A 91,128-nucleotide genomic window follows, 5' to 3' on the forward strand; every position below is an offset into this window, starting at 1 on the left:
CTGCCGCCCAATGAACCTGCACGCCATTTGCCTGCGCGTTTTTTTCAAACGCTAGCAAATAATCCTGCAAACGGGATAGCACATGGTTTTTAATTTGAGAAGCGGTGTTCCGTAACTCCTCCCATTCCGGGATATCGTGCGTTAATCGATCACGTTTTGACCGAACGAACCAAAGCGTTTGATCGTGCCAATCGACTCGAGCTTCATCTTTATTAAAGATATCCGCTAATGCGGCGTGTTTCTTTTGTTGTGTTTCCATATGATTGCGCTACGCTATAAGCTTTATGTTATTTACAACGTATAACTTATTACTCCTGCCTACCGCAGGCAGGTAAAACTCCTTCGGTTTTAAACTCGCTATCATTACCTACTGACTATTCAATATCTCGGCAATATGTATCACTTTGGTAGCACTTTTATGTCTACGAAGAATACCTTCCATATGCATAAGGCAGGACATATCCGCTCCTGTTATAAACTCAGCTCCGTGCCGCAAATGATCGGCCACGCGATCTTTACCCATTTTTACCGATACGGCTTCTTCTGCTACACAGAAAGTTCCACCGAAACCGCAACACTCGTCCTTCCGATCCAGTTCAATTAGCTCGATATCTTTTACCATACTAAGCAGTTTACCGGGTTTTGAAAAGGGCTCGGCAGTTAGTTCGCTCATCTGCGAAAGCATCAAGCCCCGTTGCCCGTGACAACTTTGATGCACGCCTACACGGTGCGGAAAACGGGCGTCCAGCGCTGTTACTTTTAAAATATCAGTAAGGAACTCGGTTAATTCATAGACACGTTCGCGAACCTCGTTGCTTATTGTAGGAGACTGATCCGAGTGCAGGTGATCTTTTATGTGCAAGACACAGCTTCCTGAAGGTGAAACTATATAATCATATCCCTGAAAACGTTTGATAAAATTCTCATTACATCCTCCGGTAAGGTGCTCATAGCCTGAATTGGCCATTGGCTGTCCACAACAGGTTTGTCCCTCAGGATAAGAAACCTTCACCCCTAGCTTTTCTAAGAGTTCAAGTGTCGCTCGTGCTGCTCCCGGATAAAATTGGTCTACATAACATGGTACAAATAAGGCAACCTCCATGTGTTATTTTGTTTAGTTAAAAAGGATAGAAATACAAAGTAAAGAACTTTCAATATAGCTTCATTTTGCGATCTTTACTATTTATTAAGCTATCTTTACTAGGTTTTATCACCCCTCCATAAAATCAAAACAAAATAACGCATTCTTTTCCAAACAACTGTCATGGTCAGTCCGCTTTGCTTAGGTATTAAGACACCTGCCTGCCGGTAGGCAGGTAAGTATCAGGTAGCAAGACGCCCTATTCATCACTCATTTCAGCTATTAGCTATCAACATTAGGTGTTCGATATTTGACTTAAGTCTGGCAACGTAATTCATCACTCATAGTTCATAACTCAACACTCATCACTACTTAACTACTTTCCTACTCAACAACTTAACTACTCAACTATTCCACCATTCTTCCCATAAATGGATCGCTTTTTGAGTCGGCGCCCGTTTCCACCCTGCCCGCATAGCGTCGCTCAAATGTTGGCCGACCCTTAATAAACAAAGAAAAGTCGTACCAACCGTAGCTTTTTGATGTATCCATAACGATCTTGACAATTTCGTTATTTTTTATTTTTTTTCGAATTAGGCCTTTACCGTACGACCAATCCTTCAGTTCCACTTCCAACCCTCCTTGGGTCCCCATTAATTGCAGTTCGATATTGCCAGTCAGCTGTTTCGCATCTTTTTGTCTTTCATATAGGCATTGTACCGAAATCACATCATCCATTTCGGTGCCTTTCAGCTCGCGAAAAAAGCCGTTAGGCCCATAAATCTGTAAATGATACTGCTTATTTTCAAAACGGTCGAACGGCCATTGGTAGCTTAGTCTACCCCCCGCTTTCACAGCGAAGGCCCATGTTTTTACTGCTTCCCATATTGGTTGGCTCCTAGCGCTCTCTTTCAGGTATTTGTCGGGAGCATAAACATTAAAAGCTACACCAGCGGCCCCTTCACCGAAAATCTCATCCGCTGCAAGAAAAGTAAGTTCAACAGCCTTTGAATCTACCAGCCTCTCTTCAACATAAAGCTCATAGGGTAAAGCATTCGAGTTTTTTATACCTTTCTCTTGTTGGGGTAATAAAGGCGAATTAAAAGGATGTTTATTAATGAACGCAATCTCATCTTGCTTCAGTTCCTTAAAGCCCTTTGGCAAGTCCTTCACTTTTGCTTTATAGATCGATTGTACAAATTCATTGCGTTTCACAGCACCAGGTAAGGATAGCGTCTCCCCGTTGTAAGGGCGGAATGCGGAGGTCAGATCGCCTGTAATAGCGCGCCGCCAACTGCTAATATTCGTCTCCCTAATTGGCTTTCCTATTTTCTTCTCCAAGAACTTTTCCATGAAACGAATCGTAGAGGTAATATCACAAAGTTCGGAGTTAACCCAGCCCCCACGTGTCCACGGAGATGCAATGATCAATGGTACGCGATATCCCAAACCAACGGGACTTTCCCGAAGGTCATCTTTATCCATTCCATCTCGTTTGCGTTCCTCTTCCATACTCACATATTCATCACGCGTATCCAAGCCTTCTGAAACCGCACCACTGTCGATATCATTAGGGTTAGGAGCGACAAACGGCGGCACATGATCAAAATATCCATCGTTTTCGTCATAGGTAAGCATAAAGATCGTTTTCTTCCAGACTTCGGGATTTCTGGTGAGGATATCCAACACTTCGGACACATACCATGCACCAAACCAAGGTGAACTGGGGTGGTCCGAAAATGCCTGGGGTGCCACCAACCACGATACGGTTGGGAGCTTCCCGGAATTTACATCCGCTCTAAATTGATGTAGGATATCCCCTTTCTGCACTTGCATTTTCTTTTCCTCACCCCCATCAATATAGGAAACTTCCTCAATATTGTAATAGTTTGGATCGTTGATATTGGTGGTAAAGGCCCTTTGGTGTAACTGTTGTTCAAAGCTGCTGAGCTTTGCAAAATTCTCGGGATTATACTTGGCCAACTCCTCTTTATATTTGGACAGCTGTTCTCTTTTTTGGTTCAATTTCTTTTTGAGGCTTTGTACTTGATTCGGTTTCGTTTTCTTGATCTGTACCTCCAACTCCGTAATCTCTGCCGGCAATTGCTCCGACCGTTTTGTCAGGAATCGATGATGACCGGTGCTGAAACGTACGTGATATTGTTTAAACCACTCCAAATTGTTATCGGTAAAATTGGACAACCAATATTCCCTGTCGCCTTCCAACTCAGTCTGTATACTCAATTCATTCTGATATACCCGCCAGCTTACGCCATGTTCCTCCAATCGTTCAGGAAAAGTCTTCCAACTCACTTCCTTATTATAATAGACGTCTGAGTTTCTCACATTCGCCTGCTCGCCTGCCGCCCCTTTCAGCGTTCCACTCCAGAAGAAAAGGCGATTCGTTGTTGTACCCGTCAGGGACGAACAAAAATGTTGATCACAAACAGTGAAGGCATCTGCAAAGGCATAATAGAACGGGATATCTTCGCGGTTAAAATAACCCAGGGTAAGAGGCATATTCTTGTATGCTTTATTTCCCGATTGCTTTGCCTTCAACCATCCATCATACTTACCATTGTTCCGAGCATCCACTTGATTTTCCCATGAATGCGGAAGGCCTCCCATCCAGGTGGATTTTGTTTCCTTCATATTGAGCCGAAATGGCGCATAGGTATGCCCTGCCGGGTCCGACTGCAACCAAACTAGGTTTTTATTCGGCAATCTGATCGCTCGGGGATCGTTAAACCCACGTACGCCTTTTAATGTTCCGAAACAATGGTCAAATGATCGGTTTTCCTGCATGAGCAAGACGATGTGCTCAGCATCATAAAAAGTACTACCTGGTGCAGGATTAATATCCAAAGCTCTTTGTAATGACTTTGGCAATGCATTCCACAGACCTGTACTTCCCGCTAAAAATGCGGCTTTCTTTATAAAGTCTCTTCTATTTTCCATTTTATTAGCTATAAGTATCAAGTATTAAGACAGCCTTTTGAGTTATGAGTTGCCAGTTGTGAGTTGCGAGCACAGAATTTGGTATCAAGATGTAAGTAGCAAGACATAGGTATCAGGATAAGTAAAAAGTAAAAAATAAAAAGCGATTTATCACTCATTTTAGCTATTAGCTATCAACATTAGGTGTTCGATATTTGACTTAAGTCTGGCAACGTAATTCATCACTCATAGTTCATAACTCAACACTCATCACTACTTAACTATTTCCCAACTCCCTATTTACTACCTACCAAATGCCAGGCTTTGGGCTTGGTAAAGGCCCGTAGCCCCTGATGCGAAAGTGTCGAACCAATACCAGAATGCTTTCTACCACTCCAAGGAACTGCTGCACTTACGCGATCGCAACAATTCCAATAGGCAGAGCCGGCATCAATTTTTTTCAGTAAAGAAACGGCGCGCGCTTCTGAATCGGTATATATACCTGCTGTTAATCCATAATCAGTATCCTGCATCAGCGATAAGGCTTCCTCATCCGATCTTACGCTCATGATTCCTATGATAGGACCAAAACTCTCTTCTTTCATGATAAGCATGTCATGTGTCACATCAACCAATATTGTTGGCTCAAAGTAAAACCCTTTCCCATCAATGGCTTTACCCCCACAAAGCAATTTCGCGCCTTTTGCTAATGCATCGTTAACTTGCGCTTCCAATATGTTAATTTGTAGCTTTCTCGTTAACGGGCCGAAGTAAACATCATCATCTAATGGATTACCCACTGTCCATGCCTTTACCTGCTGTACGAAATAATCGAGGTATTCATCATAAATGTCTTGATGGACATAAATTCGTTCGACCGAACAACAACTCTGTCCATTATTATAAAAGGCACCATCCGCTGTTGCTTCTGCTACTGCTTTTATGTTGCTGATATCATTGGCGATGTAAAGCGGATCTTTTCCGCCCAATTCGAGCTGACAAGGCACCATCTTTTGAGATACCTGTTCGTAGATATACTTACCGGTATGATATGAGCCCGTAAAGAAATAACCGGCGAGCTCCATATCTAGCATCATTTTTCCCACTGGTCCATCACCAATCGCCAATTGAAAGACGTGATCCGGTACGCCTGCTTTTTTTAACAGCCTATCGATTTCTAGTCCCGTCAGCGTCGCATATTCAGACGGTTTGTATAATACCCCATTACCGGCTATCAGGGCGGGCACAAACACATTTACCCCTACCAAATACGGATAGTTCCAAGCGGAAATATTTCCGATAACACCTAGAGGCTCATAGGATATGCATTCGCGCACCGTCCCATTTTCCTGCATGAGCTCATCGCTCAGATAGCGTTCTGCATTTGTAGTTAACCAATTAATTCGGCTTATCGCACCTTTAATCTCATTTTTTGCTTGTTGCAACGGTTTACCGGTTTCAGCTGTTAATATTTCAGCAAGAGAGGCCGACTCAGCCTCCAAAAGTGCCGCGAACCGGATAAGCGTATTTATCCGCTCTCCTAATGGCAGCTGGGCCCAAATCTGTTGAGCTGCAAGTAGCCGCCTATATTTCTCTTCTAACGTAGTAGGAGAATCTACCTGTACAGTAGCAATTACCTCCTCAGTTGCTGGATTAATGATATTCATTTTGTTAAGTAAAAAATTCAAAAGTAAAAAGTAAAAAAGCGATTCATCACACACTTTAGCTATCTACAATCAGCGGTCAGTTTTCAGTCGCACAAGCCTTTCTCACAACTTATCCAGCTTTCAGATATCAGCAGTCGGCTTTCGTTAGTGTAACCGTAACTGCTACTACACTAACCCCTCACAAAAAAATTTCATACTGATGTCTCGACTCGCCTCCTATTATCCCAATCACACCACTCGACATGACGAAAAAAACTCGCAACGGGTAATTCACAACCAGCAACCAGCAACTCACAACTCTAAATTCATCACCTGCAACTCACTTCAGTGAGCATCTCTTACGTCCTATGAAACCCCTAGACACTACTCACTATTAACTACTAACTATTAACTACTTAACTTCTACCAAAAAAGATTCCCTGATATTTTCCACAAAGGGATTTGAAGCATCTTCCATTCGTTCGGGATGCCATTGTACCAGCAGTAAGAAGGGCTTCCCTTTAGCATCTGTTCGTTCCAGCGCCTCTACCACACCGTCTCGGGTAACAGCGGAAGCTACCAGGCCTTTACCTATCCGATCTGCACTTTGATGATGCAAGCTGTTAACTACACCCTCGCGAGCCCCTGTTATTTTAAATAGCAAGGTGTAGGGATCCACATTGATCGAATGGTTGGGAAGTGAGCCGTTGGGTAATTTAGCATGACCAAATTTTCCCCAAGAAGCTAGATCCGGAATCAGCGTCCCTCCATAATACACATTAATTAGTTGCAAGCCACGGCATATCCCTAAAATTGGAAGTTCACGTTTCTCAGCCAATCGCAGCAATTGCCATTCAAAAGCATCACGCTTTTCATCGAAATCAACGGGCACACAATAGGAAAGATATTCTAATTTGTTGTAGTATTTAGGATGTACATCCTCTCCTCCCGTGAAAACTATCGCCTGACAGACTTCAACCTCCTTTAGATTATCCAAACTATATCCCAGACGAATAATCTCTATACTAGCATCGGCCCCCTTTATCCAATTGGCATAGAGATCGTACATTCTGCCATCCGTCATTCCTATGATTTTTTTGTTTTGCATCGCTTTGCTGTTCGTTGTTAGCTTTGGGTTAAGTAGTGCTTTCCAATAGTAGTTAAATAGTTTAGTCGTTGAATGGTTAAGTAGTTATGACGAATTATCGACCAATTGACTAATTATTAAGCTATAAGCTTTAGGCTAGCACCCATTTTGGTATCAAGACACTAACTTACCGGCAGGCCAACAAATGCCGAGACAGCTTTATTGTCTTATGTCTTGATGCCTACCTGCCTGCCGGCAGGCAGGTGTCTTTTGTCTAGCGCTATTTCCCTACTCAACATCTTAACTACTTAACAATAACTACTCAACCAAATTAAAATGCTTGCTGATATAATCGTTTAAAATCTTCTCTACTTACGGGCTTTGGGTTATTCGGGTGTGCAAAATCCGCTATTGCCAAATCAGCCAGTATTTCTATATGTTCTTCTTTTACACCTATATCCCGTAATTTTTTCGGAATCCCGATGTGCTCATTTAATTCAAAGAGGTACTTTATTACCCCTTCTCCTGCTTCTTCGCGAAGCTGTAAAGCTTGGGCAATACGTTTAAACTTATCCTCATTGCCGGCTATGTTGAAAGCCATTCCGTAAGGAATATTGACAGCATTAGCCAATCCATGGTGCGTATCCAATAACGAAGATAAGGGATGTGCTAATGAATGCACCACGCCTAAACCCTTTTGAAAAGCAATTGCCCCCATCATGGACGCTACTAACATATTACTCCGCACCTGTTCATTTGGCCTCAACACAGCCTGTTCAAGTGATTTAGCAATTAAATGCATCCCTTCAAGTGCAATACCATCACAGATTGGATTCGGATTTTTGGCCAAGAAAGCTTCCATGTTATGAGTAAGGGCATCCATACCCGTTGCAGCCGTAATATGAGGTGGCAAACCCATGGTTAACAAGGGATCTGCAAAAACGATTTTGGCCATCAATTTAGGCGAGAACAGGATCTTTTTTTGATGCGTCTCGTCATCAGCAATAATGGCGCTCCTTCCCACCTCACTACCGGTACCTGCGGTGGTCGGAACCGTAATAAAGTGAGGAACGCTGTTGGTCACATACACGTCGCCTCCAACCAAGTCATCGTATTTAAACAAATCGTCTCGGTGATTGACACGCAGTACGATTGAGCGAGCGATGTCCAAAGCAGCGCCACCACCAATACCAACAATACTGTCACGATCGGTTTGATCCCAAATATCAGTCCCTTTATATACATCCGATTTCACCGGGTTTTTATGAATATCGGAGAATACTTCCAGGTGAATTCCTTTTAAGTTAAGGTCCCTCACGATCTCAGCAAAAAAATCCAGCTGGGCAATGGTCGGGTCGGTCACGAGTAAAGGCCTTTTCAAGCCCTGCTCGATTAAGTAAGCCGGTAATTCCTTTATAGCCCCACAGCCAAAACGGATCGTTGTGGGAATGTTGAATTGGTAAATCATTTTCGTTGTTTGTTGCTGGTTATTAGTTGTTAGTTATTCATATGAGTTGTGAGGATCTCTCTTCCTTTACCTTATACCTATTAGCTTTCATCGTTTAACTTTACCGCTTTTTAATTTTTAATTTTCTTAAATAATCTCAAAATATCTTTTTAATTCCCAATCGGTTACTGCTTTGGCAAACTGTTGCCATTCCCATTCACGTGTACAGCAAAAATGCTCCACGAAATCCGATCCAAAAAGCTCGTGTGCAATCGGCGATTGTTTCATCTGAGCGGTTGCTTCCCATAGATTCGTCGGCAAATTTCCATTTGAATGATCCTGATAACCGTTTCCAAGCGTAGCAGCCTGGTTAAGCTGCAGTTGATGTTTTATTCCATATAAGCCTGCCGCCAGGCAAGCTGCAATAGCCAAATAAGGATTGGTATCAGAACCGACAACCCGCGTTTCAATTCGCGTTGCTTTCTTCCCTGACGCTAGGATTCGGAGTGCTACTGTCCTATTATCCAACCCCCAAGTTAGCGTTGTAGGCGCCCAAGCACCTTCTACCAAGCGTTTATAACTATTAATGGTCGGCGCTAACAATGGCAGCATATGGGGCAGACAGAACAATTGTCCCGCAACATATTGCTTCATCAATTCGCTCATTTTGTTTACTTCTGATTTGTCGTAAAACAAATTTTCCTGTCCATCTTCATCCCACAGGCTTTGATGTACATGACCACTACAGCCAGGCAAATCCGCTTTCCATTTAGCCATAAAAGAAGCAATGATACCATGTCGATAAGCAATTTCTTTTACTGCCGTTTTGAACAATATAGCCCGATCAGCCGCTTCCAACGCATTTGCATAGGTGATTGCTGCCTCATAAACTCCTGGACCTGTCTCCGTATGCAAGCCTTCCAAGGGTACACCAAACTTAGTTAGCGATTCAAAAAGATCATGAAAAAAATCATTTTTTAACGAGCTTCTTAAAATAGAATAGCCGAACATTCCCGGTGTTAGCGGTATTGGGTTTTGAAAGGCTTTCTGCTCTAAACTTCGCGGTGTCTCTTCAAAATTAAACCATTCGAACTCCTGCGAAAAAAAAGGCTTGTATCCCAATTGCATGCATTCATTAATAATCCGCTTCAGCAATTGCCGCGGGCAAACGACCGCCCCCGTTCCCCGCTCGTCAAAAAAGTCGCCCAGGAAAAAGGGCACATTCGCTTCCCATGGCACCTTTCTAAAAGTATTCAAATCGATCTTTAACGGCATATCAGGATACCCCGAATGCCAACCGGTAAATTTACTGTTATCATAAGCGACATCATGCGCATCCCAACCAAATACTACATCACAAAAACCAAGCTCACCCTTTAAGACCGCAAGAAATTTATCTACTGAAATGTACTTCCCTCGGAGAATACCATCGATATCCGATGCGGCAATTTTGACCCGACCGCCGGGATGCTGTTTAACATATTCTTCTATTTCTTGTGTCGTCATTTTTTGAATACTTTAAATAGTGCATAAGATAATAACATAATGAGCAAGTACACCAATCCTATTTTCACATTGTACACAAACATGGCAAGCAAGGAAATACCACCAATGACTAAAACCATGAGGGGAAAAATCGGATACAAGGGGACTCTAAAGGGGCGGTACAATTCGGGTTGAACACGCCTTAACTTGATAAGCGCTATCATTGACACAACATATAGGGTTAATGCCCCAAAAACGGAGAGGGTAATGATTTCTGCTGTTTTTCCGGAAAGGAGCGCCAATATTCCCAGTATCATGTTTAAGATCAATGCATAGCTTGGTGTTCGGTATTTGCTTGAAATTTTACCAAGAAAAGGAGGAAAATTGTTTGCTTTTCCCATTTCATAGGTCGATCGCCCTGCGGCCAAGATTAATCCGTGAAAAGAGGCTACCAATCCGAATAGGCCTACCGTTATCAGTAAATGATATAAAATATGGTTATCTCCTGTAATGTGCGATAGCGCAAGAGGCAATGGCGAATCAGAAGTTTCCCCATTTACACCATTCCTAAAAACAATAGCTTCCCAACCTGCCACGCCTACAGAGGAAACGAATACGAGCACACAAAGCATCACAAGCGTCAAGATTGCCCAACCGAAACCCTTTTTAATATCCCGTTGCGGATTTTTAGTTTCTTCGGCTACATTTGCAATTCCCTCGATACCGAGAAAAAACCAGATAGCAAAAGGGATGGCAGCAAAGGCGCCCGACCAGTTATGCGGTAAGGGATTTTGTACAAAACCGGCTGCATTGAAATGAGGTGCAGCAATTCCAACGAAGATCAATAACTCACTGACAGCAAGAATAGTAATGACTAATTCAAAAGTGGCAGCGGCTTTAATCCCTATGATATTTAGTGTAGTAAAAAGTACGTAGGCAATAATAGCTGTTTGTAGAATAGGAGCTTCCGGAAAGAAGGCATTAAAATAGGCACCGATAGCAAAGGCAATGGCTGGCGGTGCAAACACAAATTCAACCGTTTGTGCGATACCGGCAAGAAAAGCAATATCCTTTCCCAACGCAGCTCCTGCATAATCAAAAACGCCACCGGCTTTTGGAATGGCACAGGCAAGTTCGCTATAACTAAAAGTAAAAGCGATATACATCAACATCACGATCAGCGTGGCCAGGGCCATTCCTAGGGTGCCGCCTTTTTCCAAACCTAAATTCCAGCCGAAATACATACCTGAAATAACATAGCCAACTCCCAAAGCCCATAGAGAGAAAGGTGTAAGTGTTTTTTTTAATGTATTAGTCATCCAATTTTGGCTTCAATGTAAAAAATGCGACCCCACGGCTTATTCCTTCAGTTATTATTGGTTTAGGACCGTCTAAAAAGTATTCCTTAATAATTGCATCACCATTTGCGCTAAAAAACTTTTTAGACGGCCTTCTTTATTACAATTTCATTCCATCCACGATCCTGATTTTGGTGGCCCTATACGAAACCCGTCTAAATACCGGATGGTTAAATATAGGATAAAAACATCAAAATCAGCACGTAACAATATAATAATGCGCTCTATAAGATATGTATTGGAGCTGGTCCTTTTTACACCGTTCCATATTTATTTCAGCACCCACATTTCTTGATTGACGTTATCATTGCCTCCAAATTGCCTTTGAATGGCGGCAGCAACATTTTCTCCGTTGTAATTTAGTTCGTCAGCAGGATATAGCCATCTTTTGGGAAAGGAAGTAGTCGGATCATTTAGATTAGTTGCGGGGTTCAAAATAAAAGTAGGGTACCCTGTTCTGCGATTTTCGAACCAGGCAAAATAATCACAATCTTGAAGAAAGCCTGCTACATATTTTTGGGTGATGATTTGTTCCAGCTGCTGCTCCATTGCTCCCTTTAACGGGTTAGCATTTAGGTAGGTCTGAATATAGCCGTCTGTAATCTGCATATTATGGTGGTACTTCTCATTGTCGGGCGTGTGACTAGCCAAGAATTGCATGGAGGCTGTAATACCCTCATTATAATAATTCACAGCCGAGTTACTGACCCAACCCCGTAAACTTGCTTCAGCGAGAATAAATTGTAAATCCCAATAAGTAAACTGTCCTACGGGTTCCGCATTAAATAGATCGGCGTATCGATCATTCAAATCGGTAAAATCCTTGGAAGCCCGTATTCCTTGTAAGCTATTGAAAGAAGCAGATGCTTCAACAGAGGGGTATGCATCCCAATCCGAGACCTCAAGTCCTGCAGCAAGCTTAACCGATGATGGCTTTGCATAGTAAAACAAGCGCCTATCCTGCATCGCTTTCAATGGTTCCAATAAATTAGCCGTAAGCATGGGGTATATTGTAAACGGATTGGAGCTATTGATATTCACCCAAGGATATTTTTGACCATCCTTATCCAAATAAGTTAAAGCGAAGTTATCATTATAATTGCGCATCAGTGGCCTGGAATTGACAATATCCTGAAAACGTGAAATTACCGACAAGTCGGGGTCATCCGTTTTCTTATATAAGTTTAGCAGTACGTATAATTCAAAGCTATTAACCAGACGCTGCCATTGATCCTTACTCCCTTGGTAGATCGGATCTCCTTCAAAGTCGACCCCCTGTCCAAAAAGCTTATGTGCTTCATCCAACTCATTAAGAATACCTAGAAACACTTCTTTTTGCGTATCATATTTCGGTTTTATAATTCCTTCCGTTTCGCCTTTAGTCGCCTCAGAAAAGGGTATATCGCCCATTTGCATGGTTAAAATAAAGGACTGCCAAGCTCGGATAAAATGTCCGAGGGCGGTATATGAATTTTTCAGTTCCGGAGTTTGAGCATAAGCGATCATGGGTTCAATATTGCGCAATAGGCTGAGTCGGCCAAAGCTTCCCCGGGTAATTCGGTTATATTGAAAAGACTCCTGCCCTTCTTGCCAAGTCACATACTTAGCCAATATAAACGGCTGCATAAAAGATTTTTGTGTACTGATATCCGATCGGGTAATATCGAGGATCATATTGCTGGCTAGCATACCGGCCGTTACTTGATCAGTAGCGTTTGGATTGGTATTAATTTCTTCAAACTTGGAGCAGGAAAATAAGAAGGTAGCCAATATTCCTACCAAACTCATATATTTTATCATAGTTGTTTTCATTGCAATCTACTTTTATGGTACAACGAGTATATATTAAAAACCAAGACGTATATTCAAGCCCAACATTCGTTGTGAGGGAGAATTTAGATTCTCTGTAAAGACGTCAGGGTCTGAAAATTTAAACTTAGTGAATAACAGCACATTTTGACCGGTCAATGAGACCGAAGCACTCTTAATACGAGTCTTAGCTAAAAGTTTAGCAGGGAAGTTGTATCCTAACGATATTTCGCGGAGTTTTACAAAAGACTGATTTTGTACACCGTGTTCTTTATCGCCTCCACTTAACGACTGTGCATAGTCCTGATAATTCACCTGTACATCATTTGCAGTATAGACGCGGGTATCGCTGGTAATTCGTCCATACTTATCGTAGGTAGCCTCGCCTGAAACTACTTTCACCCCCTGCCCCACGTAATTTGATAAACCATTCACGACCGCATCGTAGCGATACTGGTTATCTGTCTCAGGGTTCGCTCCTGTATCAAACATTTTATCCCAGATATAGTTATACATAAGGCCACCAATACGTCCATCGATGGTAATACCTAGATTAAAATTTCCCAAGCGGAAATTATTGATAAAGCCGAACATGAAATCCGGATCGCCATACCCCATTTTGCTCTGATAATCACTTTTTTTCGGAATACCATTTACGTGGATAATATTTCCTTCCGGGTCGCGTTCCCATTTGTTTTTAAGATAAACATCTTTTCTTGCGCCTTTTTTGGTCCACAAATCATCGGAGGAATAAACCGGATCTAGGTTCACATAGTATTGGTGGTTATTTGACCAGTTGATTGCGGTATTCCATTCAAAATTGCTATTTCTAATCGGTGTTCCGCTCAAAGTAATTTCGAGGCCCCTTCGCTCATACGTTTCATCGGTATTGATCAGTGTTTTGGTAAACCCCGAAGCAGAAGAAATGGTAACTTCCTCCTGTTGGTTATAGTAATATTTATTAAAATAAGTAATATCTAATCCGATTCTCTTCTGAAGCAACGCAATGTTTCCCCCAAATTCATACGTTCGATGCGCATTTGCCAGCAAGCTTTTTCCCAATAAATTACTTGGATAGCCGGCCGTGTTTTGGTTGTCCCAAGCGCCTGGTGTAACCGTATATGTACGGTTATTCGCATAAACATCTAATGGCGACTTATCCACTGCCCAAGATCCTCTTAATTTAATCATATCAAATGCCTGTGGCAATTTCAGGTATTCAGAGAGAATAAAGCTTGCTGCTATGGACGGATAGAAATAGGATCGCTGATTTTTTGATTGCGTGGAACTCCAGTCATTACGCCCGGTTACGTCAATAAAAACGGCATCATCCCAAGAGAAGCTGGCCTTACCAAAGACACTGTTGATTTGTCTTCGATATTCAGTCTCGGCCACCAGCGCTTTATCCACAGATGCGGCCAGCGAATACCATCCAGGGACGCTTAACCCGTTCTGTGTGGCTGCATCTAAACTACGGTCATTATAGTAATAGATTGTCCCACCCCCAAGCGCATTCAAGCCAAATTTACCCCAACTGTTATTATACGTTACGATAAAATCGTTATTGGTGCTAAAGCCCCAATCTTTGTTGATACCATAAGTCCCAAGTGAATTGAATGAGATGTAACTACTTCCGACATAAAAATTACTTCTTGTTGAATTGATACCAATCGGATTCCGGATTGTCTCTTGATTGCTATAGAAATCATAACCGGTACGAAATAAAATGTTCAGATTTTTGTTGACCTGATAATTGGCATTAAAACTGGCATACAGTTTATTCTGTGTGATACCGTTTAACTTTTCATAAGCAATGAGATAAGGATTATCATACCAGGCATCGTAAAGCCAGTTCTGTTGCTGATGAGGGGTAATCCAATAATCTCGATATTGACGGATATCATAGTCGGGGCCGGTCCACATCAGGATCTGATAGAGATAGCCCTGGTTGCCATAACCCGTACCCCATATTTGTGGGGCGTTTTGCCGCGTATAACCCGTTTGTGCACCGATGGTAACTTTATCTCCCAACTTCATTTCACCGCTGTTTGTAAAGTTGATAATATTCAACTTGGTGTTAGGGTATTGTCCTTTATTGAGAATATGATTCAAACTGGTTCTGAAAAAACCATGCTCTCCGGTTTGCGTAATACTTACGTTATTATTAGTGATAATACCTCTTTCCAGAAAGTTTTTTAGATTATCTTTTCCGCTGGATACTAAAGGCATATCCTCGTATTGTTTCGTCAATGGATTCCATTGTTCAGCAGTTTGCCCTATATCCAACTTCGGTCCCCACACATAGTCGTCCGCAATAGCACCGTTGATACCATGACCGTAAGAAGTTTGCACTTTCGGAATGGCCAGAAATCCCATTTGAGTCATCGTATTGCTGTTTACATCGATGGAGAATCCTTTAGCCTTACCTTTTTTGGTAGTAATAATAATCGCACCGCTTCCTCCCCTGGAACCATATAAAGCAGAGGCTGTTGCTCCTTTTAAGATATTCATATCGGCAATATCATCGGTGGGGATATCGCGTAAGGTCATATTCCCATAAGGCACCCCATCAATTACGATAATTGGCGTTTCGCCACGGAGCTCAATCGTTGGACGTGCATTGAATTCGGTTGAATTTTTTACTACTAGCCCTGAAACCTTGCCACTTAAAGAAGTTCCTACATCGACGCCCTTCACAGTTTGTAGCTCCTCACCTGATACTTTCTGTACCGCATAACCCAACGACTTCTCTTCTCTTTTTATTCCTAATGCTGTTACCACCACCTCTTCTAGTTGACTTTCACTTCGACGTAAACTAACATGGATGAGCTGTCGCTTTCCAATTGGTTCTTCTATGGTTTGATAGCCCATATAAGAAAAGACAATAATAGCATCATCCGGAACATCCCTCAATACAAACCTTCCGGAAGCATCCGTTATCGTCCCCCTGTCCATCCCTTTCACAAGCACACTAACCCCTGGAAGCAAGGAATCGTCCGTCGCATCCTTTACCGTGCCGGCAACCTCTTCTTGAACTGTTTTCATATGATGATTGCTGATCACTGTATGTTCAGTGTTCTCTTTATTTTCAATTTTTACCGGCTTTACCACATATAACATTTCGTCAATTTTTTCAATATTGACTTTACCTGCCGCCAGATTCTCTAGAAATGTAATTAGATTGGCTTTCTTTACTTTACTCATATCCGGGCGTTCAACCATCGTCGGACCTATTAAATCGGCGCTGTAATTGAACCGTACATTAAATTTTTGCTCTAAAGAGCTTAATAAATCCCGAAAGGGAATCCGTTGCTCTTCAGTATTTGCCATGGATAATTTTCCAAAAATCAGGGCAATAAGGAGCACTGTAGGCATTTTTATGCCTAGTAAAAATTGTTTCATACCTCTCCGTTTTAGTTAATTAATCTTTTGGTTGATATTATTATTTTGTCGTTTTCTTTATTGATTGTACAATCAAGTGCAGCTGCCAACGTCTTTATTGCCTTATTAATATCGTTGGTAGGTAAGGCCCCCGTAAAATGCATGTTTTTTAAGGTCTCTTCGGTAAAATCAATACGGTAACCATAAATATCCTGCATACTGGCAGCGACATTTCTCAACTGCTCATTCTTGAAAGATTGAAGATTATATTGCCAGGCAGAAAAATACATCGTATCCGTGACACTTTTGACCACTCTTGCTTCCTCTGCATGAAAATGCGCGATCTCACCTGGCACTAATAGTTGAGCTTTATCCTGCTGTGCCTCCGGAAATACCTTTACACTCCCCCTATTGAGTACGAGATGTGTTTCGGTTGATCTTGCCTTTAAATTGAAAGTTGTTCCCAATACATAAACATCCATCCCGGTATTTGTATGCACAACAAAGGGCTTATTTTTATTTTGAGCAACGTCAAAATAAGCTTCGCCCGAGATCCACACCTCACGTTCCTTATCGGTCAAAAAGGTCTCATTAATTTCAATAGTTGTATTAGCGTTGAGCAATAGTTTGGTACCATCCGGTAATTGGTACTTCTCTTTTTTTGCAAAATCTGTTTGGTATATGATTTTACTAGGTTTTGAAAGGTAGAATACAAAATTGGCTAAAATAAGGAGCGAAATGATAGCTGCAGCGATCAACCAATTCGTTTGACGCTTTTTTGTTCTTTCAACATCAGTAACTAGACTGTTCTGGAAGAGGACCGCATTAAAAATACGATCACTGGACGCATCTGCTAATGATTCCTGTTGTGGTAGCGTCTGTTCCACCTCTTCTAAGCTTGGCAAACCTTCCACATCATCAACCGATTGCAAAAGTTCTATCAACAACTCTATCTCAGCGGGTGTACACTCGCCTTTCATAAATTTTAAATAGAGACTCTTGACCTGCTGATTGCTCATATACTTCTTTTATCATCTCATACAAAGAAGTGAAGGAGAAGGACGATTCAAGGTGAAAATTTTTTAGTTTATTTTAGAAATCATGTATTCATCAGAAACAAGGCACCAATAAGCCCCATTGTGAACTCCGTATGGGCTAGCATATATTGTTTAATAAACTTAAGCGCTTTCACGATCTGATCTTTTACCGTATTTTTAGATATAGCCAGTTGATCCGCTATTTCTTCGTGAGAAAGAAATTCAATACGACTCATTCGAAAAATTAGTTGGCGCTGCGGCGGTAATTTACTAATCGCTTCCTCATATAGTTGTTGAAGCTCCTTATAGTCCAAAGAGTCTTCTACCGCCTCGTGACTTACTGCATGACTATAAAAAACATGGTTGATGTACTCTTCATGGCGTACGATTTCCTTCAATTTATTATAGATCAAGTTTCTCGCAATGCGATAGGTATACGCTTTTGCACTTTGTGTTGGATCGAGTGTGGCCCGGTGTTTCCATATTTGCATGAATACTTCTTGCACGATTTCTTCAGCAAGTATAGCAGATCGAAAGAAACGGAAAGCGTAATTATATATAGGATGCTTTAAGTCGTCATAAAACAACCGAAAAGCTTTTTGATTCCCTGCGCGTATCGCTATTATTCGAGTATCCATTGTATCAAATTAGTTGGCAAACCTAACACGGGTATGTTTAATCTGGTTTAAGTTCCTATCAACTTAATAAGAATTTTCTCACTTCCATATTAAAAACATTGCTTCAAAGGAACAGGTTATCTCCCTTTCAGTTTATATGATATTTATTGGTTAGTACGATAATATAGACAATATTAAAATTCGATTAGCGCTTTTCAAAATACCAAATAAACGCAATCGATTGCGTAGAATAAACATGTTAACTTATGTAACAAGTTGAACCAATCAATCACCTTTAAAACAGTCGCTCATCGCTTTTATTGAAGATGAGGTTGATAAGCAATAACACATTAGCTTCTCCTCCTAACGCATTTTTCACTAATTTTTCATCAATTGCTTCCAGCTTTTCACGCTTTCTTTTTGTGGTCCACAACTGCATCAACCGAGCCGCTTCTGTTTTTCTTCCCAATTTTACAAGGGCAGCAACCTGTAACAATGAGACGGGATATGACAGCACACCCTTGCTCGCCGCCATCATTTCCAAGATACGTCTACAGGAATCTGGTTTTTGCATTTTCCTGTAAACCTCTGCAGCGATCCAATCCGCGATACGTTCGTCTTTCTCCTCTAAGTAAGGTTCACCGGCACCTAAATTAACAGGCCATAACTTAGCCTCCTGTACCTTTTTCAGTGTTAGATCAAATTTCCTATTATTGAATGCTTCTAATGCCAGTAATAGTTTAGTTTGCTCATATAACTTCCGCCCATCGGTAGCTCCTTCAAAAGGCAAAATGCGAATTTCTTGCAAGACTTTTTCGGCCTCTTTCAGTCTTTTGTTCAATAAAAGCGCACGTACATAATCTAAACCTATGACATAGTTTTCGGGATTTTTTTCATAATAGTTTCGCAACACTTTTTCCGAGGCGATATACTGTCGATCCGCCAGTAAATACTTTGCCATTAATTGTCCATAACGCCATTCGTTTTTGTCAATTTCAATTGCTTTTCTTATGTTAACCAAGACATCACTAGACTGCGTGGAGTCGGAAAGCAGCGCCTTTAAAACATAAAAGGGCGCAAAATCAACCGGCTCATTTACCTCCTGGACTAAACGCCGCGCTACCGAAGGATTATTTCTAAATTGTTGGAGCAAAGCCATCAAATAGAACCCTTGCCAAGAAGGATGTTCTTTTATTACCCAATCAAATATAGCTGCACTTTCTTCCCTAAAGGGAAAGTTACGCATTAAATCAGCTTGACCTACTTGCTTCAACCAGGCCTCACTTTCTGTAGGATTGTTCCTATTCAACCAGGCCAGCCAGTATAATATTTCTGCATTTTTCGGAGCTAACTCCAGCACTTCGCATGCCTCTTCTTTTAATTGGAGATTAGCATACCATATAGCGAGCTCCAAATAAGTCTCTACGGGCAGTTCATTACGTATTAAAGACACAAAAGCCTCGCGAGTGGTATCTGACCTTTCGGCAAAATATTGTTCGAAACGCAAAAAGTGATTGAGGGGATCTAAGTCAGCTAACCGTCGTTTTACCGTATCGCACAATGCCTTTCGTTGGCATAATCTTGCGCCTATATATTGCAGTTGAAGCGCAAACACATTATCTTGATTGCACTTCAATGCTTTTCCCGCGTATTCCAAGGATTTTGAAAATTCTTTCCTTCTTATATATAGCGCACTGAGCTGCGTATAAGCTGCATTTTTCCATGCAGGATCAAGCGAGGCCACTTCGAAAGCATCTAGCGCATCGTACACTTTGTCCAAATGCGCTGCGGCTAAGCCATAATAATAATTGGCTTCTCCATGATAAGTATCCACACTTAATGCCTTCTGTGCGTATATATAGGCGGAGTCATACTCGAGATGGAAAATTTTTAACTTTGCCATTTCAACCAACGCGGGTAACAAGAAGGGTTCACGCATTAAAGATTCCCTAATCTTTGGGAAAGCCTCACGATAACTTCTAAAACGCATTAAGTCCCTTCCCTGCAAGTATAATCCATAAGCTGAACTGCTATCCAACGCAACCGGTTTTCTCGATGGTCTGTTGAGTACATTTTGCTTTTCCTGCTCCGCCAAATCAAATATTTCTCCTTGCAACTTTACTTTCGCGACAGAGGTTAAAGAGGGAGAGGGGATATCCCGCTCGAGCGTTTCTCCGGTGTTCAGCTCAACAAAGCAAGAAGTGATCGTTTCATCCGCTTCATTGTATACAATCAAACTATCACGAATTGGACTATTTGCCAGCAGTCGCAGTCGTATACTATTATTTTTACTACTTATATTCAGCGTAGCTAAAGGACGACTGGTGGACGGTTTTCCTATTCCTTGATAAGGGTACCAGTATTCTAGCCACTGGTCAGTCTGATAAGGAGCAAATCCTAATTGTTTAAAAGGTGTAAAGCTACTTTTAAACATATTTTGATTGAAGAGACGTCCACTTTGAATCTCAACATATTGCCCACTCTTGTCTGTTAATAGCTGCTCCCACATTTTACCCTCCCCCGATTGCGCCCACAGAAAAATTTTCTTTCCTAATTTTTCTTCTCTATTAGCATAATGAATCATGCCATAATCGCTATTTTTCCAGTAGGCACTAAAATAATTGCTATGGACGCCTAACACGTGATACGACTTAGAACCCCCGAAATCGTTTTCTTTGTAAAATGACAGGTCCCTACCGGCTGTATCAATAGGCCAAGGATGACTTTCCCCATCGTGCCCAATATAGTGTGATCCCGGGTAGAGAAACTGTAGGTCCGTACCCGCCGGTATCCCCAAGTTCATCCACGTGTAATAAGCTTGCTCCAGCGGTGTTGAATTTGTCCAAAAAGATCGCGTGGAGAAATAAGCCTTGTCCTTTTCCAATTTTATTTCAATAGTCCATCTCGTTCTCGTTAACAAATCCAAGGTGCTGATAAAGCAGCTGACACTACCATCTTTATTCTCCCGCGTAAGGTAGTCTACGGGGGTAGAGGTGTTGGGTGTATGTCCGATAATTCCGTAATTGGCTTCAATTCCCCCGCTTGTCCAAGGGCCACGCATGGCAATGTCCCGAAATTTTACAACGCCATTATTATACAGGAAATCCCGCTTGTTCTTTTTATCATAGGCAGTCCAAATTTTTCCTCCTATCTCTGGCATAATCTGTATTTTCAGAAACTCATTTTCCAGCTCTACCACCTTCCATTCTTTGGATACAGCTTGATCAGTAAAACCGTCAAATCGGAAATATGGATAGATCTTTTCAGAAGGAATAGGGTCAGGGTCCGAAAAAGGGTAGGTTATGTAAATCTTTTTGAGTTCTCTTATGCTTGCTTCTCCTTGTGCTCTTGTTAGCAATGGAAGCAAACCGAATAATACGATATAGATACGCTTCATGAGTTCGTCAATAATAGATTCATTATTCGATGATCAACAGCCAACCTTGATTCTGATTGACCGGGATTTTGTCGCCTATCTTGAAAATTCGCATCGCTTGAAAACCATCAATCTGAGGTGCCCGAATTAGTGCCTTGGCAGGATCAATTCCTAAACTTTCCCAATTAATCACCAAGTCAACCAGAACGTTTTTATTTTCCCAACTGGCTAAGGCAATCATTGCCTTTTTCTCCTTTTTGTAAACGGTAGCTAAAACTTGCGGACTACTCGTTTTTACCGGATTAGTTTCAACCCAGTAACCAATCATTCGAGACCCCTTAATTCCAAAATCATCCCAAGCTTTCCAAAGTGCCTGCGGGCCACTTTTTTGATAGGGTAACCGATTAGTCATGCCATAAATCATACCGCGCCAGGGATTGCCCCCATCTTGCAACATCTCCCCCATTAACCCGAAAGGAATGCCACTCACTTCTGTTAGAAAAAAATCCGGCTTGTTATTTTCATAATCAAAATACTCGCCGAACCAAAGCCTATTGATATAGGGAAAATGTTCAAGATAGAGATTCGCACTATTGTTAAAGCCATCACGCTCGTTATACTGATTCGCTGAATGCAGATCAATTAAACCGGGATGGCCATTTTTAGTCATAACCCGCTTAATGCGCTTCATGGTTACGCGATCGAAAGCCACATCATCCAAGTAAATACCATCTATACCGATCCGATCAACCAACCAATTCATCCCCTCCACATAATAGTTATGCCAACGATTCATACCACTATTAATAATAGCCGCATCTTTATACAAAGGTACAAACCAAGCCGCAATATAATCGTCATGTAAATGCTCTTGTAGCCAGGAGTAGCCTTTCCCCGGGCCAGGAGAAAACACTTCGTGTCCCAAACTACGGAAGGGGTAGAGCTCATACATCCGATTGGACACTTCTCGCACCGTATTGTAAATTTTCACTTTAAGTCCTACGCGATGAGCCGAATCAATATAAGCCTTCATTGCTTTCGTGGCAATAAAGGGATAGTTAATGTAGGGGTTCAAGGCATTGCCATGATGAATATTGATCACATTCGCCCCACTTTGCTTCACCGTATCAACCGGTTTATAAGCATGGAAATAACGTTCATTCCATTGCGCCTCCGTATTGAGTGGATGAAAAGGTGTAAGTAATAAGGTAAAATTATAGTAAAGCGTATCGCCGGCACGCATAGTTCGCTCTCCGCTATAGTTATTCACTAACACGGAAGCTCCCTTCATACTTATATCAATACCTCCCTTGTCGTTATTACCCCACGACTTTGGGAGTAATAGAGGCTTTTGCAAATAAAAATTTGTATTCAGCGGCCTTGTATAGTTCTCATCCCGTAGCGAAAACTGCATCCCCGCGTTTACATTACCAATCCAGGCGCCATCTTGGTTCTTTTTAGCGACATCCCACTTCCAAACAACCTGTTCCGGTCTATATCCGCCTTTCATCCCAAGTCCCATCATATAGGAAGCCATTTCCGGTTTATAAGGTATGTGCATTGCAATGTCCTGCAAGGTTATATTTTTCCTTGCAATAAGCCCGACTGTATAACTGACAAAACCATCAAACTCTAAGGAACCTTGTACCTCCATTCGCAGTTCGTTCGAAACGTGATGGCTTTCCCAGCTTACAATTCCAGCCTGCTTTTCTTTAAAAGAAAGTCCCTGAGTCTTGAATGCTATATCTTTGCCGTCTACCTTACGTTTCACATGAAAATGAATGGGCTCGGTTAACAAGCTTGTCGAGGTTTTACCGACACTCGTCATCTCCGGTGTAAAATAGCTTATCAATTGTTTCGGGAACCCGGTTCGATCGAGAATAAGCTTCCTTCCTAAAAGGGAGATAGCAGTGTCACCCGATACCACAAGGGGGATATAGGGCTTTATCACCGTGTTTTCCTGTGCTAAAGTGGAGTTCAGCCAAGGCAGTCGTGTCATTTTCCAGGGTTCATCTATCCCTTTGTTACGAGCCACGGTCGGCCCAACCTTAAGGCTGAGGGCTACCCTTTTCTCCGGTGCGTTGGCAGGACGAACGTATACAAAGCCTTGATAAGTCCCGGGTTTAATATCTTCAGGAATGTGAACCCCACACCAGAGCGCCTGAACTTTTGACAAGGGAACGTTAACTGTAGCAGAGAAGGGCTTCCCTTTATAACTCGTTCCTTCTGTATTGATGCAATCAAATGCTTCTGCCGGCAATGTTGTTCCCATTTCGCTTTCTAAGGATGAAAACCGGACCGTTACGTTTTTCAAATCGGTTTTTGCCGACCATATACCTAGCTGAAAAGCGTAATAGCATCCTCGCTCCGTTTCGCCCTTTAGAGCCGCCACCAGGTTCGTCTCCATCCACTTCTTCGGCACATGTGATCGCATCTTAATCGGATGCGTGTACAGTTCGGGAAAGATAAAATAGTTTTCATTTGTGTACTTTTTCAAGTAAGCTTGGATTTCCGCTTTCGTAGCGATGAGTTCCATGGGATCGTTCCGATTAAATTCATCTACTGATTCGAATCGAAGAAATTTCGCTTCATTATTGGTTTTGATCTTTGCCCATGCCTGATCGTCAGGAGGCTGGCTGAGATATATCGCGTCGGGATAATATCGGCTTCTACCACCTAGCTGATAAGGTAAATAATAGACATAGTAAATCCCCGAACCTGATGTCGCTTCAAAAGCAAAGTCGCCTCCCTCCTCAGACATCGGGCCATAAACTATAGGTTTCACCAGTTGGTTGTTTGTGCTATCAACGATTATCAGGCCTTGATTTGCCTTCACCTGTCGGTTTCTCCATGCTATGGAGGCTTTCACGAGTTTATCCCCTCCGTCAACCCGCAGTACCGCTCGTTGATTACCCAATGAATCAGCGTTCCATTTAGCTTTCTCCGGTGGATAGGGATGCTGGCCCCAAGCTATTAAACCGCGGATTAATAAGCAAACAGTAATTGTCAGTCGCATTGTTTTAGTATCCATTTTAGGCTTTTTTAATCCGGCTTCATTTTTACATAATCCTGCCAAAATTTGGCCGGCACATACTCCGCGCGATAAGGTATAAAATAGGTATTCAACTCCCATAGCACTTTCCCTTGTTTATCGGATATTAAAACGCTCCCTGTCTTTGAACTGGTTTGCAGCACGTTCCCGTTAGGCAGTAAATAAGCACTTCCCATTCTTGCTGTGTATTGTTTGCCAGGCAGCGGAACATCCAATTTTTTTGATGCTGTTTTCCTTTTCTCATCCAGGGAAAAAGATAAAGCTCTGGATTTCTTATTTGCGGTAGAAGAGTCCCGAGGAGAAAAATCGCCGTTATCGAAGAGCATTAAATCACCGTCTTTATTGATATGCGGCGCGTGTTGAAAATAGAAAAAGTCGGAAGCATCTAATTGAAAGTCCCCGCCCTGTCCCAATCGCCACATGGTTTTTCCTGTTTGAGCGTTGATTTTCCATACTTGATTCTCGATAGGAGACGACACCAGGTAATTGCTGTCTTTGTCGAAAGAGATGGTATTAATATGAAATCGATCATGTTTTAAGCTGTCTAACCGTCTATCTTTTGCCAAATCCCAATGATCCCATGTCGACCATTTTTTTAATACCTTCCCGGTCGTATCCATTACGACGATACCATCACCCCATAAGGTATCGATAGATTTTCCCGTCTGTTTTTCCGGCAAGATATAATCCCGAACAACCGCCACAATGTGATTGGCCTTATCCATACGTAAATCGTGGTGCACAATTAATCCAAGCTTATCTACATTCAATCGCCAACGCACCCGCCCGGTGAGATCAATTTCAGCGAGCTCCGTTCCGCCCATATAACCCATTTTACCAGTCCGTAAGCTGTATCCCATACCACTTTTTACAAAAGCTTTGTTAGGTTCCGGCTTATAGAATTCGTCCTTCCCTACCGGCGCTAAGAGCGCCAATATAGTACCACGGGGAGTAAGCGAAGCGATCCGTACCCCCATCTTTTCGTCTTGCCAGTACCACTTGATTGCTCCCTTTCCATCAACCATGGCAATGTATCCCGGAAACTCCCGATAGCAAAGCATCGTTAACCCATCGCCCATTGCCCGAGGATCATGGGGATGTTCCTCTTTAATCCAGTCATGCACCATCCAAGGCGATTGCTTTCGCGTTTTAAAACGCATGACTTTCGATTTTACCGGAATCAACCGATCGAGCACAATACGGTAGTGATAGTCGGTATCGGCATCCAACATCAAGAGATTGAAGATATGGTCTTTTTTCTCGCCTTTTACGGGGGTATAATAGTGCTCGCCATTCGCGCTCCAATATTCTACATAGGCCGCCGCTGGTCTATTCAATTTTACATGAATATCCTCCTTGATGGCAGAGTTATCCGGCGAAGACAACTGAATGTTAACTAGCTGAACATATTGACTATAAAAATAGTAGCAGGCATACAAGACGGCTATTACAAGGGCTCCGATAACAATTTTGAGTATACGCATACTAAAAAAGTGCTAGGGTAAACGTTGGGCGTTGGCTGCTGCCATTTCAGGATGCAGGTTCGCTTCATCTAAGGGATATGGAAAATAGCGAAGCTTTTCGGTAACCTTCGGCGTCATGCCACGGGCTTTTAGATAAGCATTGCATACTTCTTCATATTTACCTAATCGCACCAAATCTGCTTTACGCTTGTACTCAAAAACGAGCTCGAAACCACGCTCGTCAACCAGTGCGTTAACAAACTCCTCCTTCGTTGCAGGAGCTGGAAAATCGGCACTTTCGCCTAAAAGTGGAGCCCCTGCTCTTTTTCTGATTTCATTGATGTAGGGTAGACCCGCTGATGGGCCTGATAATGCATTCTCGATTTCAGCTTTGCACAAGATTACATCGGCTATACGAAATACCTGGATGGTTCGTCCGTCCAAGTACGAACTGTTCACCATTTCATAAGAGTACTTCTTAGTCGCTACGTTCTGCAATAATTTTGTGGTATCATTGGGCGCGGTGGTTTGTCCAGGGTTTGGAATCGTATAGTAAAACCCGTGTGTAGTAGACCCGTCTCTTGCCGCTTTTCCTTCATAATTATAGTAGAAGAACTGCTTTCGTGGGTCGCGGTCATCAAACTTACGCCAGAATTGTAAAGAAACCCCGTAATACTGCCAACGGTCAGTCACCTCTTGGTGATCAGTAGGACCGAAATGGTTGGCAATTTCACCACCATTGAGTGATGATTCATGTAAAATACCGAATATCATACCTTTATCCATTTTGTTTGATTCGGACCATTCGTTTTTAAAATCGGGATTTAAGGTATAAACGCCCTTATCACGTAGCGCAAGCACTTGATCGATGTATACTTTTGCCTGCTCATAGTTATGGGCGCGCATATAGTTTTTACCTAAAAGTGTTAGCGCTGCACCTTTAGTTGCGCGTGCTAAGCCTAGCTCACTCGTCCAGCTTTCCGGGAGCACCTCCGCTGCGAAAAGGCAGTCCGCATGAATTAAAGAATCTACCTGTTCAACGGCAGATAAAGGTGTATTATAACTTTCCGCTGGATTTTTTGTGGAAGTGATCAAAGGTACCGGCCCCCAAGCATCCGTTAGGTCATTATAGGCCAATGCCCTTAGAAAACGAGCTTGTCCTATCACAAGGTTTTTATTTTCATCGCTCATCCCTGATACAGCGGTAATATTATCAATCAACAGATTGGCATTCGCTATAACCTGATACATATTTTGCCAGTTATTCTTAAAATAGCGATTGTTTTCGTCGTAAGAAAAATTGCTCAAATGGGTCGGATTACCAGCCGCAGTAGAGAAACCCATATCGGTTGCGTAATCGGTAATCATCACCAAATAGCCCGCGTAGTAAAGATAGGCATCACCCGGGTAAGGCCCTAGACTCGCATAAGTACCAGTTAATGCCGCGTTTATATCACTCTCCGAGGAATACGCATTTTCGGTAGTCAAATCGCTGTATAGCTCAGGTTCCAATTTTGTACAAGCACTAATCGTAGCCCATATTGTTGCGAGGCATAAAAAACGGTGGCTTAATTTTATGAAGTTCATTTTTTTTTCTTTAAAAGTTAACATTAACACCAAAAGTAAAGGCACGCATGCTAGGATAAGAGTTAAAGTCCAAACCAGCACCCGCGTTAGCCGTTTGCGCATTGGAACTATATTTAATCAGCGCATCATTTTCATAGCCTTTCGTGTCGACCTCTGGATCCCAGCCTGAATAACCACTGATTGTAAACAGATTTTCAGCCATTACATATATGCGTAATGATTGCATCGCTTTGGTTTTTAGGGGTACTGTGTAGCCTAATGTTAAATTTTTTAACCGCAAAAAGGAGGCGTCTTCCACAAAATGATCATTCACATACCCCCCATATTCTGTATAATAGAATCCATTTCGAGGCAAGTCGGTGTTGGTATTTTCGGGTGTCCAGCGATTCAATGCATCTGTAGAACGATTCCATTCCAAATTCATGCGCGTCATATTTAGCAGGTCGTTACCCAAATTCCCATAAATGAAAACAGATAAGTCGAAATTTTTGTAAGCGAAGGTATTGGTGATTCCATAGGTAAGCTTTGGATAAGCAGATCCGATGATTGTTCTATCCGCAGCGGTAATAATACCATCTCCATTGACATCGGCAAATTTCGGATCGCCGGCTTTCGAATTAGGTTGTGCCGCGTAGGCTTCTCCCTGCTGAATAACGCCAATATATTTGTATCCAAAAAGCGAACCGAGCGGCTCTCCTTCGCGAATAATGGCATAAGCCTCTTCAGAAACGGTTCCCATTGGCTTGGAAGAAGTAATAAAGATATCGTTATCGCCACCAAGATCAAGCACTTTATTGCGGTTCATGGCAAAATTCAATTTCGTGTCCCAGGTGAAAGCTCCGGTTAAATTTTTTGTAGCGATAGCGAACTCAAATCCCTTATTGGAAACAGAACCAACATTACTTTGACCAGAGGAATATCCGGAGTACAGAGGTAAATTCAATTTAATCAAGAGGTCGCTTGTCTTTTTATAGTAAGCGTCCATGGTAACGGCAATACGATCATTCAACAAAGCGAAGTCTATTCCGGCATCGTACTGGCTGGTCGTCTCCCATTTAAGTCTTGTATTAGCAGGTGATGAGCTATTTAAATAGGTACCACTGGTATTATTGATTCCATCAAAGGTATAATTGGCATTGCTCATTAATCCGTAAGAAGCATAATTCCCAATCCGTTCATTCCCGGTTTTACCATAACCCAGACGCAACTTAAGATCGGAGAACAATTGTTGGTTTCGCATAAAAGATTCGTTGATCAACTTCCAGGCGAAAGATCCGGAAGGAAAGGTGCCCCATTTGTTGTCGGAGCCAAAGCGCGAAGAACCATCGTGCCTTACGGTGAAAGTAAACAGGTATTTATCATCAAAAGAATAATTTGCCCGACCGAAAAATGAAATCAGCATATTTTCCGATTTATAAGAATTGACACCCGAGATGGTAGATGCCGCACCCAGGTTGTTATAACCATACAAGTCTGTTGAGAATCCATACACATTGATTCCCTTATTACTATTTGTAAATTTTTCATAAGAGTAACCGCCCATTAGATTTAGGTGATGCTTGCCGAAACCTTTATCGTAGGTAATAAACATGTCCGCTAAATTGTGGGTCAGGTTATAATCCGACTGGGAGGCTACTCCCTTATCGATACTACCTTGATAAGAGTCTTGCGACAAGTAAGTACCCAATTGATCATGCAGAATTTCGGTGCCCGCGTCAAACCGTGCAGTTAGGCCTTCAAATGGTTTTATCTCCAAATAAACGTTCCCATTAAGCTTATCCTTTTGTACATCGTTCTGACGAGCCATTAAATTTGCAAGTGGGTTGTCTCCTCTTCCTCCGGGAGGACGGCCAAAGGCACCATTCGCATCATATACCGGAACGGTGGGATCATAAGTCAGCACACTGTAGAGCACATTGGAATTCAAGATATTTCCATCATATATTTGGTAGTTGGAATTTTCTCTTTGACCAAAGATGGAAGCACCTGCACGTACATAATCATTAATAGTTTGATCGATGTTGACTCTTCCGGATACACGTTTGAAGTCGGTAGTTTTTAGAATCCCCTTTTGATCGAAGTAACCCACACTGCTTAATACCTTCGTCTTCTCACTCCCACCTGTAAATTGTAGATTATGATTTTGTACGGTAGCGGTTCGAGTAGCTTCTTTCACCCAATCTGTGTTGATGGTTGAATTCAATTGCGATTGCGTATAAACACCATTCTCAATTCCTTCCTGTCCGTTGATTTCTTTATACAACTCATTAGCAAGCAACATATAGGATTTACCGTCCAGCAAATGATAAGGATTGATTGCCTTTTGCGTTCCGATATATCCGTTGTAAGCGACATTGCTTTGCCCAGCTTTACCCCGTTTTGTGGTAATCATCACCACACCGTTAGCACCCCGTGAGCCATAAATAGCCGTAGCGGATGCATCTTTTAAAATTTCCATAGACGCAATGTCGTCTGGATTAATGTTGACCCCATTATTGCTGGGGAAACCGTCAATGACATAAAGCGGTTCATTACTGCTACTTACTGAGTTGGAGCCACGTATGCGAATAGACATACTTCCACCTGGGGCTTTTGAGTTTTGTGTGACTACTACACCGGATGCACGTCCCTGAATAGCCTGCGCGACATTACTGATCGCGCCTCCTTTTGTTAAGTCATCGGCACTTAGCGAAGCGATTGAGCCCGTCAAATCTCCTTTCTTTTGTGTACCATAACCAACAACTACCACTTCATCTAGTCGCGATTCGATATTGCTCAAAACAACATCAATAGTTCCGGCGTTTGTTACGGGAACCTCCTTTTCGGCATAACCGATAAATCGGAAGACTAGGGTAGCCCCCTCAGGCACTTTTAACTGATACTGCCCATTCGCATTAGTCGTGGTACCGTTAGATGCCCTGCCCTTCACAAATACCGAAACACCCGTCAATGCCGCTACCGAATCTCGGACCGTACCGCGTATATCCAGGTCCTGTTGCTGCATCATTTCGCGGCTTGAGCTTAGAGCTGAAACAGGAGCAATCGTGATGGTGGTGTTATGTCTCTTATATTGCAATTTTTTGCTATTTAAAGCCTTTTGCAAAACTTCCTCCACCGGCACGTTATGTAGCTTTAAGGAAACAGTACCTGCCGCCTTCAGCTGTTCCTCGTTGTAAAGGAAACGATAGTGTGTCTGTCTTTTCAGTGCTTGCAATACCTCTTTCAGTGGCGCATTCTCTAGCGATATGCTGACCTGTTGCGCCTTCCCTGCTGCATAGACACCCCACGAAAAGACAAAGACCATCAGCCATGTTAATTTCATAATCCTTACAATTTGTAAGTAAAGCGTCTTCCTTCCCGACGCTTTCTCTCGAGATAAACGATTCATATCTGTTTTGCTGCTACGTCCATATGGAATATTCGGTCTAATTTATTCACATTTGTAGTGCTTATACTACCTGGATATTTCATACTTTCGTATAGTTAGGGTTTGGTTATTATATCCTTCAATCATAATACGAGTGCCTTAACTTTTACCGGGAGTGTTGGCCCACTCCCGGTATTCGTTTGACGTTTTTACTAACTATTAGGTTGGTTTTGATTTCAAGTTCATTTCAACTAGGATTTGCTATAATTTGGAGCTTTCGTCCGTTCACATTAAAATTCAATCCGCTTACTTCTTTCAGCATTTCGAGTACTTCGCTTAACCTCTCTTTTCGACTGATACTGCCACCAATATGGATATCGGGAAGTTTTCCTTTGTATGATAGTTCGAGATCATACCAGCGAGCAACTTCCTCTAAAATAGGTTTGATGGCATCTTCATTGAATAAAAAGTGTCCTTCTTTCCACGCAAGAGCTTTTTCAATATCAGCAGTTCCTATGTTAAGATCATTACCATCAGCGACGGCACATTGCCCCGGTTTTAGATCATATAGGCTGCTGCCGTAATGAACTTTTACCGCGCCACTAACGAGGGTTGTCATGCTTTCCTTTTCATAGGATCGTGCGTTAAAGCTTGTCCCTAAAACAGTAATTTTTGTATCATTCATTGTGACTTTAAAAGGGCGCTTTTTGTCCCTTGCCACTTCAAAATAGGCCTCACCTTCCAAGGTAACTAGCCTTTCATTATTAGCAAAACTGACCGGAAAAACAAGTTTTGATGCGGCATTAAGCCAAACCTTTGTTCCGTCAGGTAAGGTAAGACGGTAGTTACCCCCGGGAGGAACAAAAAGTGTATTATAGATTAACCGGGCCGCGCTTGCCTTTTCTCCTCGATAGATCAGTTCTTCTTTAGTTCCCTGCATATTCGTCCCATCATGTTCATTAAGCGCCACCGATTTGCTACCAAGGTGAATGGCACTACCGTCGGAAAGCACTAATTTCGCCTTACTTTCACCAGGTAACACATCATTCGCATAGCGATGGGAACTGTCAGGAATTACCTTATTGTCTCGGTGATTAAAGTGCTTGAGCGTAAAGGTTAAGAATAAAGCGATGCCCGCAGCGATACTTATCCAAAAGGAATTTATTCGGCGCCTGGATCCCTTATTTGCTTTTTCTTTAAAGCGATTCCAAGCCTTTTCGGTATCCCTTTCTTTTAAAGTCTTTATACGACTTGCTATCGTTGGTGTGTCCTTATACATTTCCAACAGATCTTGCAGGTTTTTGTCTCGCTCCAGTAAATCTAAAAATTGAGACTCCTCCTGCTCAGAAAGTGTACCTTGAATGTACCCGGCTATCAATCGAGCCTTTTCCAGTGGGTCGTCGTACATACCTCTTCGTTATATACTGCTAAAGCACCTTCGGATAAAAAAAGTATGGAAGAAAATGAAAAAAATTATGAAGAAAATACAGGTTGCTCAGGAAAAGCAACTGCCTAATGAAATCAAAGGTTTATTTTATACATCCCACTTGGACGCACCCAAGTGGGGCAAGGTGCTTCGGCTTGTCTATTCCGTTGCAACCCGTGGTCAAGATGCCCATCCGTGAATCGGAGCCACCCTCTTACACAATGGCATGTCCTTCGTTCGTCGATTCACTGATTACCGTCTGCTTCGCATAATAATGGTGAAGGGGCATCTTTGACTGCCGGTTGCTGCCTCCACAGACTAGGCCATTGACGTCCTTCGGAACGGCTATGCGTCTGGGTGATGGCGCAGGGTAAAACGGCCTTCCAGGGTGAGCGTAAAGAAAATTCGGTTAGCAGGGCGGGCTAAAGTGCTATGCGAAAAAGCGAAGGGAAGGAATTGTGAATAGGGGCGGCTCCGCAGAACAGAGGGATAGGAACCGAATTTTTAGCGAGAACTGGACAGCCTTGATGTTTGCCTCACTTTGCATCGAAGGTAAAGTGAGATGAAATTAAAGAGAATAAAAATATGACTAAAATAATCCTTCTTTTAATCTAAGCGCTATTACGAAGTATATGCGATTGAATACTCGTGGTACTGCAAGCTTATTTTAACAAGGTGACAAGAAGCACCGTAAAAAGCTCGGGCTTCAATTGCTCTTTGAGTAGATGAAGGGCTCGCTGTTTTTGACTTTTTACAGTATGGATACTTATACCTAAAAGCTCAGCAATTTGCGGGTTCTTTAGTCCTTCCAAGTATCCCATCCTGCATATCATGGCACAGCCTCCCGGAAGCTTATCTAAGGCGGCCATTAATTCCCCGAGAACTTCTGCATGAATTAAAAAGTTATCGATCTGAAAATCTTCTAATAATTGGTCCGGATGCTGTTTTTGATATTTTTCGACCACCTTATGGTGTCTAAATCGATTGAACGCATCATGTTTAATGGTTGTATACAAATATGATTTAATGGCATGTTCGCTCCAAAGCGTACCATTTGTCTGTTCACAGAAGACAACGAAAGCGTCCTGCACCAAATCTTCCGCTTCCTCCTCATTGCCCGAAAGCTTATACGCGAATTCAAACAAACGCAGATAATACTTTTTGAATAAGTCTTCAACTGACAAACGATTCGGTTGGTCCATGTAATTGGGTTCATTCATCATAAAGCACCTATGTATTAGATAATCAATATCTAGTAAATACCCTGCTTAGTATTGGTTAATATAATTGAACTAGCGATTCTTATCAGAAAGATTGATTGTATCGATCAAGTGTAGAAACTTTTTAGATGAAATGCAAATCCTTTGCAAACGCAACCGATTGCGTGTTTTGATATCAGCTGTCGGTCGGTACCGACCAAGCTGTAGGTATAAGGTTTAGGTATTAGCTTTCAGCTATCGGATCGGATGTCGGCTTTCGACTGTAACTATGGACAATAAGCGTTGAACTCATGACAAGGCACTCATTACTCCTCACTCAATGCGCATATACTCTATTACTTCTCATCGTCCCAATAACTTAATTTCAAATAGTTTATCCCAGTTTTTGCCTGTTACGTAGAGATGTTTACCCTGCTGATCATAAGCGATCCCATTGAGTACATTGGTATCTTCGGTCACATCTTTCTGAGGCAACAAGCCAATAAGATTAATCTCAGCCTCCACTTGTCCTGAATGTGGATCGATTACCACGACGACATCAGAGTAATAAACGTTGGCATAGATTTTTCCATCAATGTACTCCAATTCGTTCAACTTATCAACAGGACCTTTGTGGTTATATACTTCGATAAAGCCTTCCTCTTTAAAATTATCTTTATTTAGGAAATAAAGACGGTTGCTACCATCTGATTTGATCAGACGCTGTCCGTCAAAGCATAATCCCCAACCCTCTTTGCTTGCTTGGTAAGGAAATTCTCCCACCTTTTCGAAAGAGTTTCTATCATACACAAATCCAACGCCTTCTTCCCAGGTTAACTGAACAATTTTATCACCGACAAAGGTCATTCCTTCTCCAAAATATTTGGAGGGGAGATCGATTTTCTTTACAACCTTACCGGTTTTTAACTCCACTTTCCGCAGGGTTGATTGTCCGCGCTGTCCAGTGCTTTCATACAGAAAGCCATCATGATATTCTAGACCCTGCGTATAAGCGTGAGCATCGTGCGGATACGTATTAACCACCGTAAAACTGTATTGTTCAGGAAGTTTGGATGCTACAACAACAATATTCGTACTAGCGCTTTCTGACTGCCCTGCCTTAAAGACATTAGCAGTGATAAGCTGACTTCCCATACCCAAACTATCTGTCTTTAACCAAACGGCGCCACTGTCTTTTACCGTTACATAAGGCTTATCATTTAATGAATAAGCAATTGAATCAAAAGAAAGGTCTGCCGGTAAACTGAGTTGCAGAGAAACACTGTCGCCTTTGTTGATCAAAGATCCTGGTTCAACAGCGCTAAAGCTCAACGATTTATTGGATGAATTATTCGATTTTTCTCGATCACAAGCCGCCACACTACATAAGGCAGTCAATGCCAGAAGCAAAAATTTGTTCATACACAAATATAGAAGATGTAGTGTATATGACATAATTTATTCCTATGATACAAACTTAGAGAATAGTAATATTTTAGGTATAGTTAATTGTTGAGTAGTTGAGACGTTAAGTAGTGATGAGTGTTGCCTGCCTGCCGGTAGGCAGGAATCATGAGTGATGAATCTCTTTTCTACTTATCCTGATACCTACGTCTTGATACCTGATACTTACCTGCCTGCCGGCAGGCAGGTGTCCTGATACTAAACCTGTCCTCACAAAAGTACGTCATAACCAGACACCAATAACTAATAACTAATAACAACTAACCAATAACTAATAACAAATAACGAATAACAAATAACCAATAACCAATAACTAAGAATACCTAGGCCAAAAGGCGTCTTTGATATGTCGGATATTATATTTTTTATCTTTATTTGCAAAAATAGAAACGATATCGAAACGGATCTCACCCGCATAGTGATGTTGACGAATATAAATGGTTGCCGCTTGTGATAGCTTACGTTGTTTTTGCCAATTAACGGCTTCGTAAGGAAGTCCAAAACCGCTACTAGACCGGGTTTTTACTTCAACAAAGACCAATTGAGTCCCATCTTTCATGATCAAGTCGACCTCTAGATGCTTATAGCGCCAATTCTGCTTCACCAAATAATAGCCCTGATGCAATAAATACTGCAGTGCGGCCCGTTCTCCATCCGAACCGGTTATCTGATGCGTAGCCATTCATTGAATTATTTAACAATCACAGTTCCCAAGTAACCTGTCAACTCCTTTTCCATCATCTTTAGCTTTTGATATTTGTCGATAAGGATTTCCAAATTCGCTTCATTATGCTCTATTTTCAAGGCCTCTCTAACTTCCTGCATATTTTGTTCTACCTTCCGTTTCTTTATACGATAAAGCGCTCCCAATACTGCATTTTTTAAATTATCTGTTTCTTGAGATACATAAATCTTTCGTTTCTCATCGTTCCAATTAGGGCTTAGGCTATACGGCGATGAAAGCAGGGAAATAGCCAAATCTGCAATTTCGCGATCTGCATGACTAATAAAATAGCGTTCGTCCGGTAATTCCTCGCGTTCAATAAATTCCAAGTAAATGGTTATGATCTTTTGACACAAAGGATCTGCAAACTCAATGTCTTGCAAACCTGCAAATAACACGAAGGCAATGGGGTAGTCCTGTTCCCATTTCGCGGGTATTTGTCCATAATTAATGAGCAAGCGGATAATCTCACGCTCCTGTAAAGCGATAGATTGCGATAGTGCGGGCTGCAGTTCCTCCTGCGAGCGTGTTTCCGCCATATCCCGCGGGTCCATAAACAGGTCAGGAGGTGGCTCATCTCCACCAAAGGGAGCGTTTGCAGCAGCAGATGAATCCGAAGACTTTTGATTTTTCTTGATTGCTTGCAGCTTTTGTTTGTTTAATTCTGCGATCAACAAACGTTCTTCAATATCCAACAATCGGCTACATTCTCGTATAAATACAGAAGCCTTAATATCATCGGGAATAAGCGCGATACTGTCTACCACATCATGAATAACACCCGCACGTTTTACGGGGTCATTCCCGGCATCTTTGAGTAGAATGTCGGTCTTGTAAAAAATAAAATCCTTACTGTTTTCCGCTATATATTGTTTGAATTGCATTGCGCCATGTTTCATGGCAAAAGAATCCGGATCGTCTCCGTCGGGAAAAAGGAGCACTTTAACGTTCATCCCTTCTTCTAACAACATATCCATTCCCCTTAACGATGCTTTGATACCCGCAGCATCGCCATCGTATAAAATGGTTACATTTCGCGTAAATCTTGAAATCAGTCGGATTTGACCAGTGGTCAATGAAGTTCCTGAGGAGGCAACCACGTTTTCGACGCCCGCCTGGTGCATGGAAATCACATCCGCATAACCTTCCACGAGAAAACAATTATCCTGGTCCGTTATTGCCTTCTTGGCAAAGTATAAACCGTAAAGAACATCGGATTTATGATAAATTAAGCTCTCAGGTGAGTTAACATATTTCGGCGTCTTCTTATCTGTTTTGAGCGTTCTTCCTCCAAAACCCAAGACACGTCCTGTCAGGTTATGTATAGGAAACATCACCCGCCCTCGGAACCGATCATAACGTTTCCCGTCATCTCTACGAATTATCAAGCCTGTTTCGTCCAAGAATTCTTCGCTGAAGCCACCCTTTACGGCTTCTTCATATAAAGCTGCCCATGCTTCGGGGGAATAACCCAGTTCGAACTTTTTAATGATATCATCCCGATAACCCCGTTCGCGAAAATAACTCAGACCGATAGCCTGACCGTCCTCTGTATCCCAGAGGCTTTCACGGAAAAATTTAGCCGCCCAATTGGTAATGATCAATAGGCTTTCGCGCTTGTCGCTTGCCGCCGCCTGCTCCGGAGATAGTTCAACCTCCTCAACTTCTATATTATATTTCTGCGCCAAGTAGCGTAACGCTTCCGGGTAGGAATATTTCTCAAGCTCCATAACAAAGCGTACTGAATCCCCTCCAGCGCCACAACCAAAACACTTATAAATACCCTTGCTTACAGAAACATGAAAAGAAGGTGTCTTTTCATTATGGAATGGGCAAACACCAATTAAGCTCGTTCCCCGTTTCTTTAAGTCCACAAAGTCACCCACCACTTCTTCGATACGAGCGGCATCCAAAATTTTCCCGATTGTTTCCTGCTTAATCATTCTTGGTAAAGATAGTAATTTTCGTTATTGGTTAGTGGTTGTTGGTTGCTAGTTATTAGTTGTTGGTTGCTAGTTATTAGTTGCGAGTGCAGAATTTGGTAGCAAGACACCTGCCTGCCGGCAGGCAGGTAGGTATCAGGATAAGTAACAAGCCCGAAGGGCTCATTGATACCTTAAAAAACTAACAAAGCATCAATAACCCCGAAGGGCTCATTGACACCTTAAAAAAACTAACAAAGCATCAATAACCCCGAAGGGCTCATTGATACCTTAAAAAAACTAACAAAGCATCAATAACCCCGAAGGGCTCATTGATACCTTAAAAAAACTAACAAAGCATCAATAACCCCGAAGGGCTCATTGATACCTTAAAGAACTAACAAAGCATCAATAATTCAAAAGCCTACCGGAGGGATGGCCTGCCTCATGGAGGGACAGTAAAAAAGCCTATTCGCATATCACTTGTTTCCGCTTTCGCTACTGCTACTCCTCATTCATCACTCCTCACTCATCACTCCTCACTCATCACTACTTAATACCTAGCTTTTCATTCTTTACTTCTGGTCCATTGGCAAATTTGATTCCGAAGGCATCGTTCCCGGAAGTTCGCTCGAAAATTTGCAATCCGAAATATGGTACTGCTGCTATTAAATGATCAAAAATATCAGCCATTATATATTCATATTCGGCCCACTTGGTTGTATTGGTAAAAGCATATAACTCCAAAGGCAAGCCATTTTCAGTTGGCGCCAATTGCCTAACCATCAACGTCATGCCCTTATGAAGCCCTGGATGATTATTCAGATACCAATCAATATATTTTCTGTAAAGTCCGAAGTTCGTAAAGTTTCGCCCATTCAATGCAACGGTCCTGTCTGCTCCTATTTTTTCGTTGTGCTTTTTAATCACTTCTCCGCGCTCGTCAATATAATCACGAATTCCTTGTATTTTTTGGAAACGAGGAAGCTCTTCGTCACCCACAAAGCGAATGCTGCCCTGTTTAATAATGATTGCCCTTTTAATGCGACGCCCACCGGATTCTTGCATTCCGCGCCAATTCTGAAATGAATCGGATATAAGGGTATAGGTAGGAATAGTGGTAATCGTTTTATCGAAATTACGCACTTTTACGGTTGTTAGGTTAATTTCTTCCACGTCGCCATCTGCGCCGTATTTAGGCATGGTGATCCAGTCGCCGATACGAACCATATCATTGGTTGTTACCTGAATGCTGGCCACAAACCCCATGATGGTATCTTTAAACATGAGTAATAGAATCGCCGAAGCAGCGCCCATAGCGGCAAAGAAAGCCGTCGGGGATTGACCGGTTATACTGGAAAAAATAGCTACGGCACCAAATAGAAAGAAAACCATCCGAATAACCTGTAGATAACTCTCCATTGGTTTAGCTGAAAATTCGGGTTTTTCTCGTAATACGTCGGCACCCGACCTTATAATGGCCATCACAATGGATATGATCATAAAAACCATGTAAACTTCCATGGCGATGTCCAAGGGATTTATTAAATGCGGGAAGTCATTAAATACAACCGGTATCGAATTTTTCACCAGGCTGAATGGTGCTATCAGTGCAAGAAAATGAGGAAAGCGGTTTTTTAACAGATAATCGAAAAACCGAAGTTGCGTACTATTGTAAATTTTAGTAAAAGCGATTTTCAGTGCTTTTCTCACAACATGTTGTACGGCATAAACTAGAAATACCAAAATTGCGAGCAGAACAAAGACATTCACATAAGTAGCCACTTCTTTGTTTATGCCGAGATCAATGAGTTTGTGATAGGTGAATTCACTAATAAAATTGGAGGATTTCTCTAAGCTGCTTTCTAAATTGTCCATTGTGGAATAGGTTTTAAATATCATCCAAACCCGTAGGCCGGATAAGTTAAAATAAAAACACGATGTTAAAGCTCGGAAAAACAGAAGATATCTGTTAGAGCCAATAGATTCATAAGCCAAAGGCCTTATTAGCAAAGATACGATTTTTCAGCTAGTTTCCTAGACGTTTGAGAGCAATATAGGCCATTAAGCCCGTACTTATGGATAATGCTTTTTCATCGACATCAAAATCAGGGGTGTGTACCGATGCCGTGATTCCTTTTTCTTCATTACGCGTACCTAAGCGATAAAAACAAGCATCCGTTACCTGCGAATAGAAAGCGAAATCTTCTCCCGCCATCCAAAGATCTAGATCCAGTACATTTTCCTGTCCAAGGTATTCAACGGCATAGCCACGAGCTTCCTTGGTTAGCGCTTCATTATTCACAAGATAGGGGTAACCGTGGCGTACTTCAAAATCACAGGATCCGCCCATGCTTTCTGCGATGCCTTCGGCCATTTTTTTCATTTTTTTATGCGCCTCTTTGCGCCATTCTTCATCAAATGTGCGAAATGTTCCCTCCAGCTTAACCTCATTCGGAATTACATTCGTAGCGCCTTCCGCATTAATTTTACCGAACGACAAGACGGTAGGCATCTTGGGGTCGGCTACACGACTTACGATCTGCTGCAAAGCCGTAATAATATGTGCGGTAATAACAATAGGGTCTATATTTTGTTGTGGTTGTGCCCCGTGGCCCCCCTTTCCTTTCACCGTTACATAGAGTTCATCAGTAGATGCCATGTACTTCCCCGCCCTAAATCCAACTTTACCTGCATCGATCAGCGGCATGACATGTTGACCGATAATAGCTTGTGGTTTGGGGTTTTCAAGCGCTCCCTCTTTTATCATAATACTTGCCCCTCCAGGAAGCTTTTCTTCTCCAGGTTGAAAGATTAACTTAACAGTTCCTGCAAATTGATTTTTCAAGGAAGCTAGTATTTTAGCTGTTCCCAATAAGGAAGAAGTATGCACATCATGACCACAAGCATGCATAACACCTATATTTTTAGATCCATAAGTTCTTCCTTCTACTTCTTTAATTGGTAAAGCATCCATATCCGCCCTTAAAGCTATCACCCCATCCCCGACTTGTTCTCCCTTAATGAGGGCAACGATTCCAGTATTCGCCATTTCTTCCCAAGCGATACCCAAAGCATCCAATTTCTCTTTGACAAATACCGAGGTATTGTATTCTTGAAAAGACAATTCCGGGTTGGCGTGAAGATGACGGCGCGTATCTACTATCTCAGAGAAAATGGTTTGAGCTAATGCTTGGATAGATTCTTTTAACATGTTAGTTTTCTATGTTAATCGTTTCGGTAAATATAAAGACAGAACTGAAATCCCGCTTAAGCTGATTCATAAGTGCTTGTGCCTGGCTCCGACTCGTAAAATCACCTACCTTCACCCGATAGTTAGGCTGCTGATAGCCGACATAGGTATTAAGATCTTTATAAATTTGCTTAAACCTTGCCTGCGCGCTGTAAGCTTCGTTACGATTGCTTCCAGAGTAAATCTGTACCCGATAACCGCGTGCCGTAACTTTTCTACCGGTCTTCAGCGGCACACCGGGTTTGCTGGATTCATCTGCTGGAGACAAAACCGTGTTACTACCCAGTAACATACGCTCTTTCTGTAGACGTTCAATTAAGATACTTTTATGTTCTTCTACTATCCCCTTCTCATCCTGAGCAATTGCCTTTCCTATAAAACAGAAAAGCAATAGACCTAGAGCGATAAAAATTTGTTTAAGGCAAGATGTTATTAACATATTCAAACGGTTATTCGTTGTTTGTTATTGTTCTTAGTAAATGAGTAAATGACAACAACTAAGAACGAACAGCTAAGAACTAAACTTGTCCTATACCGTGACAATTTTTATATTTTTTCCCACTACCACAAGGGCAAGGATCATTTCTTCCTATTTTATTATCATTTCTGACAGGTTGCGTCTTTTGCACTTCCCTGGTATCCTCCACGGGCAGACCACCTCCTGACGTTGCTGCGGCCAATTCCGGCTTAGATACTTGCATTTTGGGTTCCTGAACAGGCCGGCGTGCTTCCCGCACTTCTTGTGGCTGCTGATGCGGAATTTCTCCTTTAAACAAGAAAGCCACAATATCTTTATTCATGGTTACCAACATCTCCTTGAAAAGGTTAAAGGCTTCCATTTTATAAATAATGATAGGATCCTTTTGTTCGTAAACTGCATTTTGCACCGATTGTTTCAAATCGTCCATCTCACGCAAATGCTCTTTCCAAGCCTCATCTATTAAGGATAAAACAACCCCTTTTTCGAAGGCCTTAAATACTTCCTTTCCATTTGTTTCAACCGCTTTCTTTAGGTTAGCTGCGACCTGCAATCCACGAAGACCATCAGTAAATGGCACGACAATATTTTCAATCTGTTCACCACGTGTTGCATACACGTCTTTCAAAACCGGTAAGGTCTGATTTGCAATATGCTCCGCTTTGCGGTGGTAGAAATCGATTACCCGGCTAAATAAGGTATCTGTTAAGCCGGCAATGTTGCCACTTAAAAAAGCATCTTGATTCAACTCAGGATCAACGGAAAAAACACGGATAAATTCCAATTGAAAATCCTCATAGGTTCCCGTTTCCTTATATTCAGTAACCAAGTCTTCAACCACATCATAAATGGTATTATTCAGATCAACATCCAAACGTTCCCCAAATAGTGCATTTCTACGTTTCGCATAGATCACGGTACGCTGTGAGTTCATCACATCATCGTATTCCAGCAAACGCTTACGGATACCGAAGTTGTTCTCTTCCACTTTCTTCTGTGCTCGTTCGATCGATTTGGTGATCATCGAATGCTGAATAACCTCTCCTTCTTCAATGCCCATACGTACCATGATGTTGGAAATACGTTCGGAACCGAATAAGCGCATTAAATTGTCTTCCAAGGAAACGAAAAACTGCGAAGAACCGGGGTCACCTTGGCGACCGGCACGACCGCGCAACTGACGGTCAACGCGGCGAGATTCATGTCGTTCTGTACCAACAATAGCTAAACCACCAGCCTCTTTAACACCAGGTCCTAACTTGATGTCGGTACCACGACCCGCCATGTTCGTCGCGATGGTCACGGTACCCGCCTGCCCTGCTTCCGCCACTATGTCGGCTTCCCTTTGGTGAAGTTTAGCATTCAATACATTGTGTTTGATACCGCGTAACTTCAACATACGGCTCAACAATTCTGATATTTCCACCGAGGTCGTACCTACCAATACCGGGCGACCAGCCTCGGTTAACTTTTGGATTTCCTCAGCAACTGCATTATATTTTTCACGAGCCGTACGATAAACCAAGTCCTCCCGATCATCACGTTGTATTGGGATATTGGTTGGTATTTCTACCACATCCAACTTATAGATTTGCCACAGCTCACCCGCCTCCGTCACCGCCGTACCCGTCATACCTGCTAGCTTGTGGTACATTCTAAAATAATTCTGTAAAGTTATCGTCGCGTAGGTTTGTGTAGCATCTTCTACCTTTACATTTTCTTTCGCCTCAATTGCTTGATGTAACCCATCCGAGTAACGGCGACCTTCCATGATACGCCCCGTCTGCTCATCGACAATCTTAACCTTACCCTCATCTATGATATATTCTACATCCTTTTCAAACAAGGTATAAGCTTTTAATAGCTGGTTAACGGAGTGAATACGTTCAGATTTAATAGAAAAATCACGCATCAGTTCATCTTTCTTCTGCGCCTTTTCTTCGGCAGAGATCGCTAACTTTTCAATCTCAGCAATTTCAGTCCCTACATCAGGCATGACAAAAAAGTGAGGATCTTCGCCTGAGCTTGTGATTAGCTCAATTCCTTTTTCTGTCAACTCTACTTGATTATTTTTCTCATCTATTACAAAGAACAATTCGGCATCCACTTTTGGCATATTTTTGCTTTGTTCCTGCAGGTAATAGTTCTCTGTTTTCGTAAGCACCTGGCGATTACTCCCTTCGCTCAGAAATTTAATGAGCGCCTTATTCTTAGGTAAGCCTCTATGTGCACGTAATAAGGCCATACCAGCACCTTCTACATCGGTATTACCACTTGAAATTCCTTTCTTCGCTTCGTTCAACACCGTATTGATATACGCTTTTTGTGCATTTACCAGACGCTCGATTCGCGGTTTCAAATCATAGAATTCATGTTCATCGCCACGGGGAATTGGGCCGGATATAATTAAAGGTGTACGTGCATCATCAATGAGTACAGAGTCAACCTCATCCACCATAGCAAAATGTAATTTACGTTGCACCAAGCCTTCCGGTGCTTGCGCCATATTATCTCGTAGATAATCGAAACCAAATTCATTGTTTGTACCGAAAACAATATCAGCGGCATAAGCGTTGCGGCGAGCCGCAGAGTTTGGCTGATGTTTGTCGATACAATCTACGCGAAGACCATGGAATTCAAATAAAGGCCCATTCCATTCGGAGTCACGTCGTGCCAAATAATCGTTCACCGTCACGATATGAACACCTTGTCCGGATAAAGCGTTTAAATAAGCGGGTAAAGTACCTACCAATGTTTTACCTTCACCCGTTGCCATTTCAGCAATTTTACCTTCGTGCAGAACAATACCACCGATTAACTGTACATCATAATGCACCATATTCCAGGTAACCTGATTCCCGGCAGCAATCCATGTGTTATGCCAAATAGCTTTATCGCCCTTGATTTCGACATTTGGCTTTTTCGCTGCCAGATCACGATCGAACTCACTAGCTGTCACTTCTAACGTCGTGTTTTCAGTAAATCGGCGTGCCGTTTCTTTCACAACAGCGAATGCCTCCGGAAGTATTTCCATTAATACTTCCTCTAATTTTTTATCGCGATCTTTAATCAGTTTATCTACTTTGTCATAAATGGCATTTTTTTCTGCCATTTCTACCTGTGGTTCCTCAGCATCTGTTTTCAACTGGTTGATTTCACCATCAATATCCGCTAAATAGTCGGAAATCCGTCGCTTAAAATCAAGCGTCTTTGCACGAAGTTCATCATGACTTAATCCCTCCAGTTTGGCAAATTCTTCCTTGATTTTATCTACTAACGGACGAATATGTTTTATATCACGATCAGATTTACTGCCAAAAATTTTACTTAAGAATCCTAACATGTTCAATAATAATCTAAAATATATGCTATTGGTGTCAACAAATGCGCCAAATCCCATGTTGCGTCATATTGACATCAATACAATTGTCAAAGTTAGTGATTTTTTGTTAATAGTAATCAGCTTTCGGAGATTGGCATTCAGCCGTTTGTTAATTGTTCGCTGTTGGTTATTAGTTATTAGTTATTAGTTATTGGTTATTGGTTATTAGTTATTGGTTATTAGTTATTGGTTATTAGTTATTGGGTGTTGGTTATTGGTTATTGGTTATTGGTTATTGGTTGGCGAGCGCACATTCATTGGCTAGGAAAGGCTTAGGCTGTAGTTAAGCAATAAGCAGATGGCATTAGGCAGTAAGCTTTAAAGTACCTCCCTATCGGAAGGCAGGCAGGTCCCAAACCATTATCACATCGGCTAATTATCACATCGGCTAATTGGCTCATCGGCTAATTATTTCAGCTATCAGCAGTCGGCCTTCAGTCGCACGAATCCTTCTCACTATTCCCTACTCAATAACTTAACTACTCAACTACTTAACTATTTCCCTACTCAACTACTTAACCATTTCCCTACTTAACTATTGTGGAAGCACGGCCCAAATGGTATTTCCTGCGTCATCGGCGACCAGCATATATCCTTGTTTGGCAAATGCGATGCCTACCGGTCGGCCGTATACTTCAGCCTCCGCGTCATTTGCTATAAAGCCCGTCAAAAAATCTTTATATTCACCTATAGGCGTTCCATTTTCAAAAGGAATAAAGAGCACTTTGTATCCGACCAATTGCGAGCGATTCCAAGATCCGTGTTGCCCTACATAAGCGCCACCTGCGAACTTACCTGAAGCTCCGAAAGCTAAGCCTAGTGAAGCCGTATGTGACCCCACTGCAAAATCGGGAACGATGGATTCAGCCACCAAATCCTCTCTTTTTCCCTTCAACCGAGGGTCTGGGTTTTTGCCCCAATAAGCATATGGCCAGCCATAGAAGCCATTTTCTTCCACAGATGTTATATAATCGGGAACGATTTGGTCTCCCAACTCATCACGCTCATTCACTGCGGTCCATAATTTACCGGTATGAGGCTCCCATGCCATGCCGACCGGATTTCGAAGTCCTGCTGCAAAAATGCGTTCTCCACTTCCATCGGGGTTAATCTCCAAAATGTTTGCTCTCCGTCTTTCATTCTCCATCCCATGTTCACCAACGTTACTTCCCGACCCGACGCTAATATATATTTTTGAGCTATCCGGTTTCATCAATAAATTTCGAGTCCAATGATTGTTGTATCCGCCTGCGGGCAACGACAAAATTTTCTCGCCCTTTCCACTAACTTTAGCTTCTCCTATCTTATACGGATACTTTAAAATACCATCGGTATTAGCGACATAGAAACTGTTATCCATGATCAACATGCCAAAGGGTTTATTAAGCCCTTCCAAGAAAGGGGATTTGCTATCGGCTACGCCATCTCCGTTGGTATCCTTGAACATAGTAATTCTATTCGCACCTGCTCCTTGTGTCTGCGATTCGGCCACGAAAATGTCTCCATTCGGGGCGACATAGATCCAACGGGGATTTTGCAAACCATCGGCAAATTTGACAACCTTGTAGCCCGCGGCCACAATCGGTGTTTTCCCTGTTGGCCATCCGATTACCTTTGAGTTTTTAGTACTGGATGGCGTTGCCAATGGCTCAGCTAAGGTAATGTTTAGTCCGTACTCACCTACCGAATCCGTTGGGGCTTCCGGCGTCTCTTCTTGGTTTTGCCCATTTCCTTTGCAGGCATTGATCAAAACCAAAAAAGAAAAAAAAAGACAATAAGTATATCGATTCATTTTGGATGACGTTTTATTCATGTTAAAGGAACACCAAGCCATCCAAAATGTTTGTTTTAGCGCCAAGCTTTATATTGGTTGATTAAGCCGTTGGTGGAGCTATCATGTGAGGTAATGTCTCCCTCGTTTCTGAGCTCAGGCAATATCTTTCCAGCGAGCTGCTTACCCAGTTCAACTCCCCATTGATCGAAACTAAAAATATTCCAGATAATACCTTGTGTAAATATTTTATGCTCATAAAACGCAATCAAGCTTCCCAAACTCCGGGGCGTTATTTTTTTCAAAAGAAAAGAATTGCTTGGCCGGTTTCCCTCAAAAACTTTGAATGGCGTAATAGCCGCTACTTCCTCGTCAGATTTCCCTGCTTTTTTCAACTCAGCTTCCACTTCCTCTTCCATTTTACCATTCATTAACGCTTCTGTTTGGGCAAAGAAATTAGATAACAGGAGCGTATGGTGTTCCCCAATTGGATTGTGTGTTTGAGCAGGTGCAATAAAATCGCAAGGGATCATCTTCGTGCCTTGGTGAATCAATTGATAAAAGGCGTGTTGGCCATTTGTTCCGGGTTCGCCCCAGATAACGGGCCCTGTCTGATATTCAACCGGCACTCCATTTCTATCCACATACTTACCATTACTTTCCATATCGCCTTGCTGAAAGTATGCCGCAAAACGATGTAGGTATTGATCATAAGGTAGAATCGCATGCGTTTCCGAATCAAAGAAATTATTATACCAAATACCCAACACCCCCATAATAACTGGAATATTTTCCTCTAAGGGAGTATTTTTGAAGTGATTATCAGCCGCGTGGGCTCCCGCTAAAAGTTCTTTGAAATTATCAAAACCAATGCTCAACACGATCGACAAGCCAATGGCGCTCCATAAAGAATAGCGACCACCAACCCAGTCCCAGAATTCAAACATATTCTTCGTATCTATACCGAAGTCTTGCACCGCTTTAGCATTGGTGCTCAACGCGACGAAATGCTTAGCGATATCCTTTTCGGCGCCTCCTTGGGTTAAAAACCAGTCACGCGCACTGTGAGCGTTGGCCATCGTTTCTTGCGTGGTAAAGGTTTTGGAAGCAATCAAAAAGAGCGTGGTTTCTGCATTCACCTTTCGTAACGTCTCAGCGATATGCGTTCCATCAACATTTGATACAAAATGTAAGGTTAAATGATTTTTATATGGTTTCAATGCTTCCGTTACCATAACCGGACCTAAGTCTGAACCGCCGATTCCTATATTAACAATATCCGTTATTGCTTTACCACTGTATCCTTTCCAAGAACCGTCAATCACTGCTTCACTAAATTCTTTCATATGTGCCAGTACTTCATTGACTGAAGGCATCACATCTTGGCCATCAACAAGTACGGGTGTGTTGCTTATATTTCGCAATGCCGTATGCAATACCGCTCTGTTTTCTGTTTTATTAATCGGCAGTCCTTTGAACATGGCGTCAATGGCCTCTTCCAGGTGGCATTCGCGAGCAAGCTGCACTAAAAGAGCAACGGTCTGTTCATCTATCCTATTTTTTGAATAATCAAATAAAATGTCTTCAAATAGTAATGAGAACTTTTCGAATCTATCCGGATCGTAGGCGAACAGATCACGTAAATGTTTCGGCGCGATGTTGATATAATGGTTGCTCAAGTAGTTGTAAGCATCGGTTTCGGTAAAATTTACAGTTGGTAACATAAGCAAATCAAAATTTTCACGAAACTACAATTTTAGTCGCAGAAAAGCGAAAAGCATTTGATGGCGCAGCCTAGATTTACTTTCCTAAGACAGAATAGCTACTTAAAATCTCCGATTTTAACATCAAGATTTCACTTTTACATACGGAATATTAGAAGACCATCTTCTTTAGTCACTTTCTTCCGCAAACCACGAAGTAGCTTGAATGCTATTGAAAACGAACAAGTGATGAAAAAAGTTGATTAAGGAAACCTCTTTTTTTAAAGCTAAATTCCTAAACAGCGTAGCCGCTATTTTCAAAAAAGTTTCCTGACTTTTAACACATTTTGTTATACAATATGTAAAAATTTTCGATATCTTTATCCAAACAAATCCTATATTAGTCAGTTAATTTATAAAGGATTAACATAGGCAGCTTTTAGCCAAAAAATATTAATTCATTAAAGCGGATTAAGGTATCAACCATCTTAAAAACGTATCGAGATGACTGATGTAAATTATGACAATATTGAGCGTTATCTATCTGGAAGTATGACAGATAAGGAGCGTCATCATTTCGAGGCCGAGCTTGACGAAAACGAAGACTTGGCTCAGGAACTTCATTTTTACATGTACGTAAATCAAAGCATCTCGGAATGTCTTTATCATACCCCTATTGAAGAACTATCCTTCGGCAAGGCCAAAAACAAACGATACCAAGATATGAACAGACTTAAATGGATGGCATTAACAGCTATTGGCGTCATTTTCGTAACAATCCTTTTATGGTCACCGTGGAAAATATATCGAGAGATTGATGCATCATCTGTTCAAATGGGCACCGTTAACGCAGAGGGCTTACCTGTTGGTAATAAATATGCCGATATTATCGAGCTTTTTAATGCAGGCAAATACGAAGAAGCCTTGCCTCTTTTAAACGGGGCATTAACGGAACAACCCAATGATTTGTATATTCGGTATTATAGAGGCCTTACTTTCTTAAATTTAAAATACCTCGGATCTGCCCGTCGAGATTTACTGAAGATTTACACCGAAAACGCACCGCAAATGTATGACGCGGCTTACTATATCGCCTTATCCTATCTAGAAGAAGAGGACGATTATAAAGAAAGTGCTCGTAATTGGCTGGATAAAATCCCTCAAGAAGCCCCCATTCATTCGAAAGCCGAAGCACTTAGGAAATTACTGTAAAATAACCGTTTAGTTGAGCAGTTGTATTGTTAAATTGTTGAGTAGGGAAATGGTTAAGTAGTTGAGTAGTTAAGTAGTTGAGTAGTTAAGTAGGGAATAGTGAGAAGGATTCGTGCGACTGAAGGCCGACTGCTGATAGCTGAAATAATTAGCTGATGAGCCAATGTGATGATTAGCCAATGTGATAATGTTTTGGGACTTGCCTGCCTTCCGATAGGGAAGTACTTTAAAGCTTATTGCCCAATGCCTACAGCCTAAAGCTTATTACTTAAAACTTATAACTTAAAATCCTACCTTTGTTCTATGACGAAAGAAAACATTCAAGAATTAAGGGATAGAGCAGCTTCCCTGAGGAGGCATCTTTGACATTGATGCAAAACAAAAAGAAATAAACCAAGAGCAAGAAATAACCCTAAAACCAGACTTTTGGGATCATCCAAAAGAAGCGGAAAAAGTATTGCAGTCGATCAAGAGCAAAAAAGTTTGGACAGATAGCTTTGACGAGCTACTGCAAGCCATTGACGATGCTTCTGTCATGTTCGACTTTTATCAGAGTGGCGACGCCAGTGAGCAGGAAGCCGATGAACTTTTTCAAGAAGCGCTGAAACGGGTTGAAGAGCTCGAATTTAAAAATATGCTTAGTGCCGAAGAAGATCAGTTAACGGCTATTTTACAAATTACTGCCGGCGCTGGAGGCACTGAGAGTTGTGATTGGGCGGCTATGTTGATGCGTATGTATATTATGTGGGGAGAAAAGAATGGCTATAAGGTAACGGAGCAAGACTTCCTCGAAGGCGATGTTGCAGGTGTAAAATCAGTGACACTTCAATTTGACGGCAATTTCGCTTATGGATATTTAAAGGGAGAAAACGGCGTGCATCGCTTAGTGCGAATTTCTCCGTTCGACTCCAATGCGAAACGGCATACTTCGTTCGCCTCCGTATACGTCTATCCACTGGTGGACGATACAATTGAGATTGAGGTAAAAGATTCGGATATTGAATGGGACACGTTCCGTTCAGGAGGCGCTGGTGGACAGAACGTCAATAAGGTAGAAACAGCCGTTAGGCTGCACCACAAGCCCTCAGGAATTGTTATCAAGAACCAGGAGTCGCGTTCACAACTCCAAAATAAGGATAACGCTATGCGTCTCTTAAAATCGCAGCTTTATGAAATTGAGATGCGTAAGCGTATGGAAACGACAGCGGCTATTGAAGGCAGCAAGAAAAAAATAGAATGGGGTTCGCAAATACGTAATTATGTTTTACATCCTTATAAGCTGGTAAAAGATTTAAGGACAGGTCACGAAACATCCAATACCCAAGCGGTATTAGACGGTGAATTGGATGAATTTCTAAAATCTTATCTGATGGAATTTGGTGGAAACTAAAATTCATTTTTCCACATCATGGATTCAACGGGTCGCGTTGTCTTTCTATTGTATTTCGCATTCCCTTTTGTGTTGTACATGGTGTGGATATCTCCCTCTACCGTAAAATAAATCAACTGCCCAATGGGCATGCCAGCATATACACGTACCGGTTGAGCCACGGATATTTCAAGTGTCCAGGTATTACAAAATCCGACATCTCCCTTTCCGGCAGTGGCATGAATATCAATACCTAAACGTCCTGTGCTGCTTTTACCTTCCAGGAAAGGTACATGGTTATGGGTTTCTGTATATTCTAATGTCACTCCCAAATACAAGGTGTTTGGTTCAAGCACATAACCAGCTTTCGGAATTTCAAAGTGAACAATTTCATTATGAACCTTAGCATCTAATACCCGATCTTTATAAGTAGCCAAGTATTTCCCTAAATGAACGTCATATGAGTTCGTCCCCAAACATTCACGCTTAAATGGTTCAATAATAATAGAGCCTTTATCGATTTCCTCTAAAATCCTTTTGTCTGAAAGTATCATAGTGTTTTTAGTGCAGGATACAAACATAAGGAATAATTAATCAATTTGTGAATGAGTTGAGTTGTTGAGTAGGGAAATAGTTAAGTAGTTGAATCGTTAAGTAGTTAAGTAGTTGATGAACCAATGTGATGATAGCCGACATGATTAGAACGGCCAGCGCGTCCGAAGCTGATAGCTGAAATAATTAGCCGATGAGCCAATTAGCCAATGTGATGATGAGCCGATGCGATAATTAGCCGATGTGATAATGGTTTGGGCTGTCTTCCGATAGGGAGGTACTTTAAAGCTTACGGCCTAATGCCATCTGCTTATTGCTTAACGCCTACAGCTTTTCATAGCCAATGAATGTGCGCTCGCTAACCAATAACTAATAACCAATAACTAATAACAAACAACTAACCAAACAGCCGAAAGCCGATCGCTGAAAGCTGATGGCTATTGATAAAAATTTACTACTTTTATTCATGGGTTTAGTATATCTTAAGGAAGTTAATCCGCACACACGTTTTGCCATTTGGAAAATTGAAGAAACAGCTGAAGAGCTATTGGCTAAATTACAGCTAAACAGAAGTGAAAAGGCTTTTTTGGAGCGACTTAACAAGGGTAAAAGGACATTAAATTGGTTGGGAACACGTGTTTTGCTCCGCACCATGTTAGATACCCCGGGTTATATTGATTGCCCTTCTGACGAGAATGGCAAACCTTATTTAGTTAATTTTCCGCATAAAATATCACTCAGTCATTCCTTTGATTATGCTGCTTGCATGCTTAGTACACGATACGAGGTAGGAATCGACATGGAGTTGGTCAAACCTAAAATAGAAGTCATTGCCAGTAAATTCATGAAACCCGAAGAGCTGGCACAGCTTCAGCCTGAACACCGCTATGTAGAACAGCTTTTAACTTGCTGGACAGCTAAAGAAGCGGTCTATAAGTTACAAGGAAAAAAAGGAGTTTCTTTTAAAGACAATATTTATATCGAACCCTTTACGTATCAAGAACAGGGGAGCAGTATTGTTGCCCATCTTCAAGGCCCGCATCAACATGCGATCTATACCGTTTACTACGAGCGTTTTCGGGAGTTTATGTTAGGATATGTGATGGGATAGGTGCTTTTCTTCCTATTTCCGTAACTTTGCATTCCTTATTAGGATTACACATGAATAAAAACGTTTATTTCCAAGACTGGGGCAGGGTTGACTATCAAGAAGCGTGGGATCGGCAAGAACTTATTTTCGCGCAGGTAGTTCAACAGAAAACGGGCAACCGGGTTAATGGCACCAATCATCCTACAGACAACTATTTAATTTTCGTAGAACATCCGCATGTTTATACACTGGGTAAGAGCGGTAAGCCCGAAAACTTATTATTAGATGAACAGGGGCTACACGATAAGCAAGCAACCTATTACAAGATAAACCGTGGAGGAGATATTACTTATCATGGCCCTGGCCAACTAGTTGGTTATCCTATATTGGATCTTGATAATTTTTTTACTGACATCCATCTATACATGCGTACGATTGAAGAGGCCGTGATTCGTACATTAGCCGATTATGAGATTGAGGCTGGCAGGTACCCGGGTTATACCGGCGTATGGTTGGATCCGGACAATGAAAAAGCCCGGAAAATTTGCGCTATCGGTGTTCGAGCCAGTAGGTGGGTTACCATGCATGGTTTTGCATTTAACGTCAACACGGACCTAAATTATTTCAACCATATTGTGCCCTGTGGTATAGACGATAAAGCCGTAGCTTCTTTACAAGGTGAACTAGGACGGGAAGTAGACATGGAAGAAGTAAAAGAACACTTAAAAAAACATTTTGCTGATTTGTTCAAAATGAATTTAATAAGCGCTGCATTGACTGCGTTCTAAATCACTCCACAGTACACACTATCGGAAAGCGTATCATGATAGGTATCCCGGAAGGAGGCATATACATGTATTGGCTTCTCAGCAAAGGCTAAGGTGCTATTCTCCCAGCTGTCCGTCTGTGCGACCCTTTCTGCGCCGATTTCTCTAAAATGACGAAATAAGTCGCCATCATATAGCAAAACCACTAAACGATCCCCTTTCCATCCACCTAATGATTCCCATGACAACGTAATACGAGTCCCATTTCGTTCAACGGAGCAGTTATGCGGCGGAATTATTGGGCCTTTACTTATCAAAACCTTTTCCGGGTTGATATAGGGTTCACCATTTTCGTCGATCTCTACGGCGTATTTACGGGTGTATGACTGTACCATCTGAAAAGGTCCCACCCTACTCCCAGGCGGAACTGCATTCCTAAAACCGAATAGGACAAAAGGCTTTATCGGTGTCAAAAATTTAGATACAGCTTTCATTTTAGCCTGATTCAATAATTCCTTGGGAGAGAAAGGTTTGGTACGGCGCCCAATCGTACGAACAATCAGTTGACCATTTAATTCATACGTCGTTAAATCCCCCGTCCTTCCATTAATAGGGCCATGAAGACCATTCTTTGCAATTGCCATGTTAAAAGCCTTTGGTTTATATATCTGCTAGTCGAAGCTGGTTTACTGCTGCTTCCACTCAAATATATCATAAAAAAAGAATTTATAAAGTTTTAAAGAAGAATTTATAAAGGGTTAATAAGGGTGATACCCTTATTAACCCTTTATAAACCCCTTACTAACACTTTGTTAACACCCTATTAATGGTAAAGGAAACGCGAATGAAATTCAACTTAATCCCGAACGATTAGCGACGGACAACCCGTTAACATTCGGGCAAACTCAACGGAATGTTGGTTGCTAAACCACCATCAGAAGTTTCTTTATACTTAACATTCATATCCAAGGCTGTTTCCCACATGGTGTGCACTACGGCATCTAAACTTACTTTTGCCTTTTCGGGATTGGATTGTAAAGCGAGTTGCGATGCTGTAATGGCCTTAATAGCTCCCATGGTATTTCTTTCGATACAGGGTACCTGTACTAATCCGCCGATGGGATCGCATGTTAGTCCAAGGTGATGTTCCATGGCAATTTCAGCTGCCATCAGTACTTGGCGCTGGGATCCGCCCAAACACTCGGTTAATGCCGCCGCTGCCATCGCCGAAGACACACCAATCTCAGCCTGGCATCCACCCATTGCAGCCGATATCGTCGATCCTTTCTTGAAGATACTTCCTATCTCCGATGCCGTCGCTATAAATTGAATGATTTTTTCTTCATTGTAGCCATTGCAGAATATTAAAAAGTATTGAAGGACGGCTGGGATTACACCGGCAGCACCGTTTGTCGGAGCGGTAACGACCCGTCCGAATGAAGCATTCTCCTCGTTCACGGCCAAGGCAAAACAACTTACCCAATCTAACGTATACTGGAAACCACTCCCTCCTTCACGGATAGCGTACATCCAGGTTTCAAAATCGGCATAATGACGGCCGTTCAATAATTTTTTATTTAATTTAGCGGCTCTTCTTTCCACATTTAAGCCTCCCGGCAAGGTACCCGTAGTGTGACAGCCTCGATAAATACAATCACGAATCGTATGAAAAATCTTTAAGATCCCCTTATTAGTTTCTTCTTCACTTCGCCATGCATGCTCATTTTCGAGCACCACCTCTGAAACTTTAAGGCCGGTACGCATACACCACATCAATAAATCCTTCGCATTTTGAACGGGGAAGGGTAGATCCACCTCTTCTGTATCACCTGCCCGTTGATTTTCCTGGACTACAAAACCTCCACCAATAGAGAAGTAAGTTTCAGATAACGCCGTTCCATCTCTGAAAAAAGCTTGAAAGGTAACCGCATTTGGGTGATAGGGCAAACTTTCCGTCATCAGGAAAAGCAAGTCCTCTCCATAATTAAAAGGAATTACATACTGCCCGGCAAGACACAATTGGCAATCACCCTTAATCTGGTCAACTGTTGGTTGAATCCGACTAACCTCGAAAGTCACGGGGTCACCACCACTCAACCCTAAAAGGATTGCTATATCGGTTCCATGCCCCTTACCCGTCTTGGCCAAGGATCCGTAGAGTAAGATTTTAACTGCTTCTGTATCAGCAAGCCTCTTTTCTTGATCAAGCTTTTGGATAAATCGTTGTGCTGCACGCCATGGCCCAAGGGTATGCGAGCTAGAAGGCCCGACACCGATTTTGAAAATATCAAAAATGGAAATCTGTTCTTTATTCATAAAATAACGCATACGAAGTTAAGCCTAATAATTGTGATTTCCTTATCGGCTCATTTACCCGATATTGACATCATTTTAAAAATTTTAACCATCGGAAAACATTTTTGTACGTTTTATCAGTTCCATATTTTATATTTGTTTATTATAAGCCGAAAAAATTGATAATAAACTAATTTTCAATGCAGTTATTTACCTAAAAAAGTTAAAAGTCTTATAAAAACAACACCCCTGTTTTTCACTTAAATAAGAATCATATGAACAACTACGATTACAACGATTCAATGAGCTCCGGTTTATTTGCCGCCATGGGCATTGGCACAACACTTGTTTCGCTTGCTCTTAGTATTTTAGCGATCGCCGGTTTGTGGAAAATGTTCGAAAAGGCTGGCAAACCAGGCTGGGCAGCAATAATTCCTGTTTACAATCTCATTGTTATTCTTGAGATTGTTGGAAAACCTATTTGGTGGATATTTTTCTTTCTGATTCCCTGTGTAAACTTTGTAGTAATCATTTGGGTGCTGAATCTGTTGATGAAGAGCTTCGGAAAAGATTCAATATACACGGTACTGGCGTTTTTCTTCTCTTTTATCATTTTTCCCATGATTGGCTTCGGGAGCGATCGCTATTTGGGACCATCAGCTGCTGAAGCGAGAGGTGGCAACTCGTTTGATCAGTTTAAGAATTATAAGAATCCATTTGATGATCCGAATGCACCTAGAGACCCAACAGCTTAATATGGTATGAACTATTTGCTGTTTTTGATTTTCAGTAGCTGGTCCGGAATAGACTGGCTACAACATCATCTTCTACCTTGCCCTTTTAAATGGTTAACCGGCATAGATTGCCCCGGCTGCGGTTTTCAAAGAGCATTATTGTTATTACTTCAGGGGCGATGGCAAGCCAGTATAGTACAATATCCACCAACCATTCCACTTTTATTATTAGGTTTATTTTTCCTGCTAAAAAACCGTTATTTTAAGAAAAATGAAAAACTTGCTACCGTATTATCTTGCTTAGTGGGCTTTCTAATCATCACGTCCTATCTTAACAAGATGTTTTAAGCGCAGCTAATGGAGCCTTTTATTTCGTATTTGATGTCAGATACGAATAGTCGCGAACAATTTGTTTCAAAAACTCCCATTCATTCATCTCGTTAGGAATGTTCACTTGTAACACATCTTTTGCTTTCATAGCCATTTTATATACGAGCATATTATTGCCTGACTTACTGAAATTGGCCAACACATCATGAATGAGTGTTATGTCCTGATCGTTAAGACTTGTCACCTCCGGAAACAAGGGCTTATATAGTTCTTCGGTTGGAGGATGAAAGGCAATTGCTTCTAACTGCGTTCGGGGAACGGTTTTAATTAAAGTTGTGCCCGCCACAATATCGCCTATTCGTTGCTTGTTTTCGGATAGTGCCACGCAGATCAATGCCCCTACTTGCATTGTTAGTGTAAAATCTACAAACCGGAATAACCACCTCAAAAAGTATTGACCTACACTAGGTTGATAACCGTCTAGGCTGACAACTTTAATTTTCAGTATGCGCTTGCCAACACTCTGCCCATTAAAAAAAATTTCACACAGCAAATCATAAAACACAAACAGCGAACCATATAAAGCCAAAAGTATCAGATTACCGGTATTATCAAAAGCCAGTCCTAAGCCTGAAACGATCAATATAAATAAGAGATAAATAAGAAAAAAGAGGAGCAGATCGATTATACGTGCAGCGATCCGCTCGCCCACGCCGGCGACATCATAATCGATCGATATATTTTGCGAAGTAATTACCTTTACATGATTCATCAAAACGAATTTAGTGAAATCCATGGATATGGAAGCGTTTGATTTTTATTATCTTTATTTCGATTCAGGACTTATACTCAAATTATTAATACCATATGCGGGAAGCACTGTTCGTCAAACAAAATAATGCAAAATGGGAAAGTTATGAAAAAATAAAGACAACCCATCCGGATGAGTTAGCAGCGCGTTTTATCGAAATCACGGACGATCTCGCCTATGCCAAAACCTTTTACCCAAAATCGAAAACCACCGCCTATCTTAATGGCTTGGCAGCTCGTCTACACCAGTCGCTCTATATTAATAAAAAAGAAAAGGCAAGTCGTTTTCTGAGCTTTTGGAAAACGGAGCTTCCGATTATCTTTTTTCAGTATCGAAATCAGTTGGCCTATTCTGCTGTATTTTTCTTATTATTCACCTTTATCGGTGCATTCTCTGCCGCGAATGATGAAACATTTGTTCGGCTTGTTTTAGGTGACGACTATGTAAATATGACAAATACTAATATAGAAAAAGGAGATCCTTTTGGCGTATATAAACAATCGAATCCGTTGCTTATGTTTTTGATGATTGCGCTGAACAATATTCGAGTGTCGTGTATGGCATTCCTCTTGGGTATTTTATGCGCTGTTGGCACGGTCGTACTGCTTATGTATAATGGCATTATGTTGGGATCTTTTCAATATTATTTTTTTACAAAAGGTTTAGGTTTTGAATCGGTATTAGTTATCTGGATACACGGCACATTGGAAATATCGGCGATTGTGTTGGCAGGAGCCGCGGGCTTGATATTGGGAAACAGTCTGCTGTTTCCCAAAACTTACAGTAGACTCACTTCGCTTAAACGGGGAGCGAAGGATGGTCTAAAAATCATTGTCGGATTGATCCCCATATTCATTATCGCTGCTTTATTGGAGTCTTTTGTAACAAGACATACAGCTATGCCCTTCTGGTTAAGCAGCGCTATATTGATAGCATCTTTTCTTTTTATCGTATGGTACGTGGTGATTTATCCCCGTAAGCTTTCCAAACTTATTTAGTTATGAATTATTCCTCTGAAGAACCGATTGAATTAAGAAAGGTAAGAGATTTCAGTGAGACGATGAATGATAGCTTCAGCTTTATCAAACAACATTTCAAAAATCTTTTTAAACCCCTTTTATATATAAGTGGCTTTTTTATTATCGCCACAATAGCCAGTAGCGTTGCACAACAAATGAAAACTATCCGATTGGTTGGCTTGGCAAAAGCATCAACCTCAACCGTATTAGCCGAAAATATGACGGGATACACATTTGGTTTAGCCTACTTTCTGTTACTTTTATTCAGTATCTTATCTGTTAGCGTAATTTATCTAGTTACCTATTGCTATATGAAACTCTATAAAGAACACCACCATACAATTCCATCCATGCAAGCCGTTTGGGACTTATTTAAAAGCCATATTATATCCTTTTTCATAGCGACCATTCTTTTAAGTATATTCATCTTTATTGGTTTCCTCTTTTGTTTAGTTCCCGGTTTTTACCTGATTCCCATTATTAGCTTAACCTTGCCCATTATGATTATGGAAGACAAAGGCTTATTTGAAGCATTATCGCGCAGCATACAATTGATAAAAGACCACTGGTGGAAAACCTTCGCATTGATATTTCTAGCATCTATCATTGCCTATTTTAGCATGGGAATACTGAGTCTTCCATCAGCATTTCTAAGTATCGGCGCCGTATTTGTTGAAGATTCTCCCACCTTGGTTCTCGCTGGTAGTATCTTTGGGTCTATTTTAACGGGTTTAGCACAGCTATTTTATATCTTACCTGCAATTGTGAGTGCGCTGTGGTATTTTAGTCTTACAGAAGAGAAAGACGGATTAGGCCTTATGGAACGAATAGAAGGCTTTGGGTCCGGCGGAGTGAAGGCGTCCAACGATTGGCCAAAAGAAGAATATTAATTATTAATCGATGCACCGTATCTGTCTCTTCCTATTGTGTTTGTTATCTTTTATACGCCCCCTCCAGGCCGTAAGCATAGACGCTGCTTTATCAAAAGGACAAGACAAACAGAAACAGATAAATATTGATACCGGGAAAATAATTTTACGCTCATTTGATGCTGCCAAGTTAGCAAGTTATAAAGAGGACGCAGCCTTCAAGTATGAGGAAGAACAGGTTCCTGTTGGATGGTGGCAACATTTTAAACAGTGGCTTTACAATCAGCTAGCCCGCATTTTTTCGAACGGACAATCCGGGTCAACTTTTAAATGGCTATTTATTATACTAGGGAGTGCCGCGCTCTTATTCCTTGTCTATAAAATTGCCGGTATGGATATACTGTACATATTCGGAAGAAGAAATCGGGTTAGTGGTGCAAGTTCCATTGCGGAAGAAGAGGACATACATCAAATCGATTTTGAAATGGAGCTCCAGACCGCTATTACAAACAAAAATTTCCGACAGGCGGTCCGTTTATCATATCTTCAATTGCTAAAAGAACTGACAGATCGGGCATTAATCGATTGGCAACCGGGAAAAACGAATCAAATCTATGTGCAGGAGTTAGGAAACAGACCATTCAGCAACGATTTTAGAAATTTGACAGGTCTGTTTGAAAAAGTATGGTATGGCGCCTTTCCGGTAAGAGAAAACGATTTTTTCGACTTTAGAAGAAGTTTCGCGAAATTAAAGGATCGGATTTAGATACAGTAACATATGAAAGATCTTAAGTTGTATCTTCTGCTAGGTTTTTTATTGTTGGGTATATATTTATTTATTGAATATAACCGTCCAGTGGCTGTTAATTGGTCGCCCACTTATCAGCGAAGCGACAAAATACCTTTCGGAACTTACATATGCTATCGCGAACTTCCGAAGCTTTTTAAAAGGGGTGTATATAATAGTCGACAACCGCTCGAAGAAACACTTCCAAAGGCTAAAGGTGCCAATTTACTTATTATTTCCTCCAAGATTTCCTTGGGCAACGATGATTATCAAAAGCTTTATACACATATCGAGAAAGGCAACGATGTTTTTCTCGCGGCGAGTGATTTCAATCAAATTCTTTTAGATTCACTTCATTTACAAATTCGTACACGAGATGTTCTTTTTGCAAAAGACAGCTTACAATTTCATTTTCTGAATAAACACTTGGCTCCAGGTCGTTATTATCGGTTCAACAGAGGCATAGCTTCCCAATACTTTAGTAAAATAGACACACTGAAAGCTACTATATTAGGTACGAATAATAAAGGTGAAGCAAATTTTTTGCGTTATCATATCGGCAATGGTGACTTATACTTGTTGGCTTCTCCCGATTTTTTCACCAACTACGCATTGTTAACTGAAGAAGGGGCTGCCTATGCCTCCAAAACACTTTCGTACTTAAATCCAAATCGGCCCCTCATTTATGATGAATATCAATTACTTGGTATGGCAGGTGAGCGATCGCTCTTGCGATTTATTTTTAGCAATGCCTCACTTAAGTGGTCTTATTACATTATGCTTGCATGCCTAATACTATTTGTTCTGTTCGAAATTAAACGGCGACAACGGATCATTCCAATAGAAGATCCAATGGCAAACACCAGCGTAGAATTTATAAAAGTGGTAAGTAGCGTTTATTTTCGACAGCGTGACAATAGCGATATCGCACAGAAAAAGGCTCAGTATCTTCTTCATTTTATTCGCGCTCACTATCGAATTAAAACAAGCGATTTAAACGATGAGTTTTTAGCGTTACTTGCCGAACGCTCGGGTGTCACAGCGGATGTCGTTCAAAAGATATTTGAATATATGGAAGCTGTTCACTTGGGGAAACAATTAAGTGATCAAGAATTGACAGATTTTAATAATTACGTGGAACGGTTTTACAATCAATCGAAGATACTATGGAACAAGAATTTTTCGAACAACGTGCCGATTTAGGTGAATTACAGCAAGCGGTTCAACAAATTAAAGACTCGATCGGTAGGGTTGTTGTTGGGCAGCAAAACCTGGTTGAACTCTTAATTGCCGGAATTTTAGCTGATGGCCATGTACTGATAGAGGGGGTGCCGGGCATTGCTAAGACGTTGACCGCTAAATTAATTGCAAAATGTATTGACGCACAGTTTAGTCGCATTCAATTTACGCCAGACCTCATGCCTTCAGATGTTCTGGGTACATCCATTTTCAATCCAAAAAGTGTTGATTTTGAATTTAAAAAAGGGCCTATATTCGGAAACATCATTCTAGCTGATGAGATCAATCGAGCTCCCGCAAAGACGCAATCTGCCTTATTCGAAGTAATGGAAGAACGTCAAATGACCCTAGATGGTATCACACACCCAATGGAAGAGCCATTTATAGTGCTGGCGACCCAAAATCCAATAGAACAGGAAGGAACTTACCGTTTACCGGAAGCGCAACTCGACCGATTTTTGTTTAAGATCGAGGTGGGCTATCCCTCCCTGGTGGAAGAAACAGAGCTTTTGATCCGACACCATCAAGCGGATCCTCTTGAAACAATCAAGCATATACAACCGGTCCTCTCGAGTGGACAAATTAAATCCCTACGGAATACGGTAAGGAAATTACATGTGGAAGATAAATTAATCGAGTTTGTAGCGAAGATCGTCTATCAAACAAGAAACCACAAGTCTTTATTCCTGGGAGCGTCGCCCCGAGCATCATTAGCCATCATGAATGGGGCAAAGGCTATTGCTGCCATGAATAGTCGTGACTTTGTCACGCCGGACGACATCATAGGCGTTACACCTGCCGTATTGCGCCATCGTATTGTTTTAACGCCTGATCGAGAAATGGAAGGCATTACGCCTGATGAAGTTATCCATCAGCTCATTAAGAATATCGAGATTCCGAGGTGAAGCTTATAGGGGATAGGGATTAGGGATAGGGTGGAGATAAGGGTAAAGAGCGGGACTTAACAAAAAGCGTTTATTAAAGATTCTACGATGCGTAATATCGTTCGATTATTTTATTTGGATCTATTTCTGAGTAAGCGATTTTTTATCGCTTGGGGAATAACGGCATTCTTATTTTTATTAGCTTATTTTTTCCCTTGGCTGGGATTTTTACCTTATATAGCTGCTCTTACAACGACGCTGATTTTATTAGCAGATATCGCATTACTATACGCTGTAAAAAATGGAGGGGTAGTCAGTACGCGTATTGCTCCTGCCCGCCTAAGCAACAGTGATGATAACGAAATTTTTATTACAAGCAACAATCGTTATCCTTTTACTGTAAAAATAGGCATTATCGATGAAATACCTTATCAATTCCAAAAGCGCGATATTTGGTTCGAGCGAGCTCTGGAAGTTAAGGAACGGAGTACTTTTTCATACCAACTACGCCCTGTAAAACGAGGCCTTTACTCTTTCGGAAAACTACGAACTTTTGTACAATCACCCATCGGTTTTATACAACGTAGATTTAATGAAGATGCAGAGGCTAATGTACCCGTATACCCTTCTTTTCTTCAAATGCGTAAATACGAGATGTTAGCCATTTCTAATCGGTTAACGGATTACGGCTTGAAGAAGATCCGTCGTTTAGGCCATAGCATGGAATTTGAACAAATAAAGGCTTATGTTCAGGGTGATGATTATCGGACGCTAAATTGGAAAGCTTCTGCTCGTCAAGGCAGTTTAATGGTCAATTCGTACATTGACGAGCGATCGCAACATATCTATTGTATAATCGACAAATCAAGGGCAATGAAGATGCCCTTTCATGGCTTAAGTTTATTAGATTACGCCATTAATGCAAGTTTGGTATTGGCTAACATTGCGCTCAAAAAGGAAGATAAAGCCGGACTTATCACATTTGCCGAGCAAATTGGGACTGTTCTTCCTGCTGATAGGCGTTCTACACAACTTAATTATATTATGGAGGCCTTGTACAAAGAGAAGACACGTTATTTAGAGAGTAATTTGGAGATTTTATACTCGACTGTAAGGTATACGCTACGGCAAAGAAGCTTGATTATCTTATTTACGAATTTTGAAAGTGTATCTGCCTTAAATCGACAATTACCTTATTTGAAGAAAATTGCAAAATACCACTTATTGGTAGTAATCTTTTTTGAGAACATCGAGGTGAAAAACTTAAGTCAAGAAAAAGCGGAAAGCATCGAAGGTATCTATTTGAAAACAATCGCAGAGAAATTTGTCTACGAAAAAAAACTACTTGTTCGAGAGCTTGCCAGGCATGGAATACAGTCTGTCTTGACGCCACCTGAACATTTGACTGTCAACACAATCAATAAGTATTTGGAAATTAAGGCTAAGCAGCGGATTTGATGATTGTTACATTGCGAGTTATTAGTTGTTGGTTGTTGGTTATTAGTTGTTAGTGTTGGTAGTTAGTTGCGGGCAGATATCCATTGGCTATGAAAGGCCTAGGTTCATCATCGCATCATCACATTGGCTTATCGGCTAATTAACTCATTAGCTAATTAACTTATCGGCTAACCGACCGTAGGGAGCTCATGAGTGCCGAAAAAAGCAAGCACTTACGAATAGTTAACTACCTAACTATTTAACAACGGCAAAATGCTGTCGAGATAATTTCGGTCATTTGCCAATCGTGGCACCTTATTTTGTCCTCCCAATTTATCTCGGTTTTTCATCCATCGGTAAAAGGTACCTGACGGAGCCATATGTATAATCGGCGCCTTCAGTGCCATGTTTTTAAACCGTTTCGCATCATAGTCTGAATTCACTTCTCGCAGTTTTTCATCCAACACGTTTTTGAATTCCGTAAAGTCGTCCGGCTCTTTTTCAAATTCTATAATCCATTCGTGTGCGCCAGCCTCGTTATTATGGAAATAAACAGGCCCTGCTGTGTAATCGCGTACAATCGCATTGGTGATTTTACAGGCTTCTCTCAAACCATTATCGGCATTATCAACGATCAACTCTTCACCAAAAGTATTAATATATTGCTTGGTTCGGCCGGTAATCTGTATACGGTAAGGGTGTAAAGTAGTAAACTTAATCGTGTCTCCGATCATATACCGCCATAGACCGGCATTCGTCGAAATGATCAAAGCATAATTTTTACCAAGCTCAACCTGATCGAGCGTAAGCGTTAACGGGTGTTCGTCATACAAATTTTCAACAGGCAAAAATTCATAGTAAACCCCATAATCGAGCATAAGCAGTAAATCATCCGAATCTGACTGATCTTGAATTCCGAAATAACCTTCTGAGGCATTATAGTTTTCCAAATAGTACATATTATCAGAAGGGATAAGTCTCTTAAACTGCTCTTTATAGGGCTTAAAGCTCACTCCACCGTGCAGATACAGTTCCAAATTAGGCCATATCTCCAATAGATTATCTTTCCCTGTTAATTCAAGCACCCTTTTTGCCAATACTACGTTCCACGTGGGTACCCCGGATAAATTGGTTACATTTTCATGAATTACCAGATTGGCGACCCGTTCGATTTTCTCCTCAAAATTGGGATTAAGAGTTGTCTCCAAATCCGGTGTTCTATACATTTCGGCCCAAAAAGGCAGGTTTCGGATCAGAATGGCCGATAAATCACCGGAACTGGAATCTCCATTGCCAAGTTGATTTATTTTATGACTTCCTCCCAGCACAACCCCCTTTCCTGTAAAAACTTTAGCATCGGGCCGATTATGGCAATAAATAGAAAGCAGATCTTTCCCCCCCTGAAAATGGCAATCCTCTAAAGCCTCCTCACTCACCGGTATAAACTTACTCCTATCAGAGGTTGTACCTGAAGATTTTGCAAACCATTTTATATCCGATGGCCACAACAAATTTTGCTCACCTGCAATCATTCTGTCAATATATGGTTTCAGGCTATTATAGTCTTGTATAGGCACACGTTCTTTAAAAGTTTCAAGATTACAAATCGATTTATAGTCGAACTTCTTCCCCCACTCGGTTGCCTGCGCAGTGGTAATAAGGCTTTGAAACCACTCTTCCTGAACTTCATGAGGATATTTCATGAAAAGTTCAATTTGGTGGATTCGCTTTTTCATTATCCAATTAATAATTGAATTGACAATTGCCATTTTGTTATACTAGGATACTTGGTTTTAGCTACTAAAGTAGCAAATTTATTGGTTATTTGTTGTTAGTTACTCGTTGTTGGTTATTAGTTGTTAGCACAGGATTTGGTACCAGGACACCTGCCGGCAGGCAGGTACGTATCAGGATTTCCTATCCTGCGTCCTATGTCTTATATCCTCTTTCAGCCATCAGCAGTCAGCTATCAGCTTTCGGGCGGCCTGGCCGTTCTAATCATGTCGGCTCATCATCACATTGGCTAATTATTTCAGCTTTTAGCCATCAGCAGTCAGCTATCAGCTTTCAGTCGTGCTGGCCTTTCTAATCATGTCGGCTATCATCACATTGGCTAATTATTTCAGCTCTTAGCCATCAGCAGTCAGCTATCAGCTTTCAGTCGTGCTGGCCTCTCTAATCATGTCGGCTATCATCACATTGGCTCATCAACTACTTAACTACTTAACGATTCAACTACTTAACTATTTACCGGCTCAACTAACTATCCCAGTTTCTTCCTTCTCAACTCAAAATGACGCCCCAGATAATAGGTTCTCGCCATTTCATTGACCGCTATCTCTTCAGGAGTGCCCGTCAACATGATTTTTCCCTCAGTAAGCAAATAAGCTCGGTCTGTAATGGACAAGGTTTCCTGTACATTATGATCGGTTATCAGAATCCCAATATTTCGATGTTTAAGCTTATGCACAATGGTCTGGATTTCCTCGACCGCAATAGGATCGACTCCCGCAAAGGGTTCATCTAACAGAATAAAATGAGGGCTTGCCGCTAGAGCACGAGCAATTTCCGTGCGCCGGCGCTCTCCTCCTGACAGCAAATCGCCTCTGTTTTTCCTGACTTTATGTAAACTGAACTCATTGATAAGCTCTTCCAGCTTTTCTTTTCTAACCGTCTTATCCTGGTGATGGATTTCCAACACCGCCATAATGTTATCCTCAACAGATAGTTTTCTAAAAACCGAAGCCTCTTGCGCCAAATATCCAATTCCTTTTTGAGCTCTGCGATACATGGGATCTTCTGTAATATTATCATCTTCCAGATAAACATTACCTTCATTCGGCTTGATCAATCCGACGATCATATAAAAAGACGTTGTTTTACCGGCACCGTTAGGTCCTAATAATCCAACAATCTCTCCTTGCTCGACATGAAAAGACACATCGTTTACAACCGTACGCTGTTTATATTTCTTTACCAGATGTTCTGCCTTTAATATCATACTAGCTTTAAGCTTTTAGTCATCAGCTGCAAGCTTAAAGCTTACATCAACCTAATTCCCTTTAAATTTAATTGAATATTTTTTTTATCTCGCCATACGTTCTCTTCAATAGAGAAACATGCGGTAAAAGGTATTCCTTTATTAATATGTGTTATATATTCCCCTAAGCCAAATCCAATACAATCAAAGGCCGGAGCTCCTTCCTGTGTAATATACATCTTTAGGTGGTTCGCTCCTACCAACTGCGCCTCGCCTACAGAATACACATTTTTGGCAATAAAAACAGGTGCGTTGTTCTCGGGTCCGAACGGTGCAAATTGTTTTAAAACACGAAAGAATTTTGGTGTAATATCCGCTAGATGGATTTTTGCATCAATTGAAATTTCAGGTTCCAACAATTCGGGAGCGATACTTTGTGCCACTACCGCTTCAAATTTCGATTGCAATGCAGGCACATTTTCTGCTTTCATTGTTAGCCCCGCAGCATATTTATGTCCCCCAAACTGCTCTAATAGGTCACTACATTCAGATAGCGCCTCATATAAATCGAAGCCCGCCACAGATCGAGCAGATCCAGCTACATGACCGTTTGATTTCGTAAGTACAATTGTCGGACGGTAATACTTTTCTGTTAAACGTGAAGCAACGATACCAATAACGCCTTTATGCCAATCTTCCTGGTAGACGACGGTTGTTTTACGTTTAATAAGCGTTTCACTTTTTTGAATAATTTCGAGCGCTTCTGCTGTAATCCGCGCATCAAAATCCTTCCGTTGCATATTCTGTACGTCAATTAGCCCGCAACAGTTTTTTGCTTCTTCTAAACTTTTTGAAATCAATAGTTTTACCGCATCTTTTGCATGGTCGATTCTACCTGCGGCGTTGATCCGTGGGCCAATTTGAAAAATAACATCTGTTAAATTCATTTCACCGGCCTTCGTGGAAAGGTCAACCAAAGCCCTTAGTCCAAAGCTTGGATTATTGTTCAATTTCTTTAATCCGTAATATGCCAACACCCGATTCTCTCCAGTTATCGGTACGATATCCGAAGCTATACTCACCGCAACAAGGTCGAGATATTGAAAAACTTCTGCTTCCTCTAACTGATTTGTCTTTGCAAAAGCATGAATAATTTTGAAAGCGATACCGCAACCTGATAGCTCCTTATATGGATAGTTACAATCTTTTCGCTTTGGATCCAAAACCGCTGTTGCCTTGGGCAATTCGTTCCCCGGCGTATGGTGATCACCAATGATAAAATCGATGCCCTTTTGTGCTGCATACTCAATTTTGTCGACTGATTTAATACCACAGTCCAATGCAATAATTAGCGAATAGTTGTTCTCTGCTGCATAATCGATACCTTGGAAGGAAATACCGTAACCTTCTTTATACCGATCAGGGATATAATATCCTATATGGTTATAAAACCGCTTCAAAAAGCTGTAAAGTACTGAAACTGCAGTTGTTCCGTCCACATCATAATCACCGTAGACCAAGATATTTTCCTTCATGCCGATAGCCTGTTCAATACGGCGAATAGCAAGGTCCATATCTTTCATCAAAAAGGGGCTATGGAGATCGTCGAGTGAAGGCCTAAAGAATTTCCGTGCCTGCTCAAAGTCGAATACGCCTCGCTGTACCAACAATCTTGCTAAGACCTTATGTATATTAAGAGCCTTTGATAAGGAAGTAACGACATCTGTATCAACTGTATTTCTTTCAACCCACCTTTTTTGCATATACTTTTACCTATTAAACTGTATCTCTCAAAGGCTAATAAGAGAGTGACGGATACTTTGTACACGATGTAGGCTGCATGCATCTGCATTCCTGTATGACAGAGGCCCGAACACGCAACGAACACTTGTGAAAAAAAAGCATTTTGTCTAAGTTTGCGCTAATCAATGGGTAAATATACGCTTTTTTAGTTGTAAGTTTTAGGTTATACATTATACGTGGTCCAATCATTCACGGCAGTTTACTTATCACTTATAACTCATTACTTATAACTTATTCGCATGCAAGCATTCTCACTTTATGAAGGTTCCTATTCTGTTGATAGCAGCAAAAAATTTATCCCTTTCGATCCCTTAAAAGATGATCCGAAAGATCGAAAAGGCTCTTTGTTTATTCATATTCACCCCTTCCTCATCCAAACCGCTAAGGATCTGATTTTACTGGACACTGGATTAGGATATAAGGATGATCTTGGCAATCTGGCACTACATAATAATATCAAGAAGGCAGGATTTGATCCTCGTGACGTAAGTTTTGTTTTGATGTCGCACCTACATCAAGACCATGCCGGTGGTATGGTTTTCGAGCACCAAGGCAAGTTACAACTGGCTTTTCCCGAAGCGGAGTATATTGTTTCACGTGGAGAGTGGGAAACTGGTTATAGCGGAAAGTCGGGTTCTTACAAAACCGCAATTTTTGATGTGCTGCAACGTAGCGGAAATCTAGAGTTAGTGGAAGGAAATGGGCGTATTAACGACACCATTACTTACGAGCACAGTGGTGGCCATACAGAGTTCCATCAAGTATTTCATATCAGCGAGAACAATTCACATTATTTTTTTGGAGGAGACGAGCTTCCCGAACCGGAGCAGCTTCTCCGAAAGTTTGTTGCTAAATATGATTTTGACGGTAAGAAAGCTATGCAACTTCGGGAAGAATACGGAAACAAAGCAGCAGAAGAAGGATGGATCTGTATGTTTTACCACTCGACGGGAGCCCCCTTTGGCAAGGTTTCCAAGGTAGCTGATAGCTTTCGAGTAGAGCCGTTGGATAGTTAAATAGGAAAATAGTTGAGTAGAAGAAGTCGTTAGGTTGCAGAATTTGGAACTACTTAACCACTTACTATTCTACTACTGAACTATATGAAGCTAGATCAGCTGATATTGCGTGGCTACGCGGATGAGGGCTGCCGCATTTGAAACTTCAAATTTCTGCATCAGATTTCTTCGATGGGTCTCTACCGTATGCGGGCTAATAAACAGTGTTTCGCCAATTTCCACCGTTGTTTTTCCCTCCGCAATACACCGAAGCACCTCCTGTTCGCGCCTGGTAAGTTTCGGTAAATTCATGGGATCATGCAAAGCTGCTTCGAACAAAGATTGCTGCACTTCCGGGCTGAAATAGAGCTTTTTGTTTACAACAGATTGGATCGCATTGATAATTTCTTCCGCGCTTGCATTTTTTAACACATAACCATTAGCTCCATTCTGCAGCATCTTGGTAATCATGCTTCGCTCATTATAATTGCTTATGCCGATAATATGAATATGCGGATGGAGCTGCTTAATCTGTTTACACAGATCAATACCACTGATATCCGGCAAATTAATATCGAGTAAAATTACATCGATATTGTTTTCTGCTAAAAACCGTAAAGCACTTTCGCCATCATGACAGCAAGCTTTGACCGTTACCGATTCGTTATCAGACAATAAGGCCTTCATACCTTCAAGCACCACAGGATGATCGTCAACGATAAGTAGGGATATATGCTTTATTGACATTGAATTCTATATTAATTGTTGTTCCCACATTTTTTTCAGACTGAATATCCAACTGGCCATTCAAATAAGCTACCCTGTTCTTCACGTTATGCAACCCCACTCCTTTTCCTTGTTGGTCGTCGGTATCAAAGCCACAGCCATCATCTTCTACGGTAATAAAAACCTTTCCGTCGTTTTGAATACACTGCACCAGAATGGTGTTTGCTCCAGCGTGTCGCACGGCATTATTGATCAATTCCTGCAAAATACGATAAACCATAATTTGCCGATCTTTATCATCCTCTAAACTAAAACCATAGGTCTGTAAAGATATGTTTATCCCGGATCGCTCAAGATCTTCACAAAAATCGCGAAGTGCGGTTACTAAGCCAAAACGCAATAAAGTTTCCGGCATCATATTCCTAGCGATTCTTCTCAACTCGTTTACAGCTACATCGAGTTTATTAAGAATAATCCGGTGTTGCTCTTGTGCTTGCGGCTCGGGACTTACACAGGGATTTTTAGATAAAAGCAATTTTACATTTGACAGCAATCCGCCTAAACCATCGTGTAAATCACTTGCCAGACGCTTTCTTTCTTGCTCCTGTCCTTGCAACATAGCATTAAAAAATCGTATTTGTTGCTCTTTCTGCATACGCTGAAGCTGTTCTTCATGCAAATCGCACTGCTGCTTTGCTAACCGTTGTTTGTTTCGATAGAGTAAGTATCCAAGCCCAAGCAATATCAATAGGCACCCCAACACAATACAGATAAAGACCAGCATCGTTTTATTGTATTTCAAGGCCGCTGAATTAAGCTCATTTTCGGCCTTTAGTGATACGATCTCCTTTTCTTTTTTTGCATCTTCATATTTCTTTTCTATTAGGTTTATCTTTACGTTAGTCTGCTTTTCGTTCACTGTGTCGGCCAGCGCAAGATACTCTTTCAAAAGCGCAAAAGCTTTAGCTTTATTGCCGACTGCCTCTTCTACATTTACAAGGTTCCTCAAGCTAATCAGTTTATTTCGGGATAAAGGGAAGGCTTTGTTTTCGTTGTAGACGCGATAAGCCATTTCCTTTGCCTTATCGTACTGCTGATTCTCGAAATATAAATAATACTTACGGTTAAGGAGCTCGATGCGATTGTATGCTTCCTGGCGCTGGTTAGCGAAAGTGATTCCTTCGTTAAAGTTTTTCAGCGCGCGATCGAAATTCTTTTCAACATATTGTTGGTACATTCCTGCGAGGACATAGTAGTTCGTCCAGGGATAGGCTTGCGGATAATCCTTTAATTGCTTATAAGCAAAATTGAGATGTGCTTGCATTCGCTCCCGATTGGCGGGTGAAAAGTCTTCTTGATAAAGCAAGGCCTTCACGATACCTAAATGACTGTTAACAGCATCCGCATATTCATGATGATCAGCGAAAATAAGCGCTGCACGTTGAAAATAGGAATATGCCTTGTCATATTGCTTAATGTCGGCAAAAACATTACCGATATCGTAATAATTGTTTGCCAAGAGCAATGAATCACCTATTCTTTCGAGAATCGGACAGGCTTTTTCGATCAGCAATCTCAAAAAAGTCTCTGTATCGTCTTCGCGTTGACTTATAGCACCTATATTATGCCATACCCGTGCAAGATAACGCTGTGCGTTGTGGGATGTATCTGTTTCCAGTAAAGCTTTGGCTTTTTCAAATGCTCGTCGCGCTTCAGACAGATTATAATGCTCCATGTAAACCCCTGCTACATAATAATGTGCAATGGCAAGCGTTAAAGGTTCTTTCAATCGAACACTTCTCTTGAAGGCATCTTGCGCAAAATCCATCGATTTTGCTGAATCGATGTAAAGCCAGTGATCGGATAAATCCTGAAGTGCACTTATCTTCTTTCGCTCGCTCGCATCACTTTTTAGTACATTCTTCAAACTATCTTCATTAAACGCTAACCTTTGTTGCGCAAATAGCGAATAGCAGGGGAAGAACGATAAATAAAAAACTAAAAAGTAATGCATAAGCAATGGGCGACTAACAAACAAATTTATCGATTCTCTCAAGCATAATTGTAAAGAAAACAAGAATATACCTGAAAACCATTAGAATAAAATCCCGAATGTATAGGATAGCATAAAAGAAAATAAAGCTTCAATTTTGAGCCAATGGTTTTTCAAAAAATAATTCTAACTTAATGATGAAACAATTTCTTTTCCTTTCAATCTTTTTAATGTTACTCGGGGCTCTGACCATAAAAACGGCTTCAGCCCAAAGCGGAGCTCCCTACAACACCGGTTTTGGTTTGTTTTTAGATCTAGGAAACGGTGGCACTTATGTCGGTCCTCATGTAAAACATTTCTTCACGGAAAACAATGCCGGACAAGCTATGGTATTATTTGGTAACGATATAACTATTCTAGGCGTAGAATACTCTTATAACAAACAAGTTCCTAATGCCGGGGGGCTTATGTGGAACGTAGGTATTGGTCCGCAGGTGTTATTTGGCGATGGCGATACCGGATTTGCCTTCCGCCCACAGGCAGGTCTTGAATTTAAGGTTCCACAGGCTCCTTTAAGTGTTGGTTTCGACTGGCGTCCCTATTGGATAGTTTCGCCCGATTCGGAATTTGAGGCCGGTAGATTTGGGCTTACTTTTAAATACACGCTTTAAAGGTGGAAGGTTTAGGGCTTAAGGGGTAAGGTGGAAAGTTTAGGGTGTAGGGTTAGGGTTGATACTGCCCTGCACCTCATGCCCTTACCTTATACCTCACACCTAATGCCTTACACCTCGCTAAAACTTCTCCTTCATTGTTTTTTCAAGGGCAAACATTTCATCGCGAAGTTTGGCTGCCTGTAAAAAGTCCATATCCTTCGCTGCCCGTTCCATGTCTCTTTTTGCAGTATCGATTGCCTTCTGCAGTTGTGCTTTACTCATATACTGCACCACCGGGTCAGCCGCTACACTGCTGGCAGGATCCGGATCGACATAGGCCTTCGCCGCTCCTCCTTTAAAATCGGCAACCGATGTCTGTTCCATAATGGCTTCTCTTGACTTGCCGACCGTACGAGGCACAATACCATGCTCCTCATTATATTTAATTTGCTTCTCTCTTCTTCTATTGGTTTCATCGATCGTTGCCCGCATACTATCAGTGATACTATCGGCATACATAATGACACGTCCCCGGTCGTTTCTCGCCGCTCGGCCAATCGTTTGTATTAGCGATGTTTGTGAACGTAAGAAACCTTCTTTATCGGCGTCTAAAATTGCCACTAAAGTTACTTCGGGCAAATCCAGTCCTTCACGCAGCAAGTTTATTCCCACTAACACGTCAAATTCACCCAAACGAAGTCCACGAAGGATCTCCACCCGTTCCAACGTTTTTATTTCGGAGTGAATATAACGTACTTTTATTCCTAATCGGCTCATATATTTTGTAAGCTCCTCCGACATTCTTTTTGTGAGTGTAGTTACCAAAACCCTTCCTCCTTCTTTGGTTACCTTATCTACCTCATCGAGTAAATCATCAACCTGATTAACTACCGGTCGAATTTCAATGGTTGGATCCAACAAACCTGTCGGCCTAATCACTTGCTCTACCACTACCCCTTCCGTTTTTTGCAGTTCATAATCACCGGGCGTAGCGCTCACATAAATGGTTTGCGGCGCCATTGATTCGAATTCCTGAAAATTCAGCGGTCGGTTATCGAGCGCCGCCGGTAAGCGAAAACCGTATTCTACAAGTGATATCTTTCGAGAGCGGTCGCCACCGTACATAGCCCGTATTTGGGGGACCGTCACATGACTTTCATCAATTACCATTAAATAATCGTCGGGAAAGTAATCTAACAGGCAGAAGGGGCGCATACCAGGTTGTCTGCCATCAAAAAAGCGTGAATAATTTTCGATACCGCTACAATAACCTAACTCGCGCATCATCTCCAAATCATAATTTACACGCTCTTCCAAACGTTTTGCTTCGAGCATCCGACCATCCTTCACGAGTTGTTCCTTTCGTTGTACTAGTTCATCTTGTATAGCCCATAGGGATTGTGTAAATTTTTCTTTAGGCGTCACAAAAAGGTTAGCAGGAAATAGCGCTAACGTCTCCATCTTATCTAACGTTTTTCCCGATACAGGATCAATGACGCTCAGTTCTTCAATTTCATCTCCGAAGAAAGTAATTCGATAGGCGTCATCCATATAAGCCGGAAAAACATCCACTGTATCACCCTTCACTCTAAAAGTTCCCCGTTTAAAATCAGCGGTTGTTCTTGCGTATAGAATCTCCACCAAACGATGTAAAAAGGCATTTCGGCTGATGGTGGTACCAACGCCGAAGCGAAATACGGAACGTGAAAAATCTTCAGGGTTTCCCATACCGTAGATACAAGAGATTGACGAAACGACAACGATGTCTCTTCGTCCTGACATCAAGGCTGATGTTGTGCGTAAACGTAATTTTTCAATCTCATCGTTAATCTGTAAATCTTTTTCTATATAGGTATTGGAGTGAGCAATATAGGCTTCTGGCTGATAATAATCGTAGTAAGAAACGAAATAGTTTACCGCATTTTCGGGAAAGAACTGCTTCATTTCGCCATAAAGCTGCGCTGCCAAAGTTTTATTATGGCTTAATATAAGGGTTGGCCGTTGTGTTTGCGCAATCACATTGGCAATGGTAAAAGTTTTACCCGAACCGGTGACGCCTAATAGTGTTTGATAATGTTCCCCGGCTTCTACTCCTTCAACCAATTGTCGAATGGCCTCGGGCTGATCACCTGTAGGAACGTATTCAGAGGATATTGTAAATTTCATCTATTATTTTCTTTAATTGCCAATGAGAGCTCGAGTCACTAATAATTACCTTGTGTGTCAATATTATTTATATCTCGGCTTCATTGAGTGATTTATTTAATGGCCGTGGAGATTACGCTTATACAAAACTTTTTGCGTCTGTAATGCTCCAATGCTTTTTATTAATGTTCCGTTGCTTATTCAATTTACGTTATTAAAGGCGTAAATGATACTTATTTGGACCGCTAACGAATTCTGTTATCGTTATGGTAAACAAAGATACGAAAAAGCTGTTTGATTGTTAATTACTAAGTGCGTACAAACCAACACCAAATTGTCTGAACACATGGCCTTTATTCTAAGTAAAGAAAACAGCATTGCGAATCATTTCATTGCTGAAATGCGTGATCTCACTATCCAACAGGACCGAATGCGCTTTCGTCGCAACATGGAGCGTTTGGGCGAAATCTTTGCTTATGAAATAAGCAAAAAATTAGCGTTCAGGGCAGCCGAGGTAGAAACGCCGCTAGGTACCGCTGAAACGTCCTTATTGGTAGCGCAACCTGTACTGATTACGATTGTCCGTGCCGGGCTTCCTTTGCATGAAGGCCTTTTAAATTTTTTCGATCGTGCAGATTGTGGATTTATTGGCGCATACAGAAAAACAAAAAAAAGCGGTGCCTTCGAAATCGAGCGTAAGTATTTAACCTCTCCTGATTTGAAAGGTCGGACAGTTATTGTGATCGATCCAATGATTGCTACGGGTAGCAGCATGGTATTAAGCTGTCAAGAGCTGCTAGCGACCTATGACATCAAAGAATTGCATATTGTTGCCGCAATTGCGAGTGAAGAGGGCGTTGAGCATATTAAAGCTTATTTGCCCAAAGCCCATCTTTGGATTGGCGTAGTAGATAGCGAAATGACCAGCAAGGCTTACATTGTCCCCGGGCTTGGGGATGCCGGTGATTTAGCTTATGGGGAGAAAAGGTAAATAGTTAAGTAGTTGAATCGTTAAGTAGTTAAGTAGTTGATTAGCCAATGTGATGATTAGCCGACATGATTATGAGAAGCAGCGTGACCGAAAGCTGATAGCTGACTGCTGATGGCTAAAAGCTGAAATAATTAGCCAATGTGATGATAGCCGACATGATTAGAGAGGCCAGCGTGGCCGAAAGCCGATAGCTGACTGCTGATGGCTAAAAGCTGAAATAATTAGCCAATGTGATGATTAGCCGACATGAGTAGAGAGGCCAGCGCGACCGAAAGCTGATAGCTGACTGCTGATGGCTAAAAGCTGAAATAATTAGCCAATGTCATGATAGCTGACATGATTAGAGAGGACAGCGTGACCGAAAGCTGATAGCTGACGGCTAAAAGCTGAAATAATTAGCCAATGTGATGATTAGCCGACATGAGTAGAGAGGCCACCGTGGCCGAAAGCCGATAGCTGACTGCTGATGGCTAAAAGCTGAAATAATTAGCCAATGTCATGATAGCCGACATGATTATGAGAGGACAGCGTGACCGAAAGCTGATAGCTGACTGCTGACGGCTAAAAGCTGAAATAATTAGCCAATGTGATGATTAGCCGACATGAGTTGAGAGACCAGCGCGACCGAAAGCTGATAGCTGACTGCTGATGGCTAAAAGCTGAAATAATTAGCCAATGTGATAATGGTTATAACAACTTATGACTAGTATAGCTATCTTTGTAGTATGTACACAGGTAAGAGGCATCTTTTTTTTGATTTGGACCATACTTTATGGGATTTCGACAAAAATGCAGAGGAAACACTAAACGAACTTTTTATTTCTTATAAGTTTGTTGACCTCGGGATTTCATCAGCAGATCTATTTATAGAAACTTATACCCGTAATAATCAAAGGGTGTGGGCTCTATACCATAATGGAAAGATTGATAAAACAGAATTACGAAGGGCGAGATTTGCGGACACTTTTCAAGAATTGGGTTTATCGCCTACACTTTTTCCGAGCTCCTTTGAGACTGACTATCTTCGTTTATGTCCGCATAAAACGAACTTATTTCCGGGAGTGCATGAAACACTGAGCTACTTAAAAGAGAAATACGTTTTACATTTAATTTCAAATGGCTTTAAAGATGCTGCAGAAATAAAGGTTATAAAAACAGACATCAAAAAGTACTTTTCGCAAATAATCATCTCTGAAGACGTGGGCGTACATAAACCACATCCCGACATATACCATTACTCCTTAACTGCCGCCAAGGCATCAAAGGAAGAGAGTGTTATGATAGGCGACAGCATTGAGGCCGATATCCGAGGGGCACAGGCCTTCGGGCTAGATGCCATTTACTTTAATCCGAACGGGCTTGAAGAACCCATTGATGTTAAACGTAGTATCAGCGCCTTAACCGAACTGAAGCTATTATTTTAGCATATCGGCTGCGCCGTAAATCGCCGCCATCTCTCCGAGGGCTGCTATTTCGATTGGAAAAGTAAAACCTCTATTACTCAATAATTTGTGGGTATGTTCCAAAAAAAGGCCATGTGCCTTGCTAATATTGCCGCCTAAGACTAAACCTTCCGGCGATTTAATGAGTAGATAGTCGGCAATGAACACGCCTAATGTTTCGCCGAACTCACGAAAAACGCCCCTAGCAACATCATCGGTGGGAACGAGCTCGCACAAAGCCTTCACACTTTCTATATGCTGCCCACTCCGCTGGCAATACGTATCCTTTAGCCATCGCCCGGCGAGGTAGTCCTCCGCAATCCCTTCTCGAAAAGGAGCACACCAAAGATCACCATCCTCTGCATGTCCATTCAAAAACAAAGCACTCCCCAGCCCCGTACCTAATGTTAAGCCTACAGCTTTTTTGAAGGCAGCTCCGGCACCGGCAAACATCTCACCCTGTAGAAAACTAGCAGCATCATTTATAAACTTTATTTGCAAAGGATCGATCCCTAATTGGTTGGCCAATAAATTTCGCACATTGACTTGGTATAGGGCTTCATACTTATTCTGTCCCCTCATTAAGCTAACGCCCTGATCATAATCAAAGGGACCGGGAATGGCAATCCCCACTGCAAGCTTCTCAAAACCACCTTTTTGCAATGAGGCTTTAATACAATCAGTCCAAGCACTAATAATTCCGGAAACTGTATCGTGTGAATTTACTGAGCGCCGTTCGAAGCTATCATTGACTAGTGATTTGCTTTCCAGGTTGACCAATGCTGTTGAGATATGTGATCCTCCGATGTCACAACCTACTACAATTTTATTACTCATTAACGTGTTTATAATTTTTAATGGAACGTGAGGCAAATATAATTAAAGCGTTTTAGCAAAAAAATAAAGCTGCAAAATATTATATATTTTTTTTAAGAAAATGTCATTTCGACAGCAATTATAGTTGATTTGACTAACAGACGAGTATCATCGCTTACGAATTAGGGATATCTAAAGCTTGCGTTGAGATTTGAACTATTCATTGTCAACATTTTATAACGCTTCAGTGCCTGTATATAATAATAATCAGCATAAGGCAATGGCACATCCACTTCAGCCATAACGGGAATATAGCCTGCGCCATGCATTAAGATAAAACCGCCATTAGCTCCCAAAAGCGCAGTATATTCGGGAGATGCCAAGGTTTCGAGCATTGCTTCACCGGCTTTGAAGTATGTTTTACCGTTGTTGGTACTATAGCCACTTAACTCCAAAAAAGCGGCCGACATAATTGCTGCGGCAGAGGCATCTCTATAAGTATTAGGAATATCCGGGGCATTAAAATCCCAATATGGCACTTTATCTTTTGGTAAGTTTGGCTCATTCAGGATGTACTCTGCAATATGTTCGGCATAGTTCAAATAGGTTGGATTGCTTGTTTCCCTATAGAGTACGGTAAAACCATATAATGCCCAAGCCTGCCCCCTTGCCCAGCAAGACTCGTCGTTGTAGCCCTGCGCATTGCGTTTATGTTTAACCTTCCCGGTTTTGGTATCAAAAGTCACAATCTGACAGGTGCTGTAATCGGGCCGTATATGATTTTTCCAAATCGTCTCGGCCTCGTTGCATGCAGCTTTATAATAAGCGGAATCACCGGTAGCATGCGTAGCCCAGAACAGCAGTTCCAGATTCATGAGATGATCGATGACAACAACAAATTCTTTATCATTTTGTCTAGTATCCCAAGAACGAATGGCTTTCACTTTAGCGTTATATCTTTTCATCAGCGTTTTGGCACTGGCTACAAGTGTTTTTTGATAAGATACCTGTGGATCTATTTTCATCGCTGTACCGAAACTATTGTACATGATGGCCCCGAGGTCAGCCAATTTATCATTTGTCTGCTGTTTAGCTAAGAGCTTTAACGTTCGCCGCGCTTCTTTGAGTAAGACACTATCATTAGTTTCTTCAAAAAGGGCCCACAATGTTCCGGGATAAAAACCACTTGTCCACCAATCTGAACCGCTCGTTTCGAGGAAATTATTTGCCTTAACGTAAGTTTTTGGCAATTTATCTTCCGGCAACTCTTCCATGAGTAGCTTGTACTGTGTACTTGCATGTTTGAAGCGTTGTTCAATTGTTTCCGTGAGTGATTTATTCCCCTTTGTCGCGACTTGCTTACCGGTAGAGCAGCCGCCGATCGCAAGAAGAAATAGCAGTAGTTGTAAAAGGTTTCTTTTGATTAATTTTCTTATCATGCTTGAACTCTGTACCGAAATCCCGGATATAAAAAAGTGCAACCCTATGATGGGTTACACTTTTCTTATAACGTCGTCTTATGCTTTTTGTTGTATGGTTGATTAATCTTCGTTGCAATCATAAAAAAAGATTTTATTAATCAATTTCTTATCAAATATTTGCTCTTTTATCTTTGAAAGAAAAGAGCAGATAGATTCACTGATGGACCTCTTACCAGGTGTTGCAAGGGAATAGATAAACCGAAGCACCTTGCCAATAATCAAGCGGAGATGTATAAAAAAATTCTTTTACCGCCCCATCCAACCACCATCTACGGTCAAAATCGTACCATGAACATAGTCGGCCGCTTTAGAGGCCAGAAATACAGTCGGTCCCTTAAAATCATCGGGGTCACCCCACCTTCCTGCGGGGATTCGCGCCAGAATAGATTGGCTTCTTTCTTCATCAGCCCGAAGTGCTGATGTATTATCCGTTGCGATATAACCGGGTGCTATCGCGTTGACATTGACGCCACTACCGGCCCATTCATTAGCAAAAGCTTTGGTCAATTGTCCGACAGCACCTTTTGACGCTGCGTAACCGGGCACGTTAATTCCTCCCTGAAAAGTCAGAAGCGAGGCTGTAAATATAATTTTTCCGCTTCCTCTTTGGACCATATCCTTTCCGAATTCACGTGTAATAATAAACTGGGCAGTTTGATTAATGGCTATAATTTCGTCCCAGTATTCATCGGGATGCTCTGCGGCCGGTTTTCTAAGGATATTACCTGCATTGTTCACAAGGATGTCAATACTTTCGTGATCAGCTTTAACCTTCGCTATGAATTGATAAATGGCATTCCGATTTGAAAAATCACACTGATAGGCATAAAATTTACGACCCAGGGCTGTCACCTCTTTTGCGACCGTACTGTCGGATAATTCAAGGGTCGCCGATACACCGATAATGTCTGCACCGGCTTCCGCCAATGCTATAGCCATTGCCTTACCGATCCCCCTTTTGCAGCCTGAAACCAAGGCAAGTTTCCCTTTAAGATCAAATTTATTGAGTATAGACATATTTTTATTTTATTGAAATGCTTAACGGATTATTTACTTTTTCTTTATAGGATGTTAAATATTGTTCCCATTCATTCGCATTGTGAATCTTTCCTGCCTTATCCCAAGCGCCGCCGTTGTAATAAACCAAAGGTTGGTCGGCAATCGCACTAAAATGTGCCAGCAATTGACCTTCATTTTCGGTGATTTCAGGTAGATCCGTTTGCCCGAGCACCGCTATGCCCAAGGTTCCATCTTCGCCATGAGGAGGTTCCCAATAGGCTGCGATACCTTTGCTCAGGTTTTTTATAATCTTCCCCCCTTCTTCCTGACGAAGCACTATACCTGCCACTAGCGGAAGCTTCCCACCGCCCTCGAAATGATAAAGTAGCTCCACTCTATTCAATTGTGAACCAGCATCTAAGGTAATTGTTTTAGTAAGAGACACGACACGATCGTTCACTTGCCAAGGTTCATAACTTAGCCGAAAGGTAGTGCGCAACGGGCCGTTGTCCAGCACTTCATGCTTACGGTAATGCTTTGAATAAATTATTTTATCGGCTGCATAGGGAGCTATATCACCGGCACCTAAGGTCATACCAACGGAATAATAATCCAATCCACCGCCATGATCTTTATGGTAGTCGCCGGTTTTATACCACTCATCGACAACTAATTTTTCCGTTCGCTTCGCCCAAATATCAAGCCCCTGTGCATCATCCGGCCTTCCTTCTAAGGCTTTACCATACATCCGGAAAGCGATTCTGTCATTTTCCCACGCGAAATCATCGTATCGTTCCGGTACGTAGCGGGCAAATGTCTTTGCCGTGACCGCGGCGGGCTCCCCCGACACGGCATGGAGTCTGACTTCACTGTTTGCAGGGATCGCTATCCAGATCAACACATTTACAATACTATCGCTGCCCTTTTTCTCCAACTGATAAGCATATTCCTTGCCTTTCTCATCAACCAGTTTGAAGCGTTTAGGTGCAGAATGGATATTGTATACCTTTAAAAATTCCCGGTAAGGGATGCTGGCCAATTCCTCACGATCAACTGCTAAAGTGTTAGCTATTACCAGCTGTTTTCCTACTTTATCTTTATTATTACAGGAAAGTAGGCCGACCATCATTATAACAAACGCCAGCCATTTATTTTTCTTGTCCATCTTTAATCGGATAACCTGCATGTACTACCTAAGTTCTGTAATGGCACATCCATCCATATCTCCATAATCCATATTTTCGCCCGCCATTCCCCATATAAAGGTGTAATTAGATGTAGCTGCTCCGGCATGTACCGACCAAGGTGGTGATATGACGGCCTGTTCATTCTGCATCCATATATGTCTGGTTTCTTGCGGTTGTCCCATAAAATGGCAAACCGCCTGACCTTGTGGGACCTCGAAATAACAATACACTTCCATACGTCTATCGTGCGTATGTGCAGGCATTGTATTCCAAACACTACCGGTTTTAAGCTCGGTCATTCCCATTTGAAGTTGACATGTCTCCACCACACTTGACACCAATAATTTATTTATAACTCGATGGTTCGCTGTTTCCAAACTTCCCAATTCGACTATTTCGGCATCCGCCTTCGTCACTTTCTTGGTAGGATAGGCATGATGTGCCGGAGCCGAGTTTATGTAGAATTTAGCCGGGTTATTTTGGTCTTTACTAGCAAAAATCACCTCCTTCTTTCCTTTTCCAATATACAATGCCTCCTTGAAGCCAATATCAAATGATTCACCATCTACTTTAACAATACCGGCACCACCTATATTAATTAATCCAAGTTCTCTCCGTTCCAAAAAGTAAGGTGCTTTCAATGGATCGATGGTTTCTAAAACTACCTCCTGTGCAATAGGCATGACACCGCCAGCAATATATCGGTCGTAATGGGTATATACCAACGTGATTTTGTTTTCTTCAAATAATCTTTCAATTAAGAAATTACTTCTCAAGGCCTCCGTGTCCATGCCTTTCGTTTCGGTTGGACTCGAAGCATAACGGGTTTCATACGTAGTGCTCATTATTTCAGTTTTTATTTTTTTACTAACTAATTGGCGTTTTATTGGGCTAATATAAAAGAAAGTCAGGAAAGGCGCAAACGTTTACATTGGTTAATATGGTCAAGTAGCTTAGCATATATGCAGTGGTCTAGTTGATTGGAGTAATCCGTTTGATGTTTTATTCTTTCACGTACAGTTTTAACACACGTATGGCATTATCATATGGATCTTTTTCAGGTAATGAAATCGTAACTCCCTTGTTTCCATCACTCTTTACATTTCTCATCTCTCCCGTTTCTACCAATTGACAGTTCTGAATCTTATCTTTAGCTATAGCAAGCTTTAAGGTGTTATCAGGAAGTTCATCCAGTATATGCGCATAGATAATTTGGCCACCTTCTATTCTCTTTTGAGTAAGAACGACTCCCTTGTTTGTTGGTACGTCACGAAGCGGTTGCGTGGCATATACTGCTTCACCGTGAGTAAGCATCCATGCCCCCATTTCCCGTAACCGTCTAATGGCCGGAGGCGGAAGCGTACCGTCCGGTTTAGGGCCAATATTAAGTAAATAATTTCCTCCCTTACTTGCATTACTTACCAAGTAACGTAACATTTGTCCGGATGATTTCCAGTTAAAATCCTTACTATGCCATGCCCAGGTATGATTCATGGTTGCAGGCGTTTGCCACGGTTTATCGAGCAATTGTTTGGGATAGGCATTATCCATCATCTCCAAAAAATCGATCTCGTTTCCGGGGTCATGCATGGCTATACGTCCATTGATCAAACATTTACTGCTTAATTTTCGAACTAAATGAATCAGCTCATCTCTTCGGGCAGGTGTAATCAATTCCTTCGCCTCCTCGTCCCAAGTATCAAACCACAATAAATCAGGGTCATAGCGTTCGATTAATTCCTGAACTTGCGGCAGGCTCTTCTCTTTCCAATATTTTTCGAAATCACGGCTTTTTCTTGCGGGTTTCCAGTAAGGAATAGCGCCATTGGGATGTTCCCAATCCTGCCAATGCGAATAGTAAAAGCCATATTTCAAACCGTATTTTTTACAGGCATCTACAAGCTCTCCTAAAATATCCCGGCCCCTGAGCGGTGTAGCCGCTATATCGTAATTTGAGACATTTGAGTCCCATAATGCAAACCCATCATGGTGCTTGGCAGTTATCACAAAATACTTCATCCCTGCGTTCTTCGCTTCCTTAATCCATTCATCTGCATTGAAACGACTTGGGTTAAATTTTTCGACTAAGGCTTGGTATTCGTTATTGGGAATCTCTAAACGTTGCTGTATCCATTCGGCATACCAGCTTTTTCCGTTTGCAAGTGCTGTATCCGGCATTGTTCTTCCATTGTAGGTACCACCCAATATGCTGTAAAGCCCCCAATGGACAAACATACCGAACCTTGCTTCTTTAAACCAGCTAATTTTCTCGACTTCTTTTCTCGATACCTCTTGCGCAATCACTGAGTAATAAAGGCCAAGTAAGACGAGTATCATACTGAAAAATCGTTTCATCCTTATTAATTTTAACTTACACCATCTCCTAATAACTCACCTGAATTTGGCATGCTCTATAAATACCAATCTTTATAACGTTTAAGCGCTTCCAAAAAATAATAATCTGCATAAATAATTGGTCTATCGATCTCAGAATTTAATGGAAAGGCGCCCGTGCTATGCTGCAGAAGAAAACCACCATTTTCGCCAAATTTAGATCGGTAAGTATCACTTGCTAAAGAACGCAACATCTGCTCTGCACTTTTCAAATACAAGCGTTTTTTATCCCCCTCTACATATTGCCCGAGTTCCAACAATGCGGAAGCTATAAGTGCACCGGCAGAGGCATCTCGTTCAGCATAAGGCATGAAAGGCGCATCGAAGTCCCAGTAGGGGATTTTGTCTTCCGGAAGATTGGGATGATTCAAGATAAAGGCGGCAATGCCTTCTGCTTGTTTCAAATAGGCTTCATTTTTCGTATCTCTGTACATGAGTGTATACCCATAAAGCGCCCAGCCTTGCCCCCTTGCCCAAGCAGAACTATTAGCAGCACCTTGCCAGGTAGCTTTTCTGCGTACCGTTCCATTGTTTGGGTTATAATCAATTACATGAAAGGAACTGAAATCGGGACGGAAATGATTCTTAAGCGTTGTGTTCGCATGTGTGATCGCGATTTCTTTATATCGCTTATCGCCTCCATGATCGCTTACCCAGTTCAGCATTTCGAGGTTCATCATGTTATCAATGATCACGGGACAGTCCCAGAACTTATTTTTATTCCATGATTGAATCGCTTGAATTTCGGGTCTATAACGCGTTGCTAAAGAGGCAGCCGATTGAAACAGAATATCCTTATAGGCATTGTCACGCGTGATACGATAGGCATTTCCGAAGCTACAAAACATCATGAACCCCAGATCATGGTTGCCGGTAAAAGTTTTATTCGGTTCAATCAATTTTAGCGTTCGCAAAGCCTCTTGATGGATAGTTTCATCTTTTGTTTGCTCATAAATCAACCATAATGATCCCGGATAAAAACCGCTGCACCACCATTGAATGTCGCGCGCGTCGATTTTGCCTGTTTTCGGATCCCAATTTTGAGGCAACTTTTCAGATGGTATATTATTGGCGAGCACTTTATATTGTGCTCTTGCAAAATCAAAGTTTGCTTGAATCAGTTCTTTCATGCTTTTAGTTTGCGCGAAAGACTGTATACCTGATAGCATGATGCTTATAAGTATAAAAACCGGCTTGATTATTTTGGCCATCGTTATATTGGTTAAGTGTTTGGATTATGACGGCCAAAATAGTAGAAATAAGTAGTAATTGCAATCGATTACATTACACAATCGTTTGCATAAATTTCACGTTGTCATTCGCCTCACCAATGTTACGGGAACGATTTCTCGCGTATCATTTATAGCCCTTAGGGATTTATCCTTTAACAAGTTCAGCAATTTTTGGGCAACCCGATTTGCCATTTCAACAGGATGCTGGTCGATTGTTGTTATCGGTGGCGAAATAATAGACGCTCTCGGATCGTTTGAATAACCGACAATCTTCAGTTCATCAGGAATTTTTATCCCTTGTTCCCGAGCAAACTCGACAGCCGCTAAAGCGGTTGTGTCGTTTGATGCAAAAATGCCGTCAGGTCGCTCCTTACCGACAAATATCTGCCTTAGGCTATTCCACGCATTTTCCGCCGTAAGTTCTTGATAGAAACACCATTTCCTTTCAAGTTTTATTTTCGCTTTGTCTAAAGCATGTTGAAAACCTTCCGTTCGTTCCTTATAGATACTACATGACAACGGTCCCGAGATATAAGCAATTTTTGAACAGCCGGTTTCTATCAGATGATTGCCGGCCAACAAACCACCACGATAATCGTCGCCTTTGATAATATGCGCTGCATAGGTTTTTGTTGGAACCCGATCGTAAAAAATTAAGGGGATGCCCTGTTTAGTGAAACCATCGAAGTGCTTATAATCCTCTGTGTACAACGCTAACGAAACGACCAAGGCGTCTACTCGTGAAGAGTATAAGGTTGCGGCCAGCTTCTGTTCGATCGATTCGGAATCATTCGACTGGCAAACCATTAAGCTATATCCCTCTTCCTGCAACCTATTCTGTAAAGCGGTAATAAAAATCGCATGGAAGTACATGGAGATTCTGGGCACAATCATTCCAATGATATTAGAGCGCTTATTTCTTAACGACGAGGCCATGCTATTGTGCCGGTAGCCTAATTCCTCTGCCTTATCCTTCACCCGTTTCCGTGTTGCTTCACTTATTCGAGGATTATCATTTAATGCTCTCGAAACGGTTGCAGCCGAAACGTTCAAGGCCTCTGCTATATCAACAATGCTAATTTCGGACTTATCCGGTTTATGTTCTCTCATAAAACCCAAACATGGAGTCTACATTTAGTTAATATTGGCCAGTACTTAATAAAACGAGCGTGCAGGCATAAACAGGTTCAATTCCATTGGTTTTCGCCAATGCAGCAAGCTCATCGTTTTCTGTACCTGGGTTAAATATAATACGTTTAGGCTTAGTTTTCATAAGATAATCATAATATTGTCCTTGCAGTTTCGGCCCAATATAAAGGGTGACGGTATGAATATCGTGTAAAGGCTCTCCGGGCGGGACAATATCTACTCCTGCTACTGCGCCCTTTTTGATTCCCACATTAACAATTTCATGGCCAGCTGCCACCAAGCGATTCGCGGCTAAATAAGCATATCGCGCCGGGTTAGTAGTAGCTCCTAATATAAGGGTTTTCATATTCTTTGTCTATTTATTTGTTATTCGTCGTTGGTTATTAGTTATTGGTTATTGGTTGTTCGTTATTGGTTGTTCGTTATTGGTATTGCTTTAGGCTTTACCACCTTGCTATAAGCAAGCATTAGGCCGCACGCCATGGGCCTCACTCCTTTAACGCTACACCCCACACCTTTTACTTCACACCTTATTCCCTATCTCCTATTCTACTAACACAATTCATGCCATCGATAGCCGCCGAAACAATTCCGCCCGCATAACCTGCTCCTTCGCCACAGGGGTATAAACCTTCGATCTCGGGGTGTTGTAAAGTATCTTTATCTCTAGGAATGCGTATCGGAGAAGAAGTTCTGGATTCGACACCAACCAACACGGCCTCATTTGTATAATAGCCTTGCATTTTTTTTCCAAAAAGTGGCAAGGCGCCTTTTAGTGCCTTATATATAAAGTTCGGAAGCAACTCTTCTAATTGAACGGATTTCAATCCAGGCTTATAAGAATTTATAGGTAAATCGGCTGACAATTTTCCTTCTACAAAGTCTATCATTCGTTGTGCGGGCGCCACCAGTTGTCCACCACCCAGGTCATATGCTTTTCGCTCGACTTGTTGCTGAAATGCGAGTAAAGCAAAAGGATTTGTGTGCGCCCCTGCAACGTCTTCCAAGTTCACCTGAACAACTGTTCCTGAATTCGCGTAGGGATTATTTCGTTTAGATGGCGACCATCCGTTCACTACAATCTCGCGCTCACCGGTAGCACAAGGTGCAATGATGCCGCCAGGACACATGCAGAAGGAAAACACGCCTCGATTGTCAATTTGCTCAACCAGGCTGTAGTAGGCCGGTGGCAGGTGCTCACTCCGTATCGAACAATGATATTGGGCTTGATCGACAATTTCCTGGGGATGTTCAATGCGCACGCCCAGAGCAAATGGTTTTGCCTCAACCAACCATTTCTTCCGTTCAAAAAGATAGAAAATATCTCTCGCCGAATGCCCTGTAGCTAAAATGACATGATTACCAACTACCTCTTCCCCATTGTGTAAAACAACGCCTTGTAATTTCTTATTCTTAACGACCATATCGACTACCTTGGAGTCGAAACGTATTTCTCCTCCAAATAAAATGATCTTTTCGCGAATAGCTTCTATAATATGTGGTAGTTTGTTCGTTCCGATATGCGGTCGAGCGTCCACAAGGATGTCCGGCGTAGCACCGTGATCGACGAGGATTTGCAGAACCTTTTGCACATCACCCCTTTTATTAGAACGTGTATACAACTTTCCATCGGAATAAGTACCCGCCCCCCCTTCACCAAAACAGTAGTTCGATTCCACGTTAACTAAACCTGCTTTGTTAATCGCCGCTAAATCACGACGCCTGTCTTTCACGGCTTTGCCCCGTTCCAAGACAACTGGTTTGAAACCTAGCTCCAAACATTGCAGGGCTGCAAATAACCCTGCCGGTCCAGCACCTATAATAATAACGGGTTGGCTTTTTGAAACGTCGTGATAATTAATTTTCGGAACGGTTAAGGTTACTGCTTCATCGATATAGACAACAAGGCGTAATCGGTAAACTACTTTTCGTCCGCGGGCATCAATTGATCTTTTTCTGATTTGAAGCGATTGGATACGTTTCGGTGTTACCTTAAGTTGTGCGGCCGCCTGTCGGAGGATGAAGTGATCGTCCGAAATATTTTCGGGATTCACCGCTAATTCGATTTCTTTTTGCATACTATATTGCCCGGTTGTTATCCAGGATATACAAAGGTAAAAAATTTTGTTGTCAGTCATTTATCTCAAGATAAATCCTCCGAGATTTGACTTTTAATGTAAAGAGGTTGTTGTTTAAATTAAAAGAACGTTTTTGTTTTTCTTTTTATTCGTTATTGTTTGTTTTAAAAAGCACTCATGCTACTTCGTGGTTTCCGCAAAAAAGAAACAGAATCTCATCGCTTGGAAGTTTGCTACAACGGTAGTGCATCAACTTGCAAGCCGCAAACTTCCTAGGTGATATTTTAGCAGAACGGAAGGCTTCTACTTTTAACCCGACTTATTAGCTTTAGCCCAGTACTATAGCCTTGTGCGCGGGAGAAGCGGCCTTGGAGGATACCGACGCAACGGGCAGCAAAGCATTTGCACCTCTGTTCATTGTGCAGTATCCAAGCGGATTGAGGAAGTGAAACGGCTCCAATATGCGCCGTTGATGCTTTGCCATCAGGTGCAAGGTAGCCTACACACGCCTTGATCTTTTGTAACTTTTGGATCAAACCAAAAGTTAAATAAAAAAGGTCAAGAAACCTTCCCGTTAAGTAAAGCTTGAATGCCTTAAAAAAACGAAAACTTAATGAAAAGAAAGAAAGAAGTTAAAATAAACGTTCTTTTAAAATCATTCCATCATGAAAATAATACGTATTAACCTGAGAAAGCCGGACTGACAAAACCAGTTGTTTATAATAAATGGCAGAACATTTGCTATAGCAGAATAAGTTCCGGAGATAATATCAACGGAGGTTACTTGTAGACGGCTAATTTGTATTTGTATTCGTGAATAACAAGCATTTTACATAAGTTTGTTAAGCAGGTAAAAATGATCAACATTAAAAGAAAAGACAATGATTAAAAGATTTATTTTTGGTTTAGTTGGCTTGATTGCCACCTTATCGCTGAGCTCATGTGGCTACAATAGTATGGTTAAATTGGATGAGAATGTTCAATCCAAATGGGCTGAGGTGGAGAATGCCTATCAACGTCGCGCCGACCTGATTCCGAATTTGGTGAATACCGTAAAAGGTGCTGCCAATTTCGAACAGCAAACATTAACAAGTGTAGTGGAAGCGCGTGCGAAAGCGACATCCATTAATATCGATCCATCGAACCTAACACCGGAAGCCATAAAAAAATTCGAAGACGCCCAGGGCGCTCTTACAGGATCATTAAGTCGTTTAATGGCTGTAGCGGAAAACTATCCTGAGCTAAAAGCCACTGAAAGTTTTCAGGGTTTACAGGCTCAACTAGAAGGAACAGAAAACAGGATTGCCGTTGCGCGTCGTGGCTTTAATGAAGCGACACAACAATACAACTCGACAATCCGCTCTTTCCCGAATAATTTGATGGCTGGTATCTTTGGCTTCAAAGCAAAGGGCTATTTCACCTCTCAAGCCGGTGCGGACAAAGCGCCTGAAGTGAAATTTTAAACGATAATGTACCACACGGAAGGCTCGCCTGAGGGCAAGCCTTTCACACTTTAACCTTCGGAAAGAGATGAATATTTTCAATAGTGAAGAACAAGAACACATTGCACATGCGATTGGTTTAGCGGAGGCAAATACCTCCGGAGAAATCCGCATTTGTGTGGAGAAAAGATGCGATCAGGAAGTACTTTCTCGTGCAGCAGCGTGTTTTAACCAACTTGGTATGCACAAAACCAACCTGCGCAATGGTGTACTCATTTACCTTTCTGTTGACGATCATAAATTTGCCATTATAGGCGATGCCGGTATCAACAATAAAGTTGAACCTGACTTTTGGGACACTACAAAGGATAAAATGCTGGCCTATTTCAAGACTGGCAATTTAGTAGAAGGTATAATAGCGGGCATTGAATCTGCCGGAAGCAAACTTAAAGTTCTATTTCCACGTGAACATGACGATGTAAACGAACTGCCTAATGATATTGTGTTTATGAATCGTCCAAAATAAAGCAAACATGAGAGCTTACCAGACCTTGTTCTTTTCTTTTATATTCTTTTTATCAACTTTAGTAAAAGCTCAGGATTTCCCTCCCCCGTCCAGAACATTGGTGACCGACTTTACCGGTACGCTAACGGATGCTCAGCGGCAGCAGCTTGAAAGTAAGCTAGTTGCTTTTGCTGACACCTCTTCAACGCAAATAGCCGTTGTGATTATGCGTTCGGTAGGTGATTACGACATAGCCGACTATGGAGTACGACTAGCCCAGCAATGGGGTATTGGAACAAAAGGTAAAGATAATGGGATTTTGTTGCTTGTTGCCAAGGAAGACAGAAAAGTAACTATCCAAACCGGTTATGGTGTAGAGGGTGCCGTACCCGATGCCATCGCTTTTCAAATTATTCGAAATATTATTACACCTGCATTTAGGCAGGGCGACTATTTTACAGGAATTAATCGGGCTACAGATGCGCTCATCTCTTACACGAAAGGAGAGTTTAAAGCTGAACCACGTAAGAACAGAGGAGGAGGTGGAAGCGGTGGACTCATCCTAACTGTGATTATAATTGCTGTTATCATTAGTTTACTTGCCAGCAGAGGTGGGGGCAAAGGGGGCGGTGGGCAAGTCATCGGTGGCCGTGTTGCATCTGATCTATTC

The 91,128-nt window shown here is 41.6% G+C and carries 67 protein-coding genes and 1 pseudogene (1 of these 68 cut by a window edge); 20 read left to right on the forward strand and 48 right to left on the reverse strand.

The window, feature by feature from the left end:
* The 18 genes and pseudogenes from E0E36_RS24175 to E0E36_RS24260 all read right to left on the reverse strand — a co-directional run.
* Window positions 1–259: the start of a lactate utilization protein B gene (locus E0E36_RS24175; protein WP_130858109.1), read on the reverse strand. Its footprint begins 1,115 nt before the window's first position; only the first 259 of its 1,374 coding nucleotides appear in the window; the start codon lies at window positions 257–259; its stop codon lies off the left edge, out of view.
* 108 nt (window positions 260–367) lie between these two features.
* Window positions 368–1,102: a (Fe-S)-binding protein gene (locus E0E36_RS24180; RefSeq protein WP_130858110.1), complete on the reverse strand. Its 735-nt coding sequence runs from the start codon at window positions 1,100–1,102 to the stop codon at window positions 368–370.
* Window positions 1,103–1,489: 387 nt separating this feature from the next.
* Window positions 1,490–4,039, reverse strand: a complete 2,550-nt coding sequence (locus E0E36_RS24185; protein WP_130858111.1) for a phosphocholine-specific phospholipase C — start codon at window positions 4,037–4,039, stop codon at window positions 1,490–1,492.
* A gap of 275 nt (window positions 4,040–4,314) precedes the next feature.
* Complete coding sequence (locus E0E36_RS24190; RefSeq protein ID WP_130858112.1) at window positions 4,315–5,685, reverse strand: aldehyde dehydrogenase family protein; 1,371 nt, start codon at window positions 5,683–5,685, stop codon at window positions 4,315–4,317.
* A gap of 391 nt (window positions 5,686–6,076) precedes the next feature.
* Window positions 6,077–6,775 (reverse strand): annotated as a pseudogene (locus E0E36_RS24195) (gamma-glutamyl-gamma-aminobutyrate hydrolase family protein); the annotation flags it as partial.
* A gap of 307 nt (window positions 6,776–7,082) precedes the next feature.
* Window positions 7,083–8,219, reverse strand: coding sequence for an iron-containing alcohol dehydrogenase (locus E0E36_RS24200; RefSeq protein ID WP_130858114.1), 1,137 nt, complete (start codon window positions 8,217–8,219; stop codon window positions 7,083–7,085).
* 126 nt (window positions 8,220–8,345) lie between these two features.
* On the reverse strand, window positions 8,346–9,704 hold the full coding sequence (locus tag E0E36_RS24205) for a glutamine synthetase family protein (protein WP_130858115.1): 1,359 nt from the start codon (window positions 9,702–9,704) through the stop codon (window positions 8,346–8,348).
* A complete protein-coding gene (gene eat / locus E0E36_RS24210) occupies window positions 9,701–11,002 on the reverse strand; it encodes an ethanolamine permease (protein ID WP_013663974.1) in 1,302 nt (433 codons plus the stop codon). The genes E0E36_RS24205 and eat overlap by 4 nt, the downstream gene beginning before the upstream one ends.
* Window positions 11,003–11,311: 309 nt before the next feature.
* Complete coding sequence (locus E0E36_RS24215; RefSeq protein WP_130858116.1) at window positions 11,312–12,853, reverse strand: SusD/RagB family nutrient-binding outer membrane lipoprotein; 1,542 nt, start codon at window positions 12,851–12,853, stop codon at window positions 11,312–11,314.
* A gap of 33 nt (window positions 12,854–12,886) precedes the next feature.
* A complete protein-coding gene (locus tag E0E36_RS24220) occupies window positions 12,887–16,252 on the reverse strand; it encodes a SusC/RagA family TonB-linked outer membrane protein (RefSeq protein ID WP_130858117.1) in 3,366 nt (1,121 codons plus the stop codon).
* Window positions 16,253–16,263: 11 nt separating this feature from the next.
* The gene (locus E0E36_RS24225) at window positions 16,264–17,250 is read right to left on the reverse strand and encodes a FecR family protein (RefSeq protein ID WP_130858118.1); all 987 of its coding nucleotides are present in this window, start codon (window positions 17,248–17,250) and stop codon (window positions 16,264–16,266) included.
* An 80-nt stretch (window positions 17,251–17,330) separates the two neighbouring features.
* Entirely contained in the window at window positions 17,331–17,906 is a 576-nt protein-coding gene (locus E0E36_RS24230) for an RNA polymerase sigma-70 factor (protein ID WP_130858119.1), read from the reverse strand.
* Between the two features lie 274 nt (window positions 17,907–18,180).
* Window positions 18,181–21,282: a DUF5107 domain-containing protein gene (locus E0E36_RS24235; RefSeq protein WP_130858120.1), complete on the reverse strand. Its 3,102-nt coding sequence runs from the start codon at window positions 21,280–21,282 to the stop codon at window positions 18,181–18,183.
* A 22-nt stretch (window positions 21,283–21,304) separates the two neighbouring features.
* Window positions 21,305–24,292, reverse strand: a complete 2,988-nt coding sequence (locus E0E36_RS24240) for a glycoside hydrolase domain-containing protein (RefSeq protein ID WP_130858121.1) — start codon at window positions 24,290–24,292, stop codon at window positions 21,305–21,307.
* A gap of 11 nt (window positions 24,293–24,303) precedes the next feature.
* Entirely contained in the window at window positions 24,304–25,797 is a 1,494-nt protein-coding gene (locus E0E36_RS24245; RefSeq protein WP_130858122.1) for an aryl-sulfate sulfotransferase, read from the reverse strand.
* 12 nt (window positions 25,798–25,809) lie between these two features.
* Window positions 25,810–27,363, reverse strand: a complete 1,554-nt coding sequence (locus E0E36_RS24250; protein ID WP_207303805.1) for a RagB/SusD family nutrient uptake outer membrane protein — start codon at window positions 27,361–27,363, stop codon at window positions 25,810–25,812.
* A 10-nt stretch (window positions 27,364–27,373) separates the two neighbouring features.
* Complete coding sequence (locus E0E36_RS24255; RefSeq protein WP_207303806.1) at window positions 27,374–30,685, reverse strand: SusC/RagA family TonB-linked outer membrane protein; 3,312 nt, start codon at window positions 30,683–30,685, stop codon at window positions 27,374–27,376.
* Window positions 30,686–30,977: 292 nt separating this feature from the next.
* On the reverse strand, window positions 30,978–32,138 hold the full coding sequence (locus tag E0E36_RS24260; RefSeq protein WP_130858123.1) for a FecR family protein: 1,161 nt from the start codon (window positions 32,136–32,138) through the stop codon (window positions 30,978–30,980).
* A gap of 67 nt (window positions 32,139–32,205) precedes the next feature.
* On the opposite strand from E0E36_RS24260, the gene E0E36_RS27850 reads away from it, so the two are divergent.
* A complete protein-coding gene (locus E0E36_RS27850) occupies window positions 32,206–32,355 on the forward strand; it encodes a hypothetical protein (RefSeq protein ID WP_165447063.1) in 150 nt (49 codons plus the stop codon).
* Window positions 32,356–32,818: 463 nt separating this feature from the next.
* Here the strand turns inward: E0E36_RS27850 and E0E36_RS24265 are convergent, their stop codons facing one another.
* The 10 genes from E0E36_RS24265 to pgi form a co-directional block, all read right to left on the reverse strand.
* Complete coding sequence (locus tag E0E36_RS24265) at window positions 32,819–33,379, reverse strand: RNA polymerase sigma-70 factor (RefSeq protein WP_130858124.1); 561 nt, start codon at window positions 33,377–33,379, stop codon at window positions 32,819–32,821.
* Between the two features lie 339 nt (window positions 33,380–33,718).
* Entirely contained in the window at window positions 33,719–34,777 is a 1,059-nt protein-coding gene (locus E0E36_RS24270; RefSeq protein WP_157622175.1) for a glutaminyl-peptide cyclotransferase, read from the reverse strand.
* A 355-nt stretch (window positions 34,778–35,132) separates the two neighbouring features.
* Entirely contained in the window at window positions 35,133–35,501 is a 369-nt protein-coding gene (locus tag E0E36_RS24275) for a YraN family protein (RefSeq protein ID WP_013663976.1), read from the reverse strand.
* 8 nt (window positions 35,502–35,509) lie between these two features.
* Window positions 35,510–37,486 (reverse strand): DNA primase, encoded by a 1,977-nt coding sequence (dnaG, locus tag E0E36_RS24280; protein ID WP_130858125.1) that lies wholly within the window; start codon window positions 37,484–37,486, stop codon window positions 35,510–35,512.
* Window positions 37,487–38,014: 528 nt separating this feature from the next.
* Window positions 38,015–39,343, reverse strand: a complete 1,329-nt coding sequence (locus E0E36_RS24285) for a mechanosensitive ion channel family protein (protein WP_049795130.1) — start codon at window positions 39,341–39,343, stop codon at window positions 38,015–38,017.
* 151 nt (window positions 39,344–39,494) lie between these two features.
* The gene (locus E0E36_RS24290; RefSeq protein WP_130858126.1) at window positions 39,495–40,679 is read right to left on the reverse strand and encodes a M20 metallopeptidase family protein; all 1,185 of its coding nucleotides are present in this window, start codon (window positions 40,677–40,679) and stop codon (window positions 39,495–39,497) included.
* A 1-nt stretch (window position 40,680) separates the two neighbouring features.
* On the reverse strand, window positions 40,681–41,157 hold the full coding sequence (locus tag E0E36_RS24295) for an SPOR domain-containing protein (RefSeq protein WP_013663980.1): 477 nt from the start codon (window positions 41,155–41,157) through the stop codon (window positions 40,681–40,683).
* 79 nt (window positions 41,158–41,236) lie between these two features.
* Entirely contained in the window at window positions 41,237–44,539 is a 3,303-nt protein-coding gene (secA, locus tag E0E36_RS24300) for a preprotein translocase subunit SecA (protein ID WP_130858150.1), read from the reverse strand.
* Window positions 44,540–45,113: 574 nt separating this feature from the next.
* On the reverse strand, window positions 45,114–46,370 hold the full coding sequence (locus E0E36_RS24305; RefSeq protein WP_130858127.1) for a PQQ-dependent sugar dehydrogenase: 1,257 nt from the start codon (window positions 46,368–46,370) through the stop codon (window positions 45,114–45,116).
* A gap of 56 nt (window positions 46,371–46,426) precedes the next feature.
* On the reverse strand, window positions 46,427–48,073 hold the full coding sequence (gene pgi, locus E0E36_RS24310; RefSeq protein ID WP_130858128.1) for a glucose-6-phosphate isomerase: 1,647 nt from the start codon (window positions 48,071–48,073) through the stop codon (window positions 46,427–46,429).
* Window positions 48,074–48,556: 483 nt separating this feature from the next.
* On the opposite strand from pgi, the gene E0E36_RS24315 reads away from it, so the two are divergent.
* Complete coding sequence (locus E0E36_RS24315; RefSeq protein ID WP_013663984.1) at window positions 48,557–49,264, forward strand: tetratricopeptide repeat protein; 708 nt, start codon at window positions 48,557–48,559, stop codon at window positions 49,262–49,264.
* Window positions 49,265–49,567: 303 nt separating this feature from the next.
* Window positions 49,568–50,654, forward strand: a protein-coding gene (gene prfB, locus E0E36_RS24320) for a peptide chain release factor 2 (protein ID WP_013663985.1) whose coding sequence is annotated in 2 segments (ribosomal slippage) — window positions 49,568–49,627 and window positions 49,629–50,654 — 1,086 coding nt in all. Because the reading frame shifts where the segments join, the coding sequence is not laid out codon by codon here.
* Here prfB and dcd read toward each other — a convergent pair.
* Window positions 50,651–51,187 (reverse strand): dCTP deaminase, encoded by a 537-nt coding sequence (gene dcd, locus E0E36_RS24325; protein ID WP_013663986.1) that lies wholly within the window; start codon window positions 51,185–51,187, stop codon window positions 50,651–50,653. The two genes, prfB and dcd, sit on opposite strands and share 4 nt — an antisense overlap.
* Before the next feature lie 464 nt (window positions 51,188–51,651).
* Here dcd and E0E36_RS24330 point away from each other — a divergent pair, with 464 nt between their 5' ends.
* Both E0E36_RS24330 and lipB read left to right on the forward strand, forming a co-directional pair.
* Entirely contained in the window at window positions 51,652–52,296 is a 645-nt protein-coding gene (locus E0E36_RS24330) for a 4'-phosphopantetheinyl transferase family protein (protein WP_242627386.1), read from the forward strand.
* A gap of 50 nt (window positions 52,297–52,346) precedes the next feature.
* A complete protein-coding gene (gene lipB / locus E0E36_RS24335) occupies window positions 52,347–53,063 on the forward strand; it encodes a lipoyl(octanoyl) transferase LipB (protein ID WP_130858130.1) in 717 nt (238 codons plus the stop codon).
* Here the strand turns inward: lipB and E0E36_RS24340 are convergent.
* Both E0E36_RS24340 and E0E36_RS24345 read right to left on the reverse strand, forming a co-directional pair.
* Window positions 53,060–53,686 (reverse strand): hypothetical protein, encoded by a 627-nt coding sequence (locus E0E36_RS24340; protein ID WP_013664008.1) that lies wholly within the window; start codon window positions 53,684–53,686, stop codon window positions 53,060–53,062. The two genes, lipB and E0E36_RS24340, sit on opposite strands and share 4 nt — an antisense overlap.
* Window positions 53,687–53,930: 244 nt before the next feature.
* A complete protein-coding gene (locus E0E36_RS24345) occupies window positions 53,931–55,358 on the reverse strand; it encodes an L-serine ammonia-lyase (RefSeq protein ID WP_013664009.1) in 1,428 nt (475 codons plus the stop codon).
* Window positions 55,359–55,612: 254 nt separating this feature from the next.
* On the opposite strand from E0E36_RS24345, the gene E0E36_RS24350 reads away from it, so the two are divergent.
* Both E0E36_RS24350 and E0E36_RS28445 read left to right on the forward strand, forming a co-directional pair.
* Window positions 55,613–56,092 (forward strand): DUF5684 domain-containing protein, encoded by a 480-nt coding sequence (locus E0E36_RS24350; RefSeq protein ID WP_013664010.1) that lies wholly within the window; start codon window positions 55,613–55,615, stop codon window positions 56,090–56,092.
* 6 nt (window positions 56,093–56,098) lie between these two features.
* Window positions 56,099–56,419 (forward strand): DUF2752 domain-containing protein, encoded by a 321-nt coding sequence (locus E0E36_RS28445; protein ID WP_013664011.1) that lies wholly within the window; start codon window positions 56,099–56,101, stop codon window positions 56,417–56,419.
* Window positions 56,420–56,438: 19 nt separating this feature from the next.
* Here E0E36_RS28445 and E0E36_RS24360 read toward each other — a convergent pair whose 3' ends face one another.
* Window positions 56,439–57,173 (reverse strand): RDD family protein, encoded by a 735-nt coding sequence (locus E0E36_RS24360; RefSeq protein ID WP_130858131.1) that lies wholly within the window; start codon window positions 57,171–57,173, stop codon window positions 56,439–56,441.
* A 95-nt stretch (window positions 57,174–57,268) separates the two neighbouring features.
* Between E0E36_RS24360 and E0E36_RS24365 the strand changes: the two genes are divergently transcribed.
* The 6 genes from E0E36_RS24365 to E0E36_RS24390 all read left to right on the forward strand — a co-directional run bounded on the left by E0E36_RS24365 (window position 57,269) and on the right by E0E36_RS24390 (window position 63,468).
* Window positions 57,269–58,210: a stage II sporulation protein M gene (locus tag E0E36_RS24365; protein WP_013664013.1), complete on the forward strand. Its 942-nt coding sequence runs from the start codon at window positions 57,269–57,271 to the stop codon at window positions 58,208–58,210.
* A gap of 2 nt (window positions 58,211–58,212) precedes the next feature.
* Window positions 58,213–59,121, forward strand: coding sequence for a glycerophosphoryl diester phosphodiesterase (locus E0E36_RS24370; RefSeq protein WP_013664014.1), 909 nt, complete (start codon window positions 58,213–58,215; stop codon window positions 59,119–59,121).
* A gap of 10 nt (window positions 59,122–59,131) precedes the next feature.
* A complete protein-coding gene (locus E0E36_RS24375) occupies window positions 59,132–59,866 on the forward strand; it encodes a DUF4129 domain-containing protein (RefSeq protein WP_013664015.1) in 735 nt (244 codons plus the stop codon).
* A 12-nt stretch (window positions 59,867–59,878) separates the two neighbouring features.
* Entirely contained in the window at window positions 59,879–61,090 is a 1,212-nt protein-coding gene (locus E0E36_RS24380) for a DUF4350 domain-containing protein (protein ID WP_013664016.1), read from the forward strand.
* The gene (locus tag E0E36_RS24385; protein ID WP_013664017.1) at window positions 61,054–62,031 is read left to right on the forward strand and encodes an AAA family ATPase; all 978 of its coding nucleotides are present in this window, start codon (window positions 61,054–61,056) and stop codon (window positions 62,029–62,031) included. The genes E0E36_RS24380 and E0E36_RS24385 overlap by 37 nt, the downstream gene beginning before the upstream one ends.
* A gap of 87 nt (window positions 62,032–62,118) precedes the next feature.
* Window positions 62,119–63,468, forward strand: a complete 1,350-nt coding sequence (locus E0E36_RS24390) for a DUF58 domain-containing protein (RefSeq protein WP_130858132.1) — start codon at window positions 62,119–62,121, stop codon at window positions 63,466–63,468.
* 230 nt (window positions 63,469–63,698) lie between these two features.
* On the opposite strand, the gene E0E36_RS24395 is transcribed toward E0E36_RS24390, so the two are convergent.
* The 3 genes from E0E36_RS24395 to recJ form a co-directional block, all read right to left on the reverse strand.
* The gene (locus E0E36_RS24395) at window positions 63,699–65,216 is read right to left on the reverse strand and encodes a GH3 auxin-responsive promoter family protein (RefSeq protein WP_013664019.1); all 1,518 of its coding nucleotides are present in this window, start codon (window positions 65,214–65,216) and stop codon (window positions 63,699–63,701) included.
* 494 nt (window positions 65,217–65,710) lie between these two features.
* Window positions 65,711–66,448, reverse strand: a complete 738-nt coding sequence (lptB, locus tag E0E36_RS24400; protein ID WP_013664020.1) for an LPS export ABC transporter ATP-binding protein — start codon at window positions 66,446–66,448, stop codon at window positions 65,711–65,713.
* 41 nt (window positions 66,449–66,489) lie between these two features.
* Entirely contained in the window at window positions 66,490–68,190 is a 1,701-nt protein-coding gene (gene recJ / locus E0E36_RS24405) for a single-stranded-DNA-specific exonuclease RecJ (protein WP_130858133.1), read from the reverse strand.
* A 279-nt stretch (window positions 68,191–68,469) separates the two neighbouring features.
* Here recJ and E0E36_RS24410 point away from each other — a divergent pair, with 279 nt between their 5' ends.
* On the forward strand, window positions 68,470–69,246 hold the full coding sequence (locus E0E36_RS24410) for an MBL fold metallo-hydrolase (RefSeq protein WP_130858134.1): 777 nt from the start codon (window positions 68,470–68,472) through the stop codon (window positions 69,244–69,246).
* Window positions 69,247–69,336: 90 nt separating this feature from the next.
* On the opposite strand, the gene E0E36_RS24415 is transcribed toward E0E36_RS24410, so the two are convergent.
* Entirely contained in the window at window positions 69,337–69,972 is a 636-nt protein-coding gene (locus tag E0E36_RS24415; RefSeq protein WP_013664023.1) for a response regulator, read from the reverse strand.
* Entirely contained in the window at window positions 69,938–71,878 is a 1,941-nt protein-coding gene (locus E0E36_RS24420) for a tetratricopeptide repeat-containing sensor histidine kinase (protein WP_165447064.1), read from the reverse strand. The genes E0E36_RS24415 and E0E36_RS24420 overlap by 35 nt, the downstream gene beginning before the upstream one ends.
* 260 nt (window positions 71,879–72,138) lie before the next feature.
* Here E0E36_RS24420 and E0E36_RS24425 point away from each other — a divergent pair, with 260 nt between their 5' ends.
* On the forward strand, window positions 72,139–72,615 hold the full coding sequence (locus E0E36_RS24425; RefSeq protein WP_013664025.1) for a hypothetical protein: 477 nt from the start codon (window positions 72,139–72,141) through the stop codon (window positions 72,613–72,615).
* A gap of 120 nt (window positions 72,616–72,735) precedes the next feature.
* Here E0E36_RS24425 and uvrB read toward each other — a convergent pair whose 3' ends face one another.
* Window positions 72,736–74,763 carry an excinuclease ABC subunit UvrB gene (uvrB, locus tag E0E36_RS24430; protein WP_013664026.1) on the reverse strand — a complete coding sequence of 676 codons (2,028 nt, stop codon included), beginning with the start codon at window positions 74,761–74,763 and terminating at the stop codon, window positions 72,736–72,738.
* 325 nt (window positions 74,764–75,088) lie between these two features.
* Between uvrB and upp the strand changes: the two genes are divergently transcribed.
* Window positions 75,089–75,733, forward strand: coding sequence for a uracil phosphoribosyltransferase (upp, locus tag E0E36_RS24435; protein ID WP_013664027.1), 645 nt, complete (start codon window positions 75,089–75,091; stop codon window positions 75,731–75,733).
* 725 nt (window positions 75,734–76,458) lie between these two features.
* Window positions 76,459–77,157, forward strand: coding sequence for a YjjG family noncanonical pyrimidine nucleotidase (locus E0E36_RS24440; protein WP_130858136.1), 699 nt, complete (start codon window positions 76,459–76,461; stop codon window positions 77,155–77,157).
* On the opposite strand, the gene E0E36_RS24445 is transcribed toward E0E36_RS24440, so the two are convergent.
* The 10 genes from E0E36_RS24445 to E0E36_RS24490 all read right to left on the reverse strand — a co-directional run bounded on the left by E0E36_RS24445 (window position 77,149) and on the right by E0E36_RS24490 (window position 88,511).
* Window positions 77,149–78,012: an ROK family protein gene (locus E0E36_RS24445; protein ID WP_130858137.1), complete on the reverse strand. Its 864-nt coding sequence runs from the start codon at window positions 78,010–78,012 to the stop codon at window positions 77,149–77,151. The two genes, E0E36_RS24440 and E0E36_RS24445, sit on opposite strands and share 9 nt — an antisense overlap.
* A 161-nt stretch (window positions 78,013–78,173) precedes the next feature.
* The gene (locus E0E36_RS24450) at window positions 78,174–79,430 is read right to left on the reverse strand and encodes a glycoside hydrolase family 88 protein (RefSeq protein WP_242627387.1); all 1,257 of its coding nucleotides are present in this window, start codon (window positions 79,428–79,430) and stop codon (window positions 78,174–78,176) included.
* Window positions 79,431–79,718: 288 nt separating this feature from the next.
* Window positions 79,719–80,483: an SDR family oxidoreductase gene (locus E0E36_RS24455; protein ID WP_198140348.1), complete on the reverse strand. Its 765-nt coding sequence runs from the start codon at window positions 80,481–80,483 to the stop codon at window positions 79,719–79,721.
* Between the two features lie 10 nt (window positions 80,484–80,493).
* Window positions 80,494–81,636, reverse strand: coding sequence for a DUF4861 family protein (locus E0E36_RS24460; protein ID WP_165447065.1), 1,143 nt, complete (start codon window positions 81,634–81,636; stop codon window positions 80,494–80,496).
* Between the two features lie 24 nt (window positions 81,637–81,660).
* The gene (gene kduI / locus E0E36_RS24465; protein WP_013664033.1) at window positions 81,661–82,503 is read right to left on the reverse strand and encodes a 5-dehydro-4-deoxy-D-glucuronate isomerase; all 843 of its coding nucleotides are present in this window, start codon (window positions 82,501–82,503) and stop codon (window positions 81,661–81,663) included.
* Between the two features lie 157 nt (window positions 82,504–82,660).
* Window positions 82,661–84,013: an alpha-L-fucosidase gene (locus tag E0E36_RS24470; protein WP_130858140.1), complete on the reverse strand. Its 1,353-nt coding sequence runs from the start codon at window positions 84,011–84,013 to the stop codon at window positions 82,661–82,663.
* Between the two features lie 56 nt (window positions 84,014–84,069).
* Window positions 84,070–85,263, reverse strand: a complete 1,194-nt coding sequence (locus tag E0E36_RS24475) for a glycoside hydrolase family 88 protein (RefSeq protein WP_130858141.1) — start codon at window positions 85,261–85,263, stop codon at window positions 84,070–84,072.
* Between the two features lie 96 nt (window positions 85,264–85,359).
* Window positions 85,360–86,394 (reverse strand): LacI family DNA-binding transcriptional regulator, encoded by a 1,035-nt coding sequence (locus tag E0E36_RS24480; RefSeq protein WP_130858142.1) that lies wholly within the window; start codon window positions 86,392–86,394, stop codon window positions 85,360–85,362.
* A gap of 28 nt (window positions 86,395–86,422) precedes the next feature.
* A complete protein-coding gene (locus E0E36_RS24485; protein ID WP_013664037.1) occupies window positions 86,423–86,779 on the reverse strand; it encodes a CoA-binding protein in 357 nt (118 codons plus the stop codon).
* A gap of 184 nt (window positions 86,780–86,963) precedes the next feature.
* Entirely contained in the window at window positions 86,964–88,511 is a 1,548-nt protein-coding gene (locus E0E36_RS24490; protein ID WP_130858151.1) for an NAD(P)/FAD-dependent oxidoreductase, read from the reverse strand.
* An 881-nt stretch (window positions 88,512–89,392) separates the two neighbouring features.
* Between E0E36_RS24490 and E0E36_RS24495 the strand changes: the two genes are divergently transcribed.
* The 3 genes from E0E36_RS24495 to E0E36_RS24505 all read left to right on the forward strand — a co-directional run.
* Complete coding sequence (locus E0E36_RS24495) at window positions 89,393–89,974, forward strand: LemA family protein (RefSeq protein WP_013664039.1); 582 nt, start codon at window positions 89,393–89,395, stop codon at window positions 89,972–89,974.
* Window positions 89,975–90,041: 67 nt separating this feature from the next.
* A complete protein-coding gene (locus E0E36_RS24500) occupies window positions 90,042–90,479 on the forward strand; it encodes a TPM domain-containing protein (protein WP_013664040.1) in 438 nt (145 codons plus the stop codon).
* Between the two features lie 7 nt (window positions 90,480–90,486).
* On the forward strand, window positions 90,487–91,128 hold a 642-nt coding region (locus tag E0E36_RS24505; protein WP_130858143.1), incomplete at its 3' end, for a TPM domain-containing protein.

The sequence above is a fragment of the Olivibacter jilunii genome (assembly GCF_900607235.1).
In the GTDB taxonomy this organism is placed as follows: domain Bacteria; phylum Bacteroidota; class Bacteroidia; order Sphingobacteriales; family Sphingobacteriaceae; genus Olivibacter; species Olivibacter oleidegradans.

Coding starts and splice junctions, on each gene's coding strand:
- E0E36_RS24290 (WP_130858126.1), bottom strand. CDS start 40,679: ATGTTAAAAGAATCTATCCAAGCATTAGCTCAAACCATTTTCTCTGAG.
- E0E36_RS24490 (WP_130858151.1), bottom strand. CDS start 88,511: ATGCAAAAAGAAATCGAATTAGCGGTGAATCCCGAAAATATTTCGGAC.
- E0E36_RS24230 (WP_130858119.1), bottom strand. CDS start 17,906: ATGGATACTCGAATAATAGCGATACGCGCAGGGAATCAAAAAGCTTTT.
- dnaG (WP_130858125.1), bottom strand. CDS start 37,486: ATGATTAAGCAGGAAACAATCGGGAAAATTTTGGATGCCGCTCGTATC.
- secA (WP_130858150.1), bottom strand. CDS start 44,539: ATGTTAGGATTCTTAAGTAAAATTTTTGGCAGTAAATCTGATCGTGAT.
- E0E36_RS24240 (WP_130858121.1), bottom strand. CDS start 24,292: ATGGATACTAAAACAATGCGACTGACAATTACTGTTTGCTTATTAATC.
- E0E36_RS24345 (WP_013664009.1), bottom strand. CDS start 55,358: ATGAATAAAGAACAGATTTCCATTTTTGATATTTTCAAAATCGGTGTC.
- E0E36_RS24315 (WP_013663984.1), top strand. CDS start 48,557: ATGACTGATGTAAATTATGACAATATTGAGCGTTATCTATCTGGAAGT.
- E0E36_RS24500 (WP_013664040.1), top strand. CDS start 90,042: ATGAATATTTTCAATAGTGAAGAACAAGAACACATTGCACATGCGATT.
- E0E36_RS24215 (WP_130858116.1), bottom strand. CDS start 12,853: ATGAAAACAACTATGATAAAATATATGAGTTTGGTAGGAATATTGGCT.
- E0E36_RS24445 (WP_130858137.1), bottom strand. CDS start 78,012: ATGAGTAATAAAATTGTAGTAGGTTGTGACATCGGAGGATCACATATC.
- E0E36_RS24185 (WP_130858111.1), bottom strand. CDS start 4,039: ATGGAAAATAGAAGAGACTTTATAAAGAAAGCCGCATTTTTAGCGGGA.
- uvrB (WP_013664026.1), bottom strand. CDS start 74,763: ATGAAATTTACAATATCCTCTGAATACGTTCCTACAGGTGATCAGCCC.
- E0E36_RS24200 (WP_130858114.1), bottom strand. CDS start 8,219: ATGATTTACCAATTCAACATTCCCACAACGATCCGTTTTGGCTGTGGG.
- E0E36_RS24365 (WP_013664013.1), top strand. CDS start 57,269: ATGCGGGAAGCACTGTTCGTCAAACAAAATAATGCAAAATGGGAAAGT.
- E0E36_RS24440 (WP_130858136.1), top strand. CDS start 76,459: ATGTACACAGGTAAGAGGCATCTTTTTTTTGATTTGGACCATACTTTA.
- E0E36_RS24370 (WP_013664014.1), top strand. CDS start 58,213: ATGAATTATTCCTCTGAAGAACCGATTGAATTAAGAAAGGTAAGAGAT.
- lipB (WP_130858130.1), top strand. CDS start 52,347: ATGAATAAAAACGTTTATTTCCAAGACTGGGGCAGGGTTGACTATCAA.
- E0E36_RS24480 (WP_130858142.1), bottom strand. CDS start 86,394: ATGAGAGAACATAAACCGGATAAGTCCGAAATTAGCATTGTTGATATA.
- E0E36_RS24485 (WP_013664037.1), bottom strand. CDS start 86,779: ATGAAAACCCTTATATTAGGAGCTACTACTAACCCGGCGCGATATGCT.
- E0E36_RS28445 (WP_013664011.1), top strand. CDS start 56,099: ATGAACTATTTGCTGTTTTTGATTTTCAGTAGCTGGTCCGGAATAGAC.
- E0E36_RS24385 (WP_013664017.1), top strand. CDS start 61,054: ATGGAACAAGAATTTTTCGAACAACGTGCCGATTTAGGTGAATTACAG.
- E0E36_RS24470 (WP_130858140.1), bottom strand. CDS start 84,013: ATGAAACGATTTTTCAGTATGATACTCGTCTTACTTGGCCTTTATTAC.
- upp (WP_013664027.1), top strand. CDS start 75,089: ATGGCCTTTATTCTAAGTAAAGAAAACAGCATTGCGAATCATTTCATT.
- E0E36_RS24265 (WP_130858124.1), bottom strand. CDS start 33,379: ATGATGAATGAACCCAATTACATGGACCAACCGAATCGTTTGTCAGTT.
- E0E36_RS24270 (WP_157622175.1), bottom strand. CDS start 34,777: ATGAACAAATTTTTGCTTCTGGCATTGACTGCCTTATGTAGTGTGGCG.
- E0E36_RS24330 (WP_242627386.1), top strand. CDS start 51,652: ATGGGTTTAGTATATCTTAAGGAAGTTAATCCGCACACACGTTTTGCC.
- E0E36_RS24235 (WP_130858120.1), bottom strand. CDS start 21,282: ATGAAGCGTATCTATATCGTATTATTCGGTTTGCTTCCATTGCTAACA.
- E0E36_RS24380 (WP_013664016.1), top strand. CDS start 59,879: ATGAAAGATCTTAAGTTGTATCTTCTGCTAGGTTTTTTATTGTTGGGT.
- recJ (WP_130858133.1), bottom strand. CDS start 68,190: ATGCAAAAAAGGTGGGTTGAAAGAAATACAGTTGATACAGATGTCGTT.
- E0E36_RS24250 (WP_207303805.1), bottom strand. CDS start 27,363: ATGAACTTCATAAAATTAAGCCACCGTTTTTTATGCCTCGCAACAATA.
- E0E36_RS24350 (WP_013664010.1), top strand. CDS start 55,613: ATGAACAACTACGATTACAACGATTCAATGAGCTCCGGTTTATTTGCC.
- E0E36_RS24340 (WP_013664008.1), bottom strand. CDS start 53,686: ATGGCAATTGCAAAGAATGGTCTTCATGGCCCTATTAATGGAAGGACG.
- E0E36_RS24295 (WP_013663980.1), bottom strand. CDS start 41,157: ATGTTAATAACATCTTGCCTTAAACAAATTTTTATCGCTCTAGGTCTA.
- E0E36_RS27850 (WP_165447063.1), top strand. CDS start 32,206: ATGAAGAAAATACAGGTTGCTCAGGAAAAGCAACTGCCTAATGAAATC.
- E0E36_RS24360 (WP_130858131.1), bottom strand. CDS start 57,173: ATGAATCATGTAAAGGTAATTACTTCGCAAAATATATCGATCGATTAT.
- kduI (WP_013664033.1), bottom strand. CDS start 82,503: ATGAGCACTACGTATGAAACCCGTTATGCTTCGAGTCCAACCGAAACG.
- E0E36_RS24190 (WP_130858112.1), bottom strand. CDS start 5,685: ATGAATATCATTAATCCAGCAACTGAGGAGGTAATTGCTACTGTACAG.
- E0E36_RS24390 (WP_130858132.1), top strand. CDS start 62,119: ATGCGTAATATCGTTCGATTATTTTATTTGGATCTATTTCTGAGTAAG.
- E0E36_RS24220 (WP_130858117.1), bottom strand. CDS start 16,252: ATGAAACAATTTTTACTAGGCATAAAAATGCCTACAGTGCTCCTTATT.
- dcd (WP_013663986.1), bottom strand. CDS start 51,187: ATGATACTTTCAGACAAAAGGATTTTAGAGGAAATCGATAAAGGCTCT.
- E0E36_RS24475 (WP_130858141.1), bottom strand. CDS start 85,263: ATGGCCAAAATAATCAAGCCGGTTTTTATACTTATAAGCATCATGCTA.
- E0E36_RS24260 (WP_130858123.1), bottom strand. CDS start 32,138: ATGTACGACGACCCACTGGAAAAGGCTCGATTGATAGCCGGGTACATT.
- E0E36_RS24245 (WP_130858122.1), bottom strand. CDS start 25,797: ATGCGTATACTCAAAATTGTTATCGGAGCCCTTGTAATAGCCGTCTTG.
- E0E36_RS24460 (WP_165447065.1), bottom strand. CDS start 81,636: ATGGACAAGAAAAATAAATGGCTGGCGTTTGTTATAATGATGGTCGGC.
- E0E36_RS24225 (WP_130858118.1), bottom strand. CDS start 17,250: ATGAGCAATCAGCAGGTCAAGAGTCTCTATTTAAAATTTATGAAAGGC.
- E0E36_RS24415 (WP_013664023.1), bottom strand. CDS start 69,972: ATGTCAATAAAGCATATATCCCTACTTATCGTTGACGATCATCCTGTG.
- E0E36_RS24285 (WP_049795130.1), bottom strand. CDS start 39,343: ATGGACAATTTAGAAAGCAGCTTAGAGAAATCCTCCAATTTTATTAGT.
- E0E36_RS24255 (WP_207303806.1), bottom strand. CDS start 30,685: ATGAAATTAACATGGCTGATGGTCTTTGTCTTTTCGTGGGGTGTCTAT.
- eat (WP_013663974.1), bottom strand. CDS start 11,002: ATGACTAATACATTAAAAAAAACACTTACACCTTTCTCTCTATGGGCT.
- E0E36_RS24495 (WP_013664039.1), top strand. CDS start 89,393: ATGATTAAAAGATTTATTTTTGGTTTAGTTGGCTTGATTGCCACCTTA.
- E0E36_RS24410 (WP_130858134.1), top strand. CDS start 68,470: ATGCAAGCATTCTCACTTTATGAAGGTTCCTATTCTGTTGATAGCAGC.
- E0E36_RS24305 (WP_130858127.1), bottom strand. CDS start 46,370: ATGAATCGATATACTTATTGTCTTTTTTTTTCTTTTTTGGTTTTGATC.
- E0E36_RS24375 (WP_013664015.1), top strand. CDS start 59,132: ATGCACCGTATCTGTCTCTTCCTATTGTGTTTGTTATCTTTTATACGC.
- pgi (WP_130858128.1), bottom strand. CDS start 48,073: ATGTTACCAACTGTAAATTTTACCGAAACCGATGCTTACAACTACTTG.
- E0E36_RS24395 (WP_013664019.1), bottom strand. CDS start 65,216: ATGGCAATTGTCAATTCAATTATTAATTGGATAATGAAAAAGCGAATC.
- E0E36_RS24180 (WP_130858110.1), bottom strand. CDS start 1,102: ATGGAGGTTGCCTTATTTGTACCATGTTATGTAGACCAATTTTATCCG.
- E0E36_RS24425 (WP_013664025.1), top strand. CDS start 72,139: ATGATGAAACAATTTCTTTTCCTTTCAATCTTTTTAATGTTACTCGGG.
- lptB (WP_013664020.1), bottom strand. CDS start 66,448: ATGATATTAAAGGCAGAACATCTGGTAAAGAAATATAAACAGCGTACG.
- E0E36_RS24450 (WP_242627387.1), bottom strand. CDS start 79,430: ATGATAAGAAAATTAATCAAAAGAAACCTTTTACAACTACTGCTATTT.
- E0E36_RS24205 (WP_130858115.1), bottom strand. CDS start 9,704: ATGACGACACAAGAAATAGAAGAATATGTTAAACAGCATCCCGGCGGT.
- E0E36_RS24275 (WP_013663976.1), bottom strand. CDS start 35,501: ATGGCTACGCATCAGATAACCGGTTCGGATGGAGAACGGGCCGCACTG.